This window comes from Corynebacterium crudilactis, assembly GCF_001643015.1.
In the GTDB taxonomy this organism is placed as follows: Bacteria; Actinomycetota; Actinomycetes; order Mycobacteriales; family Mycobacteriaceae; genus Corynebacterium; species Corynebacterium crudilactis.
The window spans coordinates 1557132-1672474 of record NZ_CP015622.1; the positions used below are offsets into that span (position 1 = coordinate 1557132).

Here is a 115343-nt window from a genome sequence, read left to right on the forward strand (position 1 = left end):
TTGCCTGCCGATGCGAAAGGTGTGCTAGAGCGGTGGATTACTGACGAGCCTTCCGAACGCGGTATCGAAGGCATGGAACGCATGCGACTAATCCGAGATGATATCGACGCCCGAGTGCACAATCTTATCGTTGATCTAACTCAAGCATCCTAAGCTGTTCGCTTGGCGATGATCGCAGCATGAGGCCTACTACCAATATCAACCCTGGTGTGCACTTCCACAGTTTCGAATCCACTCTCGTCAAGCAGCCTGCTCATCTCTACTACTGGCCAAAAATATGCAGTAGTTACTGCATGATTAAATGCTTCAATCTTCGGACCTTCGAAGAACCCGATCAATAGAGATCCACCCGGAGCAACGCAACGGGCAAACTCTCTCAAAATACTTATAAGGCGGTTAGGCTCGATATGAATTACTGAGTACCACGCCAAGAGGCCAGTAAGTTCACTTTTCTTAATGGGAAGCGCATCAATCGAGCCCTGCTGAAACTTTACCTGTGGGAATCGTAAACGAGCACTGTCAATAAAAGCCTGAACCAAATCAATGCCTTTGATGTCCACTCCTAAATCCTGCAAGTGAGCAGTCCAATGCCCAGGACCTGACCCCGCAGCAACAATGCACCCTCTAACGCTCTGAGCCCAATCTTCAATCAGTTGTCGGTCTACTTGAGACATGGCCTCAACATCGCCAAGTATGTCAATGTATTCATCAGCACGAGCCTCGTATGAATCACGAACTCCAAAGTCAAGGTCTTCGTTTATTCGCAATCTTTTACGCAACCTTCAACGGAACGATGGCTGCAATCTGCTCAGACACTTGATCCTTAGCAAGTTCGAGGTCATACTGTGTCTGCAGATTGAGCCAGAACTGTGCTGGCACACTGAAGTATTTTCCGAATCGCAGTGCTAAATCTGCCGTAATCGCACATTCGCCTTGCATGATCTCGTTAATGCGTTCCAGGGGCACACAGGTTGATTCCGCAAGCATGTTCTGCGTGATATTGAGTCCTTCGACGAAATCCTGCATAAGGACTTTGCCTGGATGAATCGGTGAATACAGCTTCTCTAGCATGACCTTTCCTCGGTGATAATCGACAATCTCAACGTATTCTGCCTCGGTGTTGTCTGCTCGGATGAACCAGATCTTCCGCTAGCTGTAGGTACGAACATTGAAATCCATAGAATTGCAGGCAATGAACCATCCACAAATCGATAAATGTTCTTGTCTTTAAACCCAAATCTACCGCTGCGGGTACGAATGTGGTTCAAATATGAAAAGGCTGGCACTATCGAAGTGAATCAGGTTGTTAGGCTCTATGGAAAAACGGTCTGAACTCATACCTTCGATCAGGCGTCCTAGTTCTACGAGGAAGTCTAGGCACTCAAACTACGACACCCGAATGCCTCACGCTATCTGGACGCTCTGATCACCGATCACATACTCGAGCGATAGCTCTCCACCGACAGCCTCAAGGTAATTGCGGATCGTGCCAACCTTCGCACTGTCGAGATCTCCGTGTTCGATCTTCGACACCTGACGTTGTCCAACACCGATACGCTCGGCGAGCTGTGCGTATCAACCCGATTTCGGTCCACCGGATGTTCGGCAATAAATTCTTTTAGTGACATCACCATTTTGATCATTTTCCCCTTAATCTACGGAGGTGGTCGTCGAATAGGTCGTCAGCAATCAGCAAAATCGCCAAGCGTTCCGGACCGAAAGCGAAGAGGACGCGTAACTCGGACCCACCAACTGATCCCGGTCGAAGTTCCTGCCTGTTACGTTGCCTTGATGAATACACCGTTACAACAAGGGGTGGTCTAACTGTTCAACGGGGTAGAGACAAACTCGTCAACGATAAGCAATGGATGTGGTCGACGAAGATTGGCAATCATTTACTGCTAAGAAAACAATTAACGAGCTAAATGAGGCTCAACTATTTCCCCTATCGGTTTCCTACAAATCTTCTTGATTCTCACGTTTCGCCCACAAGTATCTGCGAACCAGGAAAATAGGTAAAACCAGAACATAATAAAACCCAAGATACTGAACTACGTAAAGAAAAATACCCTCAGAGCTAACTTCGCTCCACGAAACACCCTCGACGCTTAAAGAGGCGACCCCGCGCCAGCCAGTTACCTGGCTTATATAGAAACTTGCGACAACCATTACGGGCAGCACTACAAAGGAAAACCACCATGGGGGAACCCAGGGTCTACCGTCCTTCTCAGTTTTATACAATGCTCCGCCAAAGCCCATCGCACATACCTTTCTAATTACAACTGCTCCCTAAAGACACAGCATCCCGCGAAAGGGACAAGCTTTGCAATCTTTTCAGCATTTCTTCGGCTGCAGTGCGGAAGATATTAGAGCTTTAAACCTCGGCCTCTGGAAGTCGCCAGATCTTATTACCCAAAGGCGTAATGCGGACACCATCTCGGATCTTGATGACGAAATCTTAATCTTCAGGAGTGCGGTGTGTAAAACCAATATCAGAGTAATTTGCAACACCTGGAATTGCTAGGTATTGATCGCCTTGGTCCAGTACGAGGTTAAGTTAAACGCTCTGAGTTTTTTGATTAGGCCTGAAACCTTGTATTTGCTTGATCCTTTCAGGCTTTCCCAACCATCAAGCCTGTAGTGTCCAAACAGTTGGAGGGATTGATATAGATGATTTCCAGCATTCATCTCTTCAACATCCCAAGGAAAATTTTCTGTGATGGTAGTAATCGGTGAAACATACCCACCTTTTTTCGCGAGGAAATTTACATACTGACGGGATACCCGATATTCATTGGCGATGTCCACCTGCCTCACGCCCCTGGTTCATGAGGTACAAAACTAGGTCAGGGGTCAAACTCATATTTGGCCTTTCATACGCAAGAAATTTCAAATACCCCGGCACACATTACTAAAGGCCTATATCTAGAGTAAATCGCATTTAAATCAACATTCCCCGAAGCGAAACCAGCACAAACAAAAAGCGCCGCCCCAGCAACAGCTGAAACGGCGCTTTAAGTTAAAAAGCTTTACTCAAACTCAGGGAAGGCCTCTGCAGAAAGATCATCAGCGCCAGTCTGCTTTGCTGCATCAAACATCAGCTGGGAAATCTCTTCTTTTTCCTCTGGCTCAACAACCGCACCGTGATGCTTGGTGTTGAACTTCTCCAACTCATCAAGAGTGCTCTGTGCAGATGCGTTAACTGCATCTAGCTCAGGGGTCTCTCCGAGTTTGTCTAATGAATCAAGGTAGTTTTCCAAAATGGAACGAAGCTCTGGCAACGCCTTAACATCGAAGGGTTCGTCCCAGAATTCTTTTTCATCTTCTTGAAGGTATGAACCTGTTGCAAACTCTTCGAGAGTGGAAATGAATTCATCTACGGAAGGCTGAAAGTTAGCGCGAATGGTCATGATCTGTATTGTTCCTGAATTCTTCTAGAGCTGCACACCGAGTAGCGCGTCTACGGCTGCGACCACGATGTTTCCTACTTCAGTGAACTCTACATCCCCAGAGACATGGTCAACACCAGCTGCCCATGCATCAAGTGCAAGGAGCGCGCCGGGAGTATCAAGGTCTGCGGAAAGGTGCTTGCGGAGCTGTTCGACTACTGCGATTGCTTCTTCTCGGTTGGTTGCTCCGCGTGCTGCGTTGCGCCACTCTGCTAGGCGGTTTTCTGCCGTACGGAGGCTTTCTGCATTCCAATCACGGTTACCACGGTAATGGTTCGCAAAGACACCAAGGCGGATAGCGCCTGGCTCATGTCCTGCAGCGGTGAGTCGGGAGACGAATTCGAGGTTGCCCAGGGATTTGGACATTTTTACGCCGTCTTGGGAGATCATGCCGGCATGTACGTAATGCTTAGCCATGCGCTCTACGCCGTGGGCGGCTTCTGCGTGTGCAGCGGAGAACTCGTGGTGAGGGAAAATCAGGTCGGAGCCACCACCTTGGATATCAAAGGAGTGTCCTAGGCGGTTGGTTGCAATCGCGGAACATTCGATGTGCCAGCCTGGACGACCTGCGCCGAATGGGGATTCCCAGCTTGGTTCGCCGTCGCGGACGGCGCGCCACAGGAGTGCATCCATTGGGTTCTTCTTGCCGGCACGCTCTGGATCGCCACCGCGTTCGGCGAAGAATTCAGCCATGGTTGCGGAATCATAATTGGATTCGTAGCCAAACTTCTCAGTGGCGTTCACTGATGCGTAGACATCTGGATACTCGGCGTCCTCGACGATATATGCGGCGCCTTCGTCGAGAAGCGTTTTTACCATCTCAATGACTTCGTCGATGGATTCGATCGCACCGATGTAGTCTTTCGGCGGAATAATGCTTAAGGCTTCCATGTCGCTGCGGAAGAGGTTGATTTGACTAGTGCCTAGATCACGCCAGTCAAGGCCGTCGCGGGCTGCGCGCTCAAATAGTGGATCATCCACATCGGTGATGTTTTGGACGTAATGCACATCGTGGTCATTGTCCAGCAAAATGCGGTAGATCAGGTCAAAAGCTAGGTATGTCGCTGCATGTCCGAGGTGTGTGGAGTCATACGGGGTGATGCCGCAGACATACATGCCCACTGGAACTTCAGATCCGTGAGGTGGGGTTTCAACCAGGCGTACTTCCTGATCTGCGGTGTCGAACAGTTCCAAAGGCACTGGGGTGCCGGGGAGAGCAGGTACTTCAGGGGTAGGCCAAGATTGCATGAGTTTACTCTATCTTCTTTCCGTAATTATTTCCGCGACAAGCGAATACACGTCACTACAGCATATAAAACCTAGATGTCGCCTCAGAATGCAACCACTTAAATGGCGCTGCTATTCCACAAATAAAAATCCGCCACCCTTTTACAGGGCGACGGATTTTAAAAGAACCTAAAAACGAGAAACTATGGTGTGAGGAAGCCAACCCACAGGAGGAGCATCACGATCAAACCAGCTGGGATGCGGTACGCGGCGAACCAACTGAAGGAGTGGTTGGCCACGAACTTCATCAGCCATGCGATCGAAATATAGCCGACCACGAAGGCCACCAGCGTGCCCACAGTGAGCTGCAGACCAGAGGCTGCCTGTCCGGAGCTTGGCGCAAAAGCATCTGGCAACGAGTACAAGCCGGATCCTAGAACTGCAGGAATAGCTAGCAGGAAGGAGAACTTGGTGGCTACTTCACGCCTAAGGCCAAGGAACAGACCAGCAGAAATAGTGCCGCCGGAACGGGATACACCTGGGATCAGCGCAAGGCACTGGGCAAGTCCCATGATGATGGCATCTTTCATGGTGAGCTGATCATAATCACGCTCTTTTTTGCCCATCTTTTCCGCCAAGATGAATACCAGAGAGAACAGAACCAACACGGATGCGGTGATCCACATGTTGCGGAGAGCATCTCTGATGAGGTCTTTGCCCAACACTCCAAGAATGACCACTGGGATGGTGGCCACGATGATCATCCAGCCCATGCGGTATTCAAATCCGCGACGTTCCTTGTGGAATACGCCAGCGAACCAACCGGTGAGGATCTGCCAGATTTCTTTGGCAAAAAACACAAGAACGGCGGCTTCGGTACCCAGCTGCACCACGGCAGTAAAGGATGCACCTGCGTCAACACCCCAGAACAGTTCAGAAATGATTCTGAGGTGGCCACTTGAGCTGATGGGGAGGAATTCTGTCAGGCCTTGAACAATGGAGAGCACAATGGTTTGCACCCATCCAATATTTTCACTTGCGGCAGGATCGGCTGCTGCGGATAGGAGGGATATCTCTTCATTCACCCGATCTACCGTACCCCCTTACCGCCTCAGTAGTGTGGTGGGCGTGAAACAGCGAATGGTCGGTTCAAGTGGTTTGCGGGTCTCCAGGCTCGGTTTGGGCACCTCGACATGGGGCTCGGGCACCGAGCTGGATGAGGCAGGCGACATCTTTGCTGCCTTCATCAATGCAGGCGGCACGCTTATCGACGTCTCCCCCAACTACACCACCGGTGTAGCGGAAGAAATGCTCGGCACGTTGCTTGATTCACGAGCCTCCCGTGCACAAGTGGTTATCTCTTCTAGCGCTGGTGTGAATCCGGCCCTTCCTTTGGGCAGGCGTGTGGATTGTTCCCGCCGCAACCTCATTGCGCAATTAGACGTCACGCTGAAAGCACTGAATACTGATTATTTGGATTTATGGTCGGTGGGTTATTGGGATGAGGGCACTCCCCCACATGAAGTTGCCGATACCTTGGATTATGCAGTGCGCACCGGCCGAGTTCGTTATGCCGGCGTACGCGGCTATTCCGGATGGCAACTAGCAGTTACTCACGCGGCGTCGAATCATGCAGCTGCTTCGGCTCGCCCCGTTGTGGTGGCACAAAATGAGTACAGCCTTCTAGAACGCCGTGCGGAACAAGAACTTCTTCCTGCTACCCAACATTTGGGTGTGGGGTTTTTCGCAGGCGCCCCTTTGGGCCAAGGTGTGTTGACCGCCAAGTATCGCTCTGAGATTCCCCATGATTCTCGCGCGGCTTCCTCTGGTCGCGATGCAGAAGTCCAAAGCTATTTGGATAATCGTGGTCGCATCATCGTTGACGCCCTTGATACTGCAGCTACAGGCTTAGGTATTAGCCCGGCAGTCACCGCAACTACCTGGGTGCGCGATCGTCCGGGAGTAACCGCTGTAATTGTTGGCGCACGCACTACAGAGCAACTGTCTCACCTTTTACATGCAGAGGACGTGACCTTGCCTACACCAATTACCCAAGCCCTTGATGATGTCTCCCTGTGACTTGGTGAACTTCCTTTCACTGGTAACCTAAAACCTTGTGAATATGCGCCCTCGATCCCGTATGTCCCGTTTGATTCCAGCCACCGCGATGCTGGCCTCAACTGCACTTCTTGCAAGTGCATGTACGCAAGCAGTCGTGGACTCTCCAGATATGGGCATGGCCACTCCTGCTGTTTCCCCTGCTGCACAGAACCCTGATGGCCAGGTAATTGACTTCGGAAATATCACCGATATGGAAGTTACCGAAGGCGATATCCTGGGTGTGCGCACCGAAACTTCCCTTGCTATTGGAACAGTCAAGGACTTCGAGTCGGGTGATGTGACGGAACTGGACGTCGATAAGCAATGCGGTGACCTGACTGCCACCGGCGGCACTTTCCTGCTGCCTTGTGCGGATGGCGTTTATCTTATTGATGCCCAGGATCCAGATTTGGGCGAGTTGCGCGCAACCGAAAAGCCAGCCACCGTCGCAGCCTTGACCAGTGATAATGAACTGCTGGTTGGCAATGACACGGATGAAGAACTCACCATCTACCGCGATGGTCAAGACCCTAAAACCTTCACCGTTGCCGGGCCTAACACCCAGTTGATTTCCGTCCCCGTAGATGATCGCCATGACGCTGTGGTGCGCATCTGGAATGATGACACCACCATCCAAGATGTCGATTACCCCAACGACAAAGAAGGCGCCGCGCTACGCGTTGGCCTCGGCGTTGGCCAAATGGCAGGCGGCGAAGATGGACTTCTCGTTGTCTCCGATGCACAAGGTGGACAAATCGCCATCTACAACGCTGACGATGTCATCCGTCTCCAGATGACTGCCCCAACCGATAAAAACCCTTGGGGCGTTGCCTGGGATTCCGCCAATGACCTTGCATGGATCACCTCGCTTGGTGAAAACACCCTGGTTGGATACAACATCTCCGAAGGCGTGCCAGAGGAACAACAACGACTCGACACCGTTGCTGACGCCCAAAACATCGTCGTCTTAAGCGATTCCACCCTGGTTGCAGCATCCGCCACCGGCAACGGCATCCAAATCATCCCAAACCCAGCTTCTTAAAAGGACATACATGAGCAAGCAATCCCCCACCCGCAAGCTGCGCCAAACTGTCTACGATGCAAGCCTCAAGGCAATGTTCACGCTTCGCCCTGAGCGCATCCACGGTCTGATGAACAAGGGCCTGGGCGTTGTCGACAGCGTGGCACCCCTTAACCGCGCCTTGGAAAAAGTCATCGCCGTCCATGATGATTCTCTCTCCCAAGAAGTCTTCGGCGTCACCTTCCCACGCCCACTTGGACTAGCCGCTGGTTTTGATAAAGACGCTTCCATGGCAGATGCCTGGGGTGCTGTGGGCTTCGGTTACGCAGAGCTCGGTACTGTTACAGCTTCCCCGCAGCCAGGAAATCCCACCCCACGTCTGTTCCGCTTGCCTGCAGACAAAGCAATTTTGAACCGCATGGGATTCAACAACCTGGGCGCCGCCGAAGTAGCCACTAACCTGCGCAACCGGAAATCCTCCGATGTCATTGGCATAAATATTGGCAAAACCAAAGTTGTCCCCGCGGAACAAGCCGTAGACGATTACCGACGCTCCGCATCCCTCCTCGGAAATCTCGCGGACTACCTGGTGGTCAACGTGTCCTCTCCGAACACTCCAGGTTTGCGTGACCTTCAAGCAGTAGAATCTCTGCGCCCAATTCTTGCTGCCGTTCAGGAATCCACCAACGTTCCAGTTCTGGTCAAAATTGCCCCAGACCTTTCTGATGAAGATATCGATGCAGTGGCAGACCTCGCTCTCGAACTCAAGCTTGCTGGAATCGTGGCCACCAACACCACAATTTCCCGTTCGGGTCTCGCAACTCCGGCAGGTGATGTAGAAGCCATGGGTGCTGGTGGAATTTCCGGTGCTCCTGTTGCTGCGCGTTCCTTGGAAGTTCTCAAGCGACTGCATGCACGTGTCGGCGAAGAACTGGTGCTGATTTCTGTTGGTGGCATCAGCACTCCAGAACAAGCCTGGGAACGCATCACTTCCGGCGCTACTCTTCTCCAGGGCTACACCCCATTTATCTACGGTGGCCCTGATTGGATCCGCGATATCCACCTCGGTATCGCAAAGCAGCTCAAAGCTCATGGTCTTCGCAACATCGCTGACGCTGTGGGCAGCGATTTGGAGTGGAAAGACTAACTGGGGTCAGTACGACCAAACCAGGATGCCCACGGAGCTGATTTTTAAGCTCCGTGGGCAGCTGTGACCGGTTTCTAACCCAGATAACCAAACGACAGTGCCCACGGCTCTGTTTTCCGATAATCATGGGCACTGTGGTTTGGTTTAGTGAATTTAACTCTTTTCACACCTAAAAATCGGTAGCCCTACAACGCCGTTTAAGGAACTGCACGGGCCTTATCGACACCGAGAGTCATATGAGAATCTCAAGCGCTTAAATTGGCGCAGAACATAAAGGGCATAAAAGGAAGGTGGCCCTCGTGAATACTCACGAGGGCCACCTTCTATGTGTTCTTATTTAACGGATTTCGGCATCTGCGCACGGCGGATAACCAGACCGCACAGCAAGGCGCCTACTCCCCACGCACTCAACCAGAACTGCTCAACAACATAGAGTTCAACTGTTGGCAGAAGTCGGCTGCCAATCACCATGATGACTGCGATGCTCAAAGAAATGATCTGTGTTTTTGAGCTCGGCTCGTATTTGCTGGTGGTAGCGAAAGCTCCGAGAATAATCGCTGCCACGAGGATCAGGAGGAATCCAGGTGTGATGACGAAGTTGTTCAGCATTCCGGTGCTAAACAACGCAATTGCTGCAAAAACCAGCAATACAAGACCTAATGCGACGAAAGCACCACCAATGCGGATGCCGGCGGGTACTGACCGCCAGGTTGCGCGGCCTTCAAGGCTTGTTAGTTTTTTTAATGATTTACCGGATGCTGAACTCATAATGTGACTTACCCTACTAGTTCTCGTACCAACCCCACACAATCGACCTGGCTAGTGTGTGGAAATACAGGTTGAAGCCTAGAACGGTGGGGGTGGCTTCGGGGGAGATATCTAGTTTTTCCACGTCAAGCGCATGAACTGCGAAGAGATAACGGTGTGGTGCGTGGCCTGCTGGTGGGTTCGCTCCGTAGTAGCCGCGTTTTCCGGAATCACCTTTCAGCGAAATAACACCATCGATACCACCGAGGGTGTCATCATCGCCTGCGCCAGTTGGGATCTCAGTGACAGTTGCTGGGATGTTAAACACTGCCCAGTGCCAGAATCCCGCTCCGGTTGGTGCATCTGGATCAAGGCAGGTGATTGCGAGAGATTTAGTGCCTTCTGGAAGATCTGACCAGGAAAGCTGTGGGGAAATATCCGTGCCGCCGAGCTGGGCTTCGGCAAGTTTTTCACCATTGTTTAAATCTGTGGAGGTGAGGGTAAAAGATGGCTTCTCGCCCAGCGGTGCATATGGGTCAGGGCCGGGGAATCGGGTGTCTTGGTAGGTGTTCATATCTTCGTTTCTACCCCAATTCGCAAGCCCTTGTGGCGAATTCTTCGCTATTGTGCGCTCCAACGTTGGTAGAGCTGCGCATATTTACGTCCAAGGGAAAGTAATTCCTGGTGAGTGCCGTCTTCGATGATGTCACCGTGTTCCATCACGATGATGCGATCGGCAACAACTGCTTGGTCGAGACGGTGCGCTACCACCAGAGTGGTGCGGTTTTTAGCGATTTCTGTAGCAGCTTTTTCCAACATGCGAGCGTTATCGCTGCCAGCTTCACTGGTTGCTTCATCCATGATCAATACCGGTGGGTTACGGAGCACGATGCGTGCAAGGGAGATTTGCTGTTGGATTTCTGGAGTGAGTTCTTCTGCGCCAGCACCAATGGGGGTGTCTAAGCCGGATGGGAAGAAACGTCGAAAAGCAGTGGTGTTTTGGCCGAGCCCAACCGCGTTTAGCGCGCTGAAAAGCTGCGCATCGGTGGCCTGCGCATCAGCCATGCGGAGATCATCGCCCAAACTTCCGGAAAACAGGTGCACTTCCTGACTAATCAAGGCGACCTGGCGAGTGGTCCAGGTATCCGACACCGTGTCGGTATCAATATCACCGATCAGCACAGACCCAGAATTGGGGCGCTGCAGGCCTGCGATAATGCCTGCCAAAGTGGATTTTCCAGCACCTGAAGTACCGACTAACGCAGTGGTTGTGCCAGCCTCCAAAACTAAAGTGAAATCTTCCAAAATTGCCACTCCACCGGGATATGTAAAGGTCACATCGCGGACAGTCACGGCTGGCGCATCGGCGCAATCTGCAGGTTCAATAAGATCTTCTCGTTGTGCCAGCTGCGCGAGTGAAACAGCGCGCCCCAAAGATGTAGAAGCACTTTGGATTTCAGAGGCGAAAAACAACACATTAAAAACGTGCACTTCCATGCGCACCACCACAAAAACGGCAGCGCTGGCAGCACCAATGCTCAAGACATCCTGGGTCACCCAATACGCGCTGAGAGAAAACACGCCAATGAGCAACAAGCCATAAGCAATGGATCCGAGCGCCAACAGACGCGTAAAAATCGGCGCTCTATCCGCTGTTGCTTGCACCGCGGTCCACGAGGCCTGGCGCATCCTTTGCACTCCCCACGCGCCCAGCTTTAATACGCGCAAGGTCTCAATGCCGCGAATAGTATCCAGCAGCAGATTATTTCGGCGGGCTTCAGTGCTGGAAACGATATTTGTTGCTGCAGGAATCGCACGCACAGTCTTTTTACCGCTGGGAATCAGCACCAAGACAACTGCGATAAATAGGAAAATAAACAACCAATGGATACTGAGCAGTGCAATCAAAGAGCCAGGCAGAATCAGCATCGTGATCACTAACCGGACACCAACCATGGCGACAATGCGCACAGTGTTATCAATATCTTGAGTAATTCGGCTGATCACATTGCCCGTGCCTAATTCCATCACATCAGGCACAGGGGCACGCAGCGCCGAAGAAAGTGCAGCTTTGCGCAGATCGACAGAAAGCCGCCTGGCCAGCGTATTGATCACCAGTTGCAGCAGCGCACGGCCGGCTGTTTCCAGCAAAATTCCGCACGCCACTAGTCCAAGCAGCCACCACATCGCCGTTGTTCCAGCACCAATCAATGGTAATGATGCTCCATTAATCAGATCTACGGAATAACCCAAGAGATTTGAGGTGCCCACCATCGCAGCCACCGTGACAAGACTGATGCCGAAAAATCCCACATACCACCCCAAGCGCGGCTTCGACGGCAGTGTTTTCAGCTCACGCCATGACTCCGCCAACGACGCCGGAGCTAATGCGTCCGCCACTCGATTCATATCAGTTCGCCCAATCCGATTGAATATGCTTTGCGACGCCGTGCCACGTCGGGTTTGACGTAATAACCACCGTGCTCCGGCCTTGACGAAGCTTTTCGACGCGCTGCGCCACTTCATCCAGTGTCACCGCATCTAATCCCGTGGTCGGCTCATCCAAAATGAGGACCTCTGGATCCACTGCTAAAAATCGTGCAAGAGCAATTCTTTGTCGCTGCCCACCCGATAAATTCAAGCCGGCCTCACCGATCAACGTATCCGGAAACTCAAAATCTTCTTCCATAAACAAATCTCCACCCAATCTGCTGATGATATCTTCGCAGCTTGCGGCATACAGTGATGCCCGAAGCATAGTCGGGGTCACAGTATTTAAAGGATTCAAATTATCCTCCAGCACACCTTCAAACACACTCACACGGTGTGGCGCCACGATCACATCATTTCTGGTCTGCAGGGCTTCCAATTCACGATCAATTAAATCTCGCGCCTCAGGAGTCGAAGGATCCCACACAGTAATTCCCTTTTCAAAGCGCAGGGAACTGGCCTCGGGTTGAGGTTTGGTGCTTGCTCGATCCAGCTCCGCGGTTAGGTCATGCACCCTCTTAGTAGAGGCCTGTCCCCTCGCCCAGATTTCCGTCATCATGCCAAGGGAAACACCCAACACCGTTAAGGAAGGAGGAACCAGCAACGTCACGGTGAGCATCGCACCACTGGTGATCTCCCCATTGAAGGCCAGCATTGCAGCATAAGACAACAGCCCGATAGAAAACATAGCTGGTACGAGTTGTCGCACAAATGTCAGCGTTGCTTGAAGCCGTACTTCTTTCAACATAATCCCAAGAGCTGCATCTGCTGCTGCTCCAAAGCGTTCTTCGGTCTGCGATACAGCTCCCAGACCTTTCACCACCCGCGATCCCTGAGCCACATCCGTTGCCAAAGAAATAGCTCGAGACTCCGCAGCACGCCTTTTCGCCGAAATTTGAGTTAGAGGTGTGGCCGTGAAATAAGACGCCAGCGCAGTACACGTTCCGCCAACAACCAATAGCACTGCAATAACAGGAGAAATCGGCGCAATAGACATAGTAGAACCCAACAGATAACCCACCATCATGATGGGAAAATTAAGTATCTGCTTCAGCCCACCGACTTGCACTGAGTCCTGGTCAACCGTATTCAATACCTCACCAGGAGTTAAAGAATTTCTCGGTGTTGTTACCAACCTTCCAGACAGCTCTAACCGCAGGCTATGCACCACCCTGGCACTGGAAAGATCAGTTAATGCATCAGACGTGCCCTCCAAGATGTAGATCACCCACAACAGCACAGCTAGAGCCACCGACACGATGATGACAGGCAATAACTCCCCTGAACCAAAGACCCATTCCGTGCCACGTCCAACAACCAATGAGGTCATTGCACCAAGCACACTAGAAAACAGGATGCTAGATACCAAAACCCAGGTACCTGCAGGAAAAGCCCACAATAATGACCAAGCGCTCTTCCGAGTCGTGGAATTATCCAGTTTGGGCAGCAACGGTGTGCCCTCTTCTGGCGATTCCGGAACAAACCAGGACCAAGTACGCATCCTTGGGAATTCATTCGTCATGGAAAAAACACTACCGCAGTAAAGTATGGTTCAGACTTACAAAGCTGTAAGTCTAAATTTGAGTTTTAGTGAGTGACCTGCAGATTTGTGTTCCATTAAAGATTCGGGCTATTGTTTATTTCGAGCCAAGGGCAAACAAGCCCTTAATCACCCAGCCCGGGTGGCGGAATGGCAGACGCGCTAGCTTGAGGTGCTAGTGTCCTATTAACGGACGTGGGGGTTCAAGTCCCCCTCCGGGCACACTGTGTTGAGACAGTATTTAAGGCTCTGAACTTAAATTTAAGCTCAGAGTCTTACCTTATGCCTTTTATATATTACTCACACACCCAGCCCGGGTGGCGGAATGGCAGACGCGCTAGCTTGAGGTGCTAGTGTCCTATTAACGGACGTGGGGGTTCAAGTCCCCCTCCGGGCACAGTTTTATGCTGATAGTGATCCTGTACAAGATTTTTCTTGTACAGGATCATTTTGCGTTTTCTGTAAGAGACTACTCTGGATCTCATGAGTCTTAGCGTTTTTCCAGCCAGTACAGCAGATCACTCCACGATCATCGATATTCTCGTAGAAGCATTTGCACAAGACCCCGCCTTTTTAAGAGCCTTGCCGCAGCCTGATCCTGGATCACAGCGGCTTCGTGCACTGTTTCAGCTCCAGATTGAAAAACAATATGCAGTAGCTGGAAATATTGATATTGCACGCAATGAGGAAGACGAAATTGTTGGTGTTGCGCTCTGGGATCGCCCCGATGGAAAACACAGCGCCCTCGATCAAGCCTCGATACTCCCCCAGCTTGTCTCTATTTTTGGTGTCAAAGCTGCGCAAATAGTACTCAATGAACTTAATTCCGCTAGATTCCACCCACGATTTTCCCATTGGTACCTCTATACTATTGCCACCGCAGCATCTGCTCGTGGAACTGGCGTGGGCAGCGCTTTGCTCAACCATGGCATTGACCGAGCCGGCGAGGAAGCCATTTATTTGGAAGCAACATCCACCCGAGCCGCACAGCTATATAACCGCTTGGGTTTTGTCCCACTGGGCTATATTCCAGCCAAAGACTCTGGTACCCAAGAACTAGCCATGTGGAAACCACCAGCCATGCCTACGGTGTAGTAAGCAGCATTGATTTTGTGCTTTTGCAGGCATGATTAATTTATGAGTACCAATTTAGTAACTGTCTCTTTAGATAATCTCCGGAAATAAGCCGGAGATGTCATCCACCGTGCCACCTTTGCGGGCGGACGAACTACGATCACGCAACATGGAAAAGCTGTTACAGCCATCGTCTGGGTCGAAGACTTAGAACTGCTTGATGATCTTGAACGTCGCGCAGATCTTGAGGCTCTCCGACAAGCTCGTCATGAAGATGAAGGCACCCGCATTTCCTTTAATGAAGATATATAAAACACTTCTGTCAGCAGGACCTGACCTGCTATTTAGGAATACCAATAGCACCGCGTTTACTTATCCAGGTGATGAGTCTATTTTGGATACATGGTTGATCCTGGTGTGATCAACCGAAGCGCACTACTTGGGACCATGGCCTGTTTAAAGCTTCATATTTTTAAAACGAGTATTTGTATCAACTAGAACCTCAAAGGCGCTTAAAAGCGATTCTAAGAGGGCACTTTTTCACGGCTTTAGGGAAGATTTTTCCCCCATTGGAGCGAAACCAGACCAGGTGACCAAAGCTCAAGCGAAATCAAAAATCTTGGTCACCTGGTCTGGTGCCAAAACCGAGCTACCAGACAGGGCGACCAAGAACTTACTTTTCAGCAGCGCTTTGGTCGCCTGGTCTGGTCCTAACACTCATGCACCATCAACACAGCACAACTGCCTCAATCTAGCCCTCTGAAATACAGAAAAGCCCTCACATCACGTAGATGCGAGGGCTTTAAAGTCTAGCTAGGCCTTATCAAAAGCTGTCAGGATATTTTGAGCAGCTAGTGTGGGCGTTGTTGTTCCATTTCTCAGGGCGCGTTCCATGTCTTGGCTCACGGATTGCACTCCGGGATCGTTTTCCAGGCGCATGCGGATGGTTTCATGGACCATTGACCATGTCCATCCCACTTGTTGATCGCGGCGGCGTTTTTCAAATTCACCGGCTTCCACCATGAGCTTGTGATGGTCTTGGACGTGTCCCCAAAAGGTTGCTACGCCTGTGCCTTCGATAGCTGACATGGTGATTGTTGGTGGGTGCCAGAGCTCTTCTGGGCTGCGGACCATGCGTAATGCTGAAGCAAGGTCACGGGCTGCTCGTTTTGCAGGCTTTTCATTAGGGCCATCAGCCTTGTTGATGGCCACCAATTCTGCCATTTCCAAAACACCTTTTTTGATGCCTTGGAGTTGGTCACCTGCGCCGGATAGTGCCAAGAAAGTGAAGATATCCACCATGTGGGACACTGCAACTTCGCTTTGTCCCACACCAACGGTTTCCACGATGATGATGTCGTAGCCTGCGGCTTCAAATACCACCATTGCTTCACGGGTAGCTTTTGCTACTCCGCCTAGAGTTCCAGCAGATGGTGAAGGCCTAATGAAGGCATTCTCCGCGTTGGAGAGTTTGGACATTCTAGTTTTATCGCCAAGAATTGAGCCCCTGGTTTTGGTTGAGGAGGGGTCAATCGCAACGACGGCTACCTTATGGCCGTGTTCAATCAGGTGGAGACCAAATGCTTCGATGAACGTGGATTTTCCAACACCAGGTACGCCAGTGATGCCGATGCGCAAAGCGTTTCCGGAATGTGGCAGGAGTTTTACCAACAGCTCTTGAGCTAATGCTCGGTGAGCTGCTGCCGTGGATTCCAAAAGGGTGATTGCGCGGGCCATTTGGGTACGGTCGTGCTGGAGGACCGCGTCGTAAAGCATCTGGACATCAATGCGCTGGCGGGCGCGTTTAAGCGCCTCCGGTGCCACCGCGGTGCTGCTTCCCAGATCTGTGCCTCCTGTGGTGGTGAGGGTGCCCAGATTATTTTCTAGGAAACCGTGGTCACTCATTCACATCCACATCCAGGTCAAAGCCCAAGTGTGCTGCAAGCCTGGTGATCAGGTCCATCGCGGATTCTGCGATAACAGTTCCCGGTGGGTAGATGGCAGCTGCACCCATATCGTAGAGTTCTTGGAAATCTCCTGGAGGGATCACGCCGCCCACGGTGACCAGAATGTCATCGCGACCCAGGGCTGCCAATTCCTTTTTCAGCTCTGGCAGCAAGGTCAGGTGACCTGCGGCAAGAGAAGACATGCCAACCACGTGGACATCTGCGTCCACGGCAGCGCGGGCTGCTTCGGCTGGGGTCTGGAACAGTGGGCCTACGTCTACGTCCATGCCCAGATCGGCATAGGCGGAGGCGACGACCTTCTGTCCGCGGTCATGTCCATCTTGTCCCATCTTGGCGATGAAGATACGAGGGCGACGGCCTTCTTCTGCTTCAAAGGCATCCGCCAGTGCAATCGCGCGTTCGACGTTGCTCACAGTGCCTTCCTTTCCAACTTCGTCCTTGTAGACGCCGGACAGAGTTCTGATTTCTGCTTCGTGGCGTCCAAAGACGACCTCCAAAGCATCGGAGATTTCTCCAATTGTAGCCTTGGCACGAGCTGCATCGACAGCAAGTTTGAGCAAGTTCTGCTCCAAATCGCCAGGTTCTTTATGCTCATTGCGTGCTGCTGCGGTCAATGCCTCAAGAGCGGCCTTGACTTCCGCGTCATCGCGTTCTGCACGCAGCTGGGCAAGCTTAGCCAGCTGCTCCGCACGCACCTTGGTGTTATCCACCTTGAGGACTTCAATTTGCTCATCTTCCTCAACCACATAGCGGTTCACACCAATGAGAGCTTGACGGCCGGAATCGATACGTGCCTGGGTGCGCGCAGCAGATTCTTCAATGCGCAGTTTCGGAATACCCTGAGCTGTGGCTTGTGCCATGCCGCCAGCTTCTTCTACCTCTTCAATGTGCTTGCGTGCGCGGTTAGCCAATTCATTGGTCAACCATTCCACGTAATAAGAACCAGCCCATGGATCAACCGGACGCACGGTACCGGACTCTTGTTGCAGTAACAGCTGGGTGTTTCGTGCAATACGCGCAGAGAAATCAGTCGGCAGAGCCAACGCCTCATCGAGTGCATTGGTGTGTAGCGACTGAGTATGTCCCTGGGTTGCTGCCATCGCTTCGACCGCGGTGCGGGCAACGTTGTTGTACACATCTTGAGCGGTCAGTGACCAGCCAGAAGTCTGTGAGTGCGTACGCAGGGACTGGGACTTTGCGTTCTTTGGCTCGAATTTAGCAACCAATTCGCTCCACAGCAGACGACCTGCACGCAATTTCGCGATTTCCATGAAGGTGTACATGGAAATGCCCCAGAAGAAGGACAAACGTGGCGCAAATTTATCTACGTCAAGTCCTACTTCTTTACCGGCCCGGATGTACTCGATGCCATCGGCCAGTGTGTAGGCAAGCTCGAGATCGGCGGTCGCACCGGCTTCCTGGATGTGATAGCCAGAAATCGAAATGGAGTTAAAGCGTGGCATCTTCAAGGAGGTGTACTCGAAGATATTGGAAATGATGCGCATCGATGGCGTTGGCGGGTAGATATAGGTGTTGCGCACCATGAATTCTTTGAGAATATCGTTTTGGATCGTGCCAGCTAGTTGCTCTGGGGTCACGCCTTGTTCTTCGGCAGCCACGATATAAAACGCCAGAATAGGCAGCACTGCACCATTCATGGTCATGGATACAGACACGCTGGAAAGATCAATGCCATCAAAAAGCTGGCGCATATCCAGAATGGAGTCAATAGCCACGCCAGCCATGCCGACATCTCCAACTACGCGTTCATTATCTGAGTCGTAGCCACGGTGAGTTGCGAGGTCGAAAGCAACCGACAGCCCCTTCTGACCGGCCGCAAGGTTACGGCGGTAAAAAGCATTGGATTCCGCAGCAGTAGAAAATCCTGCGTACTGGCGGATTGTCCATGGTTGGTTGGTGTACATGGTGGGATAAGGTCCACGCATGAATGGCTTTTGGCCAGGCAAAGAATCTACCGGATGTCCAGCTTCCTGGGCCTGATCACGGTCATTTTGTGTAAATACACGCTTGACATCAATGCCTTCTGGGGTGTTCCACACCTGTCCAGCATCAGTACCGCGAGGTGCTTCTGCACTCTCGCCAGAAGTCAATGGGATCTCGGAAAAATTGGGGATGGTAGTCATAATTTTAAGCTCCCAATGCCTTAAGCAGGTCAGCCAGCGTTGCCGCGGCATCGATTGTCATGTTCAGGTATCCATCAGGCGCCTGCGAGCTGCCCTCAAAGCTTGCTGGCGCACCAGCAAGCAGGATGCGGTTAAGGCCCGCTTCGCGGAGCTTTTCGACGGCTCCCTCTCCCGTTTCGGCATACTCTTGATCAGTTCCACACACCACGACAATTTCTGCTGCCTTGGCGGTGTCTGCAAATTCCGCAGTACCTGGGACGAGCTGTCCTGGGTTGATGGAGACAATGCCACCGGAAGCCAACAGGTTGGTGGTAAATCCAGTGCGAATATTGTGCTTGGACAATGGCCCCAAAGGAATCAATGTGATGCTTGGTCGTGCACCAGTTTTTCCCAAGAAGGCATCCGAGCGGTTACGCAGTTCTTCAAAGTCAGCTGCCCAACGGCGCACACCGAATGGTTCTACCCGACGCTCTGCAGGCAATGGAGTCTCTGCCAGGTTAGGGAATTCATTGATACCAGTGAGCTTCTTCTTCCTGGACGCAATGTCCTTGCGGGTTTTCTCCCATGTCTGATCCAGCATGTCGCTGATCTGACCAGCAGCAAACGCTTCGCTAAAGCCACCTTGTGCTTCGATGCCGGAAAATACTTCCCATGCTTTTTGCGCTAGGTCATTGGTGAAGCTTTCCACGAAGTAAGAACCACCGGCAGGATCAATCACATGTCCAAGGTGGGATTCTTCCAGTAACAACAGGTTAGTGTTGCGCGCAATGCGGTGCGCAAAGTTGCGGGATACACCAGGAACTCCGCCAGCAATAGCATCATCGAAATTGCGGACTTCTACATCAGTAGCTCCGCCTACACCAGCAGCAAAAGCCGCCACGGTGCTGCGCAGCATGTTTACCCATGGGTCACGCTGGCTAAACATGGCACGAGCGGTGACTGCATGTTGTGGTGCAGAGCCCTCTTCTGGGTGCTCCAAGACCTCACATACGCGAGCCCACAGCCTCCTAGCCACACGAAGCTTAGAGATCTGTGCAAACTGCTCATCTGTAATAGCGAAACGGAACGATAGCTGAGACAAAGCGGTTTTGGCATCTAGACCAGCTGCAACAAGACGCCTGACATAATCCACACCAACAGCAAGGCTCAAACCAATTTCTTGAGCATCAGATGCACCCTGATTAGCAAAGCTTGAACCATCGACCACAATTGCGCGAACCTGAGCTCGCTTTGCAGCATTTTTAGCCAGCTCAATTGCCTCATCAACAGAATCACTGATGGTTCCATCTACCTGCGCAGTCAACGGACGTGAACCAAGCGTGAGCGCCGCGAAAGGTGTGCCTGCTTCCTCCGCCAATGCATAGAGCTCCCTCGCTACCTCTGTGGTGTTAGCTCCAGCATGAACCAGCAGTGGCACCATATTGAGGTGCACACCCTCAAGCGCATCTGGGAGGTCAGCCGCGGTGAAGTCTTCAGAGAACTCGAAGGCTAGCGTGGTAGTTCCAGAATTCAATGCATGAAGCACTGCTTCATTGATTTCTTTTACAGAAGTCTCATCAGTACCGAAAGTTTCAGTGACACCCCAACCGGTGCGTTCTTGGTCAGCGCTAGCACCTCTGGTGAAAGGAAACTCTCCAGGTACTTCAACCAGCTGCCGATTAGTTTCATCCACGCGGGTATACAAAGGATTAATATCAACGCCATCAGGAGTGGTGACGATGAGTTTCTTCCAGATATCTGTAGGAATATCTCCTACATCTTTTTTCTGGGCACGCGCAAAAACGCCAGCCACGGCCTTGTACCACGTGTCAAGGTTTCCCGAGAGATCCTCGGGTACGGCAGTCTTTGTAAGATCAGTCAAAGCAGACTTACTTTCTCTCGCTTATGAATGAGGTTTTCCTCATGCGTTTTGCCCTTTTGAGGGAATGTACACATGTGTAGACCTACGAAATTACCAAGCATGTTAGCTACCTTTGCAAATCTCGCAATGGCAGTATTTACTAGCTCATACCACGGTAGTCAGTACCCGGTATTAATACATTCATTTTGACCGAATATTTTGATCACGAGTACACAACTGTATGGTATTTCCTATGCATGACACAGGCGAGGCCGAGGAGTCTCCCGCGGAAACCGCCGGACACTTCAATACCCCAATTTCCACGGTTTCCCACTTCTTTAGCTCGCTTTTTAATGATGCATTACACAGCATTTTTAGGTGGAGCATCTGGAAAAAAATTACCGTATTCGGCATATTAATCGCAGCGGTATTAGTGACTTTTTGGGTAGATATTCCCCCCATTTCGGTGTACCGCGAATGGGCAGATGACGCTGGAAATGCATTCATCTTCTTCTTTTGCGGCTTTTATATCTTGGTGACCCAGTTCCCTATCCCTAGAACTTTTCTTACCTTGGCAGCTGGAGTGTTATTCGGTCCGGTTATGGGCTCAGTCGTAGCTCTTGGTGCCACCACAATCTCTGCTGTTACCTCTCTTCTGATTGTGCGCTTGCTGTTAGGTAAATGGATGGCGCCACGGTTAAAGCACCCCGCGGTTACTCGAATCAACACGCGTTTAGAACAACGAGGCTGGCTAGCCATCACATCGTTGAGGATGATCGCAGCAATCCCATTTTCTATTCTTAATTATGTCGCTGCGCTAACTAGCGTTCCGCTCTTGTCCTTTATGATTGCCACACTTATTGGTTCCGCACCAGGAACAATTGTCACCGTGGTTCTTGGTGATGCGTTTACAGGAGCAGGAAACTCTCCTGCCATTGCGTTCAGTATCTTTTTAGGTGTTTTAGGCGTTTTGGGCATCTTTTTAGACCAAAAGATGCCAGTCAAGCCTGCAAAGTAGACATTATGAGGTAGTGTTAGGGAAGAAATTCTTTAATTCGCTATGTCAGCTAGCACTTACTTCACACACGATACAAGGGGGCAGCCATCTATGTGGGCACTGCATGCCAGATACCGCGGCCGCGACACAAGACGAGCCGAGTTGGTTAAGAGATTTGCAGAAGCTTTATCCACATTGGAAGGTGCTGGCCAATTCGAGGTTATTGGAGTTGAGGAAATTCGTGCTCACATCACCTCGCCGGTATCCGCGTGTGATGTTGTAATGGCACTGCTCGCCGCAGGTGATTGGGCTATCGGAATGGGCGTTGTGCCTTCAGCCGATGGAATTGCCGACCATTCAGATGAAGCTGCTATTACACAAGCAAAGAAAATCGCTTCTGATGCATTACGCCCCACCACCAAAGCTGGAACTGTAAAGGTTCGAATTGCTGGAACCAAGCGAGACAATACTCATGCATTTAATATTTCCGCAGCATTTACCCTGATTGGTCAGGTGCTTTCTAAGCGCACTCAAGAAGGACGGGAAGCTACGTCCCTGGTGCGGTCAGGTTTTAACCAAAATGAAGCAGCTCAAGAGCTTGGTATCTCTAAGCAGGCAATGTCTCAACGTTTGCAAGCAGCTGGTTGGCAAGCAGAATCCGCCGGTTGGCAATTAGCGGTCAATCTCATTGAGCAAGCTGGCAAGCGTTAAACAACTGACTTTCACAACTATTAAGCATCAGGGCTTTGCTCTTGGTTTTTCAGAGGCGCTTCACCTGATGTTAGGCTTTCGGCCCTGGTGTTTAGCGATCTGAGTGAGGCAACCTCCGCACACCGCCGCATTTGACCAACAACCTAGTCACTATAGGCTTCCTTTGGTCTTCGGATAAAGTGCGGCTAAAAAATGATCTTAGGGTGAGAAAAATTGACCTCACAGAATCACTTTTAAAACTGCATTGAACCTCAAGTGATATAAGTACACCTTCTTAAAAATTCAATCGCTTAAACGACTTTAGAAGAGACTAAACTAAGAGGGGGAAGCGCCGAAGATATATCTTCGGCGCTTCCCCCTCTTAGCACTAGTTTCGGCCTGGATAATCCCCGGAGTAATCCTCCGGGGATTCCTGTCCATAATCTTGCACAGGTGGTGCTGCCTCAACTTCTGGCATGCTGTGGTTACCATTTTGCAGTGCTTCTAATACTGCTTCAGGTTCGACCACTTGTTTGGCTGGCTTCTGGGTGAGCAGCTCTGCTGGATCTGGATCCACTGGCTTGTTGGCCACTGCGTTGGCGGCTGCTACTGCTGCTGCAATTTCTGGGTCTGATTCTGTAGAGAACCACTCCTCGATATTGTCTGCATTGGCAATATCTTTGGTTTCTTCATCCACCGCGTGTGGTTCATAACGGAAGATGCCTTCCGAATCCTTGGCGCCGAATTGCTTGGCGAAGCCCTCCAGGGAATCAGAGAACTGGCTCGGAATGACCCACATCTTAGATGCGTTGCCTTCTGCGATTTTAGGAAGCTTTTCCAGGTACTGATATGCAAGAACTTCCGGAGTCAATTTGGCAGACTTGATTGCTGCATTAACCTTTTGAATAGCTCGCGCTTCACCTTGTGCTTGTAGATAGCGTGCCGCACGTTCGCCCTCTGCACGAAGGATCATCGCCTGGCGTTCAGCCTCTGCTGTCAAAATTGCTGCATGCTTCGCGCCTTCGGCCTGCAGAATCTTAGCCTGCTTTTCACCTTCGGCAGTTTTGATATCAGCTTCTCGTTGACCTTCAGCAGTCAGGATCGTCGCACGCTTCTCACGGTCCGCCTTCATCTGCTTTTCCATGGACTGCTGAATTGATGGAGGTGGATCAATGGCTTTTAGCTCCACACGGCTGATGCGCAGTCCCCATTTAGTAGTTGCAGCATCAAGCTCACCGCGTAAACGGCGGTTAATAACTTCGCGAGAGGTCAGTGTTTCTTCCAGGGTCATGCCACCGACGACGTCACGCAGGGTAGCAACAGAGATCTGCTCCACACCGACAATGTAGTTGTCCACGCCGTAGATGGCGCGTTCAGGCTCATTGATCTGGAAGGTCACCACGATATCGATAGCTACGGTTAGGTTATCTTGGGTAATAACAGCCTGCGGAGGGAAAGAGACGACTCGTTCACGAGTATCAATCTTGGCGCGCACTCTATCAATGAAGGGCACCAGCAAGGTCAGGCCGCCGGAGACCGTGCGGGTATAGCTGCCCAGGCGTTCAATAACAGCGGCTTCACCTTGAGGAATCAGGGCTATGGACTTGATCACCACGACAGCGACAAAGACCAGGAAAACTATGGCGAGGATGAGTCCTGTCATCGTTACTCCAGTTTAAGTTGAGGATGGCCAGTTACAGTTGGATATGTTTTAAGATTCTTTCCACACAATCGCGGTGGTTCCTTGAATATCAATGACGCTGACAAACTCACCTTCCACAAAGGTATGGGTGGGATCAATGCTTTTAGCAGACCAGATTGAGCCATCCAGGCGCACCATGCCACCAGAGGAATCGACGTCTTCTAAGACTTCAGCCCGGTGTCCAACAAGTGCTCGAGGGGAGGAATCAAGCACTTGTGGCTTGAGTAGCCTTTTCCTGATCATGGGACGGATAAATAGCAACAACGCGGCAGAAGCTACTGCGAAAGTGATAAATTCCGCCCACAAAGGAACACCGATGAGTGCAACGCCGGCAGTGGCCAATGCAGCACCGCCCAGCATCAACAAAGTGAACTCTCCCACTGCTAATTCCAAGCCAGCAAGAACTAATGCGCCGATAAACCAAATTATTGCTCCCACGCAGGCCACCCTACATAATCTTCAGTCCGAGGGCAGGTTTTCAGTGCATTAATCTTATGCCAATACATCTTCTTTACTCAGATCATGGTTTGTCACAAAGTCCACCAGTCTCTCTACGGCACCAATCAGTGTGTAGTCCAGGTCGCGGAAAGAATTAACGGCGTTGTATACCCGGTGCCAGCCTTCCTTTGGATCAGACCAGCCCACGCGCTTGCAGATGCCCGTTTTCCAATCTTCGCCGTAGGGAACCTCTGGCCAGGATTTGAGGCCTAAGCGTTCAGGTTTTACAGCCGCCCAGATATCAATATATGGATGTCCGGTCACTGCCACATCTGCAGGAAGAGACCTGGTCATACGGGTTTCTTTAGAGCCTTCAACTAAATGGTCGGCTAGTACTCCGATACGGCGACCAGGTCCAGGTTGGAAATCTTCCAAGCGCTCAGAAAGGTTGTCTAGACCTTCCAGATATTCCACGACAACGCCTTCAACGCGGAGGTCATGGCCCCATACTTTTTCCACGATTGCCGCGTCATGGATACCTTCTACCCAAATACGGGAAGGTGCGGCGACCTTGGCCTGCACATTTTCCACACGGCGTGATCCGGAATTGGATTTTCGTGGTGCTTGTTTTTCCACAAACCGCGTGAGATTCACGATCTGCCCATCAATCATAAATGCACCCTTGCGCAGCTTATAGAGTGCGTCACGGCCTCGACGATCCTCCAAACGCACGAAATCACCATCATAGGTGCGTTCAAAACCGGTTACGGCTCCGACGAATCCATCTCCACGAACTTCCACGACAAGCCCAGGTTTTGCCGGAACGTCTGGATACTCCGGTTGTTTATTGCGGGTGTGTCCACCAAAAATATCGCCTGCATAAGGATCAGAAAAGCTCATGGTTAACCACACTAGTCAATGGGTGCACTACAGTTTCCTAACACTATGGAAATTCGCGCAAACGTGTATTCACCGCTTCAAAATACCGCCGTCCGGCTCGGCGCCTGGCTATACGATCTCGTCCCCATCGAAGATGTCATCGAGGCATTTGTTGATCTCGGAGGCCCGCACACTTTCCGTGATGGTGGCCTATTAGATCTATTGCGCACCATCAAAGAGCTCACAAGCACGCTTATCGACGCCCCCTTCGACGGTCCCATTTTAACTCTCGCACTCAGCGGTCCAGGCCAAGTGCCGGCGTTGCCGGCAGGTTCACGTGCAGCCCAGCTTGCCTCCGCCTCCAAGGAGGGGGCGCTGGTGCTCGGCGGCGTCGATAAGCATCATGCTTGGGCGCTGATTCCCGATCGCGGTACAAACGCCACCGCATGGGATCTGCTTGAGGTAGAAGGTTTTCGCCCGATGTTGACCGCCGTATCACCAGGTGAGGCAGACCAGCTACTAAGCCAAGCGACAGAACAGTCAGCTCGAATCATCCAGTCAAGTGGCTACGCTTCACTTGCCCCAAAATCCCTCCAGAATCCCCGACTTACCGTGGGCATGTTGTCAGATTTCTATGACACTCCTGGACTCCCCTTTGCAGTGCCTCCACGGTCCGCAAAGCTGTTTGCCCGTGCAGATCGTGTGGCAGCTATCGCGGAGACGGTGCAAGGAATAATTGGCGATCACAGTCTTGATCCACAATTAATCTCGCTGTGGAGCCATATCCGCACCGCTCGTATGGCTGGAGTCAACTATGCCCTCGCGGAATTCGCGAGGGACTATCACTCCTAGCCAGCGACCTTAGAGGTGCCACAGCACCCGTCGCCACACGGAGCGCCATTTATCGAACTGCCCCGAACTGGCAATGTGCCAAGGCGTTCGATGATGCGTTTGAGCTGAGCTTCTTCAATGAGATCGGCAACCAGCGCTGCAAAATCTGGTGTCGGACCTACAGTAGCAACACGCTCGACCACCATGTTGCGCCTCTCAGCTTCTTCCATCAGCTCAGAATCTAGGTCCCATATGACTTCCATATGGTCTGAAATAAAGCCTACAGGGCAGACAATCAGAGCTTTTTGGCCTTTTTCATGCAGCTCTACAGCGTGGTCCACGATATCTGGCTCCAACCACGGAGTACGCGGATTTCCGGAACGAGACTGCCACACCACATCGAAATCTTCCACCCCAGCAGCTGCCGCAATTAACGCAGAAGCTTCCTTCACCTGCTGTGAATACAAAGAACCATCTTGTGGAGTTCCTGCAGCATCATCAGCAGCAAGCGGAATAGAATGCGCGGTAAAAACCAAACGAGCTTCACCGCGAAGATACTCTGGCAGCTTCGCGTAGGAATCCTGCACCAAACGAGCCATGGTTCCCACAAATCGTGGGTGATCATAGAATTGGCGCAATTTAGTGAAGGTAATCGATTCCTCCTGAGCCTCCAAGTGCTCAATCATGCCCTGGATGTCTTCTTGATACTGCTGACAACCCGAATATCCACCCCATGCTGAAGTAGCCAAGACCAAGGCGTTTTTCACACCATCTTTGGCCATAAGATCTGCAGCCTCATTATCAAAAGGCTTCCAATTTCGGTTGCCAAAATAAACTGGCAAATCTACGCCACGGGATGCCAACTCAGTTTCCACATTGGCGATAATTTCCTTATTGAGAGCATTGATGGGGCTCACGCCACCAAAGTGGTGATAATGGACAGCCACATCATCTAAACGCTCTGGCGGGATACCCCTACCCCGAGTGACATTCTCCAAAAACGGACGAACCTCCTCATGCCCTTCGGGACCACCGAAGGAGAGCACAAGGAGGGCGTCAAATGCATCCGATGTGCGTTCATTCATACGTGGAGCGTACCAACTTTTGGTTGATATTGCATAAAAGCGCATGAAAGCACAAGGATTCATAGGCTGAAGCTAAATGAGTCGCACGGCGCTCTCGGTCATTCCGCTCCAGCGAACTGGGGAAATCTTAACCACAGATCCGGAACTTGGCGCTTCAAGCATTTGGCCATCACCAAGATAAATAGCAACGTGCTGTGATGCTCCCGGGCCATAGAAAATCAGATCGCCGCGCTGCATCTCCGAAGGGGACACCTTCGTTCCATATTGATACTGGTAGCCAGTGTAGTGAGGCAGGGAAATACCCACGCCAGCAAAGGCATACAAAGTCAGGCCAGAACAGTCAAAACCGACCTTGTTGTAATCGCCGTAAGAATCGGCCACGCCACCGTCACGAATACCCAAGGTTGGGCCATTCGCATTACCACCACCCCATGCATACTGCGTGCCCAGTTGGCTCATGGCGCGAGCAATAACAGTTTCAATCTGTGCTGCTCGATCACCAGAGATAACCTCAGAGGAATCGTTACCGGATTCCGTTTCGGAATTGCCACCGGTGGAATTACTGGATCCAGAGTTCTCAGACTCTGTTGGCCTTTGTAGATCAGCAATATCGACAGGATCCTCATCCTCACCTGAAGGATAAGGATTCACAGTAGTTGCATGTGACGATTGGCTAGTTGCAATCAACGCAGCAGCAGCTATAGCAGCCGCTTCCAGCGCCTGTGTGCGCAGAGCTTGAGCCTGAGCATCATTTTCAGCCCTGGACTCAGCCTCACGCTGGGCCTGCTCTGCAGCATATTGCGCCTCTACAGCACGTTCCTGTGCAGCCGCACGATCATTAGCTTCTGTCTCAGCCTGCGCGGCCGCTTGCGCAGCAGCTGCCTGAGCTTGAGCCTCTGCAGCGGCTTGAGCGGCAGCTTCATCCGCACGACGTTTTTTCTCTGCAGCGGCCGCGGCTTCAGCTTCCGCCTGAATCCGCGCCTTTTCCGCTTGCTGGAATTCTTCATACTCCGCACGCTGTCCCTGCAAGTTTGCAGCTTCAGCGCGAGCAATTGCCAAATTACGATCTGCCTCATCGCGTTGCGCAACCAAAGTAAGGCGGTTAGAAGTCAACACATTGAGTTGCTCACTATTTTCCGCGATTGCTTCTTCAGTTTGCCGCTGTTTTTCCGCAGCCTCTGCTTCACGCTGCTCTGCCACAATGCGAGCCTGCCTTAAAGCAGATTCCTTATTGGCATTTTCCGTACGCAAGCGATCGAGTTCTTCGACTGCAGCGCGCTGCTTTTCGGCAGTAGTACGTAAAAAGGTCTGGCGATCTAATGCATCATCAGAATTGCCGTTACCTGAAATTCCAGAAAGGCCTTTAGACGTACCATTTTGACGATACGCAGCACGGGAAATCTCATCCAAACGTTCTTGAGCAACTTCAATTTGCTGCTGCGTTTCATCTAATTCTGCTTTGGCGGCCTGCGCATCTTGGCGAGCTTGTTCTGCAATGGCCTGCGCATCATGCAGATCTACAAGAGATTTGTTGACCTCTTCGCGCAGTGCACCCATCTCCAACTCCACCTGACTGATTTCTGCATCAGTACTAGACAGAGAACCTGCAAGGCGAGCGACTTCCCCATCGCCCGCCGAAACATTTTCTTCTGCCTGCGTAATTGCAGCATCATCAGGATTTTGAGGTTGAGCAACAGCGGGGGGTACCGAACTGAGCAGTGCCCCGCTAACGGCCACAGCAATGAGTGCCTTTGTTAGAGCTGCACCTTTTGACTGGGTACGCGAACGACGAAGTGCCGCGCGCACTCCAGGGCGAATCGATTCTAGATTGGCCACATGCTCTCCTGTTCAATCCGAAATTCCCCATGTATCAAGTCCTGGTGCTAGATATTCACCAATATAAATACAGGGAGACTTCACATTCCATTACGAAACCTGCAGGCCATTTCCCTTCCTCTTGCAATAAATTCCATTACCCAGTTGATGCTTTTATGGCAAGCTTCCCCGTTTGCCCAAATAACTAACTGGAAGAAAAACCAGCATTTCAAGTTGAAACGCTTGATAACTCTTGTTACTGAAATAGATTGAAGATTTAAAAAACAACCCATGAGTCGATATCTGCACAATAAGTCACGTTGGTAACTTTTGATACATCTTTAACAACGGTTACATAACAAAAGCCCAGAACATGCAATCATTTGCATGTTCTGGCCTGCATTTTTAACCCCCACAAGAAAGTTTGTGATTTTTATCACTTTGCATGAGAACACATGTCACTTTGTGGACATTTAGGAAAATCTTTCAGGCGAGTGGGCTAAATTAATGAGTAAAGTCTTCAGACTTTACTCATTAAAGAAAACCGCTTTTCGGCGAACCGACACTGCCGCAACGCCTACAACCGCAAGCAAGAAAACCAGGGCCCAGATTAAAACCTGAACCCATTCAATATTTGTAACCCACGAATCCGTTACACCTTGAACCAGAAGCTCTGTGCCAAGAACATAATCTGTTGTCCCAAGCATGTCATGCTGCCCAGACTCCAGTGCCGCACGAGAATGCACATCACTAACCACCGCCCCAGATAGAGGGGCTCGCACGATGACAGAATCCAGATCCGACTGCATTAATAATTCCTGAGCGATATCCCGAAGATCCGATGTGACAACTGGAGTGTCATCCAGAACGACAATGCCCAGGGAGCCAAAGTCTGAAGACTCCGCTGTGGATACTGCATTAATGAGGTCATGTTCCAAAGTTGGAAATTGACTTCCCGTGTGCTCCCCCATGGACACCGCATCATCACCAAGCTCTGAAGCGAGCTGCTTGAGGTCGATATTTTCTGGAATCATCTTAAAAGCCTTCACTACTGATTATGGGTTCACGAAAGAGCGGCAACTGACTAGGACTAAGCAATGGTGGGGGTAAATGAGGGGGTGACATAAAGTCACATCACGCATATACCCACTTCGTTAAAAACTATTAAAACCGCTGCCTAAAGACATTAGACACGCTAGCAGTACAAAAATTCTTATAGGTATTGACGCGCCTAATTCACCAACATTCCCGCCAGAACGCTTGTACTGTTAGGATAATGAAGACGTAGGGTCTTTTTCCACAACCTTGTGGAATGAGAATCCGATGTTTTTCTCACGCCGGCTCAGCCGAAGCAGACGCCGTCGCGAAATCTCACCCTAAAAAAGTTAGAATTGGAGCTCACTGTGACTGAAAGCAAGAACTCCTTCAATGCTAAGAGCACCCTTGAAGTTGGCGAGAAGTCTTATGACTACTTCGCTCTCTCTGCAGTGCCTGGCATGGAGAAGCTGCCTTACTCCCTGAAGGTTCTCGGAGAGAACCTTCTTCGCACCGAAGACGGCGCAAACATCACCAACGAGCACATTGAGGCTATCGCCAACTGGGATGCATCTGCTGATCCAAGCATCGAAATCCAGTTCACCCCAGCTCGCGTCCTCATGCAGGACTTCACTGGTGTTCCTTGTGTAGTTGACCTTGCAACCATGCGCGAAGCAGTTGCTGCGCTTGGTGGCGACCCTAACGGCGTCAACCCATTGAACCCAGCAGAAATGGTCATTGACCACTCTGTCATCGTCGAAGCATTCGGTCGCCCAGATGCACTGGCTAAGAACGTTGAGATCGAGTACGAGCGCAACGAGGAGCGTTACCAGTTCCTGCGTTGGGGTTCTGAGTCTTTCTCCAACTTCCGCGTTGTTCCTCCAGGAACCGGCATTGTCCACCAGGTAAACATCGAGTACTTGGCTCGCGTTGTCTTCGACAATGATGGCCTTGCATACCCAGATACCTGCATCGGCACCGACTCCCACACCACCATGGAAAACGGCCTCGGCATCCTGGGCTGGGGTGTTGGCGGCATTGAAGCTGAGGCTGCAATGCTTGGACAGCCAGTATCCATGCTGATCCCTCGCGTTGTCGGCTTCAAGCTCACTGGTGAAATCCCAGTTGGCGTTACCGCAACCGATATCGTTTTGACCATCACCGAAATGCTGCGCGACCACGGCGTCGTTCAGAAGTTCGTTGAGTTCTACGGTTCTGGCGTCAAGGCTGTTCCTCTGGCTAACCGTGCAACCATCGGTAACATGTCCCCAGAGTTCGGCTCCACCTGTGCGATGTTCCCAATCGACGAAGAGACCACCAAGTACCTGCGCCTCACCGGCCGCCCAGAAGAGCAGGTTGCACTTGTCGAGGCTTACGCCAAGGCACAGGGCATGTGGCTCGATGAGGACACCGTCGAAGCAGAGTACTCCGAGTACCTCGAGCTGGACCTGTCCACCGTTGTTCCTTCCATCGCTGGCCCTAAGCGTCCACAGGACCGTATCCTGCTGACCGAGGCAAAGGAGCAGTTCCGTAAGGATCTGCCAACCTACACTAACGATGAGATCTCCGTTGATTCTTCCATCCCTGCAAAGCGCATGGTTAACGAAGGTGGCGGACAGCCAGAAGACGGCGTCAACGCTGACAACTACAACGCTTCATGGGCTGGCGAGGGCGAGTCTCTTGCTACCGGCGCTGAAGGTCGTCCTTCTAACCCAGTGACTGTTGCTTCCCCACAGGGTGGCGAGTACACCATCGACCACGGCATGGTTGCTATTGCTTCCATCACCTCTTGCACCAACACCTCTAACCCTTCCGTGATGATCGGCGCTGGCCTGATCGCACGTAAGGCAGCAGAAAAGGGCCTTAAGTCCAAGCCTTGGGTTAAGACCATCTGTGCACCAGGTTCCCAGGTTGTCGACGGCTACTACCAGCGTGCAGACCTCTGGAAGGACCTAGAGGCTATGGGCTTCTACCTTTCCGGCTTTGGTTGCACCACTTGTATCGGTAACTCCGGCCCACTGCCAGAGGAAATCTCCGCTGCAATCAACGAGCACGACCTTTCTGCAACTGCAGTTCTGTCCGGTAACCGTAACTTCGAGGGACGTATCTCCCCTGACGTTAAGATGAACTACCTGGCTTCCCCAATCATGGTCATTGCTTACGCAATCGCTGGCACCATGGACTTCGATTTCGAGAACGAAGCTCTTGGACAGGACCAGGATGGCAACGATGTCTTCCTGAAGGACATCTGGCCTTCCACCGAGGAAATCGAAGAGACCATCCAGCAGGCAATCTCCCGTGAGCTTTACGAAGCTGACTACGCAGATGTCTTCAAGGGTGACAAGCAGTGGCAGGAACTTAACGTTCCTACCGGTGACACCTTCGAGTGGGATGAGAACTCCACTTACATCCGCAAGGCTCCTTACTTCGACGGCATGCCTGTTGAGCCAGTAGCAGTTGCAGATATCCAGGGCGCACGCGTTCTGGCAAAGCTCGGCGACTCTGTCACCACCGACCATATCTCCCCTGCATCCTCCATTAAGCCAGGTACTCCTGCAGCTCAGTACTTGGATGCACACGGTGTATCCCGCCAGGACTACAACTCTCTGGGCGCTAGGCGCGGTAACCACGAGGTCATGATGCGCGGCACCTTCGCCAACATCCGCCTCCAGAACCAGCTGGTTGACATCACCGGTGGCTACACCCGTGACTTCACCCAGGCTGATGCCCCACAGGCATTCATCTACGATGCTTCCGTTAACTACAAGGCAGCTGGCATTCCGCTAGTCGTTCTTGGTGGTAAGGAATACGGCACTGGTTCTTCCCGTGACTGGGCTGCAAAGGGCACCAACCTGCTTGGCGTTCGCGCAGTTATCACCGAGTCCTTCGAGCGTATTCACCGCTCTAACCTCATCGGTATGGGCGTTGTCCCACTGCAGTTCCCTGCAGGCGAGTCCCACGAGTCCCTCGGACTTGAGGGCACCGAGACCTTCGACATCACCGGACTGACCGCACTCAACGAGGGTGGAATTCCAAAGACCGTCAAGGTTACCGCTACCAAGGAAAGCGGCGACGTTGTCGAATTCGACGCAGTTGTCCGCATCGACACCCCAGGTGAGGCTGACTACTACCGCCACGGTGGCATCCTGCAGTACGTGCTGCGTCAGATGGCTGCGGCTTCTAAGTAATTAGAAGATCACCAAACAGTTAGTTGGACTATTTTTAGTCCAACTAACTGCGGCTAGGGCCCCACCACATCAGCTGATCTGGTGGGGCCCTTTCTAATACGCCAAATTTTAGACCCAACCCCTTCCATGCGTGTTTTCACCGCTATTTTTCCTAGGAGTACATCGTGTCCATAGCGGCAAGAGACAAGCCAACAAATAGCCGTCACGAAATCCTCGAAGGCGCTCGTCGGTGCTTTGCAGAGCACGGCTATGAGGGCGCGACTGTACGCCGGCTAGAAGAAGCGACAGGGAAATCACGAGGAGCGATCTTTCACCATTTTGGAGATAAAGAAAATCTTTTCTTAGCGCTCGCTCGTGAAGATGCTGCACGCATGGCAGAGGTGGTGTCTGAAAATGGCCTCGTAGAAGTTATGCGAGGAATGCTCGAGGATCCTCAGCGCTACGACTGGATGTCAGTTCGACTCGAGATCTCAAAACAACTGCGCACCGATCCTGTATTTCGGGCAAAATGGATTGATCACCAAAGTGTTCTAGACGAAGCTGTCCGGGTACGTCTTTCTCGAAATGTGGACAAAGGGCAGATGCGTACCGATGTGCCCCTAGAGGTTCTACATACGTTCTTAGAGACTGTTCTCGATGGTTTTATTTCCCGTTTAGCTACTGGTGCCCCTACGGAAGGGCTATCTGAGGTACTAGATTTAGTGGAAAGCTCAGTGCGTACACGGGACTAAGGTCTTGAATTCCAATTGCGGTATAAAAGAACTAGACTAAGCGGTATGGTTTCAGTTCTTTTAGTTCAACCCCGCCAAGGCGCCGCAGTTGCTGCTGCCGAACGTCGCGACTTTCTCCAGGCCACTGGCCTCAAGCCACAAGAACTGACTTCTCGAATGTTGGATAGCACTACCTCTCGCATCGGAAGCCTGGAAGGCTTTGATGGAGTAATCGTTGGTGGCAGCCCACTCAATGCTACAAATTTTGAGTACAGCGATTGGCAGCGACATGTCCACCGAGAACTAGGGTTATTGATCGATCACCCATTGCCTACCATTTTCGTCTGCTATGGAAATACTTTCTTAACTTTTTACGCTGGTGGACACATTGGACGAACCCACCCAGAAGCTTCCGGCCCCACCACTGTTTTACTGACCGAAGCAGGACAGCGCGATATTTTAACGCGCGATCTCCCGGACAGCTTTACCTCTTTTACCGGGCATACAGAGAATTCCATTACCGCCGCTCCAGGCCACGTTGTATTAGCTACTGGACCAACATGCCCGGTACAGATGCTGCGCGCAAATAAAAATACCTGGTCAGTACAGTTCCATGCAGATATGGATGCAGTTGGAATGAAAAATCGCATGGATTTCTATTCCAACTACGGCTACTTCTCCCCAGAAGACTACGAACGCATCATCGCAGAACTTCCTACAGTTGATGCCATCTATGCGAATAGAGTTCTACGTAATTTCGTGGAAGTCTGCGAAGGCACACGTATTGCTAATGGCCTAGAGCATCAGCAACCAGCTCTTAGCGAATAGCTGAAACTGGCGTATCTCCATCCACAAATGGCAGAACACGAGTCTGTGGGAATTCTCGAACCGCAAACTCTGTAATCACCTGTGCAACCAGAATTCTTGAGGTAGTTCGATCCGCACCTGCCTCAGTAGAATCTTCAATAACTTCAATTCCGTTGACCTGATCTAACGTCAAACCTGAAGGCCCCAAGATCAGATAATCCAAATTAGTCTTTGCCAAGTGCTCATCAGCAGACTTTTTGGATTCAGCATATGGATAGAAGGAAGCGTCTGGGTCGATGGTATGAGACGTTGAGGCAACGTAGCTCACCATAATGTATCGAGGTGCCTGCTCCCCGAGGCTCGCAGCACCATCGATAGACGCAATTGCTGCGTCACGATCAATTGCATACGTGGCAGCTGCACCGCTCTTGCCACCATTGCCGGCGCTCCACACCACGACATCAAAATCTTTAAGTAAATCTGCCCAGTCTTCGACACTTAGCGTGGTGACATCACGCTCTAGGGGCATCGCCCCTAGTTCTTCAATTTCGGACCTGTGGTCCGGATTGCGGTACATGGAAGTGACCTCGAGGGAGGCGTCGATAAGCATGGGGGTTGCTAAAAGAGCAACCTTGCCGTGTCCGCCAATGAGTAATATGCGAGTTGAATCAGTCATGGGAGCCACCCTAACAACGATTACTTTTTCCTGCCGAAAGCCCAGTACGCAGCAGGGCCAACACCATTAACCACAGTTAAAAGTGCCCAGAGCCATTTAGGCCCGCGGACTTCTTCTTGTTTACGGCGATTCAACGACACCCATACAGATACCTTGCCGGCAAACTCCACTACCGCGGCAGCGATAACTGGAAAACGTAGTTCGGTAGGAAGATCTAACCAATCAGCCCGTAGGGATTTGTACATTTTGGAGGAACGATCTTTTAAAGTTGGCATGTCTTAATTGTAGGCTGAAATTTTTGGAGTCACTGGTAGTTCCGAAGTTATCGGCAGATTTAGCTTTCTTAAAATAAGACTTTCCCCCTTAAAATTACGTCACTATGACATATATGCTTCGGTAAGCAAATCCCCAATCACTCACCTATTCATTAATTTTTAAAACACGCACCAATAAGTAATCCTGCGATAAGTAACGTTTGCTTAGCAACAGGCTTAGAAGCTTCTGCAGACTTGTTAAATCATCAAAACAACCATTAGCAAAGCTCTCGCACCACCGTAGCTCAGTATTATGACGCCAATAGAAATTCTCAACTGGCATTTGGTGGGCATGCCGTCCAGATATATATGGCCCCAACATCATCCAACTCGTAGCTAAAGTTGACTCCCACAACTCAAGGTCCGTCTTTTCAAAAACTGAGCTAATAGGCCCAGGCCAACCAGGACTCAGCGCGCAGTATCCCACTAATTCATAGCTTTGGACTGGCTGTGCCCATTCCTGCAGTTCAGGCATAGTGAGCACATCAGGAAGATTAGCTACTACAGCTCTCGTGATTGAAGAGAAAAGTGACCACTTTTTCGCAACCATGGCTTGAAAAAGACACTGCCGAACAGCTCCGACTACACCCTGATGAATACACACATTATCAGGAAAAGGTAATGAGCTACCATCCTTCTTCGCCACTCTAGAAAACGCATTCCACTTTCCTATGATGTCGATAAGGAGAAAATCTAGACTAGGTGATGGTCCGGTAAAACGAAATCCCGAAGTTTTGTGACCTCGGGAATACATGCAGAATTGATTAACATCTAGCATTCCCCAATGCCTATACGGAATTGGATTCAGACAGGCACATCCCCAATAGCAATTGCGTGCATTCCGGTCAAAGAATACAGCAGATAGGCATTCATCACTTTCGGCAGAGCGAAGCTGCTTATTGACTTGAGAAATTTGAGAGCACCCTCACCCCGACTTTCGCTAAACAGTAAAAATCCGGAAATCGGCGGACCACTTTTTAACCTCTATGATATTTCAGGTTTAAGTAATTTAATGTGACCTACACCACTGCCTGCCCCCGGCGGCTCGGAAAATATATAATGTAGTAAATACAATTAAAATAGCAGAAAATTAACATACTATTTTCAAATTATTTCTATATAAATAACACTAAATGCGCAGTATAAATCTTCATTACACTGGTGCCTTGATCAAAGATCATCCGCCCTGCCCAATTAAGCTTTAAGCCCCTTGAGATACTTAGCAGTAATCCTTAATTGAATAACTCTCACAATGAACTGTCCCCATCTAGCCCACCACTGAGCAGGTTTAGAAAAAGCTACAATATGTGCCTTGACCTCACCATTTCTATCAATAGAAACCTCAAAGGTCTCTTCCCCACACTCCACATGTTGTGCAAGGGTGCCATAAATTAACAACGCTCGATGCGGGGTTTCAACACGTTTCAGGATCTTGCAATAAGACCGTGTTCCCCAGAATTTAAGTTCCACAATCGAGTCAGATTCAACAACATGAACGCCCGCATAACGATGCGCCTTCCAGGAAAATAACCGTTGCACTGCCAGGCTGAAGCACTCTTCCCCCTGCCCCAGGATCAATTCACAATCAGTGATGTTCCAGCCCGTCAAACCTGAATTATTTCCAGTCAATAACTCTTGAGAATGCCCCCATAACGACTGCGAATAACTCAGTTTAGAGGTGTTCACACTGCCCCCGCTCCGATTAAGACGTTACATATCTTGCCTGGTTGGAAAGATACTAATTCTAACGCAAGCTCCCCCACCTACCCCACTGATACCGATTATCGTCCTCTAATCAGACATGCATCCAGCAAGAAAAGAAAAGTTTGCTGGATGCAAGAAGCTCTGTGAGACACGGTCATCAAAAAATCCCGGATCCTCACCCCAAATATTTGTCGTCGTTTCCGCAAGAGAGTTCAAACGGTCAGTACAAATATCTAGCCGCTCACCAAAATCCATCTCATGGGCAAAAGTTGGCGTCGCCATTTCTCCATTGCTGTGCGCACGTTCTGAAGTAAAAGCCGGAAAAGCAAAAGAAATCACGGCAATCGATACCACTATCCACCCACAACCACCGTTCTTTTTTGAACGTTGAGCTCGAGGAGCAGGCACCTCTGAAGAAGGTTTTACGCTTTGAGCATCTTGAACTTGCAGAATTGCTGGCATTGAAATGCCCTCATCGGCATATAAACGCGCTTGTTTCACACTCGGTGCTGGCGTAACAGAATAGTCCGATATTTGGGTAGAAGAGATTCCGTACTTCTCTAAGATTTCATAGACTTCGCGTTTTCCCGGAGGAGAGCCAAATCGTGTGACCATGCTGCCACGCTGAAACTCATTGAGTGAGTAGTGGATGATGTAATCCGTTTCCACAGAGGGATCAGGGTTTATTGGTTGGCCTTTAGCGGTCATAGCAACATCTGTCCTGACGTGGTGTTGGTAGCAGCGCTAGGAAGAATTGAGAATTGTTCCTCACTCATTCCTCTACCCTAAACAATCCGCGGATGATCTGCTTAAGATTTAAGGCTCTCATCGGACTTACACGCCGAGCTAAAGAAAAAACGTACCTGCCAACTGGATCTACTATTCAAAATAATATTTTGAATGAATATGGAAGTATTCAGTGAATGAATACTTATTATCCGTTTCCTTGGGAATCATTTTTCTCCTTGTTCATCATAGGTGCCCTCATCCCCACATTGATTGGTGCAGTCTTCATTTGGCGATACGCACGATCAAGTCGAAATAGAGACCCTCTCCTATCTCTTAACTCTTCTGGGCCTAAAGCGTTCATGGGATGGCCCACTGGCGGACGATGTGGATTATGGGCAACGGGATTATTTGGTGCACTTCTCGGTTTCTTGTCTGGATTGCTTTGGTTGAGTTGGTCCGCAGCAGGTAACGATGGATCTTTCGTCACACCTGCCATTCAAATGCCCGGAAGTTTCCCTGCTTGGCAGGTAGTACTGTGTGGTGCATTTGTTGTGGGCATGGCTGTTGTTGCAGCGTTAAGTTCTAAACGACTTAATGCTGGCGCCCTAGCAGCAGCATTGGGAACTGCCGCTGGATTTACCACGTGGTTTGCTATGGCTGTTGCAACTCCGGTGACTAGCCAGGAAGGAATCGGCGTGGCGATGTCCATAGTTGGAGTAACTTTTAGCCTCAGTGTCAGTAATTATGTGGTTGCATTAATCCGCGCTAAGAAGATCAAAAGTTAAGCGCTAACCATGTATGCAAGCTCTCTCTAATTTTTAAAAAACCTGCCGGTTGTTGACCTGACATAGGTACTTGATAGACTAACCGGTTGTGATTGTCACCAATGATTTAGAAGTGCGCGTTGGCGCTCGTACCCTCCTTGACGCACCGGGTCAGCTCCTCCGCGTTCAGCCTGGCGACCGTATCGGTCTTGTCGGCAGAAATGGTGCAGGAAAAACCACAACGATGCGAATCCTCTCCGGCGAAACCAAGCCATACGGTGGTTCTGTCACCGTGGCTGGCGAGGTCGGATACCTCCCCCAGGACTCCCGCGAAGGCAATATCGAACAGACTGCCCGCGATCGTGTTCTCTCTGCTCGTGGCCTTGACCAGCTACGTTCTGGCATGGAACGCCAGCAAGAGATCATGGAAACCACCACAGATCCAGGCAAGCTTGATACTGCCATCGGTAAATATTCCAGGCTTGAGGAACAGTTTCAGGCCCTCGGCGGCTATGAAGCCGATGCTGAGGCTGCCCAGATCTGTGACAACTTGGGCCTTGAGGCACGCATCCTAGACCAGCAGCTCAAGACGCTGTCCGGTGGACAGCGACGCCGCGTGGAGCTGGCACAGATCCTCTTTGCCGCCACCAACGGCTCCGGCAAGTCCAAGACCACGCTGCTTCTCGACGAACCAACCAACCACTTGGATGCTGACTCCATTACGTGGTTGCGCGACTTCCTCTCGAAGCACGAGGGTGGACTCATCATGATCTCTCACGATGTCGAACTCCTTGGCGCTGTCTGTAACAAGATTTGGTACTTAGATGCTGTGCGCAGCGAAGCCGATGTCTACAACATGGGCTTTTCTAAGTATGTTGATGCTCGTGCTCTGGATGAAGCTCGTCGTCGCCGTGAGCGCTCAAATGCAGAGAAAAAAGCAGGTGCTCTGAAAGACCAGGCTGCGCGTCTGGGAGCTAAGGCTACCAAGGCAGCTTCGGCTAAGCAGATGATCGCTCGCGCAGAAAGGATGATCGATAATCTTGATGATATTCGTGTCTCCGATCGTGCTGCAAACATCGTGTTCCCAGAACCAGCACCGTGTGGAAAGACCCCACTCAATGCCAAGGGCCTGACCAAGATGTACGGCTCTTTGGAAGTCTTCGCCGGTGTGGACCTCGCTATTGACAAGGGCTCCCGCGTGGTTGTCCTTGGTTTCAACGGTGCAGGTAAGACCACCTTGCTGAAGCTGCTTGCCGGTGTGGAACGCACCGATGGCGAAGGCGGAATCGTTACTGGCTATGGCTTGAAGATCGGTTACTTCGCGCAGGAACACGACACCATTGATCCTGATAAATCCGTCTGGCAGAACACCATTGAGGCCTGCGCTGATGCAGATCAACAAGGTCTGCGCAGCCTTCTGGGTTCCTTCATGTTCTCCGGTGAGCAGTTGGATCAGCCAGCTGGCACTCTTTCCGGTGGTGAAAAGACTCGTCTTGCACTGGCAACCCTGGTGTCTTCTCGCGCAAACGTCTTGCTTCTTGATGAGCCTACAAACAACCTTGACCCTATCTCTCGTGAGCAGGTTCTTGACGCTCTGCGTACCTACACAGGCGCTGTTGTCCTGGTGACACACGACCCAGGTGCAGTGAAGGCACTTGAGCCGGATCGTGTCATTGTGCTTCCTGATGGCACTGAAGATCTCTGGAACGAGCAGTACATGGAGATCGTGGAACTCGCTTAAGTTCTTTTCAAAGCGAGCCGCTCCGAGCATGGCGTCTAGTTCATCTTTGGTCTTCATTAATATTGATGCTTGATACTATCCTGAAAGGAGTGAGCGTCGATGTAGATCGACGCACCATACCCCACAACCCCAAGCCTTGCGCTTGGGGTTGTTGTATTAGCGCTTCCCTGGCTTCCGGCTGCGCTGAGGTCGTTGGCATTTTCTTTTCCTCATCTTAGTGCCCGAAAACCCCGTGCTGCACAGGAAATCCTGTGCGGCACGGGGTTTTCGTCGATAAGCAGCTTAGTTAAACGGCAAAGCCAAGGGCTTGTAGCTGTTCGCGGCCTTCTTCGGTGATCATATGTGGACCCCAAGGTGGCATCCATACCCAGTTCAAAGACAGCTTGTCTGCAATGCCGTTTCCGACGATGGCAGTGCGTGCCTGATCTTCGATGACATCAGTCAGCGGGCAAGCTGGTGAAGTCAGGGTCATATCAACATGAGCTTCGTTGCCGTTGATCATGTAGACATCATAAACAAGTCCCAGATCCACAACGTTGATGCCCAATTCTGGGTCAATCACATCGCGCATGTACTCTTCGACATCGCTAGCTTTTGCTAGGTCTGCCTCGGACTGCTCTGGGCGTTCGGAGCTTTGTGCTTCGAAAGTAGAGGCATTTGAGTCCTCTACCTCTGGGGTGTTCTCAGTGTGCTCGCTCATGGGTTCCTCCAATTGTTAGCGCGGGCTTAATGTACGTGCTCAACAGCATCGGCAGTTGCTGCCTGGAAAGCCTTCCACCCAAGCAATGCGCATTTCACGCGAGCTGGATACTTAGCTACACCAGAAAAAGCAACGCCATCTCCGATAAGGTCCTCATCACCCACGAACTTGCCGCGGGAGACGATCATCTTTTCAAATTCTTCGAGCTTCTCCAACGCTTTATCTACAGGTTGGCCCACGATTTCCTCAGCCATCACAGACGTGGAAGCCTGGCTAATCGAACAGCCAATTGCTTCATAAGAGATGTCTTCAACGGTTGAGTTGTCCTCAGACAGCTTCACTCGCAAAGTCAGCTCATCGCCACAGGAAGGGTTAACGTGGTGAACCTCTGCGTCAAAAGGGTCCCGCAGACCCTTGTGCTGTGGGTTTTTGTAGTGATCCAGGATCACCTCTTGATACATCTGCTCAAGGTTCATTACGCGACTCCAAAGAATTGCTTTGCCTTCTCAATCGCTGCCACGAGGCGGTCGATTTCTTCGAAGGTGTTATAGAGATAAAAGGATGCTCGTGCTGTTGATTGCAGCTTCATGCTGCGGTGTACGGGCCACGCGCAATGGTGTCCAACACGGATATTCACGCCTTGATCATCAAGCACTTGGCCAAGATCATGTGGGTGAATGCCTTCCACACCGAAGCTGATTGCGCCACCACGCATATCTGCGGTTAACGGACCCGCAATGCTAAGACCCTCAACTGCAGTGAGCTTTTCCAACGCGTACGCCGTCAAAGCATGTTCATGAGCAGCAATCGCTTCCATGCCAATTTCTTCCAGCATTTCTACGGCTGCGCCCAATCCCACTACCTGGCTCGTCATCTGTGTGCCAGCTTCAAAGCGCTGAGGTGCAGCTGCAAACGTTGAGCCTTCCATGGTGACAACTTCAATCATGGAACCACCAGTGAGAAACGGTGGCAGCTCATCCAGAAGTGGGCTCTTTGCGTAGACAACGCCAACACCGGAAGGACCGAGCATTTTGTGCCCGGAGAATGCAGAGAAATCTACATCCAGTTCGTGGAAGTTCACTGGCATATGCGGAACCGACTGGCATGCATCAAGCACAGTGAGCGCTCCGACTGCCTTGGCACGTCGAACCAGTTCTGGAACATCGGCCACAGCACCAGTCACATTGGACTGATGTGTAAAGGCAACCACCTTGACAGTTTCATCGAGCTCGAGAGAATCAAGATCAATGCGACCGTCTTCGGTAACTTTGTACCATTTCAGGGTTGCGCCAGTACGTCGGCACAATTCCTGCCATGGAACCAAGTTGGCATGGTGTTCAAGCTCTGTGATGACAACGGTGTCACCTGCTTGCACACGGTATTTACCAGAACGGTCATCACCGAGGGTGTACGCAACAAGGTTGAGAGCTTCAGTTGCATTCTTAGTGAACGCAATTTCGTGCTGCTCAGCGCCCACAAAGGACGCGATCTTTTCGCGTGCACCCTCATAAGCATCCGTTGCTTCCTCAGCCAGTTGGTAGGCACCGCGGTGCACGGGGGCGTTTGTGTGCAGCACAAATTTCTCTTCTGCACGCCACACCCGCTCGGGTCGCTGCGATGTCGCACCTGAGTCCAGGTAAGCAAGCGGTTTCCCATCCCGAACAGTGCGTTTCAGGATTGGGAATTCTTCCCGCACCTTATCCACATTGAGGGATCCATCTGCATTGAGGAAATCGGACATATTACTTGATGAACTGGTCGTAGCCGTCAGCTTCGAGCTTGTCAGCAAGCTCAGCGCCACCGGTGGTAACAATCTGACCGTTAGCGAAGACGTGAATGAAGTCTGGCTTAACGTAGTTCAGGATGCGCTTGTAGTGGGTGATCATCAAGATGCCACCGTCAGTCTCCTGCTTGTAGGAGTTGATGCCCTCTGAGACGATACGTAGAGCGTCAACGTCCAGGCCGGAGTCGGTCTCATCCATGATTGCGAACTTTGGCTTCAGCAGATCAAGCTGCAGAACCTCGTGGCGCTTCTTCTCGCCACCGGAGAAACCTTCGTTGACGGAGCGGTTGGAGAACGCAGGATCAATAGCAAGTGCTTCCTGAGCGGTGCGAACTTCCTTGACCCACTCGCGCAGCTTTGGAGCCTCGCCGCGGATTGCGGTTGCTGCGGAACGCAGGAAGTTAGCAACAGAAACGCCAGGGATCTCAGTTGGGTACTGCATGGCAAGGAAAAGACCAGCGCGTGCACGCTCATCTACTTCCATGTCCAAAATGTTTTCACCGTCGAGGAGAACCTCACCTGCGGTTACTTCGTAGCGTGGGTGTCCGCCAAGGGTGTAAGCAAGAGTGGACTTGCCGGAGCCGTTAGGGCCCATGATGGCGTGGATCTCACCGGAATTGATGGTGAGGTTTACGCCCTTGAGGATTTCCTTAGGCTCTGCGGATGCATCGGAAGGAATAACCTGTGCGTGCAGGTTACGGATTTCAAGAGTGCTCATCTGTGACAATCTTTCAGGGGTTGAAACGAATTTAAACTGAAGTACTAATCCGGGCTCAATGGGAATTGAGCCCAGTTATTTACATGCCAAGAACGGTGAGTTCTGAGCTGACGCGGTTTTCCAATTCCCCGCGGATGGATTCCACTGGAACTTTGTTAATGACTTCGTTGAAGAAACCACGAACGATAAGGCGTCGAGCTTCATCGGCAGGAATACCACGAGCTTGAAGGTAGAACACGTGCTCGTCGTCAAAGCGACCGACTGTTGCTGCGTGTCCTGCACCGACGATTTGGCCGGTTTCGATCTCAAGGTTTGGAATAGCGTCTGCGCGTGCACCCTCGGTAAGAACGAGGGAACGGTTTGCTTCATAGGTGTCGGTGCCATGTGCGTTTGAACGGATGAGCACATCGCCAACCCAGCAGGTACGAGCATCTGGCTTGTCAGAGTTCTTATCACCCTGCAGCGCGCCCTTGTAAAGCACGTTAGAGCGGCAATTAGGAACTGCGTGATCGACCAGCAAACGCTGCTCAAAGTACTGTCCATCATCTGCGAAGTAAACGCCAAGCATTTCTGCGTCGCCACCAGGTGCGGTGAAACGAACACGTGGGACAATGCGGACGACTTCTCCACCGAAGGTAGCCACAGTGTGGCGAAGTACGGCGTCACGGCCAAGCTGGGCAAGCTGATTGCTCAGGTGGACTGCGTCGTTATCCCAGTGGGTATCGGTGATAACGGTCAGACGTGCGTTGTCTCCAACGATGAATTCAACGTTGTCAGCGTGGGTACCAGATCCGACGTATTGCAGTGCGACGATTGCATCAGCACCTGCTTCAACTTCGATGGAAATTGCGCCGAAGGAGGTAACGCCCTCCCCCTTACCGGTGACAGTAATGGTCACAGGTGTTGGGTTGTGAGAATTCTTTGCAAAAGTGACAACGTCACCCTGCTCCATGGAAGTCCATGCCTGAGCTGCGGCACGGTCCACTGGAGCACCAGCGCGTCCGAGACGAGAATCGCCCTTGGCGACGGTTTCGTGGCTTGCGCCTGCTGCGTCTGCAGGGATCTCGACCTTGACGTCAGAGGTAGTTGCAGGCGCAAATTCGCCGTTGTGGAGTCCACGAAGACGACGCAAAGAAACGAAGCGCCAGACTTCATCGCGGCCGCGAGGAATCTCGAAATCCTCAACATCATAAGAAGTAAAGAGGTCACCCTTGGTGTTATGCAGGGTTGCTGCCTTTACAGTTGCTACTTCAGTCATTGGGCTTAGCCCACCGATCCTTCCATCTGCAGTTCGATCAGTCGGTTGAGCTCAAGGGCGTACTCCATTGGGAGTTCCTTAGCGATTGGCTCAACGAAGCCACGAACGATCATGGCCATTGCTTCTTCTTCCGCAAGTCCACGGCTCATGAGGTAGAACAGCTGTTCTTCAGATACCTGTGAAACGGTTGCCTCGTGGCCCAGGGACACGTGATCGTTGCGGATGTCGTTGTATGGGTAGGTGTCAGAGCGTGAGATATCATCCACCAGCAATGCATCACATTCAACGTTGGAGGTTGAGTGGTGTGCATTGGCATTAATCTGAACCAGACCTCGGTAGGCTGCACGTCCGCCGCCACGTGCCACAGACTTGGACACAATGTTGGAGGAGGTGTACGGAGCCATGTGGGTCATTTTTGCGCCAGTGTCCTGGAACTGTCCCTCGCCTGCGAAAGCAACGGAAAGTACTTCGCCCTTAGCGTGTGGGCCAGTCATCCAAACAGCTGGGTACTTCATGGTGACCTTGGAGCCGATGTTGCCATCGACCCATTCCATGGTGCCGCCCTCTTCAACCTTGGTGCGCTTGGTCACCAGGTTGTAGACGTTGTTGGACCAGTTCTGAATGGTGGTGTAGCGGCAGCGTCCACCCTTCTTCACGATGATCTCAACGACTGCGGAGTGCAGGGAGTCAGACTTGTAAATTGGTGCGGTACAGCCTTCAACGTAGTGAACGTAGGCATCCTCATCAACGATGATCAGGGTGCGCTCAAACTGACCCATATTTTCGGTATTGATGCGGAAGTACGCCTGCAGAGGAATGTCCACGTGGACACCCTTTGGTACGTAGATGAAAGATCCACCAGACCATACTGCTGCATTCAGTGCGGAGAACTTGTTGTCGCCGGCAGGAATGACGGTACCGAAGTACTCCTGGAAGATTTCAGGGTGCTCTTTCAGAGCGGTATCGGTGTCAAGGAAGATAACTCCCTTTTCCTCCAGGTCCTCGCGGATCTGGTGGTAAACAACCTCAGACTCGTACTGTGCTGCAACACCTGCGACGAGGCGCTGCTTCTCAGCCTCAGGAATACCTAGCTTGTCATAAGTATTCTTGATGTCTTCTGGGAGATCCTCCCAGGACTGTGCCTGCTTCTCAGTGGAACGGACGAAGTATTTGATGTTGTCAAAGTCAATACCTGAAAGGTCTGCACCCCAGGTTGGCATTGGCTTCTTACCAAAGATGCCCAGTGACTTAAGTCGCTGCTGAAGCATCCATTCTGGCTCGTTTTTCTTAGCAGAGATGTCGCGTACGACTGCCTCGCTGAGACCACGCTGTGCAGATGCACCAGCGTCGTCGGAATCGTGCCATCCGTAGTTGTACGGTCCGATGGAGTCAATGATTTGGTCATCGGTCAAGGGCTCGTTAACCCCTGGGTTCGTGGTTGCCGAAGTCATGATCCGCTCCTTTCATCAGGAGTGTTTGATGGGTGTCAATGGAATATTTGTTGTGCAGATGCCGTGGCCGTCCGCGATTGTTGCCAATGGTTGCGTATGCTGCCCCAAGAGTTCTGACACTGCTTGATGTTCAGCCTCACACAGTTCTGGAAACTCCGTAGCAACTGTAGATATAGGACAGTGATGCTGGCAAAGTTGCAAACCGTTTCGAGTGGCATCGACTGTTGCTGCATAACCATGCTTACTAAAAGCATCAACTAAAGATTTGGCTGTATCTTCGATTGATTGATCTGTGATATCTACTGGGGCAATGCCCTCAACGATTTTTTCGATCCGCCTCTTAGCAAATTTCCTTACAGCGTCGTCTCCGCCGACTTCCCTCAAGGTGTCCAGCGCCGCAGCTGCAAGAGAATCATATTCATGGCCAAAGATTGAGCGACCTTTATCAGTAAGCCGATAAGTTTTGGCCGGCCTACCGCGCATTTTGGGCTCATATGGGTTCTGGCGCGGACTTGCCGCCTCCGCCAGATTTTCCTCAACCAAGTTGTCTAGGTGCCTGCGCACTCCCGCAGTTGAAAGCTGAAGCTGCTCTGAAATATCTGAAGCAATTACTGGAGCGCGCTCCAGTAAGATGAGTAAAATTTTTCGACGCGTATCACCGTCAACAGCGTGTGCATCATTGCCTTTTACTGCATTTCCCACTGGTGTCACCTCCTGCTTCATTTAGCCTTCACCTTTAGACAACACAAGTGTTCCCTAATTCTATTCCCGTGTCCAATCTCTTTGTCCCTACCTGCGCAAATAGCACTTTTAAATCCACTCATAAACAAAAACTAAGTTGACCCTAATTGAACTAAAGGTTCCCTTATTTCTGCAGTACAACGCAAGTATTTCGGAAAATTTCCCGCCATCGCTTAAAAATGAATTAAATTTGAGAGTTACATCACACCTTTAGTTCTCGGCTATCCATCAGACAGACCTGCGAGGAAAATGCCACACCTCTGCGTGCGTAGAATAAGGCGGGTGACGAAGGACGAGCAGTATCAAACCAGTTCAAATGCGCCTCAAGATGGAACACGGTTCCCCAGGGTGCCTCGTCCCCTACGCCAAATTTTTGACACGCTGCCCCGCATTGGAACCGCAGGCTCCCGCTCTGCAACATTGCATATTCCCAATGAGGAAACATCACTTGGCACCACGCTTCTCGACGTCGCGAGCGGCGCGGGATCCATCAACGATCGCGATATCGAGGCCTCAGGGGTAAACCCAGAACGCATCCGCAAATTCGCCTGGCTGCGCCTCATCGGCACCATGGGAGCTTTACTCATCGCCTTTGGCGCACTCGGTGCTGGAGCACTACCGGTTGTCAACAATCCGTATGTGGATTTTCCCGGTGGCAACTTCATGGGGCGCATGCTGCAAACCTCATCCATGATCGTGCTCATTGGCGTCGGATTCATGGCGTTAGCTTGGGTGTTAATGGCACCGATGGTAGGTATCCCATTCAAGCGCAGCGCATCTCGAGACAGCCTGGTCAGCCTGTCCATGCTCAGACGCACTTTTGCCGCTTGGGTAGCACCCATCATGTTCACTGCTCCACTTTTTACTCAAGATATTTACTCTTATCTCGCGCAAGGATCTATCACCGCACAAGGAATAGACCCCTATTCAGCAGGTCCCCTTGAGCTGCTGGGTCCAGACAATCATTTAGCACGATCAGTACCCTTTATTTGGGCTCAGTCTCCGTCGCCCTACGGCCCGGTGTCGCTCGGCATCGCGGCGTCGATAAGCAATCTCACCAACGACAGCATCGTCGGAGGAGTATTTGCGCACCGCTTTGCCTCCCTTCTTGGTGTGATTGCTGCAGGCTGGGCAATCACGATGCTTGCACGCCGCTGCCGAGTGTCTGAAGAGGCATCCTTTTATCTCGGAGTGCTCAATCCCCTCCTGATCCTGCACCTCATTGGCGGTATCCACAACGAGTCTATTTTGCTGGGCTTCATGCTGGTCGGCCTGGAGATAGGCCTCCGAGGCGCTGATCGCATCCGAACTGGACTCTGGGGTTCAGGATGGACCTTTATTGCATTAAGCGGCCTTTTGATATCGTGTGCCGGCCTTGTCAAGGTGACAGGCTTTATCGCTCTCGGATTCGTGGGCATGGCCATCGCCCGTGAATTCCATGCTCGTGGACACCGACATAGCACTTCCATAGGGACCGCAGTCCTCACCCAGATCGCTGCGCTGGTCCTCGCTGTAGCGCTCATCAGCCTCATCACCGGTATCGGTCTAGGATGGATCACCAGCCAAGGTGGAGCTGCCTCGATTCGAAGCTGGATGTCTATCACCACCAATATCGGCGTTTTCTCTGGATTTATCGGCATGAATTTAGGACTCGGCGATCACACCGACGCGATACTCATTGTCACCCGCGCTGCCGGTGTAGCTGTGGCTGCCGCCTTCATGGTTCGTATGCTGTTTGCCACATACCGAGGACATATTCACCCGGTGGGAGCACTTGGCGTGGCCACATTTGTGCTGGTTATTCTGTTCCCTGTTGTCCACCCGTGGTACATGCTGTGGGCCATTGTTCCACTGGCGCCATGGGCAAATAGGCTGTTTTTCCAGCTCGGCGTGATCGCTTATTCCACCGCGTTTAGCTTCTTCGTGCTCCCACGCGGACTCGCACTTCCAGCTGGAACCGTTTTTTCCATCTACTTCGGCGCAGCCCTAGGATTTGCAGCACTCCTCTTAGCTGGATGGTGGGCTTTAAGAAGAGCTACAGCCGTTGGTTTAGACTAAGCTACTGTGACTTCTGATTTTTTGGCCTCTAGCTCTGATTTTAGAGCTACAGACGGCACCCTTAACGCCCTACGCACAAGCCCCCTTGACGATCCTGCGATCGTGGTGAACAACGTAGTGAAAAGATTCGGCGACAAGGATGCGGTTGCTGGAATTTCTTTTGAGGTACAACGCGGCCAGGTCTTAGCCCTTCTTGGCCCCAATGGCGCTGGAAAAACTACCACCATTGAAATGTGCGAAGGCTTTCTCGCACCGACCTCTGGCAGCATCAGTGTTTTAGGACTCAATCCCGCCACCGAGCCGGATCAAGTACGACGCCGCATTGGCATCATGCTTCAAGGCGGAGGTTCCTACAGCGGAATCCGCGTTTTGGAAATGCTTAAACTAGCAGCCTCCTATAACGACAACCCACATGATCCAGAATGGCTTCTAGATCTCGTGGGGTTGAGAGAACAACGCAAAACCACTTATCGACGTCTCTCAGGTGGTCAGCAGCAACGCTTATCACTGGCTTTAGCGCTCATCGGGCGCCCCGAGATCATTTTTCTCGATGAACCCACCGCCGGCATGGACGCACAATCGCGCAATATGGTGTGGGAACTGATCAACGATCTCCGCCGCGATGGAGTCACCGTCGTGCTCACCACACACCTCATGGACGAGGCAGAAGCTCTAGCCGACCACGTGATTATCGTTGCCAACGGACAAATTCTGGCCAGTGGCACCCCTGATGAACTCACCACACAGCGCGAACACCGCGTAGCAACCATCTCACTCGAGACCACCACGCCACTTGATCTAGATAAATTAGCTACTGATCTTGCAGATCTGGGCGAATTGGAGGCACGCGCAAATAGGCCACTGCACTATTCGCTGCGAACACAACAAGCCACCCCTGCATCATTAGCCAGCATCACAGCAGCCATCGCGAAGCAAAACGTCCTGATCCGCTCATTAGATACCGGGCACCGCTCATTAGAAGATGTCTTCTTAGACATAACTGGAAAAGAACTTAGGAGCTAACCATCATGTCTGAATCTTCTCCGCTTCAAGGCACTTCCCGTTTCCCTGCAGGAACATTTACTCCAGCACCTAAGCGAGCCACTCCAGCAAAAATGCTCGCAGCACAGGGCAAAATGGAATCGCTGCTCTTTCTCCGCCATGGTGAACAACAGCTTCTGAGCATCATCATCCCGCTGGTTGCACTGATCGCACTGGCAAACTTTGATTTAGTACCAGGAGAAACCTCTTTAAATAAGACTTTCCCCTTTGCCTTAGCAACCGCTGCCATGAGCTCAGGCTTCACTGGTCAAGCAATCAGCCTTGCCTTTGATCGTCGATATGGAGCTCTCAAAAGAACCGGTGCCAGCGGGGTTCCGGCCTGGACCATTATTTTCGGCAAAGTAATCGCAGTACTTGCAGTAACCATCGTGCAGATCATCATCCTCGGATCAGTAGCACTCCTCTTGGGATGGACTGCCCCAATCGGCGGAGTTCTCTTTGGCATCCTCACCCTATTTGTCGGTGTAGCCAGCTTTACAGCCTTCGGCATGCTCATGGGTGGCACGATGTCTTCTGAACTAGTCCTCGCCCTAGCAAACCTCATCTGGGTCATACTCTCCGGCCTTGCAGCATGGGCAGTCTTCTCCCCTTCCATCAACGCCTCCGGCTGGCTCTCCCTCATCCCATCCATCTCACTATCCCAAGGCATGGTCGATGCCTTCAATGGTCAACTCCCCTGGCTCCAACTCGCAATCCTGGCCGGCTGGTTAACCATCACAGGAGTAGCTGCCAACAAACTCTTCAGCTTCTCCTCCAACCGCTGACACTTCACCAAACCCTAGAACCCTTATATCCAACCCGGCGCGCCATATGCATGGTGTCCTGGGTGTGTGGATGAGGGTTTTGTTGTCATGTGTGGGTGTTATGTATCGGGGGATATGGGCATATGTCTCTACATCTATATGGCATACGGCTATACGGCTAGGTCTTATGTTCGACTTCACGAGTTCGACTTCTTATCTTCAACTTCTCGTGGTCGACTTCACTAGATTTTTTCAGAAAACCCGGGTGAAGTCGAAGGTGAGGTATCGAATATGAGAAGTCGTTGATGTGAAGTCGAACTTACGATGAGTTAAGAGGCTTAAGCGTCTTGTCTCTTCCCCCTCTCATCTATGGGCTCTCTCTTATAGCTAGCCTCTGGTGAGAAGTCCTTTGGTCGGATTTTCTTCGTAAGAGTTCCCTGCTTTCTCAGTGGTATATGCCACGTCGTAAATCTTGTGAGGGATTGTCTCGAGCTGTCTGTGACCGGCTAGGATAACCCTCGTGTCTACTTCAGTTTCTCCCTCAAATAATCCAATTGAGTTGAAGCCCATTACCTTTTGGGCGCCGACTACTAAGGTGCAGCGTCTTTTGGCGCTTCTGTTGTTGATTTTTCAGGGAGGCATCACCGTAACGGGTTCTATCGTTCGTGTGACCGGCTCTGGTCTTGGTTGTGATACGTGGCCGCTGTGCCATGAGGGTTCTTTGGTCCCTGTGGCGGGTGCTGCGCCGTGGATTCACCAGGCTGTGGAGTTTGGTAACCGTATGCTCACGTTCGTGTTGGTTGCTGCGGCTCTAGCGGTGTTTATTGCGGTGCTTGGTGCTAAGCGACGTAAAGAGATTGTTGTACATTCGTTTATCCAGGGTCTGGGCATTATTGCGCAGGCTGTTATTGGTGGCATTACGGTGTTGGTTGATCTTCACTGGTACGCGGTGGCGTTGCACTTCTTGCCTTCTATGGTTTTGGTGTTCTTGGCAGCTACTTTGTATACCCGTATTGGTGAGCCTGACGATGGTGAGATGAGCTCACCTTTCCCAAATTGGATCCGCAATGTTGCTGTGGTTGGTGCCGTAGCGCTTTCTGTTGTGCTTATTACTGGCACAATGACAACAGGTGCTGGCGTTCACTCTGGTGATGCTGATATCAGCATGGAGGACCGTTTGGATGTCAATATCGATTGGATTGCTCACGTACACGGTTACAGCATGTATGTGTATCTGTTCTTTACTCTGATTGTGGTTGCAGGTCTGTACAAGGTGAATGCTTCTAAGCACAATAAGCAGCTTGGTCTCATGTTGATTCTGTTTATTCTGGTACAGGCTGGTATTGGTATCTTGCAGTACCGTTTAGGTGTTCCTCGTTGGAGCATTCCGTTCCATATTGCAATGTCTTCTGTAGTGGTTGCGTTTACTTCTTTGCTGTGGTCTCAGGGGCGCGTACGCGTTGGAGGGAAAGCCACTACTACGGGTTCACTAGACGGCGATGCCAAGCTCGAAGTGCTCTCATATCAAAAGGGTGTAAAAACTGCTTAACTAGCACGTTAGTCAAAGATAGACTCAATCATTTTCCTTTAAGGGGAATCTGGTTGGGTCTTTTTCTATCCCTTGATTTACCGTCTAGTGATCGCTGCTCTTTACAAGGGACAACAGATACACAAGTACATCGGGTCTCTACGCTCACAGGCAATTGGTTCTTCTTCCCCTGAGGAGAAGAGCTCTCTGCGTATAGAGAGGCCTTCCGAGAATGGTTGTCTCTGGACTCCCCCTCGTGGCGGGATATAGAACCGCTCTCTCATAGCACCTTCGTTTCATTTCGGATCATATGGATAAGATCATCCCGCTGCCTTATCGGACGTACGCCACGCATAGAGATTGATTCTCCCCGGCGCGCAATATCCACAGAGATCCGAGGTCTCTTGAAGGCGTCTGCAACAGCATTAGTTCCGTGAGAAACACGTTGCCCTACAGAATTGAGCAAGAAGCACGATCCCCTTGTTCCCATAGCAATGAACAAAGTTGTCGAGGGTCTTAGCGTGCTTAGTACGAACACGCTATTGACTGCTCTATTTTTGACACGGATGCATGGGCGCCGGCTGAAAGCTATGCGTCAGGAAGGCTTCATTCCACATGATTAGCCTGTGTGCCGGTTTAAGCGGTGGCATTCTCCTCATAGTATTTGTATCTCACAGGCGCTTGAGAGCGATTCTGAGAGGCCACTTTTTCACGACCTTTTCTATCTCTAAGCAGCACACCAAACCAGGCGACCAAGCTGGCTGTTTGTCCCTTAGCGTTTGGTCATCTGGTCTGGTCCCCCAACCTTAAGACCACACCAGGCGACCAAAAACTTATTTGCCAGCACGGTCTTGGTCACCTGGTCTGCCCCTACGCAGATCTCATGCCCAAAGCTAATTTTGCGTCAATTTCCCAACCTTGTCTTTCCGTCAGGGTTAGTGTGGGGATCATGAAGGCAATTGTAGTGTCCCGCACAGGTGGACCTGAGGTATTGGAATTTACAGAAACTGATGCACCGAAGCCCACTGAGGATCAAGTGTTGGTGGAAGTGGAGATGGCAGGTGTCAACTACATAGATACCTACTACCGCCAAGGTGAATATCATTCTCGGCTGCCGTTTATCCCGGGTTTTGAGGGAACAGGTCGAGTGCTCGAGGATCCCCAGGGGTTGATTGCTCCAGGTACGAAGGTGGCGTGGTGTGATGCCATGGGTTCTTATGCCCAGCAGGTCTGTGTGCCCCGTGATCGTTTAGTCGCCGTACCAGAGGGTGTGAGTTCGGAGGTTGCTGCGTCGATGCTCATGCAGGGTATTACTGCGCATTATCTGACTAATGGTGTCTATGAGCTCGAAGAGGGTGATTCTTGTTTGATTACTGCGGGCGCCGGTGGTGTGGGACTGCTTGCGACACAGATGGCGGCAGCAAAGGGCGTGCGTGTCTATAGCGTGGTTTCCACCGATGAAAAAGCTGAGCTTGCTTTTGATGCCGGAGCTGTTGAGGTATTCCGTTATTCCGAGAACCTCGCCGAGCAGGTGCGTCGCCATAACGGTGGTCGTGGTGTTGATGTGGTCTATGACGGCGTGGGTCAATCTACGTTTAATGAATCGCTAGAGGCTGTGCGCCCGCGTGGCACGGTGTGTCTTTTCGGTGCAGCGTCTGGGCCGGTGGAGCCTTTTGATCCACAGTTGCTCAATACCCACGGTTCTATTTTCTTAACGCGCCCCAGCATCGGCGCGTGGACCTCTGAAGAGGGAGAATTTGCCAAACGCGCGCAGGCGGTCACCCAGGCAATCGTGGAAGGTTCCTTGCGAGTGCGCGTTACTGGCACTTATTCGCTTGCCGACGCCTCCCTCGCGCATCATGACCTCCAGGCACGACACACCAGCGGTTCCTTGGTCCTGGAGATCCCTAAAGATTAATCACGGGCAATAAAAAATCCTGGTTGCTGCCTTGTGACAGTAACCAGGATTTTTTCGTCGAAAAGCGAAAATCTTTTAGAAGAAGGTGGTGGTCCAACCTAGCATTTCGCCGATGGTCTCTAGACCAAGGACGGCATCCACAGACAGTGCAACGAACAGCACAGCCAAGTAGTTGTTGGACAAAATGAACAACTTCAACGGCTTCACCTTGCCACCATTTTTGATGCCCAGGTGCAGTTTGATCGCCATGAACAAGAAGGTCGCACCAGACAGCACAGCAACAGCAGCGTAGATCCAACCAGTTGCTGGGATGAGCAAGAAGGTGGTCAAGACTGTAGCGATGGAGTACCACACGATCTGCGCGGTGACCTGTACTGGAGTACGAACAACCGGAAGCATCGGCACACCGGCAGCCTTGTAATCCTCGCGGTATTTCATGGCCAGAGCCCAGGTGTGTGGTGGGGTCCAGAAGAAGATCACCATGAACAGCACAATTGCCTGCCACCACTGCTGTGGAACGCCTGCACCGAACTGATCAACAATGACTGCCCAGCCCACAAGCACTGGCATACAACCTGCAGCGCCTCCCCACACGATGTTCATGTGAGTACGTCGCTTCAGCCACTTGGTGTAGACAAAAATGTAGAAGGCAATCGTGATTAACACGAAAATTCCCGCCAGCATCGAATCACACAGCAGCCACAGCCACAAGAAGCTCGCTACAGTCAGTACCCACGCGAAAATTGCTGCGTTCCGGTTACTCACTGTGTGGCGCACCAAAGGTCTCGCCCTGGTGCGTCCCATATGCTGATCGATATCAGAGTCTGCCACCATGTTGAAGGTGTTCGCAGCTGCGGCACCCATCCAGCCACCGAAAACAGTCAGCAGGATCAAGACGATGTTGTTTTCCCCACGCTCTGCCTGCAGCATGGTGGGGATTGTGGCAACAAGTAGAAGTTCGATCACCCTGGGCTTTGTTAGCGCAATATAGGCCTTGATCGTCTCCAAGGGTTTTCCTCCACAACGTTGCATTTTCAAATCACTCATGTATTTAAGGTGTGCGCCTTTATCAATTAAATATCCCTACGGTGAGCGGATACCTTGTAACTAGATCCACGCTTAGACAAATATAGTGCCAAAACGATTACTCAAGACATTTTCTAAAGCACACGGCAATTTAGTCGGTTGAAGTGTATAAAAAGTTCCCAAAGCAATCTTTTTAGTGTTTTTCAATCTTTTTCACTGTGCTAATGCACTTAAAAAGCGTCAAACATATACTTCAACTTCTTAAAATCACCTTTGATGGTTCCGGTATAAGAATGTGCCTAAAACACACCGGAACCAGACCTAGCCATGCTATCGTCTCTCTCCACTAATTGAGTAATCGGAACAATGTGGGTGTAGGAACCATTCCATTGCTCCGGAGTGCTAAGCGAAACACAACCTCTCCTAGCTGGTGTTCGAAGAGTACTAAAAGTGGATCATGCGGGTACGGCGTGAACGTGAATCTGTGGCGCGAAGGCAAAATTATTCGTTTTTATGAAAAATTTCTTCCGCAAAAGCCCATGTCGCACGACTTTGCGAAAAGATTGGTCACACCTTTCACACATTTAGACCACACTTGGTTATAAAATGGGTTCAACATCACTATGGTTAGAGGTGTTGAAAGATCAGATTGAGATGAAGCTAATTTTCCGAAGAACTTTCGGGGTAACGCATTTTTATCAATTTGAGCCAATTAACCTAAAGCGTAGGTCTGATCATCAGATCAACGTGTACGAACCAAAAACTTGGTCCCCGGTTTACCCCAGGAAGGATTGACCACCTTGACGCTGTCACCTGAACTTCAGGCGCTCACTGTACGCAATTACCCCTCTGATTGGTCCGATGTGGACACCAAGGCTGTGGACACAGTTCGTGTTCTCGCTGCAGACGCTGTTGAAAACTGCGGCTCGGGCCACCCAGGTACCGCAATGAGCCTGGCTCCACTTGCTTACACCTTGTACCAGCGGGTCATGAATGTTGACCCACAGGACACCAATTGGGCAGGCCGTGACCGCTTCGTTCTTTCTTGTGGACACTCCTCACTGACCCAGTACATCCAGCTTTACTTGGGTGGATTCGGTCTCGAGATGGATGATCTTAAGGCACTGCGCACCTGGGATTCCCTGACCCCAGGCCACCCTGAGTACCGCCACACCAAGGGCGTGGAGATTACCACTGGCCCACTTGGCCAGGGTCTTGCTTCTGCTGTTGGTATGGCCATGGCTGCTCGTCGTGAACGTGGCCTGTTTGACCCAACTGCTACTGAAGGCGAATCCCCATTCGACCACCACATCTTTGTCATCGCCTCCGATGGCGATCTCCAGGAAGGTGTCACCTCCGAGGCGTCATCTATCGCTGGTACCCAGCAGCTGGGCAACCTCATCGTGTTCTGGGATGACAACCGCATCTCCATCGAAGACAACACTGAGATCGCTTTCAACGAAGACGTTGTTGCTCGCTACAAGTCTTATGGCTGGCAGACCATTGAAATCGACGCTGGCGAAGATGTTGCAGCAATCGAAGCTGCAGTTGCTGAGGCAAAGAAGGACACCAAGCGTCCTACATTCATCCGCCTGCGCACCATCATCGGCTTCCCAGCTCCAACCATGATGAACACCGGCGCTGTTCACGGTGCAGCTCTTGGTGCAGCTGAAGTTGCAGCAACCAAGACCGAACTTGGCTTTAATCCAGAGGCACACTTCGCCATCGAAGATGAAGTGATTGCGCACACCCGTGCACTGGCAGAGCGCACAGCCGAGAAGAAGGCTGTCTGGCAGGTTAAGTTCGATGAGTGGGCTGCAGCCAACCCAGAGAACAAGGCACTGTTTGATCGCCTGAACACCCGTGAGCTTCCTGCAGGCTATGCAGATGAGCTTCCATCATGGGATGCCGATGAAAAGGGTGTCGCAACCCGTAAGGCTTCTGAGGCTGCTCTTCAGGCACTGGGCAAGACCCTTCCTGAGCTCTGGGGCGGTTCCGCTGACCTTGCAGGCTCCAACAACACCGTAATCAAGGGTTCCCCTTCCTTCGGCCCTGAGTCCATCTCCACCGAAACCTGGTCTGCGGAGCCATACGGCCGCAACCTGCACTTCGGTATCCGTGAGCACGCCATGGGATCCATCCTCAATGGTATTTCTCTCCACGGTGGCACCCGCCCATACGGCGGAACCTTCCTGATCTTCTCCGATTACATGCGTCCAGCAGTTCGCTTGGCAGCTCTCATGGAAATCGACGCGTACTACGTCTGGACCCACGACTCCATCGGATTGGGCGAAGACGGCCCAACCCACCAGCCAGTCGAAACCTTGGCTGCACTGCGTGCCATCCCAGGTCTGTCCGTGTTGCGTCCAGCTGATGCGAATGAAACCGCGCAGGCATGGGCTGCAGCTCTTGAGTACAAGGAAGGCCCTAAGGGTCTTGCACTTACTCGCCAGAACGTTCCTGTGCTGGAAGGATCCAAGGAAAAGGCAGCCGAGGGCGTTCGCCGCGGCGCTTATGTCTTGGTCGAAGGCTCCAAGGCAACTCCAGACGTGATCCTCATGGGCTCCGGTTCTGAAGTTCAGCTTGCTGTCAATGCTGCGAAGGCACTGGAAGCAGAAGGCATCGCAGCGCGCGTTGTCTCCGTTCCTTGTATGGATTGGTTCCAGGAGCAGGACGCAGACTACATCGAGTCCGTCCTTCCTGCAGCTGTTACTGCTCGCGTTTCCGTTGAAGCTGGTATTGCAATGCCGTGGTACCGCTTCTTGGGTACCCAGGGTCGCGCGGTCTCCTTGGAGCACTTTGGTGCTTCTGCTGATTACCAGACTCTGTTTGAGAAGTTCGGCATCACCACCGATGCAGTTGTGGCAGCAGCCAAGGACTCCATCAACGCATAGTTTCTCTTGCTAGTTTCATGCACCAACCCGGGGCAATAGGATTCTCCGGAATTTTATTGCCCCGGGTTGGTGTTGTTAAACGGTATAAAGGGATTTATACCATCCCTTCGATAACATCACTCGCATTATTGTGGGTGCCAAAAATTTATTGCTAAAGGACTATTTACTTTCATGTCTCACATTGATGATCTCGCTCAAATCGGCACTTCCACCTGGCTCGATGATCTGTCCCGCGAACGCATTACTTCCGGTAACCTACAGCAGGTTATTGATGAAAAGTCAGTAGTCGGTGTCACCACCAACCCAGCTATTTTCGCAGCTGCTATGTCCAAGGGCGATTCCTACGACGCTCAGATCGCAGAGCTCAAGGAGGCTGGCGCTTCTGTCGATGAAGCTGTTTACGCCATGAGTATCAATGATGTACGCAATGCATGTGATCTGTTCACCGGCATCTACGAGTCCTCCAACGGTTTCGATGGCCGCGTGTCCATCGAGGTTGATCCACGCATCTCCGCTGATCGCGATGCCACCCTAGCTCAGGCTAAGGAACTGTGGGCAAAGGTTGATCGCCCTAACGTCATGATCAAGATTCCTGCCACCCCAGGTTCCCTTCCAGCTATCACCGATGCGTTGGCAGAGGGCATCAGCGTAAACGTCACTCTGATCTTCTCCGTTGCACGCTACCGCGAAGTTATCGCCGCATATGTTGAAGGCATCAAGCAGGCTGCAGCTAATGGCCACGATGTCTCCAAGATCCACTCTGTGGCATCATTCTTCGTCTCTCGCGTCGACGTCGAAATCGACAAGCGCCTCGAAGCTCTCGGCTCCGAAGAGGCATTGGCACTGCGCGGCAAGGCAGGCGTTGCCAACGCCCAGCGTGCTTACGCTGTGTACAAGGAGCTTTTCGACGCCGCCGAGCTGCCAGAAGGCGCCAACACTCAGCGACCACTGTGGGCATCCACCGGTGTGAAGAACCCTGCCTACCCAGCAACCCTTTACGTCTCTGAGCTGGCTGGTCCGAACACCGTCAACACCATGCCAGAAGGCACCATTGATTCTGTGCTTGAGTTGGGTAACCTACACGGTGATACCCTATCCACTGCTGCTGCAGAAGCAGATGCTGTTTTCGAGCAGCTCGATTCTTTGGGCATTGACCTAGGCGATGTCTTCGACGTCTTGGAAACCGAAGGCGTGGACAAGTTCGTTGCTTCTTGGAGCGAGCTACTTGAATCCATGGAAGCTCGTCTGAAGTAGAATCAGCACGCTGCATTAGTAACGGCGACGTGAACCTTTGAAAGTTCGCGTAGCCGTTACATATCTTTCATCAAAGAAAGGATCGTGACGCTAACACCGTGAGCACGAACACGACCTCCACTAGCTGGACAAATCCACTGCGTGACCCGCAGGATAAACGACTTCCTCGCATCGCTGGCCCTTCAGGCATGGTGATCTTTGGTGTCACCGGCGACTTAGCCCGCAGGAAACTGCTCCCTGCTATTTACGATCTAGCAAACCGCGGATTGCTACCCCCAGGTTTCTCCCTGGTTGGTTACGGCCGTCGCGAATGGTCCAAAGAAGACTTTGAAAAATACGTACGCGAAGCAGTCACTGTTGGTGCGCGTACGGAATTCCGTGAAAACGTCTGGGAACGCCTCGCCGAAGGCATGGAATTTGTGCACGGTAACTTTGATGATGATGCAGCCTTTGACAACCTCTCTGCGACTCTTAATCGCATCGATAAAACCCGCGGCACTGCTGGAAACTGGGCATACTATCTCTCAATTCCACCAGATTCTTTCGCTGCAGTCTGCCACCAGCTGGAACGCTCCGGCATGGCAGAATCCACCGAAGAAGCATGGCGCCGTGTCATCATCGAGAAGCCTTTCGGCCATGACCTAGAGTCCGCTCATGATCTCAACGGCCTGGTCAACGCAGTGTTCCCTGAATCTTCAGTGTTCCGCATCGACCACTACTTGGGTAAAGAAACAGTTCAAAATATTCTGGCATTGCGCTTTGCCAACCAGATGTTTGAGCCACTGTGGAACTCCAACTACGTCGACCATGTCCAGATCACCATGGCTGAAGATATCGGCCTGGGCGGCCGCGCTGGCTACTACGACGGCATTGGCGCTGCACGCGACGTTATCCAGAACCACCTCATCCAGCTCCTGGCGCTAGTTGCCATGGAAGAACCTGTCTCCTTCGTGCCTTCTCAGCTGCAGGCTGAAAAGATCAAGGTACTCAACGCCACCAAGCCGTGCTACCCACTGGATGAAACATCAGCACGTGGCCAATACGCCTCAGGTTGGCAGGGTTCTGAGTTTGTTAAGGGATTGCGTGAAGAAGATGGGTTCAACCCAGATTCCACGACAGAAACTTTCGCCGCTTGTACCCTAGAGATCACATCTCGCCGTTGGGCTGGTGTGCCGTTTTATCTGCGCACTGGCAAGCGTCTTGGACGTCGCGTCACTGAGATTGCTGTGGTGTTTAAAGATGCACCACACCAGCCATTCGATACTGATATGACTGCTTCCCTTGGCCAAAATGCCATTGTGATTCGTGTCCAGCCAGATGAAGGCGTACTCATTCGCTTCGGCTCCAAGGTGCCAGGTTCTGCCATGGAAGTCCGCGATGTCAACATGGACTTCTCCTACTCAGAATCTTTCACTGAGGAATCCCCAGAAGCATACGAGCGACTTATTCTCGATGCCCTTTTGGATGAATCCAGCCTCTTCCCTACCAACGAAGAAGTTGAGCTGAGCTGGAAGATCCTGGATCCAATCCTTGAAGCATGGGAAGCCAACGGCAAACCAGAGGATTATCCAGCAGGTACATGGGGTCCAAAGAGCGCTGATGCAATGCTCTCCCGCAACGGTCACACCTGGCGTAGGCCATAAGTTAGGGGCGAATCAATGATCTTTGAACTTCCAAATACCACCACCCAAGCTATCTCCAAGACGCTTACTCGTTTGCGTGAATCTGGAGCTCAGGTAACCACCGGACGCGTCCTCACACTCATTGTGGTCACCGACTCTGAAAGTGATGTCGCAGCGATCACGGAATCTACCAATGAAGCATCCCGTGAGCACCCATCTCGCGTGATCATCTTGGTTGTCGGCGATAAGTCCGCTGAGAACAAGGTAGATGCTGAGGTCCGCATCGGCGGTGATGCTGGCGCTTCCGAGATGATCATCATTCATCTCAACGGACCTGTCGCTGACAAGCTCCAGTATGTCGTCACACCACTGTTGCTTCCTGACACCCCCATCGTTGCTTGGTGGCCAGGTGAATCACCAAAGAATCCTTCCCAGGACCCAATTGGACGCATCGCACAACGACGCATCACTGATGCTTTGTACGACCGTGATGACGCACTAGAAGATCGTGTTGAGAACTATCACCCAGGTGATACCGACATGACGTGGGCGCGTCTTACCCAGTGGCGGGGACTTGTTGCCTCCTCATTGGATCACCCACCACACAGCGAAATCACTTCCGTGAGGCTGACCGGCGCAAGCGGCAGTACCTCGGTGGATTTGGCTGCAGGCTGGTTGGCGCGCAGGCTGAACGTGCCTGTGATCCGCGAGGTGACAGATGCTCCCACCGTGCCAACCGATGAGTTTGGTACTCCACTGCTGGCTATCCAGCGCCTGGAGATCGTTCGCACCACCGGCTCGATCATCATCACCATCTATGACGCTCATACCCTTCAGGTAGAGATGCCGGAATCCGGCAATGCCCCATCGCTGGTGGCTATTGGTCGTCGAAGTGAGTCCGACTGCTTGTCTGAGGAGCTTCGCCACATGGATCCAGATTTGGGCTACCAGCACGCACTATCCGGCTTGTCCAGCGTCAAGCTGGAAACCGTCTAAGGAGAAATACAACACTATGGTTGATGTAGTACGCGCACGCGATACTGAAGATTTGGTTGCACAGGCTGCCTCCAAATTCATTGAGGTTGTTGAAGCAGCAACTGCCAATAATGGCACCGCACAGGTAGTGCTCACCGGTGGTGGCGCCGGCATCAAGTTGCTGGAAAAGCTCAGCGTTGATGCGGCTGACCTTGCCTGGGATCGCATTCATGTGTTCTTCGGCGATGAGCGCAATGTCCCTGTCAGTGATTCTGAGTCCAATGAGGGCCAGGCTCGTGAGGCACTGTTGTCCAAGGTTTCTATCCCTGAAGCCAACATTCACGGATATGGTCTCGGCGACGTAGATCTTGCAGAGGCAGCCCGCGCTTACGAAGCTGTGTTGGATGAATTCGCACCAAACGGCTTTGATCTTCACCTGCTCGGCATGGGTGGCGAAGGCCATATCAACTCCCTGTTCCCTCACACCGATGCAGTGAAGGAGACCTCCGCAAAGGTCATCGCGGTGCTTGATTCCCCTAAGCCTCCTTCAGAGCGTGCAACTCTAACCCTTCCTGCGGTTCACTCCGCAAAGCGCGTGTGGTTGCTGGTTTCTGGTGCGGAGAAGGCTGAGGCAGCTGCGGCGATCGTCAACGGTGAGCCTGCTGTTGAGTGGCCTGCTGCTGGAGCTACCGGATCTGAGGAAACGGTATTGTTCTTGGCTGATGATGCTGCAGGAAATCTCTAAGCAGCGCCAGCTCTAACAAGAAGCTTTAACTAGAAGCTCTAACGAAAAGCACTAACAAACTAATCCGGGTGCGAACCTTCATCTGAATCGATGGAGGTTCGCACCCGGATTTTTGGCTCAGCGTTAGATTCTCACCCTAAAACCGCGCACTTAAAAAGGTTAGCTTTCTATACGTGCACCGCCTCTTTGATTGGTTCATGCGAGGCGATCCGAAAGTCTTCGCTGTACAGCGGCGAGGTGTTTCCGACCGCTAGTTGTGCTGCGAGTTCGCCATAAGCTGGAGAGAGCTTGAAGGCGTGTCCGGATCCTCCGGTGAGCACAATGACATTGTCCACCGCGTCGATAATTGGAGATTTGTCTGCAGTGTAGGTGTCATAGTGGACGCTGAAACGGTTGGGCTCTGGGTTGACCCCTGGGAAGAGTTCGTGGGTTTTCCGACCAAATTCAGAGACTGCGTCCCGGTCGAGGCGGAGATCTTCATCTTCTACATGAGCGCTTAATGGAACGCCCCACTCATCCAATCCGGCAATTTTGATGCTGTACCCATCGACGCATGGTGCTCCAAATACGTGGAAGCCATCACGGTCACGGATGAAGCACGGCAGGTTTTCCGGCTGGAAGTCCACTGGGTTGTTGGGCAGGAACCAGGTGAGCACTAGGCGTCGCACTTCAAGCAGTGGCGCGATGGAGGGCACGAGCTCGCTTGTCCAGCTGCCGGTGGTGACGATAACGCGGTCCACGATTGTGGTTTCTTCGCCTGCTTGGATGACTACGTGATCGCCGTTGTCTTCGATGCTGGTGATTTTTTGGTGATCGCGTACTTGGGCACCATTTGCCTTGGCTGTTTCGATTGCACTGAACACTGCTAGTTCGGGGCGCAGGGCTCCACCTTGAAGATCAACAATTCCAGCTTCATCATCGCGGAAGTCTAGACCTGGGTAACGCTTGCGCATCTGCGCGGCGGTAAGTCGTTCATGTGGCAGCTCATAACGTTCCACTGATTCCACCAGGCGTTGGAAGGGTGCTTCGTCTTCCTTGCCGGTGCTTAAGACACCGAAGTTGTGGAAGAGTTCGCGTCCGGAAATCTCGCTCAGTGATGACCATAGTGCTCGTGCGCGTTTGAGCAACGGAACGTAGGTGCTGCCTTCGTGGTAGGCCATGCGAAACAGTCGGGACTCCCCTGTGAATGCGCCGTAGCCATGGGAGATGCCGAATTGTTCAAAGCCGATGGCCTCTACACCTGGGATGTTACTTAAGTGCCACAGTGCCATGGAGCCGGTTGATCCAAGGCCGATTACCGCAATTTTCATTGTTGTTTCTTCTCTCAAGCCAGTGCGGGTGATTCCCACAGGTTCAATGTGGTGCCGATGCCTTTTTCCAGGGCGTTTTCATACACTTGGGTTGCCCAGGCGACGTCTTCTACTGGCATGCCGCCGACGGAATAGAGGATGATTTCCTCATCGTTGGTGCGTCCGGGTAGCTTGCCGGAGCAGATATCGCCAATCTGGGAAATCTTTGCAAGGTCGAGTTTTCCTTGCAGCGCCAGGTCGTACCAGTGGGTTCCTGGAATGCCGAGGAGTTGGTAGGCCTGTGGGCCGTATTCTTCTGCCCAGGCTTCGTAGAGCCCCATGTAGTCAACAACGAGGCGGGCGTCGTCAAGCAAATAAGCGTCGTCGAAGCGACCGGCGGCTGGAAGCAGCAGCAATGCGCCCGGCTTGAGCCATTCTTTTTTGAAGTATGGGAAGGCGGAGGAGCCGGCGGCGTCCGTGGTGGTGGCGGCGATGACGATGTCAGCGTCTTTGACCACGTCTTCTTCAGATCCGACGGCGAGCACTTCGATCTCGGGGAATTTTTCCAACGCCCATGTTGCAAAGGCGTTGATGCCGAGTTCGCTGCGTCCCTTGATCTTGATGGTGGTGATTCCTGGGCGCTCTGCGATGCACGCTTCGGTGATGGTTTTCGCCATGACACCAGGTCCGACGACAGCCAAGGTTGTCGCGTCGGCGACCGCTAAGTGCTTCACGCCCACGCCGGGAACCGCGCCGGTGCGGTAGGCGGACAGCAGGTTCGCGGACATGATGGCCTTCGGCGCACCGGTGACCGTGTCGTTGAGGACGAAGGTGTGGATCGAGCGAGGCAAGCCTGAGGCCTTGTTTTCCGCGTTGGATCCGTACCACTTCACGCCGGTGTTTTTGAATCGCCCGCCGAGGTATGCGGGCATCGCCATGAATCGGCGGTCGGGACCGTCCTTGGGCATGCCTTCAAATTCTGGGTTTTCCGGGAAGGTGATCATCGCGCCATGCGAGTTGGAGTTCAAACCGGCCATTTTGTAGTCGCCCTGCGCCAAGAGCACGAGCGTTTCCTCCATGACATCGACGCATTGCGCGACGTCTTTGACTCCGGCCGCGATCATGTCCGGTTCGCTCAAGAACAAGAAATTGATGGCGGTTTCAGTGGTGTAGGTTGCGGTCATTTTGAGGCCTTTCGAGTATCAGCGATTTTTTGCCTATCGACGCCCACCTGCACGGCGTCGGGCACGGTTTCCTCGGGGATTTCAGGTCCGAAATTGGTGCGGGTTGCCATCCCAATTCCGTTGGAATTGAGGTGGTAGGCAGATTCTGCGTGTTCTGCGCGGTCAATGCCTTCATATTCGGCTTCGGAGGTGATGCGCAGAGTCATGAACTTGTTCAAGATCGTGGCAATCAACCAGGTCACGCCGAATGCGTATGCAAGGGTCACGATGATGGCCAGTGGTTCCCTCCACAGCAGGGAGAGTTCGCCACCGAAGAAGACTCCGGAAACTCCCGCTGGTGCTAGTGGATCGCCAAAGAGCATGACAAACAGTGCACCTGCAATGCCGGCCATTCCGTGGACTGCGAACACATCGAAGGAATCATCGACTCGGTGTCCCTTCTTCCAGCTAATTGCCCAGAAGGAGACAACTGCGCCGAGCGCTCCGACGGCGAATGCTCCGAGCGGGCTCACTGCATCCGCGGCCGGGGTGATAGCCACAAGGCCTGCGATTGTGCCGGTTGCCGAGCCAAAGAAAGTGGGTTTTCCGCTGAACACACGTTCAACGAGCATGAAGCCCATCATTCCGCCAGCTGCAGCAATGAGAGAGGTAACGACCACGTAGCTTGCGAGGAAGTTGGCACCACCTGCGGTACCACCATTGAATCCGAACCAGCCCGCAATGATCAGTCCTGCACCAATCAAAATCAGTGGAAGGTTGTGTGGACGCACAGCCATGGAGTAGCGGCGTCCCAGCACCATTGCCAGCGCGAGTCCAGACGCACCCGCATTCATGTGCACTGCCGTTCCACCAGCAAAGTCGTGGAACTCAAGCACATTTTTCATCCAGCCACCCACGTAGCCGGACTCAGGATCATCGATAGCGAAAACCCAGTGTGCCAGTGGCGCGTACACAAAGGTGAACCACAGGACACCGAAGACCAGCCACGCTCCAAAGCGCATGCGCCCTGCTGCACCAGATGAAACAAGTGCGAGTGAGATTGCAGCGAACAGAATGTAGAAGCCGGCCCACATGAGGTCTCCGGTGCCGTCATCTTCCATGATGTTGCGGAAGCCGAAGTATTCAAGTGGATTTCCGATAATTCCCCACCCACCGATGGAGTTTCCTAAGACAAGTCCGTGTCCATAAATGATGTACACCAGGCTGATGATTCCAAGTGAGCTCATAACCATCATGAACGTGTTAAGAACGTGTTGCCCACCCAGCATGCCGCCGTAGAGCAGGGACAATCCGGGGAACATCAGGCTTACCAACGCAAAAGCTGCGAGAATCCAGGCTAGATCTGAGGGGTCCATGTTAAAGGCCTTTCAGCTAAGTGATGCTGTCGAGCGGAGTATTTTCTATTCCGCTATAGATAAACCTAGTCCAGTTTCTACCTATCGTTCTATAGATTTCTGATTTTATAACGAAGGTCACGTTTTTAACCCGCACTTACACCACGTCTCCCCAGCCGAAAAATCCCCTATGGCAGCGTTTTAACCTGCGGTTTTATAGACTCCACGTTCCGTCGGGGAACAGTTCCCCTTTAAAGATGTCCTTAGGGAAAATTGGAATGTATGTGAATTAGGCACCAAGATTTTCCAATTTTGACCACCACTTTGCCGAAATCTTGGTGTCGAAAGTACACACCGAGGAACAGTGGGGAGACAGCAGGTCGACAAAACCCAAAAAAGCGGCTCCCCTACGAAAAGGGAACCGCTCTTTTTAAGCTCGTGTCTTATGAATAAGCCTGGATGAGGTTGAGTGCGACAATGCACACAATCCAGATAACGGCAACCAAAATGGTGACGCGATCCAGGTTCTTTTCAACAACAGTGGAGCCCGAAAGATTGGACTGCACACCGCCACCGAAGAGGCTGGAGAGTCCGCCGCCTTTGCCCTTGTGCAGCAAGACGAAAACCGTCATGAGCAGGCTGGCGACGACGAGGATGATTTGAAGCGTCAATGCCATGTGGAAAATGTTCCTTTGCCGTTTGAGAACCCAGGTGAACCTTATGCCCACCTGATTTCGAATAACTTTAGACAGTATACACGAGTACTACCCACCCAGCAGGACTAGCCAGAGTTGCGCAGTGCAGTGGAAAGACCGTTCATGGTCAGCTGGATGTTGCGGGATACTTGCTCGCTTTGGTCGCCTTTTCGGTAGCGTCGCATCATCTCTACCTGGATCACGTTGAGTGGAAGCAGGTAGGGGTATCGGCGCTGGACGGATCGTGCGAGAAGTGGGTTGTCATCAAGCAGATCATCAGAACCGGTGATTACGCAGAACATCTTCTTGGTCAGGAAGTATTCCTCGCGGATGACGGAATAGACGCGCTCGGCTACTTCCCTATCTGGGATGAGGTCGGCGTAGAGCTTTGCCAAACGCAGCTCTGCCTTGGACATCACCTGAGCCATGTTATCCAACACTGAGGTGAAAAATGGCCAGGACTCGTTGAGTGTTTGCAGCTCAGCGATGCGCTGGGTGGCCTGCTCCCCTTCGCCAATCCACTGCTCTAGTGCAGTGCCCACACCAAACCAGCCTGGCAACATGACACGAGACTGTGACCAGCTAAGCACCCAAGGAATAGCACGCAAATCTTCCACAGAGGAGGTCTGCTTGCGTGATGAAGGCCTGGATCCGATGTTGAGGGATCCGATCTCCTGCAGTGGTGTGGATTGGGTGAAGTAATCGATGAAGCCTTGATCCTCGTGCACCAAGGAGGCGTACTTCTTCAAGCTGAGCTCAGAGATCTCACTCATGATGTCGTACGCGCGTTGGTGATCGGTGAGTTCGGAGACGTCGAGAAGCGATGCCTCAAGCGTGGCTGAGACCAGAGCTTCGAGGTTTCGGCGCGCGGTTTCGGGGTTGCCGTACTTAGCGGAGATGATCTCGCCCTGCTCGGTGATGCGCACGGAACCTTGGACAGCCCCCTTGGGCTGGGCAAGAATCGCGTCGTAGGAAGGTCCGCCACCGCGGCCGACGGTGCCACCACGGCCGTGGAACAGGCGAAGCTTGACCCCGGCTGATCGGCATAGTTCGACGAGCTGCAGTTCCGCGTCGTAAAGCGCCCAGTTTGCGGAGAAATATCCGCCATCCTTGTTGGAATCGGAGTAACCGAGCATGACTTCCTGGACGTTGTCGCGCTGCAGGAGGTAGTTGCGGTAGAGATCAATTTTCCACAGTTCGTCGAGGATTCCGGCGCCGGCCTGGAGATCTTCGATGGTTTCGAACAGTGGGATGACATCGACGGTGCCGCGTGGGTTGTCGCCGTTGGCTGCAATGAGGCCGAATTCCTTGAGCAACACCATTGGCTCCAGCACATCGGTGACCGATGATGCCATGGAGATGATGCAGTGAGGCACCATCCGTGGCCCGAATTTCTTGACAGCCTCCGACGCGGTGCGGAAGATGCCGAGCTCGCGGTCGGTGACCTCGCTGTATTCGTCTGAACCGTGCGGGATCAGCGGACGAGGGCTGCGCAGTTCCTTCATCAGCACCTCAAGCTTCTCTGCTTCAGACAGCTCGCGGTAGTTTGCGGTGACTTGGGCGCGTTCGAAAAGCTCGGTGAGGACGTCCTCGTAGCTTTCGGAGTTTTGGCGCAGATCCAGTGCGTAAAGGTTGAATCCAAAGCTCTCGATGGCAGAAATCAGCACAGACAAACGATCATCGGCAATGAGAACGTCATTGGATTCACGCAGAGAATGATCAATGGTCAACGCATCGTTTAAGAATTCTTCCGGAGATGCGTATGGAGTAAAGACCTTGAACCACACGCCCTCAACGGCGTCCTCGCCGATCAGCTCGGCCGTCGTCGCGAGGATACGTCCGCGAACGCCATGGACGGCGCGTCGATAAGGCTCATCCACGCGGCTTGGCACGTCGTTGTGCCCGGCATCTGCCAGCGCAAGCAGCTGCGGGGTGACCTTATTCATGCGGTCCGACAGGCTGAGCTCATGCTCGAGGGAATGCAGCTGGCGTGCATAGTACTTGAGCACGGTTTCCGCAGCGCGGTGAGTGGAGTACTCGACTGTTTCAGCGGTGACATAAGGGTTACCGTCGTGGTCTCCACCAATCCAGGAACCTGGCTTGACCACAGGCTTCAAAGGAACTTCCTCGCCGAAGCGTTCACGAAGCTCAACGGCCACATCGCGGTTGATGCGCGAAATCTCTTCCAGCAAGCTGAGCTTGTAGTAGCGCAGCCCTACTTCGATCTCGTCCTCGATTCGAGGGCGCGCGACACGAATCAACGCGGTCTGCCACAAAATGGTGATGCGACGGCGGATGTTCTTCTCGATCTCATCCAACTTGCTTTGCGTACGAGCGGTTGGCTCAGCAGACTGCAAAGCGTGGCGTTCACGCATGTGGGTGGTGATCCACTTTTGCGCATCAAAAACAGTGCGGCGGCGAGTCTCAGTTGGGTGCGCAGTCAGAACTGGCGCCACCTCAGCATTACGCAACACATCCGCCACAGCTTCTGCGCCAACATTGCCCTCATTAAGTTTCAGCCAGGTGGCATCAAGAGTGCTGTCCGGAGGGGTGTCACCTGCATCGAGAGCCTGTTCACGAAGCTCTTCATCGTGGAGGTCTTCCGCCAGGTTAGCCAGCAGAGCGAAGTGGGAAAATGCGCGAGCAATCGGTGTTGCCTTGGCTGGAGTAATGCCGTCGAAAACCTGAACCAGGCTATCCATTTCGGCGTTGCCCTTGGCGATATCAAAAGAAGTCAGGCGCGCTTGTTCGACCAGTTCATAAACCTCCTGGCCTTCTTGTTCCGCAATTACCTCACCGAGGATTCGACCGAGGAACCTGATGTCATCGCGTAAAAAATCAGTCATAACTACTTTAAACACTCTTTCACATTGAGGGTGTTGGCGTGCATGAGATAAAAAATCGCCCAGCAAAACAGGTGTTTAGCTGGGCGATTGATTTCGATGGCTCTCAGGGCGCATCAAAACCGCACTTCTACAGTGCTTGTGCTTTAAGGCTCTGCTTTAAAGCTCTGTACTTTAAGCAACGCTCGCAGCGTTGGCAGCCAGCTTGGCGAATGCTTCACCGTCGAGGGAAGCGCCACCGACAAGTCCGCCGTCGACGTCAGGCTGACCGACGATCTCAGCGACGGTTTCTGCCTTAACAGAACCACCGTAAAGAATACGCAGGCCCTCAGCGACCTCGTCGCCTGCAAGCTCCACGATCAGACCGCGGATAGCCTTGCACACTTCCTGAGCGTCTGCTGCGGAAGCAACCTTGCCAGTGCCGATAGCCCACACTGGCTCATACGCGATAACGGTGTTGGCCAGCTCAGCAGCATCCAGGCCAGCAAGGGACTTGCGGGTCTGCTCGACGACGTACTCAACGTGGGTGCCAGCTTCACGGATTTCCAGTGGCTCACCAACGCAGACGATCGGGCTGATGCCGTTGGACAGAGCTGCCTTTGCCTTCGCAGCAACCAACTCATCAGACTCGTTGTGGTACTCGCGGCGCTCGGAGTGTCCAACGACAACCCAAGAGCAGTTCAGCTTTGCAAGCATGCTTGCAGAAACTTCACCGGTGTAGGCACCGGACTCGTGCTGGGAGACGTCCTGAGCACCGAAAGTGACCTCAAGCTTGTCGCCCTCAACGAGAGTCTGGACGGAGCGGATGTCAGTGAAAGGAACGGTGACTGCAACGTCAACCTTCTCGAAGTATTCCTTTGGAAGGGCGAATGCAAGCTTCTGAACAGTGCCGATTGCCTGCTGGTGATCCAGGTTCATCTTCCAGTTACCAGCGATAAGTGGCTTACGTGCCATGGGTGAAACACACCTTTCTAAAAAGTTTCCCGGTGGCCCTTTTGTTGTGTTGTCTAAAAAAGGGCCGTGTCGGACTTGGCTGAGCCAGATTTGGCTGTGCCGTTTTTGGCTGAGCCAGAATTACTGAGCGAGAATTGCAACGCCTGGGAGTTCCTTGCCTTCAAGGTACTCGAGGGATGCGCCACCACCGGTGGAGATGTGGGAGAAGCCGTCTTCGTTCAGGCCGAGCACGCGAACGGATGCTGCGGAGTCGCCACCGCCAACAACGGAGAATGCGCCGTTGCCTGCAGTTGCATCGATGATGGCCTGGGCGATGCCGCGGGTGCCCTCAGAGAATGCTGCGAACTCGAACACGCCCATTGGGCCGTTCCAGAAAATGGTCTTCGCGCTGCCCAGCACCTCTGCAAAGTTCTTGACTGCCTCTGGTCCGATATCAAGAGACATCCAACCCTCTGGAATGGAATCTAGATCGACGATCTTCTTCTCTGCGTCCTTGTTAAATTCGGATGCTGCAACCAGGTCAACTGGGAGAACGATCTTGTCACCGAAGCGTGCGAGCAGGTCGGTGCAGGTAGCCTTCATTTCTTCCTGCAGGAGGGACTGCTGAACATTGTGTCCCTGAGCTGCGAGGAAGGTGTAGCACATGCCGCCACCGACGATGATCTTGTCAGCCTTTGCAGCCAGTGCCTCAATAACACCGATCTTGTCAGAGACCTTGGATCCACCGAGAACCACAACGTAAGGTGCCTCTGGTGATTCTGCGATCTTTTCCAGAACGGAAATCTCGGTCTCTACCAGTCCGCCAGCGTAGTGTGGCAGCAACTTTGCAATGTCGTAGACGGAGGTCTGCGCGCGGTGGACAACACCAAAGCCGTCAGAGACGAATGCGCCGTTGTCTGCTGCAAGAGCTGCGAGCTCCTGAGCGAAAGCGGTGCGCTCTGCCTCGTCCTTGGAGGTTTCGCGTGGGTCGAAGCGCACGTTCTCCAGGAGCAGGATGTCGCCCTCGGTCAGGCCGTTTGCGCGCTCGTGTGCGTCTTCGCCAACAACGTCTGCCGCAAGTGCAACGTACTGGCCAAGTTCATCGGAGAGTGCCTCAGCGACAGGTGCGAGGGAGTACTTCTCGTTGACCTCGCCCTTTGGGCGGCCAAGGTGAGCCATGACGATGACCTTTGCGCCACCTTCGCTCAGTGCTTTAAGGGTTGGTAGGGAGGCAATGATTCGGCCCTTATCGGTGATCTCGCGGTCATCGTTGAGGGGAACATTGAAGTCAGATCGAACGATGACGTGGCGTCCGTCTACGCCTTCGTCGAGCAAGTCCTTGAGGGTCTTAACAGCCATGCCGTACTCCTTGGAGATTTGATTGTTTAAAAAATTCTTCTGGTGCAATGTGATGCACTGTCCCAGATTGCCACACATTGTGTGGCGCTGGCACCGGTATTCAATTGTATTGATTAAAGACACAAAATAGCCCGGGGTGCGCCGAGGCACACCCCGGGCTATTGGGATGACACATCACCGTGAGCATCGATCGCCCACGTTAGCGATGTGAACTAATTAGAGCTTGGAAGCTACGAGCTCGGTCAGACGCAGGAGCTGGCAGGTGTAGCCCCACTCGTTGTCGTACCAGGAAACAACCTTGACGGTGTTGCCGGAGACCTTGGTCAGGCCAGCGTCGAAGATGGAGCCGTGGGAATCGTGGACGATGTCGGTGGAAACCAGTGGCTCTTCAGAGTAAGCCAGGGTCTCGCCAAACTCGCCGACTGCAGCTTCCTTGATTGCAGCGTTGATGGACTCAACGGTGACCTCAGACTTGGTGTTGAAGGTCAGGTCGGTTGCGGAACCGGTGATAACTGGAACGCGAAGTGCGTAGCCGTCAAGCTTGCCCTTGAGCTCTGGGAGAACCAGAGCAACAGCCTTAGCTGCACCGGTGGAGGTAGGAACGATGTTGACTGCTGCTGCACGTGCACGACGCAGGTCGCCGTGAGGTGCATCGTGCAGGCGCTGGTCGCCGGTGTATGCGTGAACGGTGGTCATGAGGCCGTTCTCGATGCCGAACTTGTCGTTCAGGACCTTTGCCATTGGTGCGAGGCAGTTGGTGGTGCAAGATGCGCCGGAGATCACGTTGTGGTTCTCAGGATCGTAGGACTCGTGGTTCACACCGTAAACGAAGGTTGCGTCTTCGTTGCTTGCTGGTGCGGAGATGATGACCTTCTTGGCACCTGCTTCGATGTGAGCCTTAGCCGCGTTTGCATCGGTGAAGAAGCCGGTGGACTCGATCACGATGTCAACGTTGTGTGCAGCCCAGTCCAGGTTCTTTGGATCGCGCTCTGCGTAAACAGCGATGCGCTTGCCACCAACGGTGATGGAGTCATCGTCGTATTCAACTTCCTGGCCAAGGCGGCCCATGATGGAGTCGAACTTGAGAAGGGTGGAAAGGGTCTTATTGTCGGTGAGGTCGTTGACTGCAACTACCTCGAGATCGTCGCTGCGCTCCAGAACTGCGCGGAAGAAGTTACGTCCGATACGGCCAAATCCGTTAATACCAACACGAATGGTCATGTTGTGTCTCCTCTAAAGATTGTAGGAAATGCAATGTGCGAATCAGTTAGGTCAAACAGAGCGCCACACGCTCAATACTTCAAGCGAACAGAACCCAGGCGAGTGTGGTGAATTTTTCCAACTCACGCACCAAACCTACTCACATTGGCTAATTCGTCGAGTCAACTCCGTGTCAACCTGACTTCAACTTTAGCTGGCAAACAAAGATTCTGCAGAAGTTTCAAAATCATTCAAACACATTCAAAAATTAGGCTCGCCCCCAATAGGGGCTAATTCCAACACTTGCGCTAAATACTTTTTGCATGGAATGAACCTGAAATCGTTCGCATTGGCAACAATTCCCCCAAATGGGGCTAAATATGAATTGCATTACACTTTTACAAATCCACACAAGCCAGTCTCAAATTTGAAGCCAGTGTGAGTCAACTCACACTGGCCTTAATGGTAATCCCATTGATGTCGGTCGTTTTTATGTCACCACCGAGACGAAAATCTTAGATTTCCTCCATCAAATCCTCTGTCACCGCAGAGTTAGTATCAGCAATTCCTAATTCTTCAGCACGCTTATCTGCCATGGTGAGCAACCGGCGAATACGGCCAGCAACTGCGTCCTTGGTCATCTGAGGATCTGCCAACCTGCCCAATTCCTCCAAAGACGCCTGCCTATGCTGCACGCGCAATTGACCAGCCTGCGCCAAATGTTCCGGAACATCATCGCCCAGAATTTTCATAGCCAGTTCCACTCGCGCCGCAGCAGCCACCGCTGCACGTGCTGATCTGCGTAGATTAGCGTCATCGAAATTAGCTAAACGGTTGGCCGGAGTGCGATTTTCACGCTTAAGGCGTTTTTCCTCCCACAAAATGCGGGACCTTTGTGCGCCCATGCGTGTGAGTAATGCACCAATGGCTTCAGCATCTCGGACATGAACCCGGTCAGATCCTCTAGAATCCTTCGTCTTTGCAATCACGCCGATTCTTCTCGCACAACCAACAAGTGCCAACGCAGATTCTTGGCCAGGGCAAAATACTTCTAGCGAAGAAGACCTGCCCGGATCGCTTAATGAGCCACTGGCCAAAAATGCTCCACGCCATGCAGCTTCAGCATCACTGATCGTGCCACTGACAACAGCCGGTGCCAGGCCTCTGACCACATGGCCAGATCTGGTTACCAAACCAGTCCTCCGGGCAATCTCATCCGCATTGTCAATAATGCGGACAAGGTAACGCGGTGATTTTCTGCTGACTGTTGGATTGACCGTATGCACATCAACGTCCGAGTTATACAGCGTCTGAATAAACTGCTGCAATCTCTTTCCCGCGTGCAAGCTATCTAGGTTGGCTTCAATAACAAGCCTTCCTGCAACTACTTGCATTTCTCCCGCAAAGCGGAGAATAGCCGATACTTCAGCCGCACGAACGCTATTTTTGACAACATTAACTCGCGTCAATTCTTCTTTAATATCACTGGTAAGTGACACTGATACTCCTTAACGCTTTCGTGCTCCAGCAAAACTTCCCAAGAGTGCAGCGCTGAGCTTCGCCGGATCATGAATGCTGGTAAATCGACCGCGACCGTCTTCTGCTTGCACATCATGGAAAGATACTTCTGCACCAATTGTTCGAGCTGCACGTTCTACATGATCACGCTCAGTTGGTGAGGACAGCGTCTTTGCATCAACAATAACTTGATCGATCTGCAGGCTACGAGCATGCTGACGCAACACATGGATATGGCGTTCTGCAGAAAAACCTGCCGTCTCACCAGGTTCAGCGGTGAGGTTGAGCACCACAGTTTTGGTTGCTTTGGTCTGAGTCAGAGCCTCAATTACTTCAGGAATCAAAATATGCGGAATAACTGAAGAAAACCACGATCCAGGACCTAAAGTAACCAAATCAGCATCTAGAATCGCTTGGATAGCGGCAGGGTTAGGTTCAGGATTTTCTGGAATGATACGCACGCGACGTACTTGACCTGGGGTTGCAGCAACAGCTACTTGTCCTCGTACCTGACGCATCACACGTGGATCTGAATCTAATCCAGATACTTCGGCTTCTAGATCCAAAGGTTCAGCACATACTGGAATGATGCGGCCAGTTGCACCGGTTAGTGCAGCAATCCGGTCCAACGCATCTTGTGAGGTACCCAAAAGATCTGTCAAGGCGACGATCATGAGGTTTCCCAAGGCATGTCCAGCCAAGGCGCCATGCCCACCGAAACGGTGTTGCAGCAGGTTTTCCCATAATCCGCCCTCTTCTGCATCTGCAGTCAGAGCAGCAAGAGCCATGCGTAAATCGCCCGGCGGGATCTGTCCTAGTTCGCGTCGAATTCTGCCTGAGGAACCACCATCATCAGCAACTGTAACAATTGCGTTGATTTTATGAGGTGTGCAAATTCGAGCGGCACGCAGTGTTTGAAATAATCCATGTCCACCACCCAAACTGGTGATGACAGATGGCCGATCATCAGATGCTGCATCCGAATTCTTGGGCAGATCTGGTACCACTTCTTCTGGAGTATCTCCTGGGGCATCAAAGAAGGTCGTCAAGTAGATGGCCCCTTTCTTAGTGTCGGTTAATATCGCGGTGAACAACAGAGACATCTAGCTCTGTTTGATCCGCAAGTCTTTTGGCTAGTTCTTCGGACACGGCCACTGATCTGTGGTGTCCACCGGTGCAGCCCACACCTACTGTGATGAAGTTTTTACCCTCATGGCGGTATCCAGGAAGCATATCTTGCAGCATGCTCACAAAGTTATTCAGGAATTCTTCTGCACCTTTTTGGGACAGCACATAATCCGATACTGGCTTGTCCACTCCTCTAAAAGGACGTAATTCTGGAACCCAGAATGGGTTAGGCAGGAATCGGACATCCACCACGAAATCGGCATCCCGCGGTGAACCATGCTTGAAGCCAAAGGATTCAATGGTGACATGCTGAGTGCGGGTGGCAATGGTTCGGAAAGAAGATTCAATTGCCCTTCTCAGATCATGTACTGAGAGGTCAGAGGTATCAATGACCACCGATGCGTCTTCTTTAAGTAGAGACAACACAGTGCGTTCGCGTTCGATGCCTACCTGCAGTGTTTGGCTGCCTTGCAAAGGATGGGTGCGGCGAACATTATCAAAGCGTTTGATCAATACTTCATCGCGCGCTTCCAGGAACAGTACCGTGGGATCAAGCTTTCGGGCGCGAAGCTCTGTCACAACCTCTGGAAGGCTTCCTCTAAATTCACGAGAACGTACATCACATACCACTGCGATTTTATCCACGGGTGCGTCTTCCCTGGCACACATGTCTACGAATTCTAGGATCAGCTGTGGCGGGATATTGTGTGCCACGTACCAGCCTAAGTCTTCTAAGACTCGAGCAGCTGTGCTCAGCCCTGCTCCAGACATGCCTGTAATAATGACAGGAGTGAAATTGTCCCTGTATTTCACAGGGTTGTGTGATGCAGGCTGACCAGTGTGTGTGACCCCAGTGGATTGAATCATGGTTATATCCTAGCTATCTCCGGTGCTTCTTGTTATTGGTTCTTAATCTATTTAGATGCATGAAGTCCCTCGTATACGGCTTCGGCCAATTTTGGACCGAATCCTTTCACCTGAGAGATTTCTTCCGCACTTGCTTGTTTCAACTTCGCTACTGAACCAAAATGCTTCACCAATTCCGTTCTGCGACTTTGTCCCAGACCTTTAATGCTGTCCAGCTCAGAGACACGCATCCGCTTGGAGCGTTGCTGTCGGTGATAGGTGATCGCAAAGCGGTGTGCCTCATCGCGGATTTGTTGCAGCAAAAACAGTGCTTGGGAGTTACGTGGCAAAATTACTGGATCAGGATCACCTGGGATCCAAATTTCTTCCAATCTTTTTGCCAGTCCAATAAGCACCACATCGACAATGCCGAGTTCATCAAAAACTTCTTGTGCAGCAGCAACTTGGGGTGCACCACCATCGACTATAAATAGTTGCGGAGGGTAAGCGAAGCGACGTGCATCAGTGCTCATCTCTTCTACTTTTTCATCCGTAAAAGTAGAACCATCAAATTCTTCTGCTTCTGGAACAGCAAGTTTATCCTGGTTGTGGCGCAAAAAACGCCTACGCGTAATCTCCGCGATGGAGGCAACATCATTGGAGTATCCATCGCCAGCCGCTTCTTTAACCCGGTAGCGTCTGTAATCGGATTTCCGGGGCAGCCCATCTTCAAAGACCACGAGTGATGCCACCACATCGGTTCCTTGGATATGGGAGATATCCGTGCATTCTATGCGCAGCGGAGCTTGCTCCATATCGAGAGCTTCCTGCAGTTCTTGCAGCGCAGCAGAACGTGCTGTCAGATCGCCCACGCGCTTTAATTTGTGCTGTGTGAGCAGTTCCTTGGCGTTTCTTTCCACCGTTTCCATCAAGGCGCGCTTGTCCCCGCGTTGTGGCACGCGCACATCAATTCCGGCGCCGCGCAGCCCCTCCAAGACTTTGAGGGTTTGTTCCGCTTCATTTGGGCTGGCCTGCACCAGGATTTCACGGGGCACCACCGAAGCGCGCGTCACCGGGACAGCCTCTGCAAAAGAATGCTTATCGACGCCACGTCGCTCGATAACAGCAGCATCTTCCTCGGCTTCAGTTTCTGCTCGTTCCACAGCATCGCCGTAGAACTGCACGAGAAAATCTTGCATCAGAAATGGCAGTGCAGGATCTGTACTCTCAGGTTGGGTCGAAGCGTCGATAAGCAATTCGGCGTAATCGCCGGGCTTTTCCACAACCCAGCCGCGCTGGCCGCGGATTCGACCGCCTCTAATGTGGAAGATCTGTACGGCAGCTTCCAGATCATCCGTGGAAAACGCAATGATGTCTGCATCTGTGCCATCGCCCAAAACCACAGCTTGTTTTTCCATCACTTTATCAATGGCTTCAAGATCATCACGCAGCCGCGCAGCACGTTCAAAATCAAGTTCTTCGGCAGCGGCCATCATCTCTGTGTTGAGTTTGCGAGTAACTTTATCGGTGTGGCCTGCCATGAAGGACGTAAACCCAGTGACAATATCGCGATGTTCATCTTCGCTGACTCTGCCCACGCATGGCGCGGCGCATTTATCGATATAGCCCAATAGGCAGGGGCGCCCCAGATTTTCATGGCGGTTGAACACACCTTTGGAGCACGTGCGCATGGGAAAAATGCGAAGCAGTAAATCTAGTGTTTCTCGGACTGCCCAGGCATGGGAATATGGGCCAAAATAGCGCACTCCTTTGCGTCTTGGTCCGCGATAAAAGAAGGCGCGCGGAAACCTCTCCCCTGTGGATACTGCCAGCATGGGATAGGTTTTATCATCGCGATATTTAACATTAAAGCGCGGGTCAAAGCGTTTAATCCAGGTATATTCCAGCTGCAGCGCTTCCACTTCACTAGATACCACTGTCCACTCCACGGAGGAGGCCGCAAACACCATTTGGCGTGTGCGCGGATGCAATTGGGTGACATCTTGGAAATAGTTGGATAGACGAGAACGCAGGTTATTAGCCTTGCCGACATAGATTACTCGGCGGTTGTCATCCCTGAATTTATAAACACCCGGCTCCGTTGGAATTGTTCCTGGAGCCGGGCGATAGGTTGTTGGATCAGCCACAGCTTATTTAGTCCTCTGGCATGTACTTGTTTTCGAGCTCACGGAACACCGCAACAGCACGCACCACATCTTCACCATCACGGGATTGGAATGCCCACATTGGAACGAATTCAAAATCTGGAAGCTCCAATCGAGCTACGCTGCTGCCCTTGGGAAAAGACATTCCATAGATAACAGCCCATGGATAAAAACGGGTTCCAATGAAGTTGCGTACCTCTACCCCATCTTCATTAGCCCGCACGCGAGGTCGCTTCAAGCCAAGGAACAACACCACAGAAATAATAATGCCAATGGCAGGGAAAGCCAGGGTATCAATCGAGGTCACCGCAGCTCCAGTGAAATCAACATCCACCACTGCACCCATGAAAATATGTACGGCCATGACAACCACGACAGCTAACCAGGCAATTTTCTTCAGAAACTTGGTGGTTACTTCCAATTCCCACGGCTTTGTGGTGGTGGTACCAGCAAAAGCAGCAGTGTATTCCTGCAGCTCCGCATCGCTGAGTTTCACCTTTGGAGTCCCGACAGCGCCCGAATGTGCGTTGTTGATGTTGTTCGTTGCTCCGTCGGGGGCATTGGTTGTCACTTTTTCACAAATCCTTAGAACTATTTAGCAGTTGCACGCAGCCTGGAAAATTTTACACTTTCAATTCCAACAGTCTAACCCTGATTGGCTCGAATCTGAGAAAGCACGAGGGCAGTATCTAGTGCAGCAACCATCGCTTCAGCACCTTTATCCTCGACAGATCCTTCGCCACCGGAGCGTTCTACTGCTTGTTCTTCGGTGTTGGTGGTCAACACACCATTGCCAATTGGAGTGGAGGTATCTAAGGCAATGCGGGTTAGGCCTTCGGTGACAGAATCGCAGACATAATCAAAATGCGGGGTGCCGCCACGAACCACACAGCCCAATGCCACCACGGCATCATGGGTGCGCGCTAATTCCTGAACAACCACAGGAAGCTCGAGGGCTCCTACAACGCGGTATTCATGGACGGTAGCTCCTGCAGCACGACCTGCGTCAACGGCGTGCTTGTGCAAACGATCGCAGATTTCTGCGTTCCAACGTGCGGTGACAACTGCGACGCTTAAGCCGGAGGCGTCAGGGAGATCAACGGTGGGCAGTCCTTCTTTAGCCATTTTTTAAACTCCTTTAGTTTTCTGGATGTTCGTGTTCCCACGCAGCAACATCTGGTAGATCATGTCCCATGCGGTCACGTTTGGTTTTGAGGTAACGAACATTATCTTCATGCACCGCTACTGGGATTGGTGTGCGGCTGGCAATGGAAATGCCATGGCCTTCCAAACCAATCTTTTTAGCCGGATTGTTGCTGATCAGGTTGAGGGAACGCACACCCAAGTCATAAAGAATCTGCGCACTGGTGCCAAATTCGCGAGCATCTGCAGGCAGGCCAAGAGCAAGGTTGGCGTCCACAGTATCTGCGCCTTCATCTTGAAGTTGATAAGCGCGCAGTTTGGCAAGGAGCCCAATGCCACGGCCTTCATGTCCACGCATATAGACAACTACTCCCCGACCAGCTTCCGCAATCATCTTGAGGGATTCATGCAGCTGCTGGCCACAATCGCAGCGACGGGAACCAAAAACATCGCCAGTCAAGCACTCAGAGTGGACTCGCACCAAAACGTTTTCACCGCCTTCAGCTGCTACATCACCGGCAACGATGGCCACCAACTCAGTGCCATCAACGATGGAGCGGTAACCAACTGCCTTAAAAGTGCCAAATTCAGTAGGCAACACAGTCTCTACCTGGCGCTCTACCAGCACTTCATTTTTGCGACGCCACTGAATAAGCTGCTCAATAGAAATCAGCTTTAGTCCGTGCTCATCGCAGAAACGACGAAGTTCTGGCACACGTGCCATTCCGGTAGGATCTTCTTCGCTGACCACTTCACAAATAACACCAGCTGGGCGCAGGCCTGCGGCACGCGCGAGATCCACGGCAGCTTCAGTGTGTCCGGCACGTACTAATACGCCGCCTTCACGGGCGCGCAAAGGAACAACGTGGCCTGGTCGAGTGAAATCCGTACGTACTGCTTCTGGATCGGCCAACAGACGCAAGGTATGAGCGCGGTCAGTAGCAGAAATACCTGTGGTGCCAGTATTTGCATCAACGGTCACGGTGTATGCGGTGCCACGAGCATCCTGGTTGTGGGCAGTCATGGGTGGCAGATCAAGACGATCTGCATCTTCTGAGGTTAATGGGGCACAGATATAGCCGGAGGAATAGCGCACCATGAAAGCCACTAGCTCTGGGGTGGCTAGCTCCGCTGCGAAGATGATATCGCCTTCATTTTCACGATCTTCATCATCAACCACTACCACAGCTTTGCCTGCTGCAATATCCGCGATTGCTTCTTCTACGGAATCTAATTGACTGGGTATCTGGGTGTTTTCACTCATGATGTCTAAACCTAGTCTTTCGCTAAATCGGTGTTGTCGTGGGGCGCAGCTGTTTGCCCAAAGCCTGGAAGCATCATGCGTTCTACATATTTGGCAATCACATCAACTTCCACATTGACCATGTCGCCGGCGACTAATTCACCATGGGTGGTATCGCGCAGCGTAGTGGGGATCAAGGACACTTCAAACCAGTCATCGCCAAGGGAAGACACAGTCAAGGATGTGCCATTGAGTGCGATGGAGCCTTTTTCCACCACATAGCGTGCGAGCTCTACAGGTAACTCAAAACGCAGCACATCCCAGTTTTCGGAGCTGGTGCGCTCACGCAGTGTGGTGGTGGCATCAACATGGCCTTGCATAATGTGCCCACCGAGGCGGCCATCAGCAGCCATCGCGCGTTCCAGATTGACTTTGCTGCCTGTGTTTAAAGTGCCTAGAGAGCTGCGGTCAAGTGTTTCCTGCATGAGATCAGCAGTGAAATGTCCTTCATCAAAAGATGCGACAGTCAAGCAAACACCATTGACAGAGATGGAATCTCCCAAATGCACGCCCTCTAAGACGGTGGTGGCTGCGATCTCCATGCGAATGGAATCTCCCAGGTATTCTACACCTGCAACGGAACCTAATTCCTCGACGATACCTGTAAACATTTAGTGTTTCTTCCTCATCATCATTTCTATCAACACATCTGAGCCCAACTGCCTGACGGAGGTCGTCTCAAAACGCATAATTTCATCCATTGTGGTCTCTTGAGGCCACGTTAATACAGATTTACCAGCACCCAATAACGCCGGAGCAATATAGGCCTGTACCTGATCAACTACCCCTAAACGCAGCGCAGACGCAGCCAAAGCTGGACCACCTTCGATCAAAATGTCTCGGCATCCTGTATCCCATAGCGCGCTCAAGGCCTCGGGTATTCCCGCATACTGCTCATATCCCAGTTGCGCGAGATGCGAAGAATCTGGAACCTCACGAGATCCAATCACAACCCGGCGCGGTTGGTGCTCATACAGTCCTGTGTCTGTGCGTGCGGTCAGTGAGGGATTATCACTAAGTACTGTGCCTGTACCCACGATGATGGCGTCTCTTTTACTACGGTCCTCGTGGACATATGCCCTGGCTGTATCACCGGTAATCCATTGGCTGGTGCCGTCCGTAGCTCCGGAAAAGCCATCTAGGGTGGAGGCAAACTTGAGGGTCACATGGGGACGGCCGAGGCGTGTAGCGCTCAGCCATGGTTGCAGGGCGCGGATGGGCTGATCTAAAAAGTGCGTGTCGACGCCGGCCGCCCGCAGAAATTCCGCTCCGCCTGCTGCTGACGGGAAGGGATCTGCGTTGGCATAAAACACCTGGCGTATTCCGGCGTCGAGAAGCGCCTTGGAGCATGGACCGGTGCGGCCATAGTGGTTACAGGGTTCTAGGGTGACCACAGCTGTGCCGCCGTGTGCGCGGGCACCGGCCGCGTGCAGCGCGACGACTTCTGCATGTGGTCCCCCTGGAGGTGCGGTCGCTCCGATGCCGATGACATCGCCATCGGCATCTAGAATGACCGCGCCTACTGCCGGATTAGGGCTAGTGGTGCCGCGAACTGCATCTGATGCTTGGTGCGCCAGATCTAAAGCATGAGCAATATCCATTTACTGTGCGAGTGCTCGCAGCTCCTGGATCGCCTTATTTGGATCCTGGGCGCCGTATACGGCAGAACCTGCAACAAATGCGTCTACGCCTGCTTCTGCTGCCTGTTTAATGGTCTTTGTGCTGATGCCACCATCGATTTCAATAATGGTATTCAATCCGCGCTCGTCAATGACCTTGCGCAAGGTGCGCACCTTATCCAGCTGGTCTGGCATGAAGCTTTGTCCACCGAAACCAGGCTCTACGCTCATGACGATGACTTCATCAAAGTGTTCTAGATCATCGAGGTAATCTTCGATGGGAGTTCCTGGGCGCAGGGAAAAGCCTGCGCGTACGCCCTTGGAGCGGAGGTACTTAGCTAGTGCGACGTGCTCATCGGTGGCTTCCACGTGGAAGATGATGCAATCTGCTCCGGCGTCGATGTAGCTGTCTACCCACTTTTCTGGGTTTTCAATCATGAGGTGCACATCGAGCTCTTTGTCGGTCACGCGGTTGACCGCAGCGGTGATATCCGCGCCGAAGCTCAAATTGGGTACAAAATGGCCGTCCATGATGTCGACGTGAATCCAGTCGGCATCAGGGACGGCCAAAATATCTTCTCCCAATCGGGAGAAATCTGCAGCCAGAATGGATGGGGCGATGAGAGGAGTACGTTGTGCCATGTCCTAAATCATAGCCCTCTTAGCAATCCGGCTTAGATCACAGGGTTAGTTCTTGCGTAGCACTGCTACGAACATGGCATCGGTGCCGTGGCGGTGTGGCCACATCTGCACTGATTTCTGCTCACCGGTATTGGTCATGCCTGGCATGTACTCGGCTGCATTGAGTTCTTCGACATCCAAAGAGGCCACTGCTTTATCTACGATGTCGCGGGTTTCGCGGATATCAGGGGAACAGGTGGAATACACTACGACGCCACCGGAACGTACTCGTTTCACCGCAGATTCCAACAGCTCGTACTGCAAGGTATTGAGTTGTGCGATATCGCTTTCCTGCTTGCGCCAGCGAGCTTCTGGGCGACGACGCAGCGCACCCAGGCCGGAACATGGAGCATCCACTAGTGCGCGATCGTATCCACCCTGGAGGTGAATGTTGCGGCCATCGCCCACATGTACCTTCACTGGTAAACCACGCACAGACTTTTCAATCAGGCGTGCACGGTGATCAGAGATCTCCACGGCATCGACCTTTGCACGATCCATACGTGCCAGCGCACCAATGAGCGCTGCCTTGCCACCAGGACCAGCACACATATCCAACCAACGACCAGAATCAGTGCCCTGCACTGGAATCTCTACTAACGCACGGGCAATCAACTGAGAGCCTTCATCCTGTACGGAGGCAAGGCCTTCCTTGACTGGCTCAATATCTGCTGGGTCGCCACCTTCTAGGTAGACAGCGTATGGAGAGTACTTGCCCTCTTCGCCACCAGTAATCAGAGCCAATTCCTCAGCGCTAATTTCACCCGGACGAGCAACCAGGTGCACTACTGGGCGCAAAGAGTCCGCAGCAAGTGCCTCTTCCAATTCCTCTGCAGGAAGCACCTTGGCAAAACTCTGCGCGATCCACTGAGGGTGCGCGGTGCGGAATGCCACACGTGCAAGCTCTTCTGCAGGTTCTAGTTCTTCCAACCACTGCTCAGGGCTCTTGCGGGTGATATTGCGCAAAATCGCGTTCGCAAAGCCAGTTGCCTGGAACTTCTTCAAACCGCCGACCATTTTTACCGAGGTATCTACTGCCGCATGATCTTCCACGCGCATAAACATCACCTGGTAGGCACCGATACGCAAAATATCCAATACCTCTGGATCAATATCGGAAAGTTCACGCCCGGATGCTGCCTTAATCACCTCATCCAGCAGCCCTGCATTACGCAAAGTGCCATAGGTAATCTCGGTGGTAAACGCCGCGTCACGGCTATCAAGGTTGTTCTTGGTCAACAGACGTGGCAACACCAAGTTGGCATAAGCCTCACCGGTACGGACACGATCAAGTACTTCAAAAGCAATTTCCCTTGGCTTATCGACGCCCAGAGCCCTCAATTCCCTCGGCTGAGCCGGGGCCTTACGGTTGCTGTTGCCACTTGCACGGCCCGTGGCTCGTGCTGGCTCCTTTTTAGAGGCACCTCGACCCTGACCTCGACTCTGTCCACCAGCGCCCTTTGCAGGTGCACCCCGCTTCGCAGCGGGAGCCTGCTTGGCTGCTGGAGCTTCTTGTGCTTTTGGGGTCCTGGAGCGGAATCCGCCAGATTTTTCAAGGCTCATAGAAATTTCGCTTCCTGATTAAGTTGGACACCGCGCGCCCAGTCTGCTGCATTCATCATTTTCTTTCCTGGAGGCTGAATCTGACCCAGAATAATTGGTGTTGTGCCAGTTCCCACCAGCACAGCATTTTTTTGCGCCATAATCGCGCCGGGTGCCAGCTCGAGGTCGTCGCCTGAGTGGCCAATTGGGCTGACCTTGAGGCGAGCGTCGACAAGCGTGGTCCATGCACCTGGTCCTGGCGTATGTGCCCTGATGTGACGATCAATCACCTCTGCCGGCTGCGTCCACTCAATCTGCGCATCTTGCGTGGTGATCTTGGACGCATAAGAGGCATCACCCTCCTGCTCCCGCGGGCTGATTGTGCCCTGCTCCAAACCAGTCATGGTCTCCACAAGAAGATCTCCACCGGAATACGCAAGGCGAGTGAGCAAATCATCAGCAGTATCAGTCTGCTGGATGGCATCTTCCAACGTGGACAAAATAAGACCAGTATCCAAACCTTCATCAATGCGGAAGGTCGTAGCACCAGTAACCTGATCCCCCTCACGAATCGATGCTTGCACTGGTGCCGCACCACGCCATGCAGGCAGCAAAGAAAAGTGCAGGTTCACCCAACCATGAGGTGCAACATCAAGCAGATCCTTGGTGATCAACTGACCATAAGCCACCACTGGCAAACAATCAGGAGCAAGCTCAGCAAGACGCGTACGAATAGCTTGCCCGTCTTCTGTATCAGCCTTCAAAGAAGTTGGCTTCAACACTTCAATCCCATACTGCTGCGCTAATTCAGCAACAGCAGAAGGATGCAATGTACGGCCGCGACCACGACGTGCATCCGGCTGAGTCAACACAGCAACAACTTCATGATCGGAATCGATGAGTTTTTGCAGTGCTACCACTGCAGGTTCCGGAGTTCCGGCAAAAACTAGGCGCATGGAGTGCCCTCTCTCATCATTTTTAGTTGAACCACGCAGACGCACGAATAACGCCCATCGCAGTTTTACGTTCCGCTTGATCAAGACGCTTCAAAAACAGTACGCCGTCCAAGTGATCAGTTTCGTGTTGGATACACCGGGCAAGCAAGCCATTAGCCACAAAACCTACCGAATTACCGTCACGGTCCTTGCCAGACAAACGCACAGTTTCATAGCGAGTGGTTTCTGCCGACACATCCGGGATAGACAGACAACCTTCATTACCTCGCTGAGTATCTTCAGTCACCGGCTCCCACACTGGGTTCACGATATGCCCGCGTAGGCCGCCTTCCTGATGAGAGGTATCAAAGACAAATACGCGCCGTAGAACACCAATCTGATTTGCGGCCAGGCCAACGCCACCTGCATCTTCCATGGTTTCAAACATGTCATCAATAAGGGTGGACAGTGATTCATCGAAGTCACGGACCTCATCAGCCCGACTTGTTAAGACGGGATCACCAAATAATCTGACTTCACGAACAGCCATGGTTGTAGGAAAACTCCTTAAATATTTTCTGCAGGTGCACAATCTAGATACCCATCTTATATCCCCCATGCGACACCACAGTATTAAGCAGTTAAGCAGCACCTTTAACCAATATGAATCGGATCCATTTGGATACGCAAGGGCAAATCCTTCTTCCGCGCAGCACGCGAGACCTGAGCGGTTCGAAGCGCTGTCCCCAACTCCGAACGAGGCCCCAACGGCGTACGAATCAACAACCGCTGCGCCGGACCAAAGCGCTGTTCATCATATTCACCAGGCAAACTCACACCAGGCGGCAAATCAACAGGCCCTAACACCTCAGCATGTTCTGGCAACTCCGCACACTCCAGGAAACTCTCCAGCGCAGCAGTCGCACCATCAATAGCAGCCATATGCACAGAAGGAGGAAAAGCCACCTCCCGCCTGCTCTCTAATTCCTGCGCAGCAGCACCTGCTATATCCCAGCGAATCAGAGACTGCACCACAGGGAAAGAAGGATCCGCCACCACAATGACCTGCCCCTGGTGGAGATGAGAATGCACCAATGTCGCCGCAGCTGCCCATTTATGCAACGTTTCTTCCATCGCGCGCAGATCCTGCCTGCCCATCAACGCCCACGTATCCAGAAGAAGCAAAGCACCATAAGCACCTTTGAGCTCAGCAGTAGTTGTCACATACGGTTCCGCGCCGGGAGTAGAGACCACAATGCTGGCTCGATTCTCCACCGCATCAATGATCTTATTGCCACCCGAAGTAATCACCCTTACCGAAGGAAAAGCTCGGCCCAGTTCTTCTGCCGTGCGCTCAGTACCCAGCACAACAGCGCGCAGTTTAGGCGATCCACAATTTTGACACTTAAACCGCGAATCCAACCGACCACACCAGCGACAGGTCGGCACACCAGCTAAATTCGCACTACCCTGAGGCAAACTTAAAGGACCATTACAGTGCCGACAACGAGCTGGGTTGCGACAATTTCCACACGCCAAAGTGGGAACATAACCTTTTCGTGGCACTTGAATGAGCACCGGTTGATTACGTTCTAGTGCCGCACGCACCGCATGAAAAGCCAGAGCTGGCAATCTTGCAGATCTTGCCATCGGATCGCGTTCCATCTGAAAATCCGAATCACCCACCGCCTGAATACGCGGCATACGTGTGCGCACCGTATCGCGTGCTGCGATGAGATTGTGCATCCAGCCAGATTCCACCAACAATTGAGCTTCAGCAGTGCGCGCATGCCCAGCAATAATCAACGAGCTCCCCTCCAAGCTCGACCGGGTAGTCAGTACTTCCCTAGCGTGCGCATACGGGGCTCGCGGATCAACCAGGTTGTCATCACCATCATTTAAAATGATGGCCAACTTCAGATCCTGCACAGGAGCAAACGCAGCACTGCGTGTTCCGATAACAAGGCGTCCCTGTCCGCTGAGCACAGACAAGAAACGGCGATACCTCGCCTGTGGACCCAATCCAGAATTCAACACCGTGATCTGTTTTGCAGCAATCAACGTGCGCAATGCAGCTTCCAGCCGGTCCAGATCTCGTTGATCCGGGACCACAATTAACGCGCCACCACCATCTTTGACCACCTTGACAGCCAAAGAAGCAAGAGCCAAAGCCCAATCGTCGCCCGGTGCAATCTGCCAGGCCGCACGAGCCGTTGTTCCAGCTAACACTGCATCCACAAAGGATTGACCATGCTGATACGCCGACCAGGAGGAAAGATCAGGCTCTTTAGCCTCCCCCAATGACTCCCAGGACGTAGATGTATCCGAGTCCTCTGCTCCAGCATTCCGAGATGGCAACGCTGATCGAATCAGATCTGAACGCACACCGCCATAACGAGCACTGAGCTGTTCAATCAATTGGGCAGTCTGCGGAGGATAAACCACGATGGGGGAAATAACACGATCCAACCACATCAACCGACCCTCATGTGTTGTCTCCGTAATACGAGAATCCACAATGGCATCTACTAAGCGACCACCAAAACGAATACGTACCCGCACACCAGGCTGCACATCCTCGTGCTGGTCTTCGCTAATGCGGTAATCGAAAAGTCGATCCAAATGAGGCAAGCCCAACAACGGCAAAACCCGCGCCACCGACTTTTCAGGAGCGGGGACACGGGTTTTTGACATAAATCCGAAGATACTACATCAGATTTTTAAACCAACTTGAGGGCTGTTTGAAGTGCTTCGACGCGGTTGATAGCTTCCCAAGGAAGATCCAAATCAGTACGACCAAAGTGTCCGTACGCAGCAGTCTCAGAGTAGATCGGACGCAGCAGATCGAGCTCACGAATAATAACTGCAGGACGCAGGTCAAAGACCTCCAACACAGCAGCTTGAATCTGCTCGGTGCTCAAGCCTTCCTTGTTGGTGCCAAATGTTTCCACATAAAGGCCAACTGGCTTTGCGCGACCAATTGCGTACGCAACCTGCACTTCAGCACGTTTTGCCAGACCAGCTGCCACAATGTTCTTCGCTACCCAACGCATGGCATAAGCAGCAGAACGGTCAACCTTGCTTGGATCCTTACCGGAAAACGCTCCGCCACCGTGACGTGCCATGCCACCGTAGGTATCCACGATGATCTTGCGTCCGGTCAGTCCGGCATCGCCCATTGGGCCACCGAGGATGAAGGAACCTGAAGGGTTAATCAGCACAGTGATATCTTCAGTAACCAGGTTTTCGATGCCCGCATCTTGAACAACCCAATCAATGACATGCTCACGGAGCTGAGTTTCCAGCCATGCGCGATCAACTTCAGGATCATGCTGGGTGGAAATAACCACGGTATCCAGGTGCGATGGTTGATCTTGCGCATCGTAGGCGAAAGTAACCTGGGTTTTTCCGTCTGGACGCAGGTGAGGAACAATGCTTTCCTTGCGCACCTGCGTCAGACGACGAGCAAGACGGTGTGCCAAGGCAATCGGAAGAGGCATGTACTCTTCGGTTTCATCAGTGGCATAGCCAAACATCAAGCCCTGGTCACCAGCGCCAGCACGGTCATCTTCTTCCACATCGCTGTTTGCGCGAGCTTCATCAGAGTGGTCCACGCCAGCTGCAATTTCCTGGGACTGCTCACCAATGGAGACAGAGACACCACAGGTACGGCCATCAAAGCCCACCTCTGAGGAGTTGAAGCCGATTTCGATGAGCTTGTTGCGGACTAGTTGTGGGATTTCCACATACGCGCTGGTACGTACCTCGCCGACCACATGGACGATTCCGGTGGTGACCACTGTTTCCACAGCGACGCGTGAATGTGGATCCTTTTCCAGCAGCGCGTCCAAAATGGTATCGGAAATCGCATCACATATTTTGTCTGGATGTCCCTCAGTTACAGATTCACTGGTAAACAAACGGACGGCGGTTGGCTGAGCCACAAATGCCCTTCTTTCGAAGAATTCGGAATAAATAGTCTTAAATACAAAAGACCAATATAGACCAAGCTGTCTAAATCTGCAATGCTGGTGGTCTAGGGCACCTTTTTAAGCGTTTCGAAATGCTACTGCAGCATCCCAAATCTGCGCAGAAACCTCAATTTTACTCCCGTGTACAACCTCGGAGACGCCACCTGTCGCATCCAAAATCCATCCCTGATTATGCTTTTGACCAAATACCTTGCCTTTGCCTACCTCATTGCACATCAGTAGGTCACAGCCCTTCTTCTGCAGCTTTTTGCGTGCATACTCCAGCGCACTGGTACCTTCATCACCGGTTTCTGCAGCGAAACCTACAATAATAGGATTCTTTGACAATTCCCCCTTGCTACGGCGTGTCACAGTGGTAGCCAAAATATCTGGGTTTTCTACCAAGCTGATGGTGCTCAACGCATCTTCGCCGGCATCGGAGCCCTTCTTCAGCTTGGATGTAGCCTGAGTTGCTGGTGTGAAATCTGCTACAGCAGCTGCCATCACAATGAAATCAGCATCTACTGCATGCTTATGGACAGCCTCATACATATCTTGAGTGGATACCACTGGCACGATCTCTGCGCCTGCTGGCACCGAGAGTTCTGCCACACTGCCCGCCACGATGGTTACCTTGGCGCCACGCTGTGCGGCGATCTCGCCCAGAGCAAAACCCTGGCGCCCCGAAGAACTATTTCCAATAAAACGCACTGGATCAATATGCTCATGCGTACCGCCGGCTGTGATCACCACCTTTTTGCCCACCATATCTTGAGGCAAGCGGGTACCAGCATGGATTGCATTGGCAAGATCAACAATCTGCTCAGGATCAGGAAGCCGTCCTGGGCCGGTATCCTTACCAGTCAAGCGACCATGCGCTGGCTCAAGGACAGTGATCCCCCGGGAGCGCAATGTCGCAACATTTGCCACAGTAGCCGGGTTAAACCACATCTCAGTATGCATAGCTGGCGCAATGACCACTGGGCAGGTAGCAACAAGCAGCGTGGCCGCCAAGAGATCATCACCCCGACCCATCACAATGCGGGCCATCAAATCAGCTGTAGCAGGTGCAATCACGATAAGATCCGCCTCCTGCCCCACTTTCACATGCTGTACAGAATCCACCGCATCAAAGACAGTCGTGGACACTGGGTTGCCAGAAAGTGCTTCAAAGGTTGCCTTGCCCACAAAGTTCAATGCAGCCTCAGTGGGCACTACTCGCACGTTATCGCCGGTCTCTTTAAAAGCCCTGACAATATGGCACGCCTTATAGGCTGCAATGCCACCAGCAACACCAACAACAATGTTGCGGGGCCGGGGCTGGGAGGCGCTAGTAGAACTTGAAGCATTATCCATGGTGGGCACTCAACAATCCTTATAAAACGAGGTTGGCGGGGTTCTCAAAACACTCTAGCGTCCCAGTGATATAAATTTTCCACTCCGCTTATCCACCACACCCCATACGCTGCCGTACAAAGACACAAATCACCCACCTAGCACGGGGTGTGCTGGGTGGGTGATTTGTGCGTTATGTGAAGTTATAGGTCACTTTTTAAAAAAAGTTTTTAACCTTCTTCGTGGTCCAACAGACCTGCATTGATCTCACGCAGTGCGATGGAAAGAGGCTTCTCTCCTGGCTGCGGAGTTACCAATGGGCCGATGAACTCGAATACTCCCTCATCTGCCTGATGGTAGAAGCTGTTGATCTGACGCGCGCGCTTAGCGGCGAAGATCACGAGGGCGTACTTGGAAGTGACCTTATCCAGCAGTTCGTCAATCGGAGGAGCAGTAATGCCCACTGGTGGATCGAAGACAGCATTGGTGGCGTTGGTCTCGTTGCTCACGTTGGTCACTGACACCTTTTCAAAAGTATATGGACAGTAGTGTTAAGAGCGGGAAAGGTTGCTCAATCGAAAAAGCATACCCTACCGCCCTAGGTTTTGGCTAAGCGCCGAGGAGAACATCCTCAATGGCCTTAACGGCCTGTGCAACATCATCATTAATAATGACGTGCTTAAATTCGCTTTTAGCAGCCAATTCTTCGCGTGCGGTTTCGAGCCTACGAGCAATAACGTCAGCGCTTTCGGTGCCTCGTCCAGTTAAGCGTTCAACCAAAACTTCCCAAGAAGGTGGAGCTAGGAAGATAGTTTCTGCATCTGGAATAAGGCTTGCGATATTTCGAGCTCCTGCCAGATCAACCTCAACCAATACCGGCCGGCCATTTTGGCGAGCCTCATTGACGGGTCCTGCTGGGGTGCCTGAACGCTGCAAACCACCGTGGATTTCTGCCCATTCAAGCATCTCTCCACCGTCGATTTTTTCCTGGAATTCAGCTGAACTGACATAGAAGTAGTCACGTCCATCGACTTCACCGGGACGAGGGTCCCGGGTGGTCATCGATACACTGAAATACAGGTTTGGAACGTCATTGCGGAGGCGATCAACCACAGTCGATTTACCGACCGCCGAGGGGCCCGCAAGAATTACGAGCCGTCCTAGTTGGTTATCGCCGGACACTGAAGAATTAACCCTCGAAGCCGAAACGCTCGAGGAGTGCGCGACGCTGACGGTCACCCAGTCCGCGAAGGCGGCGAGTCTGAGCGATGCCCAGCTCCTCCATAATTTCCTTCGCCTTAACCTTGCCAACCTTTGGAAGAGCCTCGAGGAGTGCGGAGACCTTGGTCTTACCGATGATCTCGTTGGACTCAGCCTCTTCAAGGACATCCTTGAGGTTGGTGTTGCCGCGCTTCAGATTCTCTTTAAGCTCTGCGCGTGCCTTGCGTGCTTCTGCTGCCTTAGCAAGAGCTGCCTTGCGCTGCTCATCAGTCAACTGTGGAAGGGCCACGGGGTTCCTCCGATATCGTGTGTTTTTAATGACAAAAATGAATACCAAAAGTATTCAGAAATCGAGGGTACACCTGGTTAATACCAAAGGTGTCAGCCTGCGATTTTCGAATAGTCTAGCACTACTTCCACAAACACAAAGGTGGCACGGCCCCTAAAAGCGAAACCTGCAGGTCACAGGGGTGCAATTAAGGGCCATTTCCATGACTACGACCTGGGGAAACCAGGAAAGTCTGTCGCAGTTTCCACTACAGATTTCTTCATTTGCGCGACATCAGGACCAGTAGACAAGATGCTCCTGGAGACATTTGGGAACGCTAGATGAGCCATATCTCCAGCAATCTCATTCACGTCCTGTGCGGTGCCTCCCTGTGCCCCTACGCCGGGCATCAAGATCGCACCGCCAAGCGTCGACAAGCGTGGTGGAGCCGACAAGGTAGCGCCGATAACGACGCCAATATTGCCTGCTTTTCCCTGCGCCATATATGGCGCATTAAGCGCTGCCGCTTGATCCACAATCTGCTGCGAAATACTGACACCCGCAGCGTTTTGCTGATCCTGCAGTTCACGAGCCTCCGGATTGGAGGTTGCAGCCAGCACAAACACTCCCCTGCCATGTTCTTCAGCCAGCTCGAAAACTGGATCCAAAGAATGGAATCCCAGATAAGGAGACACCGTCACAGCATCGCTTGCCAACGGTGAGGTGGGATCCAACCAGGCAGACGCGTAGCCTGCCATGGTGGATCCGATATCACCGCGTTTAGCATCAGAGACGACCAAGCAGCCACGCTCACGCAGCGTCTGGATGGTCTCTTCCAAAATGGCAAAGCCTGCAGAGCCAAAGCGCTCATAAAAAGCCACTTGTGGTTTCACTAATGCCACAGTGTCGGCGAAAGCCTCCACGCAGGCGCGAGAGAACTCCGCAAGACCATCTACGTTAACCGGCAGCCCCCAGGCCTTGAGCAGGCCTTCATGCGGGTCAATGCCCACACACAACCTGCCGCGGGTTGAGGCGGCGTCGAGAAGCTTTTCGCCGAATGTCACTAGCTTATGCCTTTACTGCGTGGTCAAGTTCCTGCAGCGCACGAACGCTCACAACGCCACCGCGCAGAGCTTCAATGCCCTGTACCGCTGCGGTAACACCCTGAACGGTGGTGATCAGTGGGACACCCATGGTGACCGCTGCTGCACGGATATCGTAGCCATCATGGCGTGCACCAGCAGAACCTGCTGGGGTGTTAAGGATAAGATCCACTTCGCCCTCGCGGATGCGATCCACGATGGACTTTCCTTCGACGCCTTCGCGAATATCGGATGCCTTGAGTACAACCTCACACTCGATGCCGTTACGGCGCAGCATACCTGCGGTACCTGCAGTTGCCAGGATCTTATATCCCATGGATGCAAGGCGCTGGATTGGCAGAATCAGAGTGCGCTTATCGCGGTTGGCCACAGTGACGAACACGGTGCCCTCAGTTGGCAGTGCGCCGAATGCGCCTGCCTCAGCCTTGGCATACGCTGCGCCGAAGTTGTCAGCCAAGCCCATAACTTCACCGGTGGACTTCATCTCTGGGGAGAGCAAAGTGTCCAGGGTCTTTCCATCTGGGCGACGGAAGCGGTTGAATGGCAAGACTGCTTCCTTCACTGCAATTGGAGCGTCCAACGGCAAGGAACCGCCATCGTATGCAGTAGGAATCATGCCTTCATCTTGGAGATCCTTGATGGTTGCACCGAGAGAAATACGTGATGCTGCCTTCGCCAAGTTCACGCCAGTTGCCTTAGAAACAAATGGCACGGTACGAGATGCGCGTGGGTTTGCCTCGATGACGTAGAGGATATCGTCCTTGAGTGCATACTGAACGTTCATCAGTCCCTGTACACCAATGCCCAGAGCCAGCTTCTTGGTGGCTTCACGAACATTGTCGATATCTTGAGCACCAAGAGTCATTGGAGGAAGTGCACATGCGGAGTCACCGGAGTGAATGCCTGCTTCTTCGATGTGTTCCATGACGCCAGCCAAGTAGACTTCTTCGCCGTCACACAGTGCGTCAACGTCAATTTCAATCGCGTTATCTAGGAAGCGGTCTACCAGCACTGGGTGCTCAGGAGAGAGCTCAGTTGCACGGTTGATGTAGTCCTCAAGGGAAGGCTCATCGTAGACAATTTCCATGCCGCGGCCGCCCAAGACGTAGGAAGGACGAACCAGCACTGGATAGCTGATCTCATTAGCAACGTCGCGTGCTTCTTCGAAGGTCACGGCAGTGCCGAAAGCAGGTGCTGGCAACTGCAATCGGTTCAGCAACGCACCGAACTCGCCGCGATCCTCAGCCATATCAATGGATTCTGGGGAGGTGCCTACGACTGGAACGCCAGCCTTCTTCAAACGGTCTGCAAGTCCCAGAGGTGTCTGTCCACCCAACTGCACGATAACGCCAGCAACGGTGCCAGACTCTGCTTCTGCCTGGTAGACCTCCATGACATCTTCGAACGTCAGTGGCTCGAAGTACAGGCGATCTGCGGTGTCGTAGTCGGTGGAGACAGTTTCAGGGTTGCAGTTCACCATGACGGTTTCGTAGCCAACGCGAGAAAGCTCAAGCGCTGCGTGGACACAGGAGTAGTCAAACTCAATACCCTGGCCGATGCGGTTCGGACCGGAACCTAAGATCAGAACTTTTTCGCGCTCAGTTTGAGGAGCAACCTCAGACTCTGCTGCTGGGTCTAGCTCATATGCAGAGTAGTGGTACGGAGTTTTTGCTTCGAACTCTGCTGCACAGGTATCCACGGTCTTGAATACTGGACGGATACCCAGGGATAGACGTAGGGTACGCACGCCGTCTTCGCCAGCAAATTCTGGGCGAAGTGCAGCGATCTGAAGGTCAGACAGACCCATGAACTTTGCTTCGCGCAGTAGATCCTCATTGAGGAACGGTGCATCAACCAACTTTTGGCGGAAGTTAACCAGGGTCTCAAGCTCAGCCAAGAACCATGGATCAATGGAGGAAGCATCGAAGAGTTCTTCAACGCTTGCGCCAAGACGCATGGCCAATTCCACATCGTAGAGGCGACCCTCGGTTGGGCGCTTCAAGTCTTCCAGCACTGCTGCCTTATCAGCTGCACGCTCACCGGCGAAGAACTCATCAGGCTTGGTCCAGAAACCCTGCTGCTTGGTCTCTAGGGAACGAAGTGCCTTGTTCAGGGCTGCGATGTAGTTACGGCCCAGGGACATGACCTCGCCGACAGACTTCATAGTGGTGGTCAAGGTGTCATCAGCACCGACGAACTTCTCGAAAGCAAAGCGTGGAGCCTTAACTACGACATAGTCAATGGATGGTTCGAATGCTGCTGGGGTTTCGCCGGTGATGTCGTTGGTGATCTCATCCAGGTTGTAACCAATCGCAAGCTTTGCAGCCATCTTGGCGATTGGGAATCCGGTTGCCTTAGAAGCCAGGGCGGAAGAACGAGAAACACGTGGGTTCATCTCGATGGTGATGAGACGGCCATCTTCAGGGTTGACTGCGAACTGGATATTACATCCACCGGTGTCCACGCCAACTTCACGGATGATAGCGATACCTTGATCGCGCATCTTCTGGAATTCACGGTCAGTCAAGGTCAGTGCAGGAGCCACGGTAACGGAGTCGCCGGTGTGCACGCCAAGTGCATCTACGTTTTCAATAGAGCAGATAACCACAACATTGTCTGCGGTATCGCGCATGAGCTCGAGTTCGAATTCTTTCCAGCCGAGAATGGATTCTTCGATCAAGACGTTGGCTTCAGGGGAAGCTGCAAGTCCGCCGCCTGCGATGCGCTCTAGGTCTTCAGTGTTGTATGCAAGGCCTGAACCTAGACCACCCATGGTAAACGATGGGCGCACAACTACTGGAAGTCCCAGTTCTGCAACGGTTGCATGGACTTCTTCCATGTTGTGGCAGACGCGGGAACGAGCAGATTCGCCGCCGATGGTCGCAACGATGTCCTTGAACTTCTGGCGATCTTCACCACGTTCAATAGCATCGATATCTGCACCGATAAGTTCCACGCCGTACTTTTCCAAGATGCCCAAACGATCTAGCTGGATGGCAGCGTTAAGTGCTGTCTGTCCACCAAGAGTCGCTAGGACTGCATCGATAGGGTGTCCCTGCTCGATTTCCTTAGCGAAAATCTTGTCAATGTATTCCGGCTCAATTGGCTCCACGTAGGTGTGGTCAGCCATTTCTGGGTCGGTCATGATGGTGGCTGGGTTGGAGTTGATGAGGGTAACGCGCAGTCCCTCTTCCTTGAGCACGCGGCAAGCCTGGGTGCCGGAGTAGTCGAACTCACATGCTTGACCAATAACAATTGGGCCAGAGCCGATAACGAGGACGTGGTTAATATCTGAACGCTTTGGCATGTTGTTTATGCGCCTTTCTTCTGAGCGTCTGCAACCATCAGCTCAACAAACTGGTCAAACAGTGGACTTGCATCATTAGGGCCAGCAGCGGCCTCTGGGTGGTATTGAACGGAGTATGCGCGACCTGACTTGAGGGCCACACCTTCCACAACGCCATCGTTCAAGCAGGTGTGGGTAACAATTGCGGTGCCGAAGTCGGTCTCGAATTCTTGGCCAGCTTCACCCTTAAGTGCGAAACCGTGGTTCTGTGCAGTGATATCAATCTTGCCGGTGATGTGGTTCTTGACTGGCACGTTGATGCCGCGGTGGCCGAACTTCATCTTGTAGGTCTCCATGCCAAAGGCACGGCCCAAGATCTGGTTGCCGAAGCAAATGCCGAAGAATGGGATATCTGCTTCCAGCACTTCCCGAACAATGCTCACCATGACATCTGCTGCTGCAGGGTCACCAGGGCCGTTGGAGATAAAGACACCTGCAGGGTTGTACTGCTTGATCTCTTCAAATGGGGTCTCAGCTGGAACGATGACGGTGCGAACGCCACGTGCAGCGAAGCGACGTGGGGTGTTCTGCTTGATGCCTAGATCATAGGCAACAACAGTGTGGAGTGCTTCGCCTTCTGCTTCGATGATGTAGGTTTCATCGGCAGAAACCTCAACGGAGAGGTTAGCGCCAGCCATTGCTGGCTGATTCTTCACGATGTCAACGAGCTCTTCTACTGGACGCTGTGCATCCGCACCGGAGAAAATTCCGGCTGCGATGGAACCTTCGTTGCGAAGGTGGCGCACCAAAGCGCGAGTATCAATGCCGCCGATGCCGACAATGCCCTGGTCTGCCATTTCCTGCTGTAAGGAGGTGGTGGCGCGCCAGTTGGATACACGTGCTGCGAGATCGCGGATAACCAGGCCTGCAACCCAGACCCTGCCATCGCGAGACTCGTTGTCTTCGTCATTCCAGCCGGTGTTGCCGATCTGAGGCGCCGTAGCGACGACAATCTGGCGGTGGTAGGAAGGATCAGTCATGGTCTCTTGGTAACCGGTCATGGCGGTGGTGAATACTGCTTCACCAAGGGTGGTGCCGATAGCTCCAAAGCCAAATCCGGTGAAGGTACGTCCGTCTGCAAGAACCAGGTATGCCGGAACGGATCCGATCTCAGTGACTCCCTGGTAGGTGGTGCTGTTGGTGTCTTTACTCACGGTGACTGTTGTCGCCTTTCGTGTATCTGCCGATAAAAAGCTGGCTGGTTAATAACCTGAATGTAGTTTATTCAATTCAATGCATTATATGCAATGCGGTGTATGTGGACACACCCGTTAAGCGTTCTGTGCGACTCCGTCTACACAGGTCACCTTGCCACGAAGCACAGTGTGCGTGACCTTCGCGCTAAATTCTTGACCCTCAAATGGGGTGTTTTCTGCCTTCGATGCAAAGTCTGCACCAAATGCAGTCCACGCTTTACCGGGGTCAACGATGGTGAGGTTTGCTGGCTCACCTTGTGCAATAGGACGTCCGTGATCTGGAAGGCGGGTGATTTCTGCCGGGCGCTCACTCATTACTCGTGCCACGAAACGCCAGTCAGCAAGACCAGAGGCAACAAAGGTATCCACGATGATGGACAGTGACGTTTCCAAACCGAGCATGCCTGGCTTGGCGTTTTCAAATTCGCAGCACTTATCTTCGGAACCATGTGGGGCATGGTCGGTAGCAACAACATCGATGGTGCCGTCGAGAAGCGCCTTCTTTAATGCTTCGGTATCGCGGTTCTCGCGCAGTGGCGGATTGACCTTATTTACTGCGTCGTAGGTTTCTAGGCGCTCGTCGGTCAAAGTGAGGTGGTGCGGGGTAACTTCCGCAGTAATTGGCATGCTCTGAGACTTCGCCCAACGCAAAAGCTCCACGGTGCCTTCGGTGGATGCGTGGCAAATATGCACGCGATTGCCGTAGTCACGAGCCAAGATAGCATCACGCACCACAATGGATTCTTCTGCTACACGTGGCCAGCCGCGCAGACCTAGGCGTGCAGCGTTCTCACCTTCGTGAGCTACAGCGCCCTGAGTCAAACGGTGATCTTCCGCATGCTGTGCGATAAGCACATCCATGCCCTTGGCGTATTCCAATGCACGGCGCATAACCTGTGGGTCATCGACGCACTTGCCATCATCGGAGAACATACGCACCTTGGCATCGGAACGAGCCATCATGCCAAATTCAGTGAGCTCTTTACCTTCCAAACCCTTGGTGATAGAACCAACTGGGTGTACATCGCACAGCCCAATGTTTTGGCTCTTAAACCATACGGATTCAGCGATAACTGGCTGATCCATGACTGGTGAAGTATTTGCCATGGTAAATACTGCGGTGAAGCCACCCTTTGCTGCAGCAGCAGAGCCGGTCGCAATAGTTTCAGTATCTTCACGGCCTGGTTCACGCAGATGCACATGCATGTCAACGAAACCTGGAAGCAGGACTCCCCCGTTGCCATCAATGATGCGATCAGCCTCATGTGCGCCACCGATTGCCTCGATCACGCCGTCTTTCACCAACACGGTTGTTGGCTCGCCTTCGCCATACACGCGAACGTTGTCAATCAGGAGGGTGTCCTGTGGCGCCGGAGCTAGTGCTCCGGTTGCTGGATACTGGGTGTTGTTGTCAACCACTCTTCAAATCCCTTTTCGTTAATTAGATAGTCGCGTCGGAACCGGCGACTAGAGCAAACAAAATGGCCATGCGCATGTGCACACCGTTGGTTACCTGCTGGAGCACTGCGGTACGCGGTGCATCTGCAACCTGGAAGTTAATTTCCATGCCACGAAGCATCGGCCCTGGGTGCATGATGATGGCAGAATCCTTGAGGCGAGATTCACGCTCTTTAGACATCCCATACAGCGTTGCGTACTCACGGTGTGAAGGGAAGAATCCACCCTGCATACGTTCTTGCTGCACGCGCAGCATCATCACCACATCTGCGTCTGCAATTTCTGCATCCATGTCATAAGAGAAACGTACCGGCCAATTCTCAATGCCCATTGGCAGCAAGGTTGGTGGAGCGACCAGAACAACTTCTGCACCCAGCTTGGACAGCAAGTCCACATTGGAGCGCACAACGCGGGAGTGCAGGCAATCACCCACAATCACAACTTTGAGTCCCTCAATGCGGCCGGTGCGCTGCCGAATGGTCAAAGCGTCGAGAAGCGCCTGGGTTGGGTGCTGGTGTGAGCCGTCGCCGGCGTTAATCACGCTAGGTCCGTTGCCACCTGGCGCGACATACTGCGCAAGCTGCTGCGCTGCACCGGATGCTGGGTGACGCATGATGATTGCGTCCGCGCCGATCGCGGAAAGAGTCAAGCCGGTATCTTTCAGCGACTCGCCTTTTTTCACGCTGGAAGATGATGCCGAAATGTTGATCACATCGGCGCTCATCCATTTTCCTGCAGTTTCGAAGGACGAACGAGTACGCGTGGAGTTCTCATAGAACAAGGTAAAAATCGTGCGACCACGCAGGGTTGGCAGTTTCTTTACTTCACGTCCTTCGAGCACCTCCTTAAAGCGATCTGCTTCATCAAGTAATCCAACAATCTCATCCTTGGACAGATCGCTAATTGATAGGAGGTGCTTCATCTAGGACTCCCCTTCGGAATCTTCGCGAGTAAGCGTGACAGCATCACGTCCATCAATTTCTGTCAGCATGACGGAAACATCTTCGGAACGTGCGGTGGGGAGATTTTTGCCCACATAGTCAGCGCGAATGGGCAGCTGGCGGTGACCACGGTCAACCAACACAGCTAATTGAACATAGTTGGGGCGTCCAACATCGCGCAGGGCATCAAGTGCTGCGCGGATGGTACGACCGGAAAACAGCACATCATCCACCAAAATCACGGTGGTGTTATCAATTCCACCTGCGGGAATTGACGTGGGCTGCAATGCGCGGTGTGGTTTATTGCGAAGATCGTCCCTATACAAGGTGATATCTACAGCGCCGGTTGCTACCGAAACGCCGGAAAATTCTTCGATCTTTTCCGCAAGTCTCCGAGCCAGTGGGACTCCACCTGAGGGAATACCTAACAACATGACTCGGTCCGCATCCTTGGAATCAAGTGCGGTCTTTTCAATAATCTGGTGCGCGATGCGTGCGATGGTACGGCTGACATCGTCCTCATTAAGAAGTTCGAGTACAGCACTATTACGTTCGCTCATCGTGACCTCCTTCCCCGCCTCTCTGTGCGGTCCGTTAAAGGATGTCCAATTATGCAAAATCTTTGCAACGACCAGTTACCTGGCTGCTGACTGACACTATAGCGTACCGTGTCACATTCACTCCAAGATGCTGACTATGATCTTAGGTAACGCTTCACGGTGAACCACTGTAAACAACAGCGAAACACCAAAATGCTTAAGCAGATGGTACATCATGACAGTCGAATCTGTGATAACTGATCATTGTAGGACACCCGGTGTTTACCCACTGGGACCTCCTCATCCACTGACTTGGAGAAGCCCTGTGAGTCTGACCACAAGCCATTTTATTCCCTTTCCCCGAGAAATGGTCTGGGATTGGCATACCCGCAAGGGCGCTGTCGCACGTCTGACTCCCCCATTTGTCCCATTAACACCCTCCCAGCAGGCAGAACGCCTTTCCGATGGTACGACAGTTTTCAGCCTGCCCGCGGGACTTAAATGGGTGGCACGCCATGACCTTTCGGGCTTTTTGAACGGTTCACGCTTCACTGATGTCTGCTTAACCGCACCCGTTAAAGCCCTTGCCAATTGGCGTCATGTGCACAATTTCGTGGACCAAGATGGGGGCACCCTCATCACCGATTCCGTCCGGACTCGTCTGCCCGCATCCACCCTGACGGGCATGTTTGCTTACCGACAGAATCAGCTGATCGAAGACTTAAAATTCCTCGACCGCACCAGCACGCTTTTCGACGCCTCCCCACTCACCGTAGCCATCACCGGCTCCAGGGGCCTTGTCGGCCGCGCGCTGACGGCACAACTACAAACTGGTGGACACGACGTCATCCAACTTGTCCGCAAAGAACCAAAGCCGGGGCAACGTTACTGGGATCCCCTCAACCCAGCCTCCGATTTGCTTGATGGCGTTGATGTCCTTGTCCACCTCGCCGGTGAACCTATTTTCGGACGCTTCAACGATGCACACAAAGAAGCTATCCGCGAATCGCGCATCCTGCCCACCAAATTCCTCGCAGAACTTGTTGCCGATTCAGCACAGTGCACCACCATGATCTCCGCCTCTGCAGTAGGTTTCTACGGCCATGATCGCGGTGAAGAAATCCTCACAGAACAATCCTCATCCGGCGATGATTTCCTCGCTGCAGTATGCCGAGATTGGGAAGATTCCACCACCCCTGCCGCTGAAGCAGGAAAACGCGTCGCATTAATCCGCACCGGCGTGGCACTCAGTGGACGTGGTGGCATGCTGCCCCTGCTCAAAACACTATTTTCCACCGGGCTGGGCGGAAAATTCGGCGACGGCTCTTCTTGGTTCAGCTGGATCGCCATTGACGATCTCACCGATATCTACTACCGCGCCATCGTGGATGCGAAGGTTTCCGGGCCGATTAATGCTGTCGCACCAAACCCGGTATCCAATGCAGAGATGACCAAAGTTCTGGCAACCAGCATGCACCGCCCCGCCTTCATCCAGATCCCTTCACTTGGACCAAAAATCCTACTGGGCAGCCAGGGCGCAGAAGAACTTGCGTTGGCAGATCAACGCACTTCTCCAGCTGTACTGGAAAGCCTCGGACACACCTTCCGCTACACCGATATTGGTGCTGCGATCGCTCATGAATTGGGCTATGAACAGCTTGCCGATTTCGCCCAGCAACAAGAGATCGAAGCCGAACGTAAACAAGAACGCGCGGAACTCAAAGCTGCCAAAAAGATCGCTAAAAAAGCACCAGTTTTAGAAGCAGATGCCACAAACCTGGAAGATCCAGAAGAAGTTGAGCAAAGTATCCTCTCCTCAATCCTTAATTTCCGGCGCAAGCGCAACGACTAAATTCAGCATCTGTAGTGTGGTGGAAAAGTTACTGTTTAAAGGATTTTGGAAGGACTGAAACACTCCAGTGCCTCAAACACCCCCAGCAGAGCACCCCAACGACATTCAGGAATTTAACCTAGATGCCATTGTGGGGATTCTCCAGGATGAAAAACTCGACTACCGCATTGATGAACACGACGGCGAAAAGGTAATCCGCACCGGATTTATCAACGCTGCCATTAGCTTCATTCAATTAGATGACAGCTTGACTATGGAAGCTATGTGGCGAGGCGCCCCCTCTACTGATGCTGCAGCACAGATTCTGGCTGCAACCAATGAATGGAACCTCACCCAGTTCACCCCCACCGTGAGGTTTTTTGAACTGGGCGAAGACACTCTCGCAATCAATGCTTTGCGCCATGTGGTCATTTCAGCAGGCATGAGCCGCAATCAGGTGGGCTCCTTCGTGATGAGCTCCATCGAATCGGCTGTCCAATGCTTCGAATGGCTCGAGCAGCAGTTCCCAGATCTAGTGACTTGGAAGGATGAACACCATGACCACTGATTCCACTTCTATCAGCACCCCAAAACCGATTCCAGTGACCATCGAACGTATTTCCCTCATCATGAAGGAATTCGGCATTGATCTCCTCGTCGCCGATGAACAAGGCACTGGATCCCAAGTCGCAAGCGCCAATTTGAACGGCCATCATGTGATGCTCGCTGTTATCGGTTCCGTACTGATCGTCCGCGCAGACCGCCCTACTGAAATGCCAGTTGCCGATGGTAATCCTGCATGGCATCTTGCATGCAACCAAGTCAACTGCTTCAATTTTGCAGCCAAAGCCGTCGTGGTTGATCGCACCGAAAATATCGTGGTCCGTGCAGAAAAAGATGTTCCCATCGCTGCTGGACTCAACGATATTCAGCTTTCTGCAATGCTGAAAAACGCCATCGATCACATCCTCGCAATTCAAGATGCTGTTGCCAAGGCTGGCCAAAAGATCGGCTAACGCAGTCTTGCAATATTTTGGCTGTTCGATGTTTCTCCATCAAACAACTAAGTCGATTTAAGGCCCCTACATTTCAGAATAAGCATTTATATGAGCTAGGTGTCTCTAGACTCTTAGAATCGATTCTGGAAGGGCACTTTTTCGGGCGTGAAATGGAGATTTTTCACCCGACCAAACCACAATGCCCACGGATCAAGTTTTCACTTGCCGTGGGCAGCCTCGTTTGGTTATTCGCTCTGGAAACCGGTCACAGATGCCCAGGGCGGAGCTTTTTAGCTTCCGTGGGCACTGTGGTTTGGTTTCAAATCATCCCAAAACTAAAGCGCTGTTCCCCTCCAGATTTGAGGGGAACAGCGCTTTAATATATGCCAGAAGGGCTTAAACTTCTTCGGACTTTTCCGCAGAACCTTCAGATTCTACAGTTTCTGTAGAAACCTCAGCGTCTTCAGCAACATCCGCTGCTTCTTCAGCTTCAGTCTCAACATCGTCCAGCTCGGAATCATCCCATGGTGCAACCGGTCCGCCATCAAGCTCATCGGTTTCGACTGATACAGCTTCTGGGTTCGCGGCACGTTCACGCAGGGTATCCACCTTTGATGCCATGGCGTCTAGGGTTGCGTTGATGTAGGCACTGGAACTATCACCTGAGTACTCAGAAGCGATTTCTACAGCTTCCACAATTGCGGTGGTGACTGGGATCTCCGCGTTGTAGATCATTTCCCAGGATGCGACGCGTAGAATCGCGCGATCCACTGATGGGAGACGTCCAAGAGTCCACGTTTCCGCGATGTGCTCTGCAAGAAACACATCGAGGGTGTCTAGCTCGACAGCAACGCCATTGATGATTGTCTCGGTGTATTCAGCAACCGGGGCAACAATGGGGTTGATGTCGCGCGCCAACTTGTGGCGGTCATCAATGATGGCCACTGGATCAACATCGCGGGATTCCGCTTCAAAAAGGATGTCTACGGCACGCATACGTGCCTTATAGCGGGATCCGTGTCGCTTGTAATCTTGTCGACGCTCGCTCACGTTGGGTTCTCTTTGTTCCTATTCAATCAAGGGTGCACACCAAAGGTGTGCAAATTCTTCTGGCGGATTCTGCTGTGGAGAATCTTAGTTGTTAACGCGGGAAAGGTAAGAACCGTCGCGGGTGTCTACCTTGAGGACGTTTCCGGTCTCAATGAACAGTGGGACCTGGATCTCTGCGCCGGTCTCCAAAGTTGCTGGCTTGTTGCCACCGGTGGAGCGGTCGCCCTGCAGGCCTGGATCGGTGTGCTCAACGCGAAGGTCCACGGACAGTGGAAGTTCACCGAAGAGTGCTTCGCCTTCGTGGAAGGACACCTGGACGCGCATGTTTTCAAGCAAGAAACGACCAGCATCGCCGAAAGCATCGGTGGACAGCTCGTACTGCTCGAAGGTCTTATCATCCATGACGATGTAAGAAGTGCCATCGTTGTACAAGTAGGTAACATCGCGACGGTCAACGGTTGCGGTTTCAACCTTGACGCCAGCGTTCCAAGTCTTGTCGACGGTCTTGCCGGTCACGACGTCCTTGAGCTTGGTTCGCACGAATGCAGGACCCTTGCCTGGCTTAACGTGCTGGAACTCGATGATCTGCTGCAGCTTGCCTTCGTTCTTTAGAACTAGACCGTTCTTGAAATCAGCGGTAGTTGCCACGGATGTGATCTCCCTCGTGGATTACGTGGTTGAGGGCCTACGCAAAATCAAAAATCGCGCAGACCGTTATTAGCTCACCTAGATTACACTACGTTGAGGTCCTTACTCACCTTGGTAATGATTTCCGGTGCTCCGGACGTGATAATCAGGGTATCCTCGATGCGAACTCCGCCCTTTCCAGGTACATAAATTCCTGGCTCAATGGTCAATGTTGCACCTGCTTCAATCACACCTTGTGAGGTCTTTGCAGCATAGGGAGCTTCGTGTACTTCTAGCCCAATGCCGTGGCCGGTGGAGTGTACAAAGTAGTCGCCATAGCCGGCATCTTCGATGACTTTGCGGCATGCTGCGTCGATATCAACGAGGTTGGCGCCGGCATAAGCAGCATCAACGCCTGCCAGCTGGGATGCCAAGACGATCTCGTAGATTTCTGTTTCAAACTCCCCCGCTTCTCCCATCACGAGTGTGCGGGTCATATCAGAGTTGAAACCGCGGGCATGAGCTCCGAAATCGATGGTGACTAGATCACCATGTTCGATGATCCGGTCGCCGGCACCATGATGTGGTTTCGCGGAATTCGGACCAGAGGCCACGATGGTGTCAAAGCTTGGGCGCTCTGCACCGAGCATGCGCATGCGGTATTCCAGGTCTGCAGCAACTTGACGCTCTGATCGGCCTTCTGCGAGTTCTCCTGCGGCGAGTAAATCTTCGAATGCTTGTGAGGCCAGTGCTGCGACATCGCGGAGGCGGTCGAGCTCGAAGCTATCTTTGATCAAGCGGATTGATTCCACCACACCGGTGACGGGAATAAGTTCTACGTCTTCCTTAGTTACTGCACGGAGGCTCTCGAACTGCTCCAGGGTGGTTTGGGCAGATTCGATCGCTATACGACGCGGCTCCTCAACCTGGGTCAACAGCGCCGTTGCCGAGGCACGTTCGATCAGTGCCTCAATATCTGGCACTTCTTCAGCGATCTGGGTGGTGTAGCGACCATCGGTGCAGATGAGTGCAGACAAATCTTTGTTCACAATCAGTGCACCATTGGAACCAGTAAATCCGCTGAGGTAGCGAACATGAATGGGGCTTGTCACCAAAATTGAATCGATTCGTTGAGCTGCAAGCTTTGCAGCAAGGGCACGACGACGAGTGGCAAAACGGGTATCAGCCAAAGCCATGTTCTCTCCTTTTAAAAATCACACGTGTAGGTTACTTCTAATCCAAACTAGTAGATTACCGCGTTCTTAGTCCTGGCTTGGCTCATTTGAGTACTGAAAACAGCTCAATCGATAATCTACTTTTACCCGATCGAACTAGGCTCCCGCCTTGCTCAAGATGCAAATTCTCGTTCCAAATCGCTAATTTTTGCTAAAATGTGGCAGATTCTTGCATCTACAGGCCGGCATTATGCAAATATTCGTTCGATTCGCCGTGTGTCAAGCAGATGTGAAGATACATTCAATACATTCTCGGTACTGGTCCCTACTCAATCAAGAAATACTCATCATCAACCCGACGAGCATTAATACTGACCACCCGCCGAGGTCGTTTCACCCGCGGTGGGCGATGAAACCGCTCCGGATGGGCCGCATAATAACGCCCCAACACTTCACGACGTTTCTTCGCTGCTGCCACCCAACTCCCATCAAAGACCTGCTCAGGAACGAAATTCGCGATCCCACTGTGATAATCCACCGTGTTATACGTACTGATCACCGACCCCAAACACGTGTACGCATGCTCAATAGAGTCATAGACCTCCAACCCCAAACGATGATGCTTAATCGTATGATTGACTGATTCACAATGCGGATTATCATTACTAACCCCCGGCCTAATCAACGACTGTTTGACCCCATACCGATCAAGCATCCGAGCCATATCTTTACTGGTCATAATCGCCCCATTATCAGAGTGAACGACCTCAACACGGCCTAAACCTTCTTGCTTAATGGTCTGTTCCATCAACATCACTGCCATGTTTTTGTTCTCACGTGGTTGCAGCGTCCAGCCCACAATCTTGCGGGAATACAAATCCATCACCACATGCAAGGCATACAACGCACGAACATACGGGCCTTTGACCCAGGTGACATCCCACACAAATACCTGACCTGGACCTGTCGCTGTGACTGTCGGTACCGTTGCTGGCTCGCGATGACGCCGTGGTCTAATCACCGGATCACGCAAGCTTTGTGCGATCCGGTAAAACATCCGCTCACCCGCAAGCAACCTCTCACCGCTATCAACGTGTTGATAAAAGATCTGGCGCACGCTTAATCCCTGATCAAACCCCGCACGAAGTAGTGTTGCGATGTGTTCGCGGTCCTTATCGCTGATCCGTTTTGATCCACAACGCTGGGTATGCGGGATGGGATCAGCAACAGGTGGCCGGGGATGATGACGGTAGTAGTAGCTTGATTCAGATAACCCCAGCACTGCCAATGCCTGCTTTTTGGAATACGCAGCACTACGCAGGCAACTAATCAGGTGCTCTTCTGCACCAATGTTGTGGTCATAGAGCTCTTGGTACTGTGGGGAAAGTCGGCTACCGCCGCGTCTTAGGCCACGCCATCTTTGTGCATGATGGCGATAGCTTTTCCCAGCGCATCAATGGCGTTGTGGAGCTCTTCGATGTTTTTCTGTTGTTTTTCCACGGTGGTGTTACTGGAATCGATATGTGCATTGGCAGCAGCGAGTTGGGCTTTTAAATCGTCGATTTCGGTGCGTAGTGCGGTATTTTCACGGACTTCTTTGAAGGTCATGCGTCCAGTCTTGCGTGGAATGATGCCTTGTTCAAGATCCCCGTCAGCCAGAGTGTTACGCCAGTTCATCACTGCTGATGCTGAGAGGTTGTGTTCGGTGAGGTAGGCGGCTTTGGTGCCGTGTTTGCGGGAGAGGTAGGCGATGACGTGTGCTCGTTTTTGCTCCGGGGTCAGCTCATCGGTGTAGTTGGTGGGGATGTTCACAGTCATGGTGGGTATTTCTCCTTGAGGCTGGTTGTGGTTGCTTCACAACCAGCCTGACAGAGAGGGATTTACCAAGACCACCAAGCGGATGCGGCAGATCCTTGCACCAGAATCTCACAGGATTCCCAATAGCCCCATGTATACCAAAAAGGACCGCCTCCAGACGCCAGTCTAAGCGCCTGATGGACATGGCTTGAGGCGAACATCCATTCTAGATATTCAATCCCTTAAATCAGCACACAGCCACATCGCTTAGTGGCTAATTGCCTCATACGCAGTGCGGAGATCTTGTTTTGACGGGCCTTCAATGCGCGTTACTTCGCCCACCTCAGTCAATGCGACAAAGCGAATATTGCCATCGCGGTTCTTCTTATCGCGGGTCATGCCCTCATATAGTTCATCGAAGGCGCCACCTTCGTAAGAGGTCGGCAGACCGATAGCCGCCAGGATTGCGCGGTGGCGCTCCAGGAGAGGCGCGTCGATAAGCTCAAGCTGGTGGGAGAGGTGAGCGATGAACATCATGCCTACGGCCACTGCATTGCCGTGACGCCAGCGGAAGTTTTCGCGCAATTCTACGGCGTGGGCGAAGGTGTGTCCGTAGTTGAGGATTTCGCGCAGGCTGGATTCTTTCAGGTCCTGGCCGACAACGGAGCCTTTCACGGTGACAGAACGCCAAATAAGTTCCGGCAAATGCGAACCTTCGATCTCCTTTTTCAGGCAGGCTGCAGGATCGGATTCGTAGAGGCGCAGAATTTCTGGATCAGCGATGAAACCAGTTTTGATGATTTCTGCAGAACCCGCAATGATCTCCGCGTCTGGCAAAGTAGCCAGACGATCAGTGTCAATGAACACAGCATCAGGCTCGTGGAAGGCACCCACGAGGTTTTTTCCTGCTGCAGTGTTAATGCCAGTCTTTCCGCCGACTGCTGCATCAACCATGGCTAGCAAGGTAGTTGGAACCTGGATAACACGCACGCCACGCATCCATGCAGCAGCGACAAATCCAGCTAGGTCAGTTGCTGCACCGCCACCGAGCCCGATGACGATATCGCGGCGACCAAAAGTCGCATTGCCCAATTGATCCCAGCACTCGCCTGCTACTTCAAGCGATTTTCCATTTTCCGCATCAGGAACGTTAAGGTGCAAGACTTTCAGCCCTGCAGCAACTAGTGCAGTTTCCAAATCAGCAGCAATAGCATCCATGCTCGGCTGGTGCAAAATAGCTACTTGCTCCGCACCTGATGAAGCTGCGCGCTCCACGATAAGAGCATTGAGGTTGGAACCAATATGCACATCATAAGGAGAAGCTCCATTGACATGAACGGTGTTGAAGATCTGCGCTGAACTCATTGGGGTGATGCCTTTCTTATAGTACAAAACCGGGCCGCCCATGTTGAATATGGACAGCCCGGTTTAATTAATCAATTTCTAGGTGATGCAAAACCGCGGCAACGACTTGTTGAGGGCTGCGGTTGTTGGTGCGTAGTCGGTAAGTAGCAACCTCTTCATACAACGGGGTGCGGACTTTCACCAGGTTTCGGTAATGCTCTGCTGGGTTGACAGCTTGCAGAACAGGCCGTGAACGCTCATTGGCTGTGCGTCGGATACCTTCTTCAACAGGAACATCAATCCACACCACATCATGGCCCTGGAGCAGTGCGCGGGTAGATTCCGTCAACACAGCTCCACCGCCCAGGCTGACTACTCCGTTTGATTTCAGAGCTTCCGCCACGTGCACGGCCTCAAGCTCGCGGAATGCAGGCTCGCCGAGTTCACTGAAGACGGCGCCACAGGCTTTCCCAGTGGCGTCCTCAATCAATTCATCAGAGTCAACGAGATCAGTGTTTAGGGCGCGCGCTAATCGACGCCCAATGGTGGATTTGCCAGCTCCTGGCAAGCCCACCAACACGACGATGGGACGTGAGCATGAAGAAGTATCATCTAGTTGATGTTCAGAATGAATCTGATCATTCACTTCATTACGCTCCATCCTCTAAAGCCTCAAACTTCATCCGCTGCTCAATACCTTTAAGGTAATTGGCAATATTGGATTTTGTCTCCGCGAGTGAATCGCCACCAAACTTCTGCAGCACTGCGCGAGCAAGTACGAGAGCAACCATTGCTTCTGCAACCACACCGGCAGCAGGAACTGCACACACATCAGAACGCTGATGGATACCAGTTGCAGCTTTACCGTTGGACAGATCCACAGTCTTCAGTGCACGGGGCACTGTGGAAATAGGCTTCATGCCAGCGCGTACTCGCAAGGTTTCGCCGTTGGTCATGCCGCCTTCAAGGCCACCTGCACGGTTGGTATTGCGGTAGACGCCGTTGTCATCCAAGAACATTTCATCGTGCGCTTCAGAGCCACGTCGACGTGCCTCTTCAAAACCGTCACCGATTTCAACGCCCTTGATTGCTTGAATGCCCATGAGCGCTGCTGCGATTTGTGCATCAAGGCGATCTTCGCCAGAAATATGGGAACCAAGGCCGATTGGCAGGCCTTCGACGATAACTTCCACGATGCCGCCAAGGGTATCGCCGGACTTCTTCGCCGATTCGATTTCCTTGATCATGGATTCTTCAGCATCCTTGCCAAACGCACGCACTGGAGAATCATCAATTGCCTGGATATCGGCAAAGGTAGGTTCCGCACCGGCGTATGGCTCAGATGCACCGATTGAGATGACATGGGAGAGCACTTCCACGCCAAGAGTTTCACGGAGGAAAGAGCGCGCAACAGTTGCTGCCGCTACCCGAGCTGCAGTTTCACGGGCAGAGGAACGCTCCAGCACATTGCGGGCATCATCAAAGCCGTACTTAAGCATGCCGGAGAAATCAGCATGTCCAGGTCGTGGGCGGGTAAGTTTTGCACCACGTCCAGAAGACATCGCTGCAACGTTATCCGGATCCTCCATGTCCAAAGCATCAGAGGACATGATGGTGGTCCACTTATCCCACTCAGTGTTGCCAATCATGATGGCAATGGGGCTGCCCAAAGTAAGGCTGTGGCGGATGCCGGTGAGGAAAGACAGTTCATCTTGCTCAAACTTCATTCGGGCACCGCGTCCATAACCGAGACGGCGACGCGCCAGTTGATACGTGACCTCATCTTTAGTCACGGGCACGCCTGCTGGCATGTGCTCAACTGTGGCAATTAACGCCTGGCCGTGGGATTCACCTGCTGTAGTCCATCGAAGCATGCATAGCATTATCGCACGAAAGGCCAAAGATACTGTATCCAGCCCTCCTCAAGAGCGTTAAAAAATTGCTTTTCGACGCCTAAAAGCACCAAACGCGCAGGTAGAAACAATAACTTTTGTTAAGTCCCCGGGAATTAATTTAACCCCACTCCCCAATTTTCCCCACAAAAATATTCCACAGAGTAGGACAGAAATTATCAATGATCCCACGATGATAGATAAATAAGACATTTCAGCGCTGTGTTTCAGATTCAACCTTCACTTCGGAAACCGCCATTGATGGAGCTATAGACAGAAGGAAATGTCTTGCATAAACAAGCACTGAATATCAAGCCTGTGGACTGTTCTAGGTTTCAAAATCTCGGGCGCAATGCTGGCTGATACCCCCGCAATCTTTGGGCAAGTGTCCATTATATATCCATCATAATATTTATATCTAATTTGGCCGACCTTGGTGCAGATCTCTCCAACGAAGAAGGCTTCGTTGTCCTCCGAGGCAAATACGTTGTTAGTAGTCTTGGAAATTCAATTCACTGGTAGTGACCTGACCCCTATCCCCTCATTTTTCACAGAAGCATTCCCCAAAATAATTTCTATGAAATTTCTTTATAAAACCTGTAGGCATAGTTGGCTCGCTAAAAATCTATTCATCATCTCTCGGGTCGAGCAGATTATCGATGACTTCCCGAGTAAGGACTCCCTCCTCAAACGCCTTTCGTGGGCTGAGGTCTCCAGGTATGAAGCTCTTCGGAGTAGTCCACCAGTTCAGTGCGTTCCACCGATCCGCCTCTGAAGCCTGACCCCCATTCAACAACCGTCGGTTAACGATGATCACATCTGGGAAGAGATTTCCGCTTTGCATATCAAACTGGAACGACGGGTAGCGATAAGCTTGAGTTCCCGGAACGGATAATACAGCACCATTTTTGCGATAATAATTTAATAACCCCCGACGCTCACGATCGCTTTCTTTACACTGAAGCGTATTAGCAGCATCTGAGGTGTACAGCAGATCAACATCGCGCAACATATCTGCCTGACGGGTCAGTTCCTCGTTTCTTACATAATTACTTTGCCAGATATCTTGATTCTCCCACCCATCTGGAAAACCCATTGACTTTAACCGGTTGGGCCGTTCCGCCGCAAAGTTCGTAACCAGCGTGAGGATTCTGTTGCGTGTTTCATTCGAGTAATCGATACGCGCAAGCAGATATGCAATAAGCACGAGAGTTCCGTAAAGACGGCTGGCCGCTCGTGAAATGGAGCGAGTTCCAGCATCCACCACTTCTGCACCTTGGAGATGGTTCATCTCGTTGACCGTATTCGGAGCCGCGAGGGGAGCCGTGTGGTTTCGATTCCACAGCCGAGCATGATGGGCGCAGTAGTTGCGAGTCTGGCGTAAATGTTCTAACCAACTTGAAAAAGCATGGGCATCGCCATTTCCGCCTTCTTGATAAACGTCGAAATCAACTGCGATCTGTTGGCGATCCCGCTGCGTCATAGCACTAAAAAGGCGATTAAGGTGACCGAAAGTCATGGTTTCCGTAGCGGTCCACACCGGCAATTGTTTCCCGTAGTGGGAGTTAAAATGCGCGATAAACGCCTCACTCGAAATAGACTCATTTCGAGCTTGCTTCCGCATCCATTGTTCATGGTCACTCTCGCACCACTCACAGCCTGCTGAACAATTAGGGTTATTCGATTCTCAAGACTTCTTCTGAATCCAGTCAGGATCTAATTGGGTACCATCATTATGCGCAAATGGCCCTCGTCGTCCGAGAAGGTGTCCAATTCGAAATCGTATGGCCACTTCTATTTGAGAAATAGCATGAAGTACTTCTGCACGTAGACGCTCATCAAAACGATAGATTTTGAGTACTTCATCGAGAGTTGTGCCTTCAAAAAATCTGACGGACGTGCTTCCCCTACTTCTTTTGGCCATTTTCGAAACGGATACCAATAACCAGATAAGCGGTAATATCCAATTGCTTGCAATTCTCGATAGGCTCGCTCCTGGTCCGAAAATATCATGCCGCGCTCACGCAAACGATCGAGCTAACTGTCTATATCGAGAAACGGTTTATTATATGTGCTAGCCATCTTGCCAGTATAGAAAGAGAACTGGCCGCCTCCCCTTATCGGGAATGACGGCCAGTCGTGATGATTTCATCATAACCCAGCGAAGACGTTTTTTCTAATCTCAGACCGCATCAATATAGATCGAT

Annotated in this window: 100 protein-coding genes, 2 tRNA genes and 1 pseudogene (1 of these 103 only partly in view); 28 read left to right on the forward strand and 75 right to left on the reverse strand. The window is 52.2% G+C overall.

What is annotated here, in order from left to right; translation table 11 throughout:
* A protein-coding gene (locus ccrud_RS07340; protein ID WP_066565713.1) for an arsenate-mycothiol transferase ArsC crosses the window boundary here: on the forward strand, window positions 1–153 show its 3' end. The gene continues 270 nt to the left of window position 1, outside the view; 153 of the gene's 423 nt are visible here — the last part of the coding sequence; its start codon lies off the left edge, out of view; it ends in the stop codon at window positions 151–153.
* Here ccrud_RS07340 and ccrud_RS07345 read toward each other — a convergent pair.
* The 7 genes from ccrud_RS07345 to ccrud_RS07380 form a co-directional block, all read right to left on the reverse strand.
* A complete protein-coding gene (locus ccrud_RS07345) occupies window positions 150–767 on the reverse strand; it encodes a class I SAM-dependent methyltransferase (protein WP_245670186.1) in 618 nt (205 codons plus the stop codon). The genes ccrud_RS07340 and ccrud_RS07345 overlap by 4 nt on opposite strands.
* Window positions 768–771: 4 nt before the next feature.
* Window positions 772–1071 (reverse strand): HigA family addiction module antitoxin, encoded by a 300-nt coding sequence (locus ccrud_RS07350; RefSeq protein WP_066565715.1) that lies wholly within the window; start codon window positions 1069–1071, stop codon window positions 772–774.
* A gap of 333 nt (window positions 1072–1404) precedes the next feature.
* Complete coding sequence (locus tag ccrud_RS15730; RefSeq protein ID WP_245670187.1) at window positions 1405–1533, reverse strand: hypothetical protein; 129 nt, start codon at window positions 1531–1533, stop codon at window positions 1405–1407.
* 987 nt (window positions 1534–2520) lie between these two features.
* On the reverse strand, window positions 2521–2808 hold the full coding sequence (locus ccrud_RS07365) for a hypothetical protein (protein WP_066565720.1): 288 nt from the start codon (window positions 2806–2808) through the stop codon (window positions 2521–2523).
* 221 nt (window positions 2809–3029) lie between these two features.
* Window positions 3030–3410 (reverse strand): hypothetical protein, encoded by a 381-nt coding sequence (locus tag ccrud_RS07370; protein ID WP_066565722.1) that lies wholly within the window; start codon window positions 3408–3410, stop codon window positions 3030–3032.
* Between the two features lie 24 nt (window positions 3411–3434).
* The gene (mshC, locus tag ccrud_RS07375; RefSeq protein WP_066565724.1) at window positions 3435–4697 is read right to left on the reverse strand and encodes a cysteine--1-D-myo-inosityl 2-amino-2-deoxy-alpha-D-glucopyranoside ligase; all 1263 of its coding nucleotides are present in this window, start codon (window positions 4695–4697) and stop codon (window positions 3435–3437) included.
* A 182-nt stretch (window positions 4698–4879) separates the two neighbouring features.
* Complete coding sequence (locus tag ccrud_RS07380; protein WP_066565726.1) at window positions 4880–5761, reverse strand: undecaprenyl-diphosphate phosphatase; 882 nt, start codon at window positions 5759–5761, stop codon at window positions 4880–4882.
* 55 nt (window positions 5762–5816) lie between these two features.
* On the opposite strand from ccrud_RS07380, the gene ccrud_RS07385 reads away from it, so the two are divergent.
* From ccrud_RS07385 to ccrud_RS07395, 3 genes are read left to right on the forward strand one after another with little or no spacing between them, the layout of a single operon-like run.
* Window positions 5817–6755: an aldo/keto reductase gene (locus tag ccrud_RS07385; RefSeq protein WP_066565728.1), complete on the forward strand. Its 939-nt coding sequence runs from the start codon at window positions 5817–5819 to the stop codon at window positions 6753–6755.
* Between the two features lie 43 nt (window positions 6756–6798).
* On the forward strand, window positions 6799–7818 hold the full coding sequence (locus ccrud_RS07390) for a YncE family protein (RefSeq protein WP_245670188.1): 1020 nt from the start codon (window positions 6799–6801) through the stop codon (window positions 7816–7818).
* Window positions 7819–7828: 10 nt separating this feature from the next.
* Complete coding sequence (locus ccrud_RS07395; protein ID WP_066565731.1) at window positions 7829–8944, forward strand: quinone-dependent dihydroorotate dehydrogenase; 1116 nt, start codon at window positions 7829–7831, stop codon at window positions 8942–8944.
* Between the two features lie 333 nt (window positions 8945–9277).
* Here ccrud_RS07395 and ccrud_RS07400 read toward each other — a convergent pair whose 3' ends face one another.
* From ccrud_RS07400 to ccrud_RS07415, 4 genes are read right to left on the reverse strand one after another with little or no spacing between them, the layout of a single operon-like run.
* Entirely contained in the window at window positions 9278–9712 is a 435-nt protein-coding gene (locus ccrud_RS07400) for a hypothetical protein (RefSeq protein WP_066565734.1), read from the reverse strand.
* A 16-nt stretch (window positions 9713–9728) separates the two neighbouring features.
* Entirely contained in the window at window positions 9729–10265 is a 537-nt protein-coding gene (locus ccrud_RS07405) for a YbhB/YbcL family Raf kinase inhibitor-like protein (protein ID WP_066565736.1), read from the reverse strand.
* 47 nt (window positions 10266–10312) lie between these two features.
* Window positions 10313–12100, reverse strand: coding sequence for an ABC transporter ATP-binding protein (locus ccrud_RS07410; RefSeq protein WP_066565738.1), 1788 nt, complete (start codon window positions 12098–12100; stop codon window positions 10313–10315).
* Window position 12101: 1 nt separating this feature from the next.
* Window positions 12102–13703, reverse strand: coding sequence for an ABC transporter transmembrane domain-containing protein (locus ccrud_RS07415; RefSeq protein ID WP_245670189.1), 1602 nt, complete (start codon window positions 13701–13703; stop codon window positions 12102–12104).
* A gap of 154 nt (window positions 13704–13857) precedes the next feature.
* On the opposite strand from ccrud_RS07415, the gene ccrud_RS07420 reads away from it, so the two are divergent.
* The 3 genes from ccrud_RS07420 to ccrud_RS07430 all read left to right on the forward strand — a co-directional run bounded on the left by ccrud_RS07420 (window position 13858) and on the right by ccrud_RS07430 (window position 14816).
* Window positions 13858–13943, forward strand: a tRNA-Leu gene (locus tag ccrud_RS07420).
* A gap of 89 nt (window positions 13944–14032) precedes the next feature.
* Window positions 14033–14118, forward strand: a tRNA-Leu gene (locus ccrud_RS07425).
* Between the two features lie 86 nt (window positions 14119–14204).
* Window positions 14205–14816 carry a GNAT family N-acetyltransferase gene (locus ccrud_RS07430; RefSeq protein WP_066565743.1) on the forward strand — a complete coding sequence of 204 codons (612 nt, stop codon included), beginning with the start codon at window positions 14205–14207 and terminating at the stop codon, window positions 14814–14816.
* 792 nt (window positions 14817–15608) lie between these two features.
* Here ccrud_RS07430 and meaB read toward each other — a convergent pair.
* Genes meaB through ccrud_RS07450 form a run of 3 tightly spaced genes read right to left on the reverse strand, consistent with a single transcriptional unit; the run spans window position 15609 to window position 20767 of the window.
* The gene (gene meaB, locus ccrud_RS07440; RefSeq protein WP_066565745.1) at window positions 15609–16700 is read right to left on the reverse strand and encodes a methylmalonyl Co-A mutase-associated GTPase MeaB; all 1092 of its coding nucleotides are present in this window, start codon (window positions 16698–16700) and stop codon (window positions 15609–15611) included.
* Window positions 16693–18906: a methylmalonyl-CoA mutase gene (gene scpA, locus ccrud_RS07445; RefSeq protein WP_066565747.1), complete on the reverse strand. Its 2214-nt coding sequence runs from the start codon at window positions 18904–18906 to the stop codon at window positions 16693–16695. The genes meaB and scpA overlap by 8 nt, the downstream gene beginning before the upstream one ends.
* A 4-nt stretch (window positions 18907–18910) precedes the next feature.
* Window positions 18911–20767, reverse strand: coding sequence for a methylmalonyl-CoA mutase family protein (locus tag ccrud_RS07450; RefSeq protein WP_066565749.1), 1857 nt, complete (start codon window positions 20765–20767; stop codon window positions 18911–18913).
* Window positions 20768–20999: 232 nt separating this feature from the next.
* Here ccrud_RS07450 and ccrud_RS07455 point away from each other — a divergent pair, with 232 nt between their 5' ends.
* Together ccrud_RS07455 and ccrud_RS07460 are read left to right on the forward strand one after the other, a co-directional pair.
* Entirely contained in the window at window positions 21000–21764 is a 765-nt protein-coding gene (locus ccrud_RS07455) for a TVP38/TMEM64 family protein (RefSeq protein ID WP_211271293.1), read from the forward strand.
* 90 nt (window positions 21765–21854) lie between these two features.
* On the forward strand, window positions 21855–22454 hold the full coding sequence (locus ccrud_RS07460; protein ID WP_066565753.1) for a DNA-binding protein: 600 nt from the start codon (window positions 21855–21857) through the stop codon (window positions 22452–22454).
* A 367-nt stretch (window positions 22455–22821) separates the two neighbouring features.
* Here ccrud_RS07460 and ccrud_RS07465 read toward each other — a convergent pair whose 3' ends face one another.
* Genes ccrud_RS07465 through ccrud_RS07475 form a run of 3 tightly spaced genes read right to left on the reverse strand, consistent with a single transcriptional unit; the run spans window position 22822 to window position 25473 of the window.
* The gene (locus ccrud_RS07465) at window positions 22822–24096 is read right to left on the reverse strand and encodes an SPFH domain-containing protein (RefSeq protein ID WP_066565756.1); all 1275 of its coding nucleotides are present in this window, start codon (window positions 24094–24096) and stop codon (window positions 22822–22824) included.
* Between the two features lie 48 nt (window positions 24097–24144).
* Complete coding sequence (locus tag ccrud_RS07470) at window positions 24145–24573, reverse strand: NfeD family protein (RefSeq protein WP_066565758.1); 429 nt, start codon at window positions 24571–24573, stop codon at window positions 24145–24147.
* Window positions 24574–24627: 54 nt separating this feature from the next.
* Window positions 24628–25473, reverse strand: a complete 846-nt coding sequence (locus ccrud_RS07475) for a DUF3097 domain-containing protein (protein ID WP_066565760.1) — start codon at window positions 25471–25473, stop codon at window positions 24628–24630.
* A gap of 45 nt (window positions 25474–25518) precedes the next feature.
* Here ccrud_RS07475 and ccrud_RS07480 point away from each other — a divergent pair, with 45 nt between their 5' ends.
* Window positions 25519–26304, forward strand: coding sequence for a hypothetical protein (locus tag ccrud_RS07480; protein WP_066569699.1), 786 nt, complete (start codon window positions 25519–25521; stop codon window positions 26302–26304).
* Here the strand turns inward: ccrud_RS07480 and ccrud_RS07485 are convergent.
* The 3 genes from ccrud_RS07485 to ccrud_RS07495 form a co-directional block, all read right to left on the reverse strand.
* Window positions 26301–27368 (reverse strand): ferrochelatase, encoded by a 1068-nt coding sequence (locus ccrud_RS07485; protein ID WP_066565762.1) that lies wholly within the window; start codon window positions 27366–27368, stop codon window positions 26301–26303. The two genes, ccrud_RS07480 and ccrud_RS07485, sit on opposite strands and share 4 nt — an antisense overlap.
* A gap of 72 nt (window positions 27369–27440) precedes the next feature.
* Window positions 27441–29204, reverse strand: coding sequence for a DIP1281 family NlpC/P60 protein (locus ccrud_RS07490; protein ID WP_066565764.1), 1764 nt, complete (start codon window positions 29202–29204; stop codon window positions 27441–27443).
* A gap of 506 nt (window positions 29205–29710) precedes the next feature.
* Window positions 29711–30217 (reverse strand): Rv1476 family membrane protein, encoded by a 507-nt coding sequence (locus tag ccrud_RS07495; protein ID WP_066565766.1) that lies wholly within the window; start codon window positions 30215–30217, stop codon window positions 29711–29713.
* A gap of 369 nt (window positions 30218–30586) precedes the next feature.
* Here ccrud_RS07495 and can point away from each other — a divergent pair, with 369 nt between their 5' ends.
* The 3 genes from can (at window position 30587) to ccrud_RS07510 (ending at window position 34944) form a co-directional block, all read left to right on the forward strand.
* Window positions 30587–33406 (forward strand): aconitate hydratase, encoded by a 2820-nt coding sequence (gene can, locus ccrud_RS07500; RefSeq protein WP_211271294.1) that lies wholly within the window; start codon window positions 30587–30589, stop codon window positions 33404–33406.
* Between the two features lie 164 nt (window positions 33407–33570).
* Entirely contained in the window at window positions 33571–34137 is a 567-nt protein-coding gene (gene acnR / locus ccrud_RS07505; protein ID WP_066565768.1) for a TetR/AcrR family transcriptional regulator AcnR, read from the forward strand.
* Window positions 34138–34182: 45 nt separating this feature from the next.
* Entirely contained in the window at window positions 34183–34944 is a 762-nt protein-coding gene (locus ccrud_RS07510) for a glutamine amidotransferase (protein ID WP_066565769.1), read from the forward strand.
* Here the strand turns inward: ccrud_RS07510 and ccrud_RS07515 are convergent.
* The 5 genes from ccrud_RS07515 to ccrud_RS07535 form a co-directional block, all read right to left on the reverse strand.
* Complete coding sequence (locus ccrud_RS07515; protein ID WP_066565771.1) at window positions 34934–35599, reverse strand: NAD(P)H-binding protein; 666 nt, start codon at window positions 35597–35599, stop codon at window positions 34934–34936. The two genes, ccrud_RS07510 and ccrud_RS07515, sit on opposite strands and share 11 nt — an antisense overlap.
* Before the next feature lie 20 nt (window positions 35600–35619).
* On the reverse strand, window positions 35620–35874 hold the full coding sequence (locus ccrud_RS07520) for a PLDc N-terminal domain-containing protein (protein ID WP_082868798.1): 255 nt from the start codon (window positions 35872–35874) through the stop codon (window positions 35620–35622).
* Window positions 35875–36019: 145 nt separating this feature from the next.
* Entirely contained in the window at window positions 36020–36691 is a 672-nt protein-coding gene (locus tag ccrud_RS07525) for a hypothetical protein (protein ID WP_066565774.1), read from the reverse strand.
* A gap of 416 nt (window positions 36692–37107) precedes the next feature.
* The gene (locus tag ccrud_RS07530; RefSeq protein WP_245670190.1) at window positions 37108–37599 is read right to left on the reverse strand and encodes a DUF1990 domain-containing protein; all 492 of its coding nucleotides are present in this window, start codon (window positions 37597–37599) and stop codon (window positions 37108–37110) included.
* A gap of 105 nt (window positions 37600–37704) precedes the next feature.
* Window positions 37705–38325 (reverse strand): hypothetical protein, encoded by a 621-nt coding sequence (locus ccrud_RS07535; RefSeq protein ID WP_066565776.1) that lies wholly within the window; start codon window positions 38323–38325, stop codon window positions 37705–37707.
* A gap of 380 nt (window positions 38326–38705) precedes the next feature.
* On the opposite strand from ccrud_RS07535, the gene ccrud_RS07540 reads away from it, so the two are divergent.
* The gene (locus ccrud_RS07540; RefSeq protein WP_066565778.1) at window positions 38706–39131 is read left to right on the forward strand and encodes a hypothetical protein; all 426 of its coding nucleotides are present in this window, start codon (window positions 38706–38708) and stop codon (window positions 39129–39131) included.
* Window positions 39132–39219: 88 nt separating this feature from the next.
* A complete protein-coding gene (locus ccrud_RS07545) occupies window positions 39220–40851 on the forward strand; it encodes an ABC-F family ATP-binding cassette domain-containing protein (RefSeq protein WP_066565780.1) in 1632 nt (543 codons plus the stop codon).
* Window positions 40852–41137: 286 nt separating this feature from the next.
* Here the strand turns inward: ccrud_RS07545 and ccrud_RS07550 are convergent, their stop codons facing one another.
* The 7 genes from ccrud_RS07550 to ccrud_RS07580 form a co-directional block, all read right to left on the reverse strand.
* Window positions 41138–41551 carry a metal-sulfur cluster assembly factor gene (locus ccrud_RS07550; RefSeq protein ID WP_066565782.1) on the reverse strand — a complete coding sequence of 138 codons (414 nt, stop codon included), beginning with the start codon at window positions 41549–41551 and terminating at the stop codon, window positions 41138–41140.
* Between the two features lie 26 nt (window positions 41552–41577).
* On the reverse strand, window positions 41578–42027 hold the full coding sequence (gene sufU / locus ccrud_RS07555; RefSeq protein ID WP_066565788.1) for a Fe-S cluster assembly sulfur transfer protein SufU: 450 nt from the start codon (window positions 42025–42027) through the stop codon (window positions 41578–41580).
* Complete coding sequence (locus ccrud_RS07560; protein ID WP_066565789.1) at window positions 42027–43292, reverse strand: cysteine desulfurase; 1266 nt, start codon at window positions 43290–43292, stop codon at window positions 42027–42029. The genes sufU and ccrud_RS07560 overlap by 1 nt, the downstream gene beginning before the upstream one ends.
* Window position 43293: 1 nt before the next feature.
* Entirely contained in the window at window positions 43294–44052 is a 759-nt protein-coding gene (sufC, locus tag ccrud_RS07565; RefSeq protein ID WP_066565790.1) for a Fe-S cluster assembly ATPase SufC, read from the reverse strand.
* Window positions 44053–44131: 79 nt separating this feature from the next.
* Window positions 44132–45310, reverse strand: a complete 1179-nt coding sequence (sufD, locus tag ccrud_RS07570; protein WP_066565792.1) for a Fe-S cluster assembly protein SufD — start codon at window positions 45308–45310, stop codon at window positions 44132–44134.
* Window positions 45311–45315: 5 nt separating this feature from the next.
* Entirely contained in the window at window positions 45316–46761 is a 1446-nt protein-coding gene (sufB, locus tag ccrud_RS07575; RefSeq protein ID WP_066565794.1) for a Fe-S cluster assembly protein SufB, read from the reverse strand.
* A gap of 15 nt (window positions 46762–46776) precedes the next feature.
* The gene (locus tag ccrud_RS07580) at window positions 46777–47484 is read right to left on the reverse strand and encodes a helix-turn-helix transcriptional regulator (RefSeq protein WP_245670191.1); all 708 of its coding nucleotides are present in this window, start codon (window positions 47482–47484) and stop codon (window positions 46777–46779) included.
* A gap of 300 nt (window positions 47485–47784) precedes the next feature.
* Here ccrud_RS07580 and mptB point away from each other — a divergent pair, with 300 nt between their 5' ends.
* The 5 genes from mptB (at window position 47785) to ccrud_RS07605 (ending at window position 54811) form a co-directional block, all read left to right on the forward strand.
* Window positions 47785–49560 (forward strand): polyprenol phosphomannose-dependent alpha 1,6 mannosyltransferase MptB, encoded by a 1776-nt coding sequence (mptB, locus tag ccrud_RS07585; protein ID WP_066565795.1) that lies wholly within the window; start codon window positions 47785–47787, stop codon window positions 49558–49560.
* Between the two features lie 6 nt (window positions 49561–49566).
* Window positions 49567–50583 carry an ABC transporter ATP-binding protein gene (locus tag ccrud_RS07590; protein WP_066565797.1) on the forward strand — a complete coding sequence of 339 codons (1017 nt, stop codon included), beginning with the start codon at window positions 49567–49569 and terminating at the stop codon, window positions 50581–50583.
* Between the two features lie 5 nt (window positions 50584–50588).
* Window positions 50589–51386 carry an ABC transporter permease gene (locus ccrud_RS07595; RefSeq protein WP_066565799.1) on the forward strand — a complete coding sequence of 266 codons (798 nt, stop codon included), beginning with the start codon at window positions 50589–50591 and terminating at the stop codon, window positions 51384–51386.
* Between the two features lie 499 nt (window positions 51387–51885).
* Window positions 51886–52914, forward strand: a complete 1029-nt coding sequence (locus ccrud_RS07600) for a COX15/CtaA family protein (protein ID WP_066565801.1) — start codon at window positions 51886–51888, stop codon at window positions 52912–52914.
* Window positions 52915–53842: 928 nt separating this feature from the next.
* On the forward strand, window positions 53843–54811 hold the full coding sequence (locus ccrud_RS07605) for a quinone oxidoreductase family protein (protein WP_066565804.1): 969 nt from the start codon (window positions 53843–53845) through the stop codon (window positions 54809–54811).
* Between the two features lie 75 nt (window positions 54812–54886).
* Here the strand turns inward: ccrud_RS07605 and ccrud_RS07610 are convergent, their stop codons facing one another.
* Entirely contained in the window at window positions 54887–55843 is a 957-nt protein-coding gene (locus tag ccrud_RS07610; protein WP_425394216.1) for a heme o synthase, read from the reverse strand.
* Window positions 55844–56637: 794 nt separating this feature from the next.
* On the opposite strand from ccrud_RS07610, the gene tkt reads away from it, so the two are divergent.
* The 5 genes from tkt (at window position 56638) to pgl (ending at window position 63327) form a co-directional block, all read left to right on the forward strand.
* Window positions 56638–58731, forward strand: coding sequence for a transketolase (tkt, locus tag ccrud_RS07615; protein WP_211271296.1), 2094 nt, complete (start codon window positions 56638–56640; stop codon window positions 58729–58731).
* Between the two features lie 171 nt (window positions 58732–58902).
* Entirely contained in the window at window positions 58903–59985 is a 1083-nt protein-coding gene (tal, locus tag ccrud_RS07620; protein ID WP_066565815.1) for a transaldolase, read from the forward strand.
* A 98-nt stretch (window positions 59986–60083) separates the two neighbouring features.
* On the forward strand, window positions 60084–61628 hold the full coding sequence (zwf, locus tag ccrud_RS07625; RefSeq protein WP_066565816.1) for a glucose-6-phosphate dehydrogenase: 1545 nt from the start codon (window positions 60084–60086) through the stop codon (window positions 61626–61628).
* A 15-nt stretch (window positions 61629–61643) separates the two neighbouring features.
* A complete protein-coding gene (locus ccrud_RS07630; RefSeq protein WP_066565817.1) occupies window positions 61644–62603 on the forward strand; it encodes a glucose-6-phosphate dehydrogenase assembly protein OpcA in 960 nt (319 codons plus the stop codon).
* A gap of 16 nt (window positions 62604–62619) precedes the next feature.
* Window positions 62620–63327 carry a 6-phosphogluconolactonase gene (gene pgl / locus ccrud_RS07635; RefSeq protein ID WP_066565818.1) on the forward strand — a complete coding sequence of 236 codons (708 nt, stop codon included), beginning with the start codon at window positions 62620–62622 and terminating at the stop codon, window positions 63325–63327.
* A 167-nt stretch (window positions 63328–63494) separates the two neighbouring features.
* On the opposite strand, the gene solA is transcribed toward pgl, so the two are convergent.
* The 33 genes from solA to pyrR all read right to left on the reverse strand — a co-directional run bounded on the left by solA (window position 63495) and on the right by pyrR (window position 102443).
* Window positions 63495–64637: an N-methyl-L-tryptophan oxidase gene (solA, locus tag ccrud_RS07640; protein WP_003862261.1), complete on the reverse strand. Its 1143-nt coding sequence runs from the start codon at window positions 64635–64637 to the stop codon at window positions 63495–63497.
* 14 nt (window positions 64638–64651) lie between these two features.
* Window positions 64652–65800 (reverse strand): ornithine cyclodeaminase family protein, encoded by a 1149-nt coding sequence (locus ccrud_RS07645; protein ID WP_066565820.1) that lies wholly within the window; start codon window positions 65798–65800, stop codon window positions 64652–64654.
* On the reverse strand, window positions 65797–67155 hold the full coding sequence (locus ccrud_RS07650) for an ammonium transporter (RefSeq protein WP_066565822.1): 1359 nt from the start codon (window positions 67153–67155) through the stop codon (window positions 65797–65799). Before ccrud_RS07650 ends, ccrud_RS07645 begins: the two co-directional genes overlap by 4 nt.
* Before the next feature lie 422 nt (window positions 67156–67577).
* Window positions 67578–67811 carry a preprotein translocase subunit SecG gene (secG, locus tag ccrud_RS07655; RefSeq protein WP_003856037.1) on the reverse strand — a complete coding sequence of 78 codons (234 nt, stop codon included), beginning with the start codon at window positions 67809–67811 and terminating at the stop codon, window positions 67578–67580.
* Window positions 67812–67915: 104 nt separating this feature from the next.
* Window positions 67916–70675: a phosphoenolpyruvate carboxylase gene (ppc, locus tag ccrud_RS07660; RefSeq protein WP_066565824.1), complete on the reverse strand. Its 2760-nt coding sequence runs from the start codon at window positions 70673–70675 to the stop codon at window positions 67916–67918.
* Window positions 70676–70846: 171 nt separating this feature from the next.
* Window positions 70847–71626, reverse strand: coding sequence for a triose-phosphate isomerase (tpiA, locus tag ccrud_RS07665; protein ID WP_011014466.1), 780 nt, complete (start codon window positions 71624–71626; stop codon window positions 70847–70849).
* A 120-nt stretch (window positions 71627–71746) separates the two neighbouring features.
* The gene (gene pgk / locus ccrud_RS07670) at window positions 71747–72964 is read right to left on the reverse strand and encodes a phosphoglycerate kinase (RefSeq protein WP_066565826.1); all 1218 of its coding nucleotides are present in this window, start codon (window positions 72962–72964) and stop codon (window positions 71747–71749) included.
* A gap of 216 nt (window positions 72965–73180) precedes the next feature.
* The gene (gap, locus tag ccrud_RS07675; RefSeq protein ID WP_011897301.1) at window positions 73181–74185 is read right to left on the reverse strand and encodes a type I glyceraldehyde-3-phosphate dehydrogenase; all 1005 of its coding nucleotides are present in this window, start codon (window positions 74183–74185) and stop codon (window positions 73181–73183) included.
* Between the two features lie 494 nt (window positions 74186–74679).
* On the reverse strand, window positions 74680–75663 hold the full coding sequence (gene whiA, locus ccrud_RS07680; protein WP_066565828.1) for a DNA-binding protein WhiA: 984 nt from the start codon (window positions 75661–75663) through the stop codon (window positions 74680–74682).
* A 9-nt stretch (window positions 75664–75672) separates the two neighbouring features.
* Window positions 75673–76731 (reverse strand): gluconeogenesis factor YvcK family protein, encoded by a 1059-nt coding sequence (locus ccrud_RS07685; RefSeq protein WP_066565829.1) that lies wholly within the window; start codon window positions 76729–76731, stop codon window positions 75673–75675.
* 16 nt (window positions 76732–76747) lie between these two features.
* Entirely contained in the window at window positions 76748–77677 is a 930-nt protein-coding gene (gene rapZ, locus ccrud_RS07690) for an RNase adapter RapZ (protein WP_066565833.1), read from the reverse strand.
* Between the two features lie 47 nt (window positions 77678–77724).
* On the reverse strand, window positions 77725–79803 hold the full coding sequence (gene uvrC, locus ccrud_RS07695) for an excinuclease ABC subunit UvrC (protein WP_066565835.1): 2079 nt from the start codon (window positions 79801–79803) through the stop codon (window positions 77725–77727).
* Between the two features lie 7 nt (window positions 79804–79810).
* Window positions 79811–80392 carry a PH domain-containing protein gene (locus tag ccrud_RS07700; RefSeq protein WP_066565837.1) on the reverse strand — a complete coding sequence of 194 codons (582 nt, stop codon included), beginning with the start codon at window positions 80390–80392 and terminating at the stop codon, window positions 79811–79813.
* Window positions 80393–80466: 74 nt separating this feature from the next.
* The gene (gene ribH / locus ccrud_RS07705; RefSeq protein ID WP_066565839.1) at window positions 80467–80946 is read right to left on the reverse strand and encodes a 6,7-dimethyl-8-ribityllumazine synthase; all 480 of its coding nucleotides are present in this window, start codon (window positions 80944–80946) and stop codon (window positions 80467–80469) included.
* A 13-nt stretch (window positions 80947–80959) separates the two neighbouring features.
* Window positions 80960–82228 (reverse strand): bifunctional 3,4-dihydroxy-2-butanone-4-phosphate synthase/GTP cyclohydrolase II, encoded by a 1269-nt coding sequence (locus ccrud_RS07710; RefSeq protein ID WP_066565843.1) that lies wholly within the window; start codon window positions 82226–82228, stop codon window positions 80960–80962.
* An 11-nt stretch (window positions 82229–82239) separates the two neighbouring features.
* Window positions 82240–82878, reverse strand: coding sequence for a riboflavin synthase (locus ccrud_RS07715; RefSeq protein WP_066565844.1), 639 nt, complete (start codon window positions 82876–82878; stop codon window positions 82240–82242).
* On the reverse strand, window positions 82879–83868 hold the full coding sequence (gene ribD, locus ccrud_RS07720) for a bifunctional diaminohydroxyphosphoribosylaminopyrimidine deaminase/5-amino-6-(5-phosphoribosylamino)uracil reductase RibD (protein WP_066565848.1): 990 nt from the start codon (window positions 83866–83868) through the stop codon (window positions 82879–82881).
* Window positions 83869–84528 carry a ribulose-phosphate 3-epimerase gene (rpe, locus tag ccrud_RS07725; RefSeq protein ID WP_066565852.1) on the reverse strand — a complete coding sequence of 220 codons (660 nt, stop codon included), beginning with the start codon at window positions 84526–84528 and terminating at the stop codon, window positions 83869–83871.
* A 45-nt stretch (window positions 84529–84573) separates the two neighbouring features.
* Entirely contained in the window at window positions 84574–86130 is a 1557-nt protein-coding gene (locus ccrud_RS07730) for an RsmB/NOP family class I SAM-dependent RNA methyltransferase (protein ID WP_066565854.1), read from the reverse strand.
* Window positions 86127–87065 (reverse strand): methionyl-tRNA formyltransferase, encoded by a 939-nt coding sequence (fmt, locus tag ccrud_RS07735; protein ID WP_066565855.1) that lies wholly within the window; start codon window positions 87063–87065, stop codon window positions 86127–86129. The genes ccrud_RS07730 and fmt overlap by 4 nt, the downstream gene beginning before the upstream one ends.
* A 22-nt stretch (window positions 87066–87087) precedes the next feature.
* A complete protein-coding gene (gene def / locus ccrud_RS07740; protein ID WP_066565858.1) occupies window positions 87088–87594 on the reverse strand; it encodes a peptide deformylase in 507 nt (168 codons plus the stop codon).
* Window positions 87595–87698: 104 nt separating this feature from the next.
* Entirely contained in the window at window positions 87699–89738 is a 2040-nt protein-coding gene (locus ccrud_RS07745; protein WP_066565860.1) for a primosomal protein N', read from the reverse strand.
* A 26-nt stretch (window positions 89739–89764) separates the two neighbouring features.
* Window positions 89765–90988, reverse strand: coding sequence for a methionine adenosyltransferase (metK, locus tag ccrud_RS07750; protein WP_066565861.1), 1224 nt, complete (start codon window positions 90986–90988; stop codon window positions 89765–89767).
* A gap of 105 nt (window positions 90989–91093) precedes the next feature.
* Complete coding sequence (coaBC, locus tag ccrud_RS07755; protein ID WP_066569706.1) at window positions 91094–92371, reverse strand: bifunctional phosphopantothenoylcysteine decarboxylase/phosphopantothenate--cysteine ligase CoaBC; 1278 nt, start codon at window positions 92369–92371, stop codon at window positions 91094–91096.
* Window positions 92372–92580: 209 nt separating this feature from the next.
* Entirely contained in the window at window positions 92581–92868 is a 288-nt protein-coding gene (gene rpoZ, locus ccrud_RS07760; RefSeq protein WP_066565863.1) for a DNA-directed RNA polymerase subunit omega, read from the reverse strand.
* Window positions 92869–92959: 91 nt separating this feature from the next.
* Entirely contained in the window at window positions 92960–93532 is a 573-nt protein-coding gene (gene gmk, locus ccrud_RS07765; protein WP_066565864.1) for a guanylate kinase, read from the reverse strand.
* 7 nt (window positions 93533–93539) lie between these two features.
* Window positions 93540–93860 (reverse strand): integration host factor, actinobacterial type, encoded by a 321-nt coding sequence (mihF, locus tag ccrud_RS07770; RefSeq protein WP_066565865.1) that lies wholly within the window; start codon window positions 93858–93860, stop codon window positions 93540–93542.
* Between the two features lie 206 nt (window positions 93861–94066).
* Window positions 94067–94903, reverse strand: coding sequence for an orotidine-5'-phosphate decarboxylase (gene pyrF / locus ccrud_RS07775; protein WP_066565867.1), 837 nt, complete (start codon window positions 94901–94903; stop codon window positions 94067–94069).
* Window positions 94904–94907: 4 nt separating this feature from the next.
* Window positions 94908–98249: a carbamoyl-phosphate synthase large subunit gene (carB, locus tag ccrud_RS07780; RefSeq protein WP_066565868.1), complete on the reverse strand. Its 3342-nt coding sequence runs from the start codon at window positions 98247–98249 to the stop codon at window positions 94908–94910.
* A 5-nt stretch (window positions 98250–98254) separates the two neighbouring features.
* Window positions 98255–99442: a glutamine-hydrolyzing carbamoyl-phosphate synthase small subunit gene (carA, locus tag ccrud_RS07785; protein WP_066565869.1), complete on the reverse strand. Its 1188-nt coding sequence runs from the start codon at window positions 99440–99442 to the stop codon at window positions 98255–98257.
* Between the two features lie 117 nt (window positions 99443–99559).
* Window positions 99560–100903, reverse strand: a complete 1344-nt coding sequence (locus ccrud_RS07790) for a dihydroorotase (RefSeq protein ID WP_066565870.1) — start codon at window positions 100901–100903, stop codon at window positions 99560–99562.
* A 22-nt stretch (window positions 100904–100925) separates the two neighbouring features.
* Window positions 100926–101864, reverse strand: coding sequence for an aspartate carbamoyltransferase catalytic subunit (locus ccrud_RS07795; RefSeq protein WP_066565874.1), 939 nt, complete (start codon window positions 101862–101864; stop codon window positions 100926–100928).
* The gene (pyrR, locus tag ccrud_RS07800; protein WP_066565876.1) at window positions 101865–102443 is read right to left on the reverse strand and encodes a bifunctional pyr operon transcriptional regulator/uracil phosphoribosyltransferase PyrR; all 579 of its coding nucleotides are present in this window, start codon (window positions 102441–102443) and stop codon (window positions 101865–101867) included.
* A gap of 304 nt (window positions 102444–102747) precedes the next feature.
* Here pyrR and ccrud_RS07805 point away from each other — a divergent pair, with 304 nt between their 5' ends.
* The 3 genes from ccrud_RS07805 to ccrud_RS07815 all read left to right on the forward strand — a co-directional run bounded on the left by ccrud_RS07805 (window position 102748) and on the right by ccrud_RS07815 (window position 105269).
* The gene (locus tag ccrud_RS07805) at window positions 102748–104274 is read left to right on the forward strand and encodes a TIGR01777 family oxidoreductase (RefSeq protein WP_066565878.1); all 1527 of its coding nucleotides are present in this window, start codon (window positions 102748–102750) and stop codon (window positions 104272–104274) included.
* A 67-nt stretch (window positions 104275–104341) separates the two neighbouring features.
* Window positions 104342–104821 (forward strand): YbjN domain-containing protein, encoded by a 480-nt coding sequence (locus ccrud_RS07810; protein WP_066565880.1) that lies wholly within the window; start codon window positions 104342–104344, stop codon window positions 104819–104821.
* Window positions 104811–105269: a YbjN domain-containing protein gene (locus ccrud_RS07815; protein WP_066565881.1), complete on the forward strand. Its 459-nt coding sequence runs from the start codon at window positions 104811–104813 to the stop codon at window positions 105267–105269. Before ccrud_RS07810 ends, ccrud_RS07815 begins: the two co-directional genes overlap by 11 nt.
* A gap of 378 nt (window positions 105270–105647) precedes the next feature.
* On the opposite strand, the gene nusB is transcribed toward ccrud_RS07815, so the two are convergent.
* The 9 genes and pseudogenes from nusB to ccrud_RS07860 form a co-directional block, all read right to left on the reverse strand.
* Window positions 105648–106301: a transcription antitermination factor NusB gene (gene nusB, locus ccrud_RS07820; protein WP_066565882.1), complete on the reverse strand. Its 654-nt coding sequence runs from the start codon at window positions 106299–106301 to the stop codon at window positions 105648–105650.
* Window positions 106302–106385: 84 nt separating this feature from the next.
* On the reverse strand, window positions 106386–106949 hold the full coding sequence (efp, locus tag ccrud_RS07825; RefSeq protein WP_066565883.1) for an elongation factor P: 564 nt from the start codon (window positions 106947–106949) through the stop codon (window positions 106386–106388).
* 83 nt (window positions 106950–107032) lie between these two features.
* The gene (locus ccrud_RS07830; RefSeq protein ID WP_066565888.1) at window positions 107033–108124 is read right to left on the reverse strand and encodes an aminopeptidase P family protein; all 1092 of its coding nucleotides are present in this window, start codon (window positions 108122–108124) and stop codon (window positions 107033–107035) included.
* A gap of 304 nt (window positions 108125–108428) precedes the next feature.
* The gene (locus ccrud_RS07835) at window positions 108429–109385 is read right to left on the reverse strand and encodes a DDE-type integrase/transposase/recombinase (RefSeq protein WP_245670192.1); all 957 of its coding nucleotides are present in this window, start codon (window positions 109383–109385) and stop codon (window positions 108429–108431) included.
* A gap of 122 nt (window positions 109386–109507) precedes the next feature.
* Complete coding sequence (locus ccrud_RS07840) at window positions 109508–109921, reverse strand: hypothetical protein (protein ID WP_066563576.1); 414 nt, start codon at window positions 109919–109921, stop codon at window positions 109508–109510.
* Window positions 109922–110167: 246 nt separating this feature from the next.
* Window positions 110168–111265 carry a 3-dehydroquinate synthase gene (aroB, locus tag ccrud_RS07845; protein ID WP_066569710.1) on the reverse strand — a complete coding sequence of 366 codons (1098 nt, stop codon included), beginning with the start codon at window positions 111263–111265 and terminating at the stop codon, window positions 110168–110170.
* 67 nt (window positions 111266–111332) lie between these two features.
* Window positions 111333–111905 carry a shikimate kinase gene (locus ccrud_RS07850; protein WP_066565890.1) on the reverse strand — a complete coding sequence of 191 codons (573 nt, stop codon included), beginning with the start codon at window positions 111903–111905 and terminating at the stop codon, window positions 111333–111335.
* Window positions 111895–113118 carry a chorismate synthase gene (gene aroC / locus ccrud_RS07855; RefSeq protein WP_211271297.1) on the reverse strand — a complete coding sequence of 408 codons (1224 nt, stop codon included), beginning with the start codon at window positions 113116–113118 and terminating at the stop codon, window positions 111895–111897. Before aroC ends, ccrud_RS07850 begins: the two co-directional genes overlap by 11 nt.
* A 643-nt stretch (window positions 113119–113761) precedes the next feature.
* Window positions 113762–115060, reverse strand: a pseudogene (locus ccrud_RS07860) (Abi family protein).
* Between the last annotated feature and the right edge of the window lie 283 nt (window positions 115061–115343).

What these genes read in the sequence shown, in the direction of transcription:
- ccrud_RS07350 (WP_066565715.1), bottom strand. Translation starts at nt 1,071, where the DNA reads ATGCTAGAGAAGCTGTATTCACCGATTCATCCAGGCAAAGTCCTTATG.
- ccrud_RS07370 (WP_066565722.1), bottom strand. Translation starts at nt 3,410, where the DNA reads ATGACCATTCGCGCTAACTTTCAGCCTTCCGTAGATGAATTCATTTCC.
- mshC (WP_066565724.1), bottom strand. Translation starts at nt 4,697, where the DNA reads ATGCAATCTTGGCCTACCCCTGAAGTACCTGCTCTCCCCGGCACCCCA.
- ccrud_RS07385 (WP_066565728.1), top strand. Translation starts at nt 5,817, where the DNA reads ATGGTCGGTTCAAGTGGTTTGCGGGTCTCCAGGCTCGGTTTGGGCACC.
- ccrud_RS07390 (WP_245670188.1), top strand. Translation starts at nt 6,799, where the DNA reads ATGCGCCCTCGATCCCGTATGTCCCGTTTGATTCCAGCCACCGCGATG.
- ccrud_RS07395 (WP_066565731.1), top strand. Translation starts at nt 7,829, where the DNA reads ATGAGCAAGCAATCCCCCACCCGCAAGCTGCGCCAAACTGTCTACGAT.
- ccrud_RS07400 (WP_066565734.1), bottom strand. Translation starts at nt 9,712, where the DNA reads ATGAGTTCAGCATCCGGTAAATCATTAAAAAAACTAACAAGCCTTGAA.
- ccrud_RS07405 (WP_066565736.1), bottom strand. Translation starts at nt 10,265, where the DNA reads ATGAACACCTACCAAGACACCCGATTCCCCGGCCCTGACCCATATGCA.
- ccrud_RS07410 (WP_066565738.1), bottom strand. Translation starts at nt 12,100, where the DNA reads ATGAATCGAGTGGCGGACGCATTAGCTCCGGCGTCGTTGGCGGAGTCA.
- ccrud_RS07415 (WP_245670189.1), bottom strand. Translation starts at nt 13,703, where the DNA reads ATGACGAATGAATTCCCAAGGATGCGTACTTGGTCCTGGTTTGTTCCG.
- ccrud_RS07430 (WP_066565743.1), top strand. Translation starts at nt 14,205, where the DNA reads ATGAGTCTTAGCGTTTTTCCAGCCAGTACAGCAGATCACTCCACGATC.
- meaB (WP_066565745.1), bottom strand. Translation starts at nt 16,700, where the DNA reads ATGAGTGACCACGGTTTCCTAGAAAATAATCTGGGCACCCTCACCACC.
- scpA (WP_066565747.1), bottom strand. Translation starts at nt 18,906, where the DNA reads ATGACTACCATCCCCAATTTTTCCGAGATCCCATTGACTTCTGGCGAG.
- ccrud_RS07455 (WP_211271293.1), top strand. Translation starts at nt 21,000, where the DNA reads ATGCATGACACAGGCGAGGCCGAGGAGTCTCCCGCGGAAACCGCCGGA.
- ccrud_RS07460 (WP_066565753.1), top strand. Translation starts at nt 21,855, where the DNA reads ATGTGGGCACTGCATGCCAGATACCGCGGCCGCGACACAAGACGAGCC.
- ccrud_RS07465 (WP_066565756.1), bottom strand. Translation starts at nt 24,096, where the DNA reads ATGACAGGACTCATCCTCGCCATAGTTTTCCTGGTCTTTGTCGCTGTC.
- ccrud_RS07475 (WP_066565760.1), bottom strand. Translation starts at nt 25,473, where the DNA reads ATGAGCTTTTCTGATCCTTATGCAGGCGATATTTTTGGTGGACACACC.
- ccrud_RS07480 (WP_066569699.1), top strand. Translation starts at nt 25,519, where the DNA reads ATGGAAATTCGCGCAAACGTGTATTCACCGCTTCAAAATACCGCCGTC.
- ccrud_RS07485 (WP_066565762.1), bottom strand. Translation starts at nt 27,368, where the DNA reads ATGAATGAACGCACATCGGATGCATTTGACGCCCTCCTTGTGCTCTCC.
- ccrud_RS07495 (WP_066565766.1), bottom strand. Translation starts at nt 30,217, where the DNA reads ATGATTCCAGAAAATATCGACCTCAAGCAGCTCGCTTCAGAGCTTGGT.
- ccrud_RS07510 (WP_066565769.1), top strand. Translation starts at nt 34,183, where the DNA reads ATGGTTTCAGTTCTTTTAGTTCAACCCCGCCAAGGCGCCGCAGTTGCT.
- ccrud_RS07515 (WP_066565771.1), bottom strand. Translation starts at nt 35,599, where the DNA reads ATGACTGATTCAACTCGCATATTACTCATTGGCGGACACGGCAAGGTT.
- ccrud_RS07520 (WP_082868798.1), bottom strand. Translation starts at nt 35,874, where the DNA reads ATGCCAACTTTAAAAGATCGTTCCTCCAAAATGTACAAATCCCTACGG.
- ccrud_RS07525 (WP_066565774.1), bottom strand. Translation starts at nt 36,691, where the DNA reads ATGCTAGATGTTAATCAATTCTGCATGTATTCCCGAGGTCACAAAACT.
- ccrud_RS07535 (WP_066565776.1), bottom strand. Translation starts at nt 38,325, where the DNA reads ATGACCGCTAAAGGCCAACCAATAAACCCTGATCCCTCTGTGGAAACG.
- ccrud_RS07540 (WP_066565778.1), top strand. Translation starts at nt 38,706, where the DNA reads ATGGGATGGCCCACTGGCGGACGATGTGGATTATGGGCAACGGGATTA.
- ccrud_RS07550 (WP_066565782.1), bottom strand. Translation starts at nt 41,551, where the DNA reads ATGAGCGAGCACACTGAGAACACCCCAGAGGTAGAGGACTCAAATGCC.
- sufU (WP_066565788.1), bottom strand. Translation starts at nt 42,027, where the DNA reads ATGAACCTTGAGCAGATGTATCAAGAGGTGATCCTGGATCACTACAAA.
- ccrud_RS07560 (WP_066565789.1), bottom strand. Translation starts at nt 43,292, where the DNA reads ATGTCCGATTTCCTCAATGCAGATGGATCCCTCAATGTGGATAAGGTG.
- sufC (WP_066565790.1), bottom strand. Translation starts at nt 44,052, where the DNA reads ATGAGCACTCTTGAAATCCGTAACCTGCACGCACAGGTTATTCCTTCC.
- sufD (WP_066565792.1), bottom strand. Translation starts at nt 45,310, where the DNA reads ATGACTGAAGTAGCAACTGTAAAGGCAGCAACCCTGCATAACACCAAG.
- sufB (WP_066565794.1), bottom strand. Translation starts at nt 46,761, where the DNA reads ATGACTTCGGCAACCACGAACCCAGGGGTTAACGAGCCCTTGACCGAT.
- ccrud_RS07580 (WP_245670191.1), bottom strand. Translation starts at nt 47,484, where the DNA reads ATGAAGCAGGAGGTGACACCAGTGGGAAATGCAGTAAAAGGCAATGAT.
- ccrud_RS07595 (WP_066565799.1), top strand. Translation starts at nt 50,589, where the DNA reads ATGTCTGAATCTTCTCCGCTTCAAGGCACTTCCCGTTTCCCTGCAGGA.
- ccrud_RS07605 (WP_066565804.1), top strand. Translation starts at nt 53,843, where the DNA reads ATGAAGGCAATTGTAGTGTCCCGCACAGGTGGACCTGAGGTATTGGAA.
- ccrud_RS07610 (WP_425394216.1), bottom strand. Translation starts at nt 55,843, where the DNA reads ATGCAACGTTGTGGAGGAAAACCCTTGGAGACGATCAAGGCCTATATT.
- tal (WP_066565815.1), top strand. Translation starts at nt 58,903, where the DNA reads ATGTCTCACATTGATGATCTCGCTCAAATCGGCACTTCCACCTGGCTC.
- ccrud_RS07630 (WP_066565817.1), top strand. Translation starts at nt 61,644, where the DNA reads ATGATCTTTGAACTTCCAAATACCACCACCCAAGCTATCTCCAAGACG.
- pgl (WP_066565818.1), top strand. Translation starts at nt 62,620, where the DNA reads ATGGTTGATGTAGTACGCGCACGCGATACTGAAGATTTGGTTGCACAG.
- solA (WP_003862261.1), bottom strand. Translation starts at nt 64,637, where the DNA reads ATGAAAATTGCGGTAATCGGCCTTGGATCAACCGGCTCCATGGCACTG.
- ccrud_RS07645 (WP_066565820.1), bottom strand. Translation starts at nt 65,800, where the DNA reads ATGACCGCAACCTACACCACTGAAACCGCCATCAATTTCTTGTTCTTG.
- ccrud_RS07650 (WP_066565822.1), bottom strand. Translation starts at nt 67,155, where the DNA reads ATGGACCCCTCAGATCTAGCCTGGATTCTCGCAGCTTTTGCGTTGGTA.
- secG (WP_003856037.1), bottom strand. Translation starts at nt 67,811, where the DNA reads ATGGCATTGACGCTTCAAATCATCCTCGTCGTCGCCAGCCTGCTCATG.
- ppc (WP_066565824.1), bottom strand. Translation starts at nt 70,675, where the DNA reads ATGACTGATTTTTTACGCGATGACATCAGGTTCCTCGGTCGAATCCTC.
- tpiA (WP_011014466.1), bottom strand. Translation starts at nt 71,626, where the DNA reads ATGGCACGTAAGCCACTTATCGCTGGTAACTGGAAGATGAACCTGGAT.
- pgk (WP_066565826.1), bottom strand. Translation starts at nt 72,964, where the DNA reads ATGGCTGTTAAGACCCTCAAGGACTTGCTCGACGAAGGCGTAGACGGA.
- gap (WP_011897301.1), bottom strand. Translation starts at nt 74,185, where the DNA reads ATGACCATTCGTGTTGGTATTAACGGATTTGGCCGTATCGGACGTAAC.
- rapZ (WP_066565833.1), bottom strand. Translation starts at nt 77,677, where the DNA reads ATGATTCAATCCACTGGGGTCACACACACTGGTCAGCCTGCATCACAC.
- ribH (WP_066565839.1), bottom strand. Translation starts at nt 80,946, where the DNA reads ATGGCTAAAGAAGGACTGCCCACCGTTGATCTCCCTGACGCCTCCGGC.
- ccrud_RS07710 (WP_066565843.1), bottom strand. Translation starts at nt 82,228, where the DNA reads ATGAGTGAAAACACCCAGATACCCAGTCAATTAGATTCCGTAGAAGAA.
- ccrud_RS07715 (WP_066565844.1), bottom strand. Translation starts at nt 82,878, where the DNA reads ATGTTTACAGGTATCGTCGAGGAATTAGGTTCCGTTGCAGGTGTAGAA.
- ribD (WP_066565848.1), bottom strand. Translation starts at nt 83,868, where the DNA reads ATGGATATTGCTCATGCTTTAGATCTGGCGCACCAAGCATCAGATGCA.
- rpe (WP_066565852.1), bottom strand. Translation starts at nt 84,528, where the DNA reads ATGGCACAACGTACTCCTCTCATCGCCCCATCCATTCTGGCTGCAGAT.
- ccrud_RS07730 (WP_066565854.1), bottom strand. Translation starts at nt 86,130, where the DNA reads ATGAGCCTTGAAAAATCTGGCGGATTCCGCTCCAGGACCCCAAAAGCA.
- fmt (WP_066565855.1), bottom strand. Translation starts at nt 87,065, where the DNA reads ATGCGCCTAGTTTTTGCCGGAACTCCGGAACCTGCAGTGGTAGCACTG.
- def (WP_066565858.1), bottom strand. Translation starts at nt 87,594, where the DNA reads ATGGCTGTTCGTGAAGTCAGATTATTTGGTGATCCCGTCTTAACAAGT.
- ccrud_RS07745 (WP_066565860.1), bottom strand. Translation starts at nt 89,738, where the DNA reads ATGTCAAAAACCCGTGTCCCCGCTCCTGAAAAGTCGGTGGCGCGGGTT.
- coaBC (WP_066569706.1), bottom strand. Translation starts at nt 92,371, where the DNA reads ATGGATAATGCTTCAAGTTCTACTAGCGCCTCCCAGCCCCGGCCCCGC.
- carB (WP_066565868.1), bottom strand. Translation starts at nt 98,249, where the DNA reads ATGCCAAAGCGTTCAGATATTAACCACGTCCTCGTTATCGGCTCTGGC.
- ccrud_RS07795 (WP_066565874.1), bottom strand. Translation starts at nt 101,864, where the DNA reads ATGAAGCACCTCCTATCAATTAGCGATCTGTCCAAGGATGAGATTGTT.
- pyrR (WP_066565876.1), bottom strand. Translation starts at nt 102,443, where the DNA reads ATGAGCGAACGTAATAGTGCTGTACTCGAACTTCTTAATGAGGACGAT.
- ccrud_RS07815 (WP_066565881.1), top strand. Translation starts at nt 104,811, where the DNA reads ATGACCACTGATTCCACTTCTATCAGCACCCCAAAACCGATTCCAGTG.
- ccrud_RS07830 (WP_066565888.1), bottom strand. Translation starts at nt 108,124, where the DNA reads ATGGCTTTGGCTGATACCCGTTTTGCCACTCGTCGTCGTGCCCTTGCT.
- ccrud_RS07840 (WP_066563576.1), bottom strand. Translation starts at nt 109,921, where the DNA reads ATGACTGTGAACATCCCCACCAACTACACCGATGAGCTGACCCCGGAG.
- aroB (WP_066569710.1), bottom strand. Translation starts at nt 111,265, where the DNA reads ATGAGTTCAGCGCAGATCTTCAACACCGTTCATGTCAATGGAGCTTCT.
- ccrud_RS07850 (WP_066565890.1), bottom strand. Translation starts at nt 111,905, where the DNA reads ATGGAGCGTAATGAAGTGAATGATCAGATTCATTCTGAACATCAACTA.
- aroC (WP_211271297.1), bottom strand. Translation starts at nt 113,118, where the DNA reads ATGCTTCGATGGACTACAGCAGGTGAATCCCACGGCCAGGCGTTAATT.